The sequence below is a fragment of the Streptomyces sp. NBC_01390 genome (assembly GCF_045040105.1).
Lineage (GTDB): Bacteria > Actinomycetota > Actinomycetes > Streptomycetales > Streptomycetaceae > Streptomyces.
The window spans coordinates 2,411,662-2,524,928 of the sequence record NZ_CP109551.1 but is presented as its reverse complement, the minus strand read 5'-3'; the positions used below and the strand labels follow the sequence as shown (position 1 = coordinate 2,524,928).

General features: G+C 70.6%; 107 protein-coding genes and 7 tRNA genes (2 of these 114 only partly in view). 81 read left to right on the top strand and 33 right to left on the bottom strand.

All coding sequences use genetic code 11. The annotated features are described in order from the left end of the window. The 3 genes from OG241_RS11385 to OG241_RS11375 form a co-directional block, all read left to right on the top strand. Window positions 1–1,030, top strand: the 3' portion of a protein-coding gene (locus OG241_RS11385; RefSeq protein ID WP_405815108.1) for an ABC transporter permease/substrate binding protein. 809 nt of this gene lie to the left of the window's left edge; only the last 1,030 of its 1,839 coding nucleotides appear in the window; its start codon lies beyond the left edge, outside the window; the stop codon is at window positions 1,028–1,030. A gap of 470 nt (window positions 1,031–1,500) precedes the next feature. Further along, entirely contained in the window at window positions 1,501–2,070 is a 570-nt protein-coding gene (locus OG241_RS11380; RefSeq protein ID WP_405815107.1) for a helix-turn-helix domain-containing protein, read from the top strand. A 91-nt stretch (window positions 2,071–2,161) separates the two neighbouring features. Beyond that, window positions 2,162–2,905 carry a helical backbone metal receptor gene (locus OG241_RS11375; protein WP_405815106.1) on the top strand — a complete coding sequence of 248 codons (744 nt, stop codon included), beginning with the start codon at window positions 2,162–2,164 and terminating at the stop codon, window positions 2,903–2,905. On the opposite strand, the gene OG241_RS11370 is transcribed toward OG241_RS11375, so the two are convergent. Beyond that, a complete protein-coding gene (locus OG241_RS11370; protein WP_405815105.1) occupies window positions 2,832–4,028 on the bottom strand; it encodes a TDT family transporter in 1,197 nt (398 codons plus the stop codon). The genes OG241_RS11375 and OG241_RS11370 overlap by 74 nt on opposite strands. A 70-nt stretch (window positions 4,029–4,098) precedes the next feature. Here OG241_RS11370 and OG241_RS11365 point away from each other — a divergent pair, with 70 nt between their 5' ends. Continuing rightward, the gene (locus OG241_RS11365; RefSeq protein WP_405815104.1) at window positions 4,099–5,022 is read left to right on the top strand and encodes a LysR family transcriptional regulator; all 924 of its coding nucleotides are present in this window, start codon (window positions 4,099–4,101) and stop codon (window positions 5,020–5,022) included. A 76-nt stretch (window positions 5,023–5,098) separates the two neighbouring features. On the opposite strand, the gene OG241_RS11360 is transcribed toward OG241_RS11365, so the two are convergent. Both OG241_RS11360 and OG241_RS11355 read right to left on the bottom strand, forming a co-directional pair. Continuing rightward, window positions 5,099–5,833: a gamma-glutamyl-gamma-aminobutyrate hydrolase family protein gene (locus tag OG241_RS11360; RefSeq protein WP_405815103.1), complete on the bottom strand. Its 735-nt coding sequence runs from the start codon at window positions 5,831–5,833 to the stop codon at window positions 5,099–5,101. A gap of 82 nt (window positions 5,834–5,915) precedes the next feature. Beyond that, a complete protein-coding gene (locus OG241_RS11355) occupies window positions 5,916–6,647 on the bottom strand; it encodes a FadR/GntR family transcriptional regulator (protein ID WP_405815102.1) in 732 nt (243 codons plus the stop codon). 95 nt (window positions 6,648–6,742) lie between these two features. On the opposite strand from OG241_RS11355, the gene OG241_RS11350 reads away from it, so the two are divergent. The 5 genes from OG241_RS11350 (at window position 6,743) to mycP (ending at window position 14,259) form a co-directional block, all read left to right on the top strand. After that, on the top strand, window positions 6,743–8,113 hold the full coding sequence (locus tag OG241_RS11350) for a glutamine synthetase family protein (RefSeq protein WP_405815100.1): 1,371 nt from the start codon (window positions 6,743–6,745) through the stop codon (window positions 8,111–8,113). A gap of 11 nt (window positions 8,114–8,124) precedes the next feature. Continuing rightward, entirely contained in the window at window positions 8,125–9,528 is a 1,404-nt protein-coding gene (locus tag OG241_RS11345; RefSeq protein ID WP_405815099.1) for an aldehyde dehydrogenase family protein, read from the top strand. Then, the gene (locus tag OG241_RS11340; RefSeq protein ID WP_405815098.1) at window positions 9,525–10,334 is read left to right on the top strand and encodes a 3-oxoacyl-ACP reductase; all 810 of its coding nucleotides are present in this window, start codon (window positions 9,525–9,527) and stop codon (window positions 10,332–10,334) included. Before OG241_RS11345 ends, OG241_RS11340 begins: the two co-directional genes overlap by 4 nt. A 1,319-nt stretch (window positions 10,335–11,653) precedes the next feature. Further along, window positions 11,654–13,051 carry a hypothetical protein gene (locus tag OG241_RS11335; protein ID WP_405815097.1) on the top strand — a complete coding sequence of 466 codons (1,398 nt, stop codon included), beginning with the start codon at window positions 11,654–11,656 and terminating at the stop codon, window positions 13,049–13,051. After that, window positions 13,048–14,259, top strand: a complete 1,212-nt coding sequence (gene mycP / locus OG241_RS11330; RefSeq protein ID WP_405815095.1) for a type VII secretion-associated serine protease mycosin — start codon at window positions 13,048–13,050, stop codon at window positions 14,257–14,259. Before OG241_RS11335 ends, mycP begins: the two co-directional genes overlap by 4 nt. Window positions 14,260–14,295: 36 nt before the next feature. Here mycP and OG241_RS11325 read toward each other — a convergent pair whose 3' ends face one another. Further along, window positions 14,296–15,381, bottom strand: a complete 1,086-nt coding sequence (locus OG241_RS11325) for a serine hydrolase (protein WP_405815093.1) — start codon at window positions 15,379–15,381, stop codon at window positions 14,296–14,298. A 149-nt stretch (window positions 15,382–15,530) separates the two neighbouring features. Here OG241_RS11325 and OG241_RS11320 point away from each other — a divergent pair, with 149 nt between their 5' ends. Next, on the top strand, window positions 15,531–16,262 hold the full coding sequence (locus OG241_RS11320; protein ID WP_405815092.1) for an SseB family protein: 732 nt from the start codon (window positions 15,531–15,533) through the stop codon (window positions 16,260–16,262). Window positions 16,263–16,289: 27 nt separating this feature from the next. After that, a complete protein-coding gene (locus OG241_RS11315) occupies window positions 16,290–16,622 on the top strand; it encodes a hypothetical protein (protein ID WP_405815091.1) in 333 nt (110 codons plus the stop codon). A gap of 18 nt (window positions 16,623–16,640) precedes the next feature. Here the strand turns inward: OG241_RS11315 and OG241_RS11310 are convergent, their stop codons facing one another. Then, the gene (locus OG241_RS11310; RefSeq protein ID WP_405815090.1) at window positions 16,641–17,018 is read right to left on the bottom strand and encodes a DUF1844 domain-containing protein; all 378 of its coding nucleotides are present in this window, start codon (window positions 17,016–17,018) and stop codon (window positions 16,641–16,643) included. Between the two features lie 370 nt (window positions 17,019–17,388). Here OG241_RS11310 and infC point away from each other — a divergent pair, with 370 nt between their 5' ends. The 10 genes from infC (at window position 17,389) to OG241_RS11260 (ending at window position 28,704) form a co-directional block, all read left to right on the top strand. After that, window positions 17,389–18,132 carry a translation initiation factor IF-3 gene (infC, locus tag OG241_RS11305; RefSeq protein WP_405826151.1) on the top strand — a complete coding sequence of 248 codons (744 nt, stop codon included), beginning with the start codon at window positions 17,389–17,391 and terminating at the stop codon, window positions 18,130–18,132. 106 nt (window positions 18,133–18,238) lie between these two features. Beyond that, the gene (gene rpmI, locus OG241_RS11300; RefSeq protein ID WP_073499621.1) at window positions 18,239–18,433 is read left to right on the top strand and encodes a 50S ribosomal protein L35; all 195 of its coding nucleotides are present in this window, start codon (window positions 18,239–18,241) and stop codon (window positions 18,431–18,433) included. Window positions 18,434–18,533: 100 nt separating this feature from the next. After that, a complete protein-coding gene (gene rplT / locus OG241_RS11295) occupies window positions 18,534–18,917 on the top strand; it encodes a 50S ribosomal protein L20 (protein ID WP_006374312.1) in 384 nt (127 codons plus the stop codon). Window positions 18,918–19,183: 266 nt separating this feature from the next. Further along, entirely contained in the window at window positions 19,184–20,029 is an 846-nt protein-coding gene (locus tag OG241_RS11290) for a TrmH family RNA methyltransferase (RefSeq protein ID WP_405815089.1), read from the top strand. Window positions 20,030–20,082: 53 nt separating this feature from the next. After that, window positions 20,083–21,264: an ATP-binding protein gene (locus OG241_RS11285; protein ID WP_405815088.1), complete on the top strand. Its 1,182-nt coding sequence runs from the start codon at window positions 20,083–20,085 to the stop codon at window positions 21,262–21,264. A gap of 145 nt (window positions 21,265–21,409) precedes the next feature. Continuing rightward, window positions 21,410–22,537: a phenylalanine--tRNA ligase subunit alpha gene (pheS, locus tag OG241_RS11280; RefSeq protein WP_405815087.1), complete on the top strand. Its 1,128-nt coding sequence runs from the start codon at window positions 21,410–21,412 to the stop codon at window positions 22,535–22,537. Then, window positions 22,537–25,041 (top strand): phenylalanine--tRNA ligase subunit beta, encoded by a 2,505-nt coding sequence (gene pheT, locus OG241_RS11275; RefSeq protein WP_405815086.1) that lies wholly within the window; start codon window positions 22,537–22,539, stop codon window positions 25,039–25,041. Before pheS ends, pheT begins: the two co-directional genes overlap by 1 nt. Window positions 25,042–25,446: 405 nt before the next feature. Next, complete coding sequence (locus OG241_RS11270) at window positions 25,447–26,460, top strand: PP2C family protein-serine/threonine phosphatase (RefSeq protein ID WP_405815085.1); 1,014 nt, start codon at window positions 25,447–25,449, stop codon at window positions 26,458–26,460. A gap of 224 nt (window positions 26,461–26,684) precedes the next feature. Continuing rightward, window positions 26,685–28,034: a transcriptional regulator gene (locus tag OG241_RS11265; protein ID WP_405815084.1), complete on the top strand. Its 1,350-nt coding sequence runs from the start codon at window positions 26,685–26,687 to the stop codon at window positions 28,032–28,034. Window positions 28,035–28,164: 130 nt separating this feature from the next. Further along, window positions 28,165–28,704 carry an NUDIX hydrolase gene (locus tag OG241_RS11260; protein ID WP_405815083.1) on the top strand — a complete coding sequence of 180 codons (540 nt, stop codon included), beginning with the start codon at window positions 28,165–28,167 and terminating at the stop codon, window positions 28,702–28,704. A 6-nt stretch (window positions 28,705–28,710) separates the two neighbouring features. Here OG241_RS11260 and OG241_RS11255 read toward each other — a convergent pair whose 3' ends face one another. Beyond that, on the bottom strand, window positions 28,711–28,968 hold the full coding sequence (locus tag OG241_RS11255; RefSeq protein ID WP_405815082.1) for a hypothetical protein: 258 nt from the start codon (window positions 28,966–28,968) through the stop codon (window positions 28,711–28,713). A 192-nt stretch (window positions 28,969–29,160) separates the two neighbouring features. Further along, the gene (locus OG241_RS11250; RefSeq protein WP_405815081.1) at window positions 29,161–30,036 is read right to left on the bottom strand and encodes a 3-hydroxybutyryl-CoA dehydrogenase; all 876 of its coding nucleotides are present in this window, start codon (window positions 30,034–30,036) and stop codon (window positions 29,161–29,163) included. A gap of 214 nt (window positions 30,037–30,250) precedes the next feature. Here OG241_RS11250 and OG241_RS11245 point away from each other — a divergent pair, with 214 nt between their 5' ends. Next, on the top strand, window positions 30,251–31,534 hold the full coding sequence (locus OG241_RS11245) for a glycoside hydrolase family 10 protein (RefSeq protein ID WP_405815079.1): 1,284 nt from the start codon (window positions 30,251–30,253) through the stop codon (window positions 31,532–31,534). A gap of 17 nt (window positions 31,535–31,551) precedes the next feature. On the opposite strand, the gene OG241_RS11240 is transcribed toward OG241_RS11245, so the two are convergent. Beyond that, complete coding sequence (locus OG241_RS11240; RefSeq protein ID WP_405815078.1) at window positions 31,552–31,746, bottom strand: DUF1918 domain-containing protein; 195 nt, start codon at window positions 31,744–31,746, stop codon at window positions 31,552–31,554. A 14-nt stretch (window positions 31,747–31,760) separates the two neighbouring features. Beyond that, window positions 31,761–32,717, bottom strand: a complete 957-nt coding sequence (locus OG241_RS11235; protein WP_405815077.1) for a DMT family transporter — start codon at window positions 32,715–32,717, stop codon at window positions 31,761–31,763. On the opposite strand from OG241_RS11235, the gene OG241_RS11230 reads away from it, so the two are divergent. The 3 genes from OG241_RS11230 to OG241_RS11220 all read left to right on the top strand — a co-directional run bounded on the left by OG241_RS11230 (window position 32,716) and on the right by OG241_RS11220 (window position 35,373). Further along, entirely contained in the window at window positions 32,716–34,200 is a 1,485-nt protein-coding gene (locus tag OG241_RS11230) for a PLP-dependent aminotransferase family protein (RefSeq protein ID WP_405815076.1), read from the top strand. The genes OG241_RS11235 and OG241_RS11230 overlap by 2 nt on opposite strands. Before the next feature lie 10 nt (window positions 34,201–34,210). Then, window positions 34,211–34,651: a GNAT family N-acetyltransferase gene (locus OG241_RS11225; RefSeq protein WP_405815075.1), complete on the top strand. Its 441-nt coding sequence runs from the start codon at window positions 34,211–34,213 to the stop codon at window positions 34,649–34,651. A 128-nt stretch (window positions 34,652–34,779) separates the two neighbouring features. After that, window positions 34,780–35,373 carry a histidine phosphatase family protein gene (locus OG241_RS11220; protein WP_405815074.1) on the top strand — a complete coding sequence of 198 codons (594 nt, stop codon included), beginning with the start codon at window positions 34,780–34,782 and terminating at the stop codon, window positions 35,371–35,373. A gap of 8 nt (window positions 35,374–35,381) precedes the next feature. On the opposite strand, the gene OG241_RS11215 is transcribed toward OG241_RS11220, so the two are convergent. Continuing rightward, the gene (locus OG241_RS11215; RefSeq protein WP_405815073.1) at window positions 35,382–35,879 is read right to left on the bottom strand and encodes a DUF6314 family protein; all 498 of its coding nucleotides are present in this window, start codon (window positions 35,877–35,879) and stop codon (window positions 35,382–35,384) included. A gap of 134 nt (window positions 35,880–36,013) precedes the next feature. Between OG241_RS11215 and OG241_RS11210 the strand changes: the two genes are divergently transcribed. Further along, window positions 36,014–38,488, top strand: coding sequence for an alpha-L-arabinofuranosidase C-terminal domain-containing protein (locus OG241_RS11210; protein ID WP_405815072.1), 2,475 nt, complete (start codon window positions 36,014–36,016; stop codon window positions 38,486–38,488). A 134-nt stretch (window positions 38,489–38,622) separates the two neighbouring features. Here OG241_RS11210 and OG241_RS11205 read toward each other — a convergent pair whose 3' ends face one another. Continuing rightward, window positions 38,623–39,363 carry a VOC family protein gene (locus tag OG241_RS11205; protein WP_405826149.1) on the bottom strand — a complete coding sequence of 247 codons (741 nt, stop codon included), beginning with the start codon at window positions 39,361–39,363 and terminating at the stop codon, window positions 38,623–38,625. Window positions 39,364–39,526: 163 nt separating this feature from the next. On the opposite strand from OG241_RS11205, the gene argC reads away from it, so the two are divergent. The 5 genes from argC to OG241_RS11180 are packed head-to-tail and all read left to right on the top strand — an operon-like array spanning window position 39,527 to window position 44,375. Further along, window positions 39,527–40,555 carry an N-acetyl-gamma-glutamyl-phosphate reductase gene (argC, locus tag OG241_RS11200; protein WP_405815071.1) on the top strand — a complete coding sequence of 343 codons (1,029 nt, stop codon included), beginning with the start codon at window positions 39,527–39,529 and terminating at the stop codon, window positions 40,553–40,555. Further along, a complete protein-coding gene (argJ, locus tag OG241_RS11195; protein ID WP_405815070.1) occupies window positions 40,552–41,706 on the top strand; it encodes a bifunctional glutamate N-acetyltransferase/amino-acid acetyltransferase ArgJ in 1,155 nt (384 codons plus the stop codon). Before argC ends, argJ begins: the two co-directional genes overlap by 4 nt. Then, the gene (argB, locus tag OG241_RS11190; RefSeq protein ID WP_405815069.1) at window positions 41,703–42,614 is read left to right on the top strand and encodes an acetylglutamate kinase; all 912 of its coding nucleotides are present in this window, start codon (window positions 41,703–41,705) and stop codon (window positions 42,612–42,614) included. Before argJ ends, argB begins: the two co-directional genes overlap by 4 nt. Further along, on the top strand, window positions 42,611–43,828 hold the full coding sequence (locus tag OG241_RS11185; protein ID WP_405815068.1) for an acetylornithine transaminase: 1,218 nt from the start codon (window positions 42,611–42,613) through the stop codon (window positions 43,826–43,828). The genes argB and OG241_RS11185 overlap by 4 nt, the downstream gene beginning before the upstream one ends. A 10-nt stretch (window positions 43,829–43,838) precedes the next feature. Next, window positions 43,839–44,375, top strand: coding sequence for an arginine repressor (locus OG241_RS11180; RefSeq protein WP_006383302.1), 537 nt, complete (start codon window positions 43,839–43,841; stop codon window positions 44,373–44,375). 67 nt (window positions 44,376–44,442) lie between these two features. Here the strand turns inward: OG241_RS11180 and OG241_RS11175 are convergent, their stop codons facing one another. The 6 genes from OG241_RS11175 to OG241_RS11150 all read right to left on the bottom strand — a co-directional run bounded on the left by OG241_RS11175 (window position 44,443) and on the right by OG241_RS11150 (window position 50,244). Further along, on the bottom strand, window positions 44,443–45,180 hold the full coding sequence (locus tag OG241_RS11175) for an FAD:protein FMN transferase (protein WP_405815067.1): 738 nt from the start codon (window positions 45,178–45,180) through the stop codon (window positions 44,443–44,445). 43 nt (window positions 45,181–45,223) lie between these two features. Next, complete coding sequence (locus tag OG241_RS11170; protein ID WP_405815066.1) at window positions 45,224–46,372, bottom strand: FMN-binding protein; 1,149 nt, start codon at window positions 46,370–46,372, stop codon at window positions 45,224–45,226. A 19-nt stretch (window positions 46,373–46,391) separates the two neighbouring features. After that, entirely contained in the window at window positions 46,392–47,774 is a 1,383-nt protein-coding gene (locus tag OG241_RS11165) for a ferric reductase-like transmembrane domain-containing protein (protein ID WP_405815065.1), read from the bottom strand. A gap of 153 nt (window positions 47,775–47,927) precedes the next feature. After that, entirely contained in the window at window positions 47,928–48,632 is a 705-nt protein-coding gene (locus OG241_RS11160) for a L,D-transpeptidase (protein WP_405815064.1), read from the bottom strand. A 3-nt stretch (window positions 48,633–48,635) separates the two neighbouring features. Beyond that, the gene (locus tag OG241_RS11155) at window positions 48,636–49,223 is read right to left on the bottom strand and encodes a pyridoxamine 5'-phosphate oxidase family protein (protein WP_405815063.1); all 588 of its coding nucleotides are present in this window, start codon (window positions 49,221–49,223) and stop codon (window positions 48,636–48,638) included. A 157-nt stretch (window positions 49,224–49,380) separates the two neighbouring features. Continuing rightward, a complete protein-coding gene (locus OG241_RS11150) occupies window positions 49,381–50,244 on the bottom strand; it encodes a hypothetical protein (RefSeq protein ID WP_405815062.1) in 864 nt (287 codons plus the stop codon). Window positions 50,245–50,453: 209 nt separating this feature from the next. Between OG241_RS11150 and OG241_RS11145 the strand changes: the two genes are divergently transcribed. The 5 genes from OG241_RS11145 (at window position 50,454) to OG241_RS11125 (ending at window position 56,471) form a co-directional block, all read left to right on the top strand. Beyond that, entirely contained in the window at window positions 50,454–51,647 is a 1,194-nt protein-coding gene (locus OG241_RS11145; RefSeq protein WP_405815061.1) for an argininosuccinate synthase, read from the top strand. An 87-nt stretch (window positions 51,648–51,734) separates the two neighbouring features. Beyond that, the gene (gene argH / locus OG241_RS11140; protein ID WP_405815060.1) at window positions 51,735–53,165 is read left to right on the top strand and encodes an argininosuccinate lyase; all 1,431 of its coding nucleotides are present in this window, start codon (window positions 51,735–51,737) and stop codon (window positions 53,163–53,165) included. A 179-nt stretch (window positions 53,166–53,344) separates the two neighbouring features. After that, window positions 53,345–54,322, top strand: a complete 978-nt coding sequence (locus OG241_RS11135) for an aldo/keto reductase (protein WP_405815059.1) — start codon at window positions 53,345–53,347, stop codon at window positions 54,320–54,322. Between the two features lie 80 nt (window positions 54,323–54,402). After that, window positions 54,403–54,954, top strand: a complete 552-nt coding sequence (locus OG241_RS11130; RefSeq protein WP_405815058.1) for a TetR/AcrR family transcriptional regulator — start codon at window positions 54,403–54,405, stop codon at window positions 54,952–54,954. Continuing rightward, on the top strand, window positions 54,951–56,471 hold the full coding sequence (locus OG241_RS11125) for an MFS transporter (RefSeq protein WP_405815057.1): 1,521 nt from the start codon (window positions 54,951–54,953) through the stop codon (window positions 56,469–56,471). Before OG241_RS11130 ends, OG241_RS11125 begins: the two co-directional genes overlap by 4 nt. Before the next feature lie 152 nt (window positions 56,472–56,623). On the opposite strand, the gene OG241_RS11120 is transcribed toward OG241_RS11125, so the two are convergent. Next, window positions 56,624–57,295, bottom strand: coding sequence for a 1-acyl-sn-glycerol-3-phosphate acyltransferase (locus tag OG241_RS11120; RefSeq protein WP_006373866.1), 672 nt, complete (start codon window positions 57,293–57,295; stop codon window positions 56,624–56,626). A gap of 341 nt (window positions 57,296–57,636) precedes the next feature. On the opposite strand from OG241_RS11120, the gene OG241_RS11115 reads away from it, so the two are divergent. The 3 genes from OG241_RS11115 (at window position 57,637) to OG241_RS11105 (ending at window position 60,078) form a co-directional block, all read left to right on the top strand. Then, complete coding sequence (locus OG241_RS11115; protein ID WP_405815056.1) at window positions 57,637–58,854, top strand: glycerophosphodiester phosphodiesterase; 1,218 nt, start codon at window positions 57,637–57,639, stop codon at window positions 58,852–58,854. Window positions 58,855–59,028: 174 nt separating this feature from the next. Next, window positions 59,029–59,535 carry an RNA polymerase sigma factor gene (locus tag OG241_RS11110; protein ID WP_405815055.1) on the top strand — a complete coding sequence of 169 codons (507 nt, stop codon included), beginning with the start codon at window positions 59,029–59,031 and terminating at the stop codon, window positions 59,533–59,535. 45 nt (window positions 59,536–59,580) lie between these two features. Continuing rightward, window positions 59,581–60,078 (top strand): GNAT family N-acetyltransferase, encoded by a 498-nt coding sequence (locus OG241_RS11105; RefSeq protein ID WP_405815054.1) that lies wholly within the window; start codon window positions 59,581–59,583, stop codon window positions 60,076–60,078. Between the two features lie 81 nt (window positions 60,079–60,159). Here the strand turns inward: OG241_RS11105 and OG241_RS11100 are convergent, their stop codons facing one another. Beyond that, complete coding sequence (locus OG241_RS11100) at window positions 60,160–60,591, bottom strand: hypothetical protein (RefSeq protein ID WP_405815053.1); 432 nt, start codon at window positions 60,589–60,591, stop codon at window positions 60,160–60,162. Between the two features lies 1 nt (window position 60,592). Beyond that, window positions 60,593–60,952: a hypothetical protein gene (locus OG241_RS11095; RefSeq protein WP_189146265.1), complete on the bottom strand. Its 360-nt coding sequence runs from the start codon at window positions 60,950–60,952 to the stop codon at window positions 60,593–60,595. A 419-nt stretch (window positions 60,953–61,371) separates the two neighbouring features. Between OG241_RS11095 and OG241_RS11090 the strand changes: the two genes are divergently transcribed. From OG241_RS11090 to OG241_RS11055, 8 genes are all read left to right on the top strand, one after another. Further along, window positions 61,372–62,451, top strand: a complete 1,080-nt coding sequence (locus OG241_RS11090) for a methionine ABC transporter ATP-binding protein (RefSeq protein WP_405815052.1) — start codon at window positions 61,372–61,374, stop codon at window positions 62,449–62,451. Beyond that, window positions 62,448–63,206: a methionine ABC transporter permease gene (locus OG241_RS11085; RefSeq protein ID WP_405815051.1), complete on the top strand. Its 759-nt coding sequence runs from the start codon at window positions 62,448–62,450 to the stop codon at window positions 63,204–63,206. Before OG241_RS11090 ends, OG241_RS11085 begins: the two co-directional genes overlap by 4 nt. A 110-nt stretch (window positions 63,207–63,316) precedes the next feature. Beyond that, window positions 63,317–64,147: a MetQ/NlpA family ABC transporter substrate-binding protein gene (locus tag OG241_RS11080; RefSeq protein WP_405815050.1), complete on the top strand. Its 831-nt coding sequence runs from the start codon at window positions 63,317–63,319 to the stop codon at window positions 64,145–64,147. A 167-nt stretch (window positions 64,148–64,314) separates the two neighbouring features. Further along, window positions 64,315–64,953: a GNAT family N-acetyltransferase gene (locus OG241_RS11075; protein WP_405815049.1), complete on the top strand. Its 639-nt coding sequence runs from the start codon at window positions 64,315–64,317 to the stop codon at window positions 64,951–64,953. Window positions 64,954–65,092: 139 nt separating this feature from the next. Beyond that, on the top strand, window positions 65,093–66,325 hold the full coding sequence (gene cbiE / locus OG241_RS11070; RefSeq protein ID WP_405815048.1) for a precorrin-6y C5,15-methyltransferase (decarboxylating) subunit CbiE: 1,233 nt from the start codon (window positions 65,093–65,095) through the stop codon (window positions 66,323–66,325). Window positions 66,326–66,711: 386 nt separating this feature from the next. Further along, complete coding sequence (cobT, locus tag OG241_RS11065) at window positions 66,712–70,314, top strand: nicotinate-nucleotide--dimethylbenzimidazole phosphoribosyltransferase (protein ID WP_405815047.1); 3,603 nt, start codon at window positions 66,712–66,714, stop codon at window positions 70,312–70,314. A gap of 256 nt (window positions 70,315–70,570) precedes the next feature. Further along, complete coding sequence (gene cobA, locus OG241_RS11060) at window positions 70,571–71,827, top strand: uroporphyrinogen-III C-methyltransferase (protein ID WP_405815046.1); 1,257 nt, start codon at window positions 70,571–70,573, stop codon at window positions 71,825–71,827. A gap of 65 nt (window positions 71,828–71,892) precedes the next feature. Then, entirely contained in the window at window positions 71,893–72,720 is an 828-nt protein-coding gene (locus OG241_RS11055; protein ID WP_405815045.1) for a TrmH family RNA methyltransferase, read from the top strand. A 53-nt stretch (window positions 72,721–72,773) separates the two neighbouring features. Here the strand turns inward: OG241_RS11055 and OG241_RS11050 are convergent, their stop codons facing one another. Continuing rightward, complete coding sequence (locus OG241_RS11050) at window positions 72,774–74,249, bottom strand: serine/threonine-protein kinase (RefSeq protein ID WP_405815044.1); 1,476 nt, start codon at window positions 74,247–74,249, stop codon at window positions 72,774–72,776. Between the two features lie 196 nt (window positions 74,250–74,445). On the opposite strand from OG241_RS11050, the gene OG241_RS11045 reads away from it, so the two are divergent. The 4 genes from OG241_RS11045 to OG241_RS11030 all read left to right on the top strand — a co-directional run bounded on the left by OG241_RS11045 (window position 74,446) and on the right by OG241_RS11030 (window position 76,995). Then, window positions 74,446–74,679: a hypothetical protein gene (locus tag OG241_RS11045; RefSeq protein WP_044472070.1), complete on the top strand. Its 234-nt coding sequence runs from the start codon at window positions 74,446–74,448 to the stop codon at window positions 74,677–74,679. Window positions 74,680–74,919: 240 nt separating this feature from the next. Further along, window positions 74,920–75,129, top strand: a complete 210-nt coding sequence (locus tag OG241_RS11040) for a hypothetical protein (RefSeq protein WP_006375967.1) — start codon at window positions 74,920–74,922, stop codon at window positions 75,127–75,129. 442 nt (window positions 75,130–75,571) lie between these two features. Next, the gene (locus OG241_RS11035) at window positions 75,572–76,597 is read left to right on the top strand and encodes a phosphotransferase (RefSeq protein WP_405815043.1); all 1,026 of its coding nucleotides are present in this window, start codon (window positions 75,572–75,574) and stop codon (window positions 76,595–76,597) included. Between the two features lie 92 nt (window positions 76,598–76,689). Next, window positions 76,690–76,995, top strand: coding sequence for a zf-TFIIB domain-containing protein (locus tag OG241_RS11030; RefSeq protein WP_319094027.1), 306 nt, complete (start codon window positions 76,690–76,692; stop codon window positions 76,993–76,995). 95 nt (window positions 76,996–77,090) lie between these two features. Here the strand turns inward: OG241_RS11030 and OG241_RS11025 are convergent. From OG241_RS11025 to OG241_RS11005, 5 genes are all read right to left on the bottom strand, one after another. After that, window positions 77,091–77,162, bottom strand: a tRNA-Val gene (locus OG241_RS11025). A gap of 41 nt (window positions 77,163–77,203) precedes the next feature. Beyond that, window positions 77,204–77,275 (bottom strand) — tRNA-Val (locus OG241_RS11020). Between the two features lie 35 nt (window positions 77,276–77,310). Continuing rightward, a tRNA-Val gene (locus OG241_RS11015) sits at window positions 77,311–77,382 on the bottom strand. 1 nt (window position 77,383) lies between these two features. Then, a tRNA-Cys gene (locus OG241_RS11010) sits at window positions 77,384–77,457 on the bottom strand. Window positions 77,458–77,496: 39 nt separating this feature from the next. Continuing rightward, a tRNA-Gly gene (locus tag OG241_RS11005) sits at window positions 77,497–77,569 on the bottom strand. 155 nt (window positions 77,570–77,724) lie between these two features. Between OG241_RS11005 and OG241_RS11000 the strand changes: the two genes are divergently transcribed. From OG241_RS11000 to OG241_RS10990, 3 genes are all read left to right on the top strand, one after another. Further along, on the top strand, window positions 77,725–78,870 hold the full coding sequence (locus tag OG241_RS11000; protein ID WP_405815042.1) for a chorismate-binding protein: 1,146 nt from the start codon (window positions 77,725–77,727) through the stop codon (window positions 78,868–78,870). Continuing rightward, window positions 78,867–79,688, top strand: coding sequence for an aminotransferase class IV (locus tag OG241_RS10995; RefSeq protein WP_405815040.1), 822 nt, complete (start codon window positions 78,867–78,869; stop codon window positions 79,686–79,688). Before OG241_RS11000 ends, OG241_RS10995 begins: the two co-directional genes overlap by 4 nt. Window positions 79,689–79,763: 75 nt before the next feature. Then, entirely contained in the window at window positions 79,764–80,588 is an 825-nt protein-coding gene (locus OG241_RS10990) for a GNAT family N-acetyltransferase (RefSeq protein WP_405815039.1), read from the top strand. A 47-nt stretch (window positions 80,589–80,635) separates the two neighbouring features. On the opposite strand, the gene OG241_RS10985 is transcribed toward OG241_RS10990, so the two are convergent. Continuing rightward, window positions 80,636–81,178 (bottom strand): DsbA family protein, encoded by a 543-nt coding sequence (locus OG241_RS10985; RefSeq protein WP_405815038.1) that lies wholly within the window; start codon window positions 81,176–81,178, stop codon window positions 80,636–80,638. A gap of 174 nt (window positions 81,179–81,352) precedes the next feature. Here OG241_RS10985 and OG241_RS10980 point away from each other — a divergent pair, with 174 nt between their 5' ends. Both OG241_RS10980 and OG241_RS10975 read left to right on the top strand, forming a co-directional pair. After that, window positions 81,353–81,802 carry a hypothetical protein gene (locus OG241_RS10980; protein ID WP_405815036.1) on the top strand — a complete coding sequence of 150 codons (450 nt, stop codon included), beginning with the start codon at window positions 81,353–81,355 and terminating at the stop codon, window positions 81,800–81,802. A gap of 204 nt (window positions 81,803–82,006) precedes the next feature. Then, a complete protein-coding gene (locus OG241_RS10975; RefSeq protein ID WP_006375961.1) occupies window positions 82,007–82,159 on the top strand; it encodes a hypothetical protein in 153 nt (50 codons plus the stop codon). 70 nt (window positions 82,160–82,229) lie between these two features. Here the strand turns inward: OG241_RS10975 and OG241_RS10970 are convergent, their stop codons facing one another. Further along, window positions 82,230–82,787, bottom strand: coding sequence for a CGNR zinc finger domain-containing protein (locus OG241_RS10970; protein ID WP_405815034.1), 558 nt, complete (start codon window positions 82,785–82,787; stop codon window positions 82,230–82,232). Window positions 82,788–83,048: 261 nt separating this feature from the next. Then, window positions 83,049–83,462 (bottom strand): SsgA family sporulation/cell division regulator, encoded by a 414-nt coding sequence (locus tag OG241_RS10965; protein WP_004002642.1) that lies wholly within the window; start codon window positions 83,460–83,462, stop codon window positions 83,049–83,051. A gap of 191 nt (window positions 83,463–83,653) precedes the next feature. Between OG241_RS10965 and OG241_RS10960 the strand changes: the two genes are divergently transcribed. From OG241_RS10960 to OG241_RS10920, 9 genes are all read left to right on the top strand, one after another. Further along, window positions 83,654–84,106 carry a TIGR02611 family protein gene (locus OG241_RS10960; protein ID WP_405826147.1) on the top strand — a complete coding sequence of 151 codons (453 nt, stop codon included), beginning with the start codon at window positions 83,654–83,656 and terminating at the stop codon, window positions 84,104–84,106. A gap of 54 nt (window positions 84,107–84,160) precedes the next feature. After that, a tRNA-Val gene (locus tag OG241_RS10955) sits at window positions 84,161–84,232 on the top strand. Window positions 84,233–84,773: 541 nt separating this feature from the next. Beyond that, entirely contained in the window at window positions 84,774–86,060 is a 1,287-nt protein-coding gene (locus OG241_RS10950) for an ABC transporter substrate-binding protein (protein ID WP_405815033.1), read from the top strand. 14 nt (window positions 86,061–86,074) lie between these two features. Continuing rightward, the gene (locus tag OG241_RS10945) at window positions 86,075–87,031 is read left to right on the top strand and encodes a sugar ABC transporter permease (protein WP_319094020.1); all 957 of its coding nucleotides are present in this window, start codon (window positions 86,075–86,077) and stop codon (window positions 87,029–87,031) included. Continuing rightward, window positions 87,028–87,903, top strand: a complete 876-nt coding sequence (locus OG241_RS10940) for a carbohydrate ABC transporter permease (protein WP_319094019.1) — start codon at window positions 87,028–87,030, stop codon at window positions 87,901–87,903. The genes OG241_RS10945 and OG241_RS10940 overlap by 4 nt, the downstream gene beginning before the upstream one ends. A gap of 10 nt (window positions 87,904–87,913) precedes the next feature. Then, complete coding sequence (locus OG241_RS10935) at window positions 87,914–88,516, top strand: hypothetical protein (protein WP_405815032.1); 603 nt, start codon at window positions 87,914–87,916, stop codon at window positions 88,514–88,516. 139 nt (window positions 88,517–88,655) lie between these two features. Further along, window positions 88,656–91,394, top strand: coding sequence for a Tat pathway signal sequence domain protein (locus OG241_RS10930; RefSeq protein WP_405815030.1), 2,739 nt, complete (start codon window positions 88,656–88,658; stop codon window positions 91,392–91,394). A 69-nt stretch (window positions 91,395–91,463) separates the two neighbouring features. Continuing rightward, the gene (locus OG241_RS10925; RefSeq protein WP_405815029.1) at window positions 91,464–91,910 is read left to right on the top strand and encodes an SRPBCC family protein; all 447 of its coding nucleotides are present in this window, start codon (window positions 91,464–91,466) and stop codon (window positions 91,908–91,910) included. Between the two features lie 81 nt (window positions 91,911–91,991). After that, window positions 91,992–92,063 (top strand) — tRNA-Val (locus tag OG241_RS10920). 76 nt (window positions 92,064–92,139) lie between these two features. Here the strand turns inward: OG241_RS10920 and OG241_RS10915 are convergent. After that, the gene (locus tag OG241_RS10915) at window positions 92,140–92,865 is read right to left on the bottom strand and encodes a 3'-5' exonuclease (RefSeq protein ID WP_405815028.1); all 726 of its coding nucleotides are present in this window, start codon (window positions 92,863–92,865) and stop codon (window positions 92,140–92,142) included. Window positions 92,866–93,033: 168 nt separating this feature from the next. On the opposite strand from OG241_RS10915, the gene OG241_RS10910 reads away from it, so the two are divergent. From OG241_RS10910 to thrS, 3 genes are all read left to right on the top strand, one after another. Continuing rightward, entirely contained in the window at window positions 93,034–93,600 is a 567-nt protein-coding gene (locus OG241_RS10910) for a DUF4365 domain-containing protein (protein ID WP_405815027.1), read from the top strand. Beyond that, window positions 93,597–94,820: a hypothetical protein gene (locus tag OG241_RS10905; RefSeq protein ID WP_405815026.1), complete on the top strand. Its 1,224-nt coding sequence runs from the start codon at window positions 93,597–93,599 to the stop codon at window positions 94,818–94,820. Before OG241_RS10910 ends, OG241_RS10905 begins: the two co-directional genes overlap by 4 nt. A gap of 122 nt (window positions 94,821–94,942) precedes the next feature. Continuing rightward, on the top strand, window positions 94,943–96,919 hold the full coding sequence (gene thrS / locus OG241_RS10900) for a threonine--tRNA ligase (RefSeq protein WP_405815025.1): 1,977 nt from the start codon (window positions 94,943–94,945) through the stop codon (window positions 96,917–96,919). 46 nt (window positions 96,920–96,965) lie between these two features. On the opposite strand, the gene OG241_RS10895 is transcribed toward thrS, so the two are convergent. Beyond that, window positions 96,966–97,583 carry a potassium channel family protein gene (locus OG241_RS10895; RefSeq protein ID WP_405815024.1) on the bottom strand — a complete coding sequence of 206 codons (618 nt, stop codon included), beginning with the start codon at window positions 97,581–97,583 and terminating at the stop codon, window positions 96,966–96,968. A gap of 67 nt (window positions 97,584–97,650) precedes the next feature. On the opposite strand from OG241_RS10895, the gene OG241_RS10890 reads away from it, so the two are divergent. Further along, complete coding sequence (locus OG241_RS10890) at window positions 97,651–98,244, top strand: HIT family protein (RefSeq protein WP_405815023.1); 594 nt, start codon at window positions 97,651–97,653, stop codon at window positions 98,242–98,244. A gap of 139 nt (window positions 98,245–98,383) precedes the next feature. Here the strand turns inward: OG241_RS10890 and OG241_RS10885 are convergent, their stop codons facing one another. Both OG241_RS10885 and OG241_RS10880 read right to left on the bottom strand, forming a co-directional pair. After that, window positions 98,384–100,051: a hypothetical protein gene (locus tag OG241_RS10885; protein WP_405815022.1), complete on the bottom strand. Its 1,668-nt coding sequence runs from the start codon at window positions 100,049–100,051 to the stop codon at window positions 98,384–98,386. A 219-nt stretch (window positions 100,052–100,270) separates the two neighbouring features. Further along, window positions 100,271–102,469, bottom strand: a complete 2,199-nt coding sequence (locus OG241_RS10880) for an elongation factor G-like protein EF-G2 (protein ID WP_405815021.1) — start codon at window positions 102,467–102,469, stop codon at window positions 100,271–100,273. Between the two features lie 279 nt (window positions 102,470–102,748). Between OG241_RS10880 and pgsA the strand changes: the two genes are divergently transcribed. The 12 genes from pgsA to secD all read left to right on the top strand — a co-directional run. Then, window positions 102,749–103,483: a phosphatidylinositol phosphate synthase gene (pgsA, locus tag OG241_RS10875; protein ID WP_405815020.1), complete on the top strand. Its 735-nt coding sequence runs from the start codon at window positions 102,749–102,751 to the stop codon at window positions 103,481–103,483. Continuing rightward, window positions 103,480–104,445 carry a phosphatidylinositol mannoside acyltransferase gene (locus OG241_RS10870; protein ID WP_405815019.1) on the top strand — a complete coding sequence of 322 codons (966 nt, stop codon included), beginning with the start codon at window positions 103,480–103,482 and terminating at the stop codon, window positions 104,443–104,445. The genes pgsA and OG241_RS10870 overlap by 4 nt, the downstream gene beginning before the upstream one ends. Continuing rightward, window positions 104,442–105,608, top strand: a complete 1,167-nt coding sequence (locus tag OG241_RS10865; RefSeq protein WP_405815018.1) for a glycosyltransferase family 4 protein — start codon at window positions 104,442–104,444, stop codon at window positions 105,606–105,608. The genes OG241_RS10870 and OG241_RS10865 overlap by 4 nt, the downstream gene beginning before the upstream one ends. Before the next feature lie 59 nt (window positions 105,609–105,667). Next, entirely contained in the window at window positions 105,668–106,213 is a 546-nt protein-coding gene (locus OG241_RS10860; RefSeq protein ID WP_405815017.1) for a hypothetical protein, read from the top strand. A gap of 383 nt (window positions 106,214–106,596) precedes the next feature. After that, the gene (gene pdxS / locus OG241_RS10855) at window positions 106,597–107,445 is read left to right on the top strand and encodes a pyridoxal 5'-phosphate synthase lyase subunit PdxS (RefSeq protein WP_405826145.1); all 849 of its coding nucleotides are present in this window, start codon (window positions 106,597–106,599) and stop codon (window positions 107,443–107,445) included. A gap of 14 nt (window positions 107,446–107,459) precedes the next feature. Then, a complete protein-coding gene (gene pdxT / locus OG241_RS10850; protein WP_405815016.1) occupies window positions 107,460–108,092 on the top strand; it encodes a pyridoxal 5'-phosphate synthase glutaminase subunit PdxT in 633 nt (210 codons plus the stop codon). Window positions 108,093–108,140: 48 nt separating this feature from the next. Continuing rightward, window positions 108,141–108,893, top strand: a complete 753-nt coding sequence (locus OG241_RS10845; RefSeq protein WP_405815015.1) for a YebC/PmpR family DNA-binding transcriptional regulator — start codon at window positions 108,141–108,143, stop codon at window positions 108,891–108,893. Between the two features lie 151 nt (window positions 108,894–109,044). Beyond that, window positions 109,045–109,644: a crossover junction endodeoxyribonuclease RuvC gene (gene ruvC / locus OG241_RS10840; protein ID WP_405815013.1), complete on the top strand. Its 600-nt coding sequence runs from the start codon at window positions 109,045–109,047 to the stop codon at window positions 109,642–109,644. Beyond that, window positions 109,641–110,249 carry a Holliday junction branch migration protein RuvA gene (ruvA, locus tag OG241_RS10835; protein WP_405815012.1) on the top strand — a complete coding sequence of 203 codons (609 nt, stop codon included), beginning with the start codon at window positions 109,641–109,643 and terminating at the stop codon, window positions 110,247–110,249. The genes ruvC and ruvA overlap by 4 nt, the downstream gene beginning before the upstream one ends. Before the next feature lie 186 nt (window positions 110,250–110,435). After that, window positions 110,436–111,509 carry a Holliday junction branch migration DNA helicase RuvB gene (ruvB, locus tag OG241_RS10830; RefSeq protein ID WP_319093999.1) on the top strand — a complete coding sequence of 358 codons (1,074 nt, stop codon included), beginning with the start codon at window positions 110,436–110,438 and terminating at the stop codon, window positions 111,507–111,509. Between the two features lie 175 nt (window positions 111,510–111,684). Then, window positions 111,685–112,200: a preprotein translocase subunit YajC gene (gene yajC, locus OG241_RS10825; RefSeq protein WP_405815011.1), complete on the top strand. Its 516-nt coding sequence runs from the start codon at window positions 111,685–111,687 to the stop codon at window positions 112,198–112,200. A gap of 145 nt (window positions 112,201–112,345) precedes the next feature. Further along, window positions 112,346–113,267, top strand: the 5' portion of a protein-coding gene (gene secD, locus OG241_RS10820) for a protein translocase subunit SecD (protein WP_405815010.1). It continues 845 nt past the right edge of the window; the window shows 922 of its 1,767 coding nt (coding positions 1–922); its start codon is at window positions 112,346–112,348; its stop codon lies off the right edge, out of view.

Below are 113,267 nucleotides of genomic sequence, written 5' to 3'. Positions count from 1 at the left end.
CACCCAGATCTCCCCGCTGGGCCGCCGCGCGGCCGCCAAAGCCCGTACCGCAGGCACCCCGAAGCTCTGGAACCACCGCCCCAGCCCGGTCGTCGCGCTGGCCGGCGTGGTCGTCCTGGCGCTCGTCGCCGGCGGTCTCGGGATCTTCGGCTCCTCCTCGCCGGGCACCCGGACCACCGCGACGGACGTGGGACAGGGCAAGAAGGTCACCATTGGCTACATCCCCTGGGACGAGGGCATCGCCACGACGTTCCTGTGGAAGGAACTCCTGGAGGAGCGCGGCTTCGACGTCACGACCCCCCAGTACGCGGCCGGCCCGCTGTACACGGGCCTGGCCACCGGCCAGATCGACTTCGAGACCGACTCGTGGCTGCCCGTCACCCACGCCGAGTACTGGAAGAAGTACGGCGACCAACTGGAGGACCTGGGCAAGTGGTACGGCCCCACCTCTCTTGAGCTGACCGTCCCCTCGTACGTGAAGGGCGTCGACTCGCTCGCCGACCTCAAGGGGAAGTCGTCGGAGTTCAAGGGCCGGATCGTCGGCATCGAGCCGAGCGCCGGAATGATGGGCCTCCTCAAGGACAAGGTTCTGGGGGCGTACGGACTCGACGGTGAGTACGAGGTCGTCGACGGCTCCACCCCGGCCATGCTCGCCGAACTCAAGCGCGCGTATGCCAAGAAGGAACCGATCGCCGTCACCCTCTGGTCGCCGCACTGGGCGTACAGCGACTACGACCTGAAGAAGCTCAAGGACCCGAAGGGCGCCTGGGGCAAGGGCGACGGCGTGCACACGCTGGCCCGCAAGGGCTTCGCCGACGACAATCCCGAGGTCGGCGCCTGGCTGAAGAACTTCTCCATGACCGAGGCACAGCTCACCGGTCTGGAGGCCCGCATCCAGCAGGCGGGCAAGGGCGGTGAACAGGACGCGGTGCGTGCCTGGCTGAAGGCGAACCCTCAGCTCGCCGGGAAATGGGCGCCGGTCCCGGCTTCCGGGGGCAAGAGCGGCGCGAAAGGGGTAACAAGCAACTGAGGGAGCCGCTCTCAGGAGGGGTGGGCCGAACCGGGGCACACACGCGCGTGCGGGGTGTCTGCCGGTGAGACCCACCCCTCTCGGCGTTCCCGGACGGACACGTTCCGCGCACGAGAAGGATCCGGCCAACCACGGAGCGCGAGGCACTCACCTTGGCCCGGTCGCTCCGCCCGCCGCCACCGCTGGTCAGCATCGCCGCCCGCGCGCGGGGAGGGGCGTGAGGGCGGGCGCGGCGGCCCGTCCCCTGGCGCGAACCGTGAGGGTCGTGCCCGACGAGGGGTGACACCGATGTGACCGGCGCATGAAACGGTTTGACGAACATGCGTAGGGTGCAAGGAAGTCATCAGGGAACGCGTCGTGCGTGGTTCGGGGACGATCTGGCGAACAGCCACCGAACACACGGCGCGATGCGCTGTGATGGGACGTACGCAACCGGGACGCGACGACGAGCCGAGGAGGGAGCCGGAGCTATGGGCGACCACAAAGAACAGCCCCTGCGGGTGGGCGCGGCCGTCCGGCGGCGGCGCCGGGCCCTGGAGCTCACCCTCGCCGTCGTGGCCGAGCGCAGCGGCCTGTCGGTGCCGTTCCTGAGCCAGGTCGAGAACGAGCGGGCGCGACCCAGCCGCAGCTCCCTGGAGAAGGTCGCCGACGCTCTGCGCACCACGGCGGTCGAACTCCTCGCGGCGGCCGACCCGGCGTGCAGCGTCGACGTGGTCCGCGCGGACGCCCTCGAACCCGCCCCCGACGAGCCCCGGCTGCGTTCCCTGGTCCGCGGCCACCAGCAGCTGCACGCGATGGAGTTCATCGGCGACCATGACACCGGCCGTGAGTTCCAGCACCGCAACGACGAGTTGATGTACGTCGCGGACGGCGCCGTCGAGGTCGAGGCGGAGGGCCGCGCCCACCGGCTCGGCCGCGGCGACACGCTGTACCTGACGGGCGGGGTCCGGCACCGCTGGCGGGCGACCGTGCCGGACACCCGGGTGATCGTGGTGGCGGTGGCCGAACACATCGAGGCGGTACAGGACGGGCGGCGCTGAGCTGCCGGCGAGTGGTTCCTTCCGGCTGTTCCACGCCCCGGCGGTCGCCGTCAACTCGTGACGCGAGTTCAGTAGTTGGGGTGACGTGATCATGAGGGTGATCTCGCTGGTGCCGTCCCTGACGGAGGCGGTGGCGGTCACCGTGCCCGGCGTTCTGGCCGGGGCCACGGACTGGTGCAGCCACCCGGCCGACCTCGGCGCCGGAGTCGTCCGTATCGGCGGCACCAAGAACCCCGACGTCCGGCGGATCGTCGAGCTCGCCCCCGACCTGGTCGTCGCCAACGAGGAGGAGAACCGAGAACCGGACCTCGCAGCCCTGCGCACGGCGGGCATTGAGGTGCTGCTCACCGAGGTGCGGAACGTGCCGCAGGCGTTCGCGGAACTGGAGCGGGTGGTGACGGCATGCGGCGCGCGATCGCGACCCCGTTGGCTAGACGAGGCCGAGACGGCATGGGCGGCGCCGGAGCGATGGTGGCGAACAGCCGCGGACGGCCGTACGACCGCTGTCGTGCCGATCTGGCGGCGCCCCTGGATGGTGCTCGGTCGGGACACCTTCGCGGGTGACGTGCTGGCGCGGCTGGGGGTCGACAACGCGTACGCGGCCCACGCCGACCGCTATCCGCGGGTGCCGATCGAGGAACTGCGGGCCAGTGCGCGGCCAGGGATGGTCGTGCTGCCGGACGAGCCGTACCGCTTCACGGCCGAGGACGGTCCCGAGGCGTTCGAGGGGCTGCCCTGCGCGCTCGTCAGCGGGCGCCACCTCACCTGGTACGGGCCGTCACTGGCCGAGGCGCCACGGGTGCTGGGCGAGGCCCTGCGAGCAGCTCACCGCTGACCAGCCCCCGGACGGTACGGGCGGCGGCGCCGGCCCAGGCGGCGACGAGCAGGACGTACAGGGCGAAGGCGAGGACGCCGAACGCGGCGAGCCCGGTGTGCCGGCCGAGGCTCTCCGCGCCGGTCACACAGGTGCCCACCGGGAAGGTGAACGCCCACCACGTCATCGTGAAGCCCATGCCCCGGCGCCGTGCGCGCAGCACCAGCGCACCGGCGAGGGCGAGCCACAGCAGAGCGAAGCCCATGACGGGAACGCCGTAGAGGACGGCGACAGCGGCGGCGGTGTCATGGGGGACGCCCAGGACATGGGGGGCGAGGTCGGCGAAGTTGCCGGCGGCGGTGGTGGACTGGCCGAGCGGGCCCAGGGCCAGGAACAGGGTCGGGGTGAGGGCGAGGGGGAGCGGACCGGTCGTCACGAGCCGGCCGAAGACGACCGGCAGCATCACCAGGGTCGCGAGCAGGCTCAGCCCGAACATGCCGAAGCAGGCGAACAGCAGGGCCCGCTGCCCCTGCCCGGGCGGGAGATGGGGGACCAGGAGCGGCCCGAGTGCCGCGGACACCATGGGCGCGACGACGGGGAGCAGCCAGACGGGGCTGGGGGTGCCGCCGCGGACGACCAGGAGGTACGGGACGGCGACGGCGGCGACGAGTGCGATGACCGTCCCGGCGGTGAACAGGACCGCGTCCAGGGCGACGGCGGCCGGCAGACCGAGCCAGTCCTGGCCGACGACGAGGGCGCCACCGCCGACAGCCGTCAGGGCCATGGCGAGGCAGCCGTAGAAGGGGGCCGTCGCCGGGTCGAGGAGGTGGGCGCGGGCCTGGTCGCGGTGGTGGGTCCAGTGCAGGGCGCGGGCGCAGAGAAGCGCGAGCAGCAGGGCGAGGGCGAGAGCCCAGACGGCCGTGCAGAGGGTACGCAGCCCCGGGATGCCGTCCGTGCCGGGGAGACCGGCGCCTGCGGTGCCCACGATGGCGGTGCCCATGACGGGGGCGTACCAGTTGGGGCCGAGCCGGCGGAGGCGGCCGAGGGGAGGCGACAGACGCTGAAGTTGTTGCTGGGGCTGGGACGCGGAGTGGGGCTGGGGCTGGGGGAGTGGGCGGGGATGGGCGGGCGCTGCGGTGGCCATGTTCCTACCGTCGCGTGGGGTGCGGGCGCTCGCCAGGGGGTTCCGGTGAATGAGGACATAAGCTGGATCTATGGGTGATGTGGAGGGCAGGGCCGCGCAGTCGGCGGGAGTCGCGCGGCGGGTCCCGGACCTCGGCGCGATGGAGTTGCTGCTCGCTGTGGCGCGGCTGGGCAGCCTCGGGCGGGCCGCGCAGGAGCTGGGCGTCACACAGCCGGCCGCCAGCAGCCGCATCCGGTCGATGGAACGCCAGTTGGGCGTGGCCCTCGTGGACCGCTCACCGCGCGGCTCCCGGCTCACGGACGCCGGTGTGCTCGTCACCGACTGGGCTCGACGGGTCGTGGAGGCGGCGGAGGCGTTCGACGCCGGGGCGCAGGCCCTGCGGGCGCGACGCGACTCCCGGCTGCGGGTCGCGGCCAGCATGACGATCGCCGAGTACCTGCTGCCCGGCTGGCTGCTGGCGCTGCGTGCGCTGCGGCCCGAGACGGCGGTGTCGTTGCTCGCGGGGAACTCGGCGGCGGTGGCCGAGCGGGTCCTGGCGGACGAGGCCGACATCGGTTTCGTGGAGGGGACGGGAGTACCGAGCGGCCTGGACTCCGTGGTCGTCGCCAAGGACCGGCTGATCGTGGTGACAGCGCCGGGGCACCCGTGGGCGCGGCGGAGGAAGCCGGTGGGGGCACAGGAGCTGGCGGCGACGCCGCTGATCCTCCGGGAGGAGGGGTCGGGGACGCGGCAGGTGCTGGACGCGGCGCTGGGCGGGCTGGCGCGTCCGCTGCTCGAACTGTCGTCGACGACCGCGGTGAAGGCCTCGGCGGTGGGTGGGGCGGGGCCCGCGGTGCTGAGCGAGCTGGCGGTGGGGGAGGAGTTGTCGACGCGGCGGCTGGTGTGTGTGCCGTTGGCCGGGGTGCGGCTGGACCGGGAGCTGCGGGCGGTGTGGCCGGTGGGGCATCGGCCGGTCGGGCCGGCTCGGGAGTTGTTGGGGTTGACGCGGGGGTAGGGCGGGCCTTTCTCGCCCCCGCCGCCCCTACCCGTCCCATCCCTGGGGGCTGTGCCCCCAGACCCCCCTACGGCCCTTAAGGGGCCTTGTCCTCAAGCTCCCCCAGAGGGGGGACCCCCAGACGGGCTGAAAGGACCAGCGCCTCCATCACCCTCACGTCCTCCCCCATCTCCGGATGCCACTGCACTCCCAGCACCCACGCGGAACCCTCCGCTTCCACCGCCTCCACCGTCCCGTCCTCCGCGTACGCCGACGGCCGCAGCCCCCTCCCCAGGCGGTCCACCGCCTGGTGATGGAACGTCGGCACCGATGTCTCCTCCGGTACCGCCTCCTCGTAGCGCGTCCCCGGTACCGGCTTCACGGAATGGTGGCCGAAGACGCCCGGTGTGCGCGCGTGGCCGTCGATGTGCTGGACCAGCGTGCCGCCCAGGGCGACGTTCAGCAGCTGCATGCCCCGGCAGATGCCCAGCAGTGGGGTGCCCGACGCCAACGCCGCCTCGATCAGGGCGAGTTCCCAGGCGTCCCGCGCCTCGGCGGGCGGGCCCGTGCGGGGGTCGCGCTCGGTGCCGTACCGGGCCGGATCGACATCCGGGCCGCCCGCGATCACGACACCGTCCAGCCGGGCGACCGTCGCGGCGGCGTGTGCCGGGTCGTCCGGCGGGAGCATCGCGGCGATGCCCCCGGCCCGCTGCACGAGCCGCGGATACCCGGCCGGCAGGAGTGCCGCGGGCAGGTCCCACGCGCCCCAGCGTGTGCTGGACTCCAGATACGTGCTGACGCCGATGAGCGGTCGTCGTCCGGTGGTGGTCACGAGGGTCTCCCTGGCGTTCAATGGCGTACGGCCATACCTTTGCCGAACGCCACCCCGGGTGGCAACCCATGTCCCACCGGCGTCACGCCAAGAACCCCCGCAACAGTGCCGCCGTCCCCGAGCAGTGCTCCCGCATCATCTCCCGCGCCCCGTCCGCGTCCCCGTCGAGCACCGCGTCCACCAGCGCCGCGTGCTGCCGCTGGGAGTGCTCCAGGTTGCGCACCAACAGCGGGATGCAGTCCAGCAGGTCGTTCACCGTCGCCCGTACCGCCGCGTACTGCGAGGTCAGCGTCGGTGAGCCGGACAGCTCGGAGAGGGTGAGGTGGAGCAGGGTGTCCAGGCGGCGGTAGTCCGGCAGCGGGGCGTCCTGCGTGCGCGCCAGTGCCTCCCGCAGCCGGCTCCCCTGCTCGGCCGACAGCCCGTGCTGCGCGCACAGGCCCGCCGCGCCCACCTCCAGTACCTCGCGGAACCGGAGCACGTCCTCGATGTCGACCGCGCTGATCCGGCGCCGCAGCTCGTCCTCGCCCGCGCCGCCGCGCGGCAGCACGAACGTGCCGCCGTACCGGCCGCGACGCGACTCCACGAGCCCCTGGTCCTGGAGCACCTTCAGCACCTCGCGCAGCGTCACCCGGCTGATCCCGAGCCGCTCGGCGAGTTCGCGCTCGGCCGGCAGCCGCTCGCCGCCCGGGACCAGGCCCAGCCGTACGACCTGGAGAATCTGTTCCAGTGCCTCCTCGAAGCCGTTGCCCGCCCGCACGGGCCGCAGCACCGGCGTCAACCGGTCCTCCAAGCCGCCCTCCGAGTCCAGCGACATCTGGCCGTGCCCCCTTCCCAAGCAATGGTTCTCCGCAATACCTTATGGCTTCCGGCCCGGCCGAGAGAACGCGCAGTAGCCGAAGGAGCTTTCCCGTGGCAGACCGCACACCCCCGCTCAGCGTCGAGGAGCTGCACGCCCTCGTCGCGAGCGGAGAGATCGACACTGTCGTCCTGGCCTTCCCCGACATGCAAGGGCGGCTCCAGGGCAAGCGGTTCGCCGCACGCTTCTTCCTCGACGACGTCCTGGAGCACGGCACCGAAGGCTGCAACTACCTCCTTGCCGTCGACACCGAGATGAACACCGTCGACGGCTACGAGATGTCCTCCTGGGAGCGGGGGTACGGCGACTTCGCCATGCATCCCGACCTCTCCACGCTCCGCCGGCTGCCCTGGAACGCGGGCACGGCGTTCCTCGTCGCCGACCTCGCCTGGAACGACGGGTCCCCGGTCGTCGCCGCGCCCCGCCAGATCCTCCGCCGCCAGCTGGACCGGCTCGCCGAGCACGGGTTCGGCGCCAAGGTCGGTACGGAGCTCGAGTTCATCGTCTTCAAGGACACCTACGAGCAGGCCTGGGACGCCCACTACCGCGGACTGACCCCGGCCAACCAGTACAACATCGACTACTCGATCCTCGGCACCGGCCGCATCGAACCCCTGCTGCGCCGCATCCGCAACGAGATGACGGCCGCCGGACTGACCGTCGAGTCCGCCAAGGGCGAGTGCAATCCGGGCCAGCACGAGATCGCCTTCAAGTACGACGACGCGCTCGTCACCTGCGACCAGCACGCCGTCTACAAGACCGGTGCCAAGGAGATCGCCAGCCAGGAGGGCGTCTCGCTCACCTTCATGGCCAAGTACAACGAGCGCGAGGGCAACTCCTGCCACATCCACCTCTCGCTGGCCGACGCCGACGGCACGAACGTCATGGCCGGCACCGCGGCCGACCCCGGCGGCATGTCCGAGGTCATGCGGTACTTCCTCGCCGGGCAGCTCGCCGCCCTGCGGGACTTCTCGCTGCTCTACGCGCCCAACATCAACTCGTACAAGAGGTTCCAGCCCGGCTCGTTCGCGCCGACCGCCGTCGCCTGGGGGTACGACAACCGCACCTGCGCGCTGCGGGTGGTCGGCCACGGCCGCTCCATGCGGTTCGAGAACCGGCTGCCCGGCGGTGACGTCAATCCGTATCTCGCCGTCGCCGGGCTGATCGCCGCCGGACTGTACGGCATCGAGCAGAAGCTGGAACTGCCCGAGGTGTGCACGGGCAACGCCTACGCCGGCGACTACGCCCACGTCCCCACCACCCTGCGCGAGGCCGCCGAACTGTGGGAGAACAGCCCCATCGTCCAGGCCGCCTTCGGTGACGAGGTGGTCGCCCACTACCGCAACATGGCCCGCGTCGAACTCGCCGCCTTCGACGCCGCGGTGACCGACTGGGAGCTTCGCCGCTCCTTCGAACGTTTGTGAGAGGTCCTTTCTTGTCGTACGAGCATGAGCGCGAAGCCGCCTACGAGCGTGAGCTTCGCGTTCTCAACCCCGCCACCGAGGACGTCGTCGCCACCGTCCGCGCCGCCACCCGCGAGGACGTCGACACGGCCGTCGTACGGGCCACACACGCCCAGGCGCGCTGGGCGGCCCTCGCGCCCGCCGACCGCGCCCGTCTGCTGCGCCGCTTCGCGGCCACGGTCGACGAACACCTCGAAGAACTGGCCCAGTTGGAGGTGCGGGAGGCCGGACACACCATCGGCAACGCGCGCTGGGAGGCGGGCAACGTCCGCGATCTGCTCGACTATGCGGCCGGGGGAGTTGAGCGGCTGACGGGACGGCAGATCCCGGTCGCCGGCGGCCTCGACATCACCATCCTCGAACCCCTCGGCGTCGTCGGCGTCATCGCGCCCTGGAACTTCCCCATGCCGATCGCCGCCTGGGGCACGGCTCCCGCCCTCGCCGCAGGCAACGCGGTGATCCTCAAGCCCGCCGAGACCACCCCCCTGACAGCCCTGCGCCTCGCCGAACTCGCCCTGGAGGCGGGCCTGCCGGAGGGACTGTTCCAGGTGCTGCCGGGCCACGGTCCCGTCGCGGGCAACGCGCTCGTCGAGCACCCGGGTATCGCGAAGATCGTCTTCACCGGGTCGACCGGTGTGGGCAAGCAGGTCCTGGCGAAGGGGTCGGCGCTCCTCAAGCGCGTCACCCTCGAACTCGGCGGCAAGAGCCCCAACATCGTCTTCGCCGACGCGGACATCGAGGCCGCCGCGGCCGCCGCCCCCATGTCGTTCCTCGACAACTCCGGCCAGGACTGCTGCGCCCGTACTCGCATCCTGGTCCAGCGTTCCGTGTACGACCGCTTCCTCGGCCTCCTCGCCCCCGCCGTCGAGTCCGTCCTCGTCGGCGACCCGACCGACGAGAAGACCCAGATGGGCCCACTGATCTCCAGGGCCCAACTGGACCGCGTACGCGCGTACGTCACCGACGACCTGGCCGGCATCCGGGGCGAGGCGCCCGACGGCCCCGGCTTCTGGTTCCCGCCCACCGTCCTCACCGACGTCGACCCACGCGCGCGCGTGGCCGTCGAGGAGGTCTTCGGGCCCGTCGCCGTCGTCCTCCCGTTCGACGACGAGGCCGACGCCGTGGCACTCGCCAACGCCACCGACTACGGCCTCTCCGGCTCCATCTGGACCCGGGACGTGGGCCGCGCCCTGCGCGTCTCACAGGCCGTCAGGGCAGGCAACCTGTCCGTCAACTCGCACTCCAGCGTGCGCTATTCGACCCCCTTCGGCGGCTTCAAGCAGTCCGGGATCGGCCGTGAGCTCGGCCCGGACGCCCTCGCCGCATTCACCGAGACGAAGAACGTCTTCATCAGCACGGAAGGCCCCGCACAGTGACCGAATCGACGCCAACGCCCTCCACCGGCGAAGCCGCCGTCTGCCGACGGCTCGTCGGCCGTACCGCCGTCATCACCGGTGCCGGCAGCGGCATCGGCCTCGCCACCGCGCGCAGGCTCGCCTCCGAGGGCGCCCATGTCGTCTGCGGCGACGTCGACGAGACCCGCGGCAAGGCCGCCGCCGACGAGGTGGGCGGGCTGTTCGTCAAGGTCGACGTCACCGACCCCGAGCAGGTCGAGGCGCTCTTCAAGGCGGCGTACGACACCTACGGCAGCGTCGACATCGCGTTCAACAACGCCGGTATCTCGCCGCCCGACGACGACTCCATCCTGGACACCGGCCTGGAGGCATGGAAGCGCGTCCAGGAGGTCAACCTGACCTCCGTCTTCCTGTGCTGCAAGGCCGCGATCCCCTACATGCGGCGCCAGGGCAAGGGCTCGATCATCAACACCGCCTCGTTCGTGGCGAGGATGGGCGCTGCCACGTCGCAGATCTCGTACACCGCGTCCAAGGGCGGCGTCCTGGCCATGACCCGTGAACTGGGCGTGCAGTTCGCCCGGGAGGGCATCCGCGTCAACGCCCTCTGCCCGGGGCCGGTCAACACCCCGCTCCTGCAGGAACTGTTCGCCAAGGACCCCGAGCGCGCCGCCCGCCGCCTCGTCCACATCCCGGTCGGGCGGTTCGCCGAGGCCGACGAGATCGCCGCCGCCGTCGCCTTCCTGGCCAGCGACGACTCGTCGTTCGTCAACGCCACCGACTTCCTGGTCGACGGTGGCATCGCGGGGGCGTACGTCACACCCGTGTAGGCGCCGGCCGCGCCCTGGCCCCCGCCGGACCCCGGCGGGGGCGTAAGCCCTGGTGGACACGATTGCCGCAGGGCATGGGGATGATCCGGGCAGAAGCCCCGGTGCCGCGGACTGGTTCCCGTTCTGTGGGTGTCAGCCCGTAGAGTGACGCTTCACGCAGGGAGGAGCCACCGCGCGCGGAGGTACGCGCCCGGATGGCGGCACGCCCGCGCGGGTATGCGTGCCCGGGACGGCCGCGTTCCGCGCCGCACGGACTCCGTCGCCCTGCGCCGGTACGAGGAAACGGGGGGTGCATGAGCACGGAAGCGCGGCGCGCCTCCATCCCTCCGCGCCCGGCCACCCCGCCACCGCCGCCCGAGCCGCCGGTCACGGACGGCGCGGACGGTACGGCTGGAGATGCCCGAGACGCACGGGACGTGCAAGGTGCGCCTGGAGCCGGCGAGAACTTCGCGGACAGTGCGGGCCGAGGGCCAGTCGCGCCCGGTGACGCGGCGAGCAGGTCAGGGCGTACGCCCGGCGCGTCTGGTGGGGCGTCAGGCCAGGTAACCTCCGCCTCGACGCCCCCAGGCGCCACGGCCGCCCCCGCGCCGACGCCGAGGGCCTCGACGGACGCCGCCCCGCCCCGGTTCCCGCACCTGCGAGCGCCCTCCCGGGAAACCACCGACCGCATAGCCCCGCCCCCGCCGCCCTCCTCGGCCCGCCTCCCCGACGCGCCCCCGGTAGCCAGCGGGCCCACGACCACTCGCCCCGACCTGCCGCCGCTCCCGGCCCACCGGCCGCCCGTGGCGCCCTGGCGCCCGCCCGGCCTCGCCCACACCGACCCCGAGACCACCAGGCACCTCCGCAAGCCCCCGCCGGCCACCCCTCCGCGCCCCAACGAGGCGCCCCCCGCTCCGACGCATCGACCGACCGCCGGTCCTCAGGCGCGCAGCGCCGAGATGCCCCCCACGACCCCCAGGACCACCCCGCGCACCCCGGACCAGCCTCTGGCCCCCACCGCTCGCCCGTACCTCCCGGCCCCGCCCCGAACGCCGGATCCCCGTCCGGGTTCCGCGGAGGCACCCCCGGCGTCGGCCGGTGTGCCGCGCCCTGTGGACGGGTTTGCTGGTCGCCCCGTCCAGGCGTCGAACCCCCGTCCGGGTTCCGCCGAGACCCCCCAGGCGTCGGCCGGTGTTCCGCGTCCCGCGAACGCGTCTGCCGGTCGCCCCGCTCAGGAGTCGAACGCCCGTCCTGGCTCCGCCGAGGCATCCCAGGGGTCGGCCGGTGCGCCGCGCCCTGCGAACGCCCCCGCCGGCCGCCCGTACCTCGCCGAGCCGCCCGTGACCGACCCGCCGACCGGGCGCCCGGGTGCCGGGAACACCTCCGTCGGCCGGCCATTCCGGCCGAGCCCGCCCCGAACGCCGGATGCCCGTGTCGGCACCGCCGAGACACCGCCGGCGCCCAACGATCCCTCGCGCCCTGCGAGCGCCCCCGTCGGTCGCCCGTATCTCGCGGATCGGCCCGTCGCCGACCCGCCGCAGACGCCGACCGGCCGCCCCGGTGGGGCGAACGCCCCGGCCGACCGCGCGTACCGGCCCAGCCCGTCGCAGGCGTCGAGCTCCGCGACACCCCCGGCACCGGCGAACGCGCCCGCCGGCCGCCCGTACCTCGCGGACCCGCCCACGACCGGCCCGTCGAACGGCCGCCCAGGTGCCGCGAGCGCCCCCGCCGGCCACCCGTACAGGCCCAACACGCCCGCCGCCGACCCGTCGCAGGGACCCGGCAGGCGGCCGGACGCCGGGGAGATGCCCGCGGCGCCCGCCGGTCCGCCGCGACCCACGAACGCGCCCTCCGCGGCCGGTATGCCCGACCCCGCCCTCTCCTGGAGCGCCCCGTACGGCGACAGCGGGACCGTCGGGTCCGGGCGGCCCGTCGTCTCGCTCGCGCAACCCGACGTGTACGGCGCGGAGACCAGGCCCCGTTCCTTCAGCGGGCGGGCGCTGCTCGCCGTCGGCTGTGCCGTGCTCGGGCTCGGGCTCATCGGCGGTGCACTGACCGGGAGTTGGCTGACCGGGGACGATTCCGGAGACGCCGGTGCACGCACCGCGTTCACCGCGGCCGGGACGCTCTGGCACAGCGTCCCCGTGGACCAGCTCTTCCCGCCCACCGTCGAGGGCGACGGAGCCGGCCCGGGCGGCGCCGACCGCACCTGGATCCGGATCGCCGTCGCCCCGGACACCGGCTGCGCCGACGCCTTCGACCCGCTGCTGCGCAAGGCCCTCGCCCCCGTCGGCTGCCAGCGCCTCCTGCGCGCCACCTACACCGACGAGACCCAGAGCTACGTCACCACCGTCGGCCTCCTCTTCACCAAGGCCGACGCCACCGCGATGCGCGCCCTGCGCACCCGCTTCGACAACGAGCACCTCGACCGCCGTGCCGACCTGATGCCCCGCCCGTACGCCGCGAAGAACACCGTCGCCGACGACTTCGGGGACGCCCAGCGCGCCTCCTGGACCATCTCCGTCCTCACCGACGCCCCCGTCGTCACATACGCCGTCTCCGGCTGGGCCGACGGCCGCGATGTCGACACCCCGCAGCCCGCCGAGGAAACCATGGAGTCCGGCGCCGCCACGGCCATCGCCCAGGCAGGCCTGGGTCACGAGGCGAAGGGCCTGGCCGACCGCGTCGAACGGGCTCTGCGCAAGACCGTAGGCTCGGCCGCGAAACTGCCCTCATGACCCGCACCCGCACAGCCCGAAGCGGGCTCCTCGTCCTCCTCCTCCTCCTCGCCGGGTCCCTCACCCTCCTGCCCACCACCATCGCGTACGCCGACAGCATCCGCGCCCAGCAGTGGGCCCTGGACGCGATGCACGCGCAGGAGGCCTGGCGGACGACCAAGGGCAAGGGCATCACCGTCGCCGTGCTCGACACCGGCGTCGAGGCCGACCACCCCGATCTCGTCGGCAACGTCCTCGAAGGCAAGGACATGGTCGGCTTCGGAGCGAGCCAGGGCGACGCGTCCTGGGCCAAGCACGGCACCGCCATGGCCGGCATCATCGCCGGTCACGGCCATGGCTACGACAACGATGACGGCGTCCTCGGCATCGCCCCCGAGGCCAAGATCCTGCCCATCCGGGTGATCCTCGAAGACGGCGACTCGGCCCGCGGCAAGGCCCGCAACACCCGCGGCAACGCCCTCGCCGAAGGCATCCGCTGGGCCGCCGACCACGGCGCCGACGTCATTAACCTCTCCCTCGGCGACGACTCGAAGTCCGCCCATCCCGAGCCCGCCGAGGACGAGGCCGTCCAGTACGCCCTGAAGAAGGGTGCCGTCGTCGTCGCCTCGGCCGGCAACGGGGGCGAGAAGGGCGACCACATCTCCTACCCGGCCGCCTACCCGGGCGTCATCGCCGCGACCGCCGTGGACAAGTACGGCACCCGCGCCTCCTTCTCCACCCGCCGCTGGTACGCCACGGTCAGCGCCCCCGGCGTCGACGTCGTCATCGCCGCCCCCGACCACCGCTACTACGAGGGCTGGGGCACGAGTGCCGCCGCCGCGTTCGTCTCCGGCGCCGTCGCCCTCATCAAGGCCGCCCACCCCGGACTGACCCCGGCCCAGATCAAGAAGCTCCTGGAGGACACGGCCCGCAACGCGCCGAACGGCGGCCGGGACGACTCCCGCGGCTTCGGCTTCATCGACCCCGCGGCGGCCCTCAGGGCGGCAGACAAGCTGCAGCCGGAAGGACTGAAGTCGACCCCGTACGGCAAGGAGTACTTCGGCGCGGGGCCGGACGCGGCCCCCGTGGAGGACGACAGCTCCAACTGGACCGGTGCCGTCGCCGGCGGCCTCGGTGTCGTGCTCCTGGTCGCGGCGGTCCCGCTGTGGCGCGGCCGCCGCAGAACGGTCGACCACCCGGCCCACGACTCGTACGACGACAGCTTCTGAGCCCGGGCGGCCGCCGAGTGGTCGCCTGACTGGCAGTCAGGATCCGGTAGCAGTACCGGACTTCGTGGCATCGGCAGCAGTCGACTTCGTGGATGCAGACGCAGACGCAGACGCAGCCGTGTTCGTGTTCGCGCCTGTGTCGTCCGTGCTGTCGAACGCCGAGACCGCCGCCCGCGCCGCCGCCTCCACCAGCGAAACCCCCTTCGTCTTCGTCGTGTTGCCGTTCGACACCACCGCGACCAGGAACTCCCGCCCGTCCGCCGTCGTCACCCGCCCGATGCTGTTGATGTCCCACAGCCCGGTCGCCGTACGCGGCAACCACCCGTTCTTCAGGGCGAACCGGCGACCGGCGGTACTCGTGGCAGCAGCGGCCGACACTCCCCAGTCCTGGTCCTCGGCTATCGAGCCCATCAGCCCCCGCAGATACGTCCGGGACGCCTCGGTCAGTTGCGAGGCCTCCCCGTTCGCCGCGAACACCTGTCGCAGCAGGGTGAGTTGATCGGCCGCGGTGGTCTGGGTCAGGCCCCACAGCATGCCGGTGCCACCCTCGGTGTCCGTCAACCCGAAGCGCTTGTTGGCGGCGCCGAGACCCTCCGCCCTGCCGATCGCTGTCCACAGCGCGGACGCCGAGGTGTTGTCGCTGAACTCGATCATCGAGGTGGCGTACGTCTTCTCCTGCGCGGTGAGGCTCCGGTCCTCGTCCTGCGCACGGAGCAGCAGCGTCGCCAGGATGTCCACCTTGACGATGCTCGCGGTGTCGAACGTCCCGTCCCCGCAGGTGGCGCTGTCGCCCGACTCGACGTCGAGCACGGCCACGGACACCTCGGCCCCGTCCTCGGCCGCCGCGGTCACCGGCCTCATCGCCGCGGCCAGCCGCGTGTCCGGTTGCACCGTGGGCTCCGCGACGGGCTCAACTGTGGGCTCCGCGACGGGTTCCACCGACGCCTCCTCGCTCGCTCCGGTCCGCACGGGCGCTGCCGCCGCCGACGATACGCGGCTCACGTCCGCCTGAGCATGTGCCCGCACATACGCGGTGCCCGCGCCGGTGGCGCCCATGACGATCGCGGAGGCGAGGACGACGCAGACGAGCGACCGACGCCGGGGAGCTCTCTCAGAGGCCATGCCGTGATGGTGGTGGCCGTGACTGTGCGGTTGATTAGGCGAATGTTAGATGTGTGTCAGCGATGCCTGAGATTTTCGTGAAACCGGTGAACGGCAGGTTTCCGGGGCGGCGAAGGCCCAGGAGCGATCCCCCGATAGGGTCGGTCACCGTGGCGAACAAGAACATTCCCGACTCCGGCTTCTCCGACGACGACGGCAGTGCCGACCCCCGGCTGAGCACCGCGCTGGCGGCCTGGGCACAGGACCGCACCGCCGTCGGGCCGGTGCTGGCGGCCCTCAAGGGGGCCCGGCTGCTCGTCCCCGTCGTCGCCGTGCTGGGGGAGGTCGAGGAGGACGAGAACGGGCTGCGCCACGAGAAGAGCAGCGACATGGCGGTGCCGACCCTCAAGGCCGGCGGCCGGACGGCCCTGCCGGCCTTCACGTCCACCGACTCGCTGGCCCGCTGGGACCCGGCCGCGCGCCCCGTCGCCGTACCCCTGCACCAGGCCATCCAGGCCGCCGCGCACGAGAAGGCGGACACGATCGTCCTCGACCTGGCCGGGCCCGTGCCCTACGAGCTGAGCGGTTCCGCGCTGCTCGCGCTGGCCGAGGGGCGTACGACGGCCGATCCGCTCGCCGATCCTGCCGTGGTCGACGCCGTACGGGCCGTCGTGGCCGCCGAGCCCGCCGTGGTCCGCGCCCATCTGGGCCCGGGACAGGCCGACGGCACCCTCGCCCTCGTACTGGATCCGACGGCGCCCCCGGCCGACGCCGCCCGGGCGGTCGCCGGGCGCCTCGCCGCCGACGAAACACTGCGGGCCCGCCTGGTGCGCGGCCTCGACCTGGCGCTTCTGCCGGCCGGAGCCACGCCACCGGGCGAGCCCCTCTACGTGCGGTCGTAAGACCCCTGAGAACCCTGAGGGCAGAGCATGGGGATCGAACTGGAACTGCACTCGGGGCGCCCCTCGTACAAGAGGTCGTCCAGGGAGACGCGGCTGCGAGGTTCCTACGAGCACGGTGAGGCGTTGGCGAGGGCGCTGAGCGCGCTCGACCGAAACCGCTCGGGCAGGCTCGGCCTGGTGGATCCCTACGGCGACACCCTGTTCAACGAGCAGGAGGCCCAGGTCGCCCGTCAGGAGGCGGTCGATCTGGCACTGCTCAGTACTGACGAGCAGCAGCGGGCGGCACTGCTCGATCTCGCCGAGCTTCTGGCAGCGTGCGCCGCGACGCCGGGCAGTTACCTGTGGTTCATGGGTGACTGACGGCGCCCGACCCGCGACCTAGCCGTAGACCGGGCCCGTGTACTTCTCGCCGGGGCCCTGGCCCGGCTCGTCCGGGACGAGGGACGCCTCGCGGAACGCCAGCTGGAGCGACTTCAGGCCGTCGCGCAGCGGGGCCGCGTGGAAGGAGCTGATCTCCGTCGCGCTCGCGTCGAGGAGACCGGCGAGGGCGTGCACCAGCTTGCGCGCCTCGTCCAGGTCCTTGTACTTGTCGCCCTCGTCGGTCAGACCGAGCTTCACGGCGGCGGCGCTCATCAGGTTCACGGCGACCGTCACGATCACCTCGACCGCCGGGACCTCGGCGATGTCGCGGGTCATGGCGTCGAAGTCGGCACCCTGGGAAGCGTTCTCGGCACTCTGGGGAGGGGTCTCACTCATGACCCACACGATAGGCCCCGGGGATCCGGACCCTTCGTGCGGGCGGCCATGAACCCGGCGATTAGCACCACCTCTCACTTGGTGCTAACCTTTTGTAACGACCGGCTGGACACTTGCGTGCCCGGCCCACAAGTGGAGGCTCCGATCTCCCACCCGACCGCCCTCACGGACGGCGGGTCACCCGGTCAGGCGGCCACCATCGTTCCGTACGGACGATGGAGTCGCCCGATGTGCGCCCCGCGGTTGACCGCGGCGGTGCTCCGGTATGCCTTTGGAGCCCCGCCTGTGTCCCGTCCGGGGCATTTTTCGTGTGCCCCGGTAGTTGGTCCCATTGTCATCAGAGACATACGCGACGGTCCGCCAGACCGTCGTGTGGTGCTACCGAGGAGGATCCATCAGCACCGAGCCCCGCATCAACGACCGGATTCGCGTTCCCGAAGTGCGACTTGTCGGTCCCAGCGGCGAGCAGGTCGGGATTGTTCCGCTTGCCAAGGCCCTGGAGCTTGCGCAGGAGTACGACCTCGACCTGGTCGAGGTGGCGGCGAGCGCTCGCCCGCCGGTCTGCAAGCTCATGGACTACGGGAAGTTCAAGTACGAGTCGGCCATGAAGGCCCGTGAGGCGCGCAAGAACCAGGCGCACACGGTCATCAAGGAAATGAAGCTCCGGCCGAAGATCGACCCGCACGACTACGACACCAAAAAGGGTCACGTCGTCCGGTTCCTCAAGCAGGGCGACAAGGTCAAGATCACGATCATGTTCCGTGGTCGCGAGCAGTCCCGGCCCGAGCTGGGCTACCGACTGCTGCAGCGGCTCGCCTCGGACGTCGAGGACCTCGGGTTCATCGAGTCGAACCCGAAGCAGGACGGCCGAAACATGATCATGGTTCTCGGTCCGCACAAGAAGAAGACCGAGGCGATGGCCGAGGCTCGTGAGGCCCAGGCGGCCCGCAAGGCGGAAGCGAAGGCCAACCCGGGCAAGTCGCAGAACGCCGCGGAGACCGACGAAGTCGACGGAATCGACGAGGACATCGTCGACGACGTGGACCTCGGTGACGACGAGGACATCGCCGAGGAGACCGCCGAGGCTCCGGCCGAGGCGTCCTCCCAGGTCTGATTCCGGGGCTCACGCCCTGGGATGTAAACCCATACACATGACGTTCCACCGTGCCCGGTTTCACGACCGGGCACCGGAACGCCACTGACGAGGAGAGAACGGCGCTATGCCGAAGAACAAGTCGCACAGCGGTGCCAGCAAGCGCTTCAAGATCACCGGCTCCGGCAAGGTGCTCCGCGAGCGCGCCGGCAAGCGCCACCTGCTCGAGCACAAGTCGTCCCGCGTGACGCGGCGCCTCACCGGCACCGCCGAGATGGCCCCGGGTGACGCCAAGAAGATCAAGAAGCTTCTCGGCAAGTGACGTACCGGCGCCTGTGCGCCGTAAGTACGTCTGAAGACCGGGACCCCATCAAAATCGGGCCGTGTGAGGACAACCACGGCCCCGCTGCAAGGAGTTAAAAGTGGCACGCGTCAAGCGGGCAGTAAACGCCCACAAGAAGCGCCGGGCGATCCTCGAGGCCGCCAAGGGTTACCGCGGTCAGCGTTCGCGCCTGTACCGCAAGGCCAAGGAGCAGGTCACCCACTCCCTGGTCTACAACTACAACGACCGCAAGAAGCGGAAGGGCGACTTCCGTCGGCTGTGGATCCAGCGCATCAACGCCGCTGCCCGCGCCAACGGCATCACCTACAACCGCTTCATCCAGGGTCTGAACGCGGCCAACATCGAGGTCGACCGCAAGATCCTCGCCGAGCTCGCCGTCAACGACGCGACCGCGTTCGCCGCGCTGGTCGAGGTCGCGCAGAAGGCTCTGCCGTCGGACGTCAACGCGCCGAAGGCCGCGTGACGCTGACGCTGGCCTTGAGCCGCGTGTGATGTTGCCCCGGGCCCACAGGTGTTCGCCGCCTGTGGGCCCGGGCGTTTTTGGGTGCGTTGTCGGGTGCGGGTCCGTGGGGCTTCTCGCGCAGTTCCCCGCGCCCCTGAAAAGCACGGGCTGCGCCACGTGCTTTTCGGCCCGCAGGGGCCGTGTCCTTTAGGGGCGCGGGGAACTGCGCGACCAGCCCCCACCCGACCCGCACCCGACAACGCACCGCCCCTTCGAAAGGTGACCCCATGTCCGCCGCCCCCGAGTTGATCTCCCCGCGCTCCGCCCGCGTCGCCGCCGCGCGGCGGCTGGCCCGGCGGAACTTCCGGGGCAAGGAGCGGCTGTTCCTCGCCGAGGGGCCGCAGGCCGTGCGGGAGGCGGCCGGGCACGCGGACACCCTGGTCGAGCTGTTCGCCACCGTCGACGCCGCGGAGCGCTACGCCGACATCGTCGGGGAGGCCCACGCCGCCGGCGCCCGCGTGCACCTCGCCGACGAGGACGTCATCGCGGACATCTCCACCACCGTCACCCCGCAGGGGCTCGTCGGGATCTGCCGGTTCCTCGACACCTCGTTCGAGGACATCATCAAGGCACGGCCCCGGCTCGTCGCCGTCCTCGCGAACGTGCGCGACCCCGGGAACGCCGGCACCGTGCTGCGGTGCGCGGACGCCGCCGGCGCCGACGCGGTCGTCCTGACCGACGCCTCCGTCGACCTGTACAACCCGAAGGCCGTACGGGCCTCCGTGGGCTCCCTGTTCCATCTGCCCGTGGCCGTCGGTGTGCCCGTGGAAGAGGCAGTGGCCGGGCTCAGGGACATCGGCGTACGGATCCTCGCCGCTGACGGCGCGGGCACGGACGACCTCGACGACGAGCTGGACAAGGGGACCATGGGCGGGCCCACCGCCTGGGTGTTCGGCAACGAGGCCTGGGGGCTCCCGGAGGAGACGCGCGCGCTGACCGACGCTGTCGTGCGCGTTCCGATCCACGGAAAGGCGGAAAGCCTGAACCTGGCGACCGCCGCCGCCGTATGTCTCTACGCGTCCGCCCGTGCGCAGCGCGCCTCCGGAGGGTGCCGCTCCGTCACCGAGAGCTAGTAGGGTGACGGGCTCGGGGGCCCACTGCGCCAGTCGAGAGGTGGGGTACGGGGATGACTGTCGGCACGAGCGGAACACTGGGGGCATGGGAATTGCGGAGCGAACCCGCCTCCCCGCACGGTGATCCCGCCGGGCCCGGAGCCGGATTCCGGACCGGATTCGGCGCCGAGCTGGGCATCGACCCCGACGACCTGCCCGACGGACTCGTCGTCGCCGACGAGGGCGGCCGGGTGATCTGCTTCAACGCCGCCGCCCAGCGCATCACCGCCGTCCCCGCAGCCGACGCCCTGGGCCTCGGGCTCGACCGGGCTCTCCCTTTAGAGGATCTGGAGGGGCGCCGCTGGTGGCAGCTGACCGACCCCTACGGCGGACTCGCGATCAGGAACGGCCAGCCCGAGCGGAACCTGCTGCTGCCCGGCGGGCGCGAGGTGCTCGTCTCGGCGCGCTACCTCCGTACGCACCCCACCGGACCGATCCGCCGGGTCGTCGTCTCCCTGCGTGACACCGAGGCCCGCCGCCGTACCGAGCGCAGCCATGCCGAGCTGATCGCCACCGTGGCCCACGAACTGCGCTCGCCGCTCACCTCGGTCAAGGGCTTCACCGCGACCCTCCTCGCGAAGTGGGAACGGTTCACCGACGACCAGAAGAAACTGATGCTGTCCACCGTCGACGCCGACGCCAACCGCGTCACCCGGCTCATCGCCGAACTGCTCGACATCTCTCGCATCGACTCCGGACGCCTCGAAGTGCGCCGCCAGCCCGTCGACATGGGCGCCGCCGTCGGACGGCACATCCAGGCGTACGTGGCGGCCGGGCAGCCCGCCGACCGGTTCCTGCTCCGGATAGAGCAGCCCCTGCCCGCGCTCTGGGCGGACCCCGACAAGATCGACCAGGTGCTCAGCAACCTGCTGGAAAACGCGGTGCGCCACGGCGAGGGAACCGTCACAATCGACGTCACGGCCGCGCTCTCCCCGCGTGAAGGGGACGCCGACCAGAACACGGCCACGTCGGTCACGGTGAGCGACGAGGGGCCCGGCATCCCGGAGGAGTCCATGAACCGCGTCTTCACCCGCTTCTGGCGGGGCAGCAAGCGCGGCGGCACCGGCCTCGGGCTGTACATCGTCAAGGGCATCGTCGAGGCGCACGGCGGCTTCATCACGGTCGGCCGCGCCCCCGGCGGCGGCGCCGAGTTCCGATTTACGCTGCCCGTGAGCACCCCGGCGTACCTGCAGTAACGCCGACGAGGCCCCACGGGCGCGTACCTCCACCTCACCCCCGTTAGACTCGGCCTTTGGCACCTTTGCGTCCCTCTCTGTGGACCATTCGTCTCCGAGCCGTAGACGGGGACCATCAGCCAGCCAACCGGAAGCACGGGAAGAGATGTCGGCACCGAACAAGTCGTACGACCCTGTAGAGGTCGAGGCCCTGAAACCGGAAGAGATCGAGCGCATGCGGGACGAGGCGCTCGCCGCCTTCGCCGCCGCGGACTCCCTCGACGCACTCCAGGAGGCCAAGGTCGCCCACACCGGCGGCACCTCGCCGCTGGCCCTCGCCAACCGCGAGATCGGCGCGCTGCCCCCGCAGGCCAAGGCGGCGGCCGGCAAGCTCGTCGGCCAGGCCAGGGGCGCCGTCAGCAAGGCGCTCGCCGGCCGCCAGAGCGAGCTGGAGGCCGAGCGGGACACCCGCGTGCTGGTCGAGGAGGCGGTGGACGTCACACTGCCGTACGACCGCGTACCGGCCGGCGCCCGCCACCCGCTGACCACGTTCATGGAGCGCGTCGCGGACGTCTTCGTCTCCATGGGGTACGAGGTCGCCGAGGGCCCCGAGGTCGAGGCGGAATGGTTCAACTTCGACGCCCTGAACTTCACCCCGGACCACCCGGCCCGGCAGATGCAGGACACCTTCTTCGTCGAGGGCCCCGAGGGGACCACCGGCGACGAGTCAGGTGTCGTACTGCGCACGCACACCTCGCCCGTGCAGGCCCGCTCCATGCTCGACCGGGAGCCGCCGGTCTACATCGTGTGCCCCGGCCGCGTGTACCGCACGGACGAGCTGGACGCCACGCACACCCCCGTCTTCCACCAGATCGAGCTCCTCGCCATCGACGAGGGCCTGACCATGGCCGACCTCAAGGGCACCATGGACCACATGGTCCAGTCCCTCTTCGGCTCGGACATGAAGACGCGGCTGCGGCCCAACTACTTCCCCTTCACCGAGCCGTCCGCCGAGATGGACATGCTCTGCTACGTCTGCAAGGGCACGTCCGTCGGCAACCCCGACCGCCCCTGCCGGACCTGCTCCAGTGAGGGCTGGATCGAGCTGGGTGGCTGCGGCATGGTCAACCCGCGCGTGCTCGTCGCGTGCGGCGTCGACCCCGAGAAGTACAGCGGATTCGCCTTCGGGTTCGGCATCGAGCGGATGCTGATGTTCCGCCACAACGTCGAAGACATGCGAGACATGGTCGAGGGTGACGTCCGGTTCACCCGGCCGTTCGGGATGGAGATCTGATGCGGGTCCCGCTTTCTTGGCTGCGGGAGTACGTCGACCTGCCGGCGACTCAGACCGGCCGGGACGTCCAGGAGAAGCTCATCACGGTCGGCCTCGAGGTCGAGACCGTCGAGCAGGTCGGCGCCGGCCTCAAGGGCCCGCTGGTCGTCGGCCAGGTGCTGACCATCGAGGAGCTGGAGGGCTTCAAGAAGCCGATCCGCTTCTGCACGGTCGACGTCGGCACCGCCAACGGCACCGGTGAGCCCCAGGAGATCGTCTGCGGCGCCCGTAACTTCGCCGTCGGCGACAAGGTCGTCGTGGTCCTCCCGGGCGCCGTCCTGCCCGGCGACTTCGCCATCGCCGCACGCAAGACGTACGGCCACACCTCCCACGGCATGATCTGCTCCGGCGACGAGCTGGGCATGGGCGACGACGGCAGCGGCGGCATCATCGTCCTGTCGCCGGAGCACGAGGTCGGCACCGACGCCATCGAGCTGCTCCAGCTCGTCGACGAGGTCCTCGACATCGCCGTCACGCCCGACCGCGGCTACGCGCTCTCGCTGCGCGGCATCGCCCGCGAGACGGCCATCGCCTACGGTCTGCCGCTGCGCGACCCGGCCCTGCTCGACGTACCGGCGCCGAACGCGTACGGCTACCCGGTCGAGGTCGCCGACCCGTTCGCCTGCGACCGCTTCACCGCGCGCACGGTGACCGGGCTCGACCCGGACGCGCAGTCCCCGATCTGGCTCAGGCGCCGCCTCCAGAAGGCGGGCATGCGCCCGATCTCGCTCGCCGTCGACATCACCAACTACGTGATGCTGGAGCTGGGCCAGCCCCTGCACTCCTACGACCGCTCCCGCGTCCAGGGCGCGATCGGCGTACGCCGGGCCGAGCCGGGCGAGAAGCTCACCACCCTCGACGGGGTCACGCGCACGCTGGACGCCGAGGACCTGCTCATCGTCGACGACCGGGGCGCCATCGGCCTCGCGGGCGTCATGGGCGGCGCCAACACCGAGATCGACGACACCGAGGGCACCACCACCGAGGTCGTCATCGAGGCCGCCCACTTCGACCCGATCACCATCGCGCGCACGGCCCGGCGTCACAAGCTGGCCTCCGAGGCGTCCAAGCGCTTCGAGCGCGGCGTCGACCCGCAGGCCGCCTCGGCCGCCGCCCAGCGCACGGTCGACCTCCTGGTCCTCCTCGCCGGCGGCACCGCCGACGCGGGCGTCACCGAGGTCATCTCCCCGTCCGCGCCGCGCACGATCTCCATCCCGGCGAACCACCCGGACAAGGTCGCGGGCGTCGAGTACGGCCGCGAGACCGTCGTACGCCGCCTCCAGGAGGTGGGCTGCGACGTGTACGGGAAGGACGAGCTGCTCGTCACCGTCCCGTCCTGGCGCCCCGACCTGACGGACCCGAACGACCTCGCCGAAGAGGTCATCCGGCTGGAGGGCTACGAGAACCTGCCCTCCACCCTGCCCAAGCCCCCCGCGGGCCGCGGCCTCACCGACCGGCAGCGCCTGCACCGCCGCGTCGGTCGCGCGCTGGCCGGGGCGGGCTACGTCGAGGCGCTGAACTACCCGTTCATCGGCGAGCACGTCTTCGACCAGCTGGGCCTGGCCGCCGACGACCCGAAGCGCAAGGTCGTCAAGCTGGCCAACCCGCTCTCCGACGAGGAGCCCGCGCTCCGTACGACGCTGCTGCCGGGCCTGCTCGGCGCGCTGCGCCGCAACGACGGGCGGGGCAGCCACGACCTGGCCCTGTTCGAGACGGGCCTCGTCTTCCACCCGCAGGACGAGCTGCTGATCGCCGGGCGGCTGCCGGTCGACCGGCGTCCCACGGACGAGGAGGTCGCGTCCCTCACAGCCGCGCTCCCCGTCCAGCCCCGGCACGCCGCCGTCGTCCTCGCGGGCGGCCGTGAGCAGGCCGGCTGGTGGGGCAAGGGCCGCCCGGCCGACTGGGCCGACGCGATCGAGGCGGCGCGGAGCCTGGCCCACGAGGCCGGCACCGAACTCCTCGTCCGCGCGGGCCAGTACGGCCCGTGGCACCCCGGCCGCTGCGCCGAGCTGGCCGTGGTCGTCGACGGCACGGAGCAGGTGATCGGGTACGCAGGCGAGCTGCACCCGCGCGTTCTGAAGGCTCTGCATCTGCCCGCGCGCACCTGTGCGATGGAGCTGAACCTGGACAAGCTGGAAGCGGCGAGTTCGGGCGTGCCCAAGGGCCCGAAGATCTCCACGTTCCCGGTTGCCACCCAGGATGTCGCCCTGGTCGTCGCGCGCGAGGTTCCGCACGCGGACGTCGAGGAGGCGCTGCGGGAGGGTGCGGGGGAACTGCTGGAGTCCCTGCGGCTGTTCGACGTGTACGAGAGCGGCGAGCAGTTGGGGGAGGGGCGGAAGTCTCTTGCCTATGCGTTGCGGTTCCGGGCTGCCGATCGGACGCTGACCGTTGACGAGGCTTCGGCTGCTCGCGATGCGGCGGTTGCTCTCGCGGGGGAACGTACGGGAGCGGTGTTGCGTAGCTAGCCCCGTTGGTGCGTTGGGGGCTGGGTGTCGGCTGCGGGTTCGTTGTGGCTGGTCGCGCAGTTCCCCGCGCCCCTGCGGTTCGGTCACTTCACTCGTTTGAGTGGCAAGTTGGGGCGATCTGGTCCCTTCGGGGCATGTGGTCGACAGAATCGGACCGGTCTTTCGAGGCCGGTCCGATTTGTGTTGTCAGGGCCTGACTGGGGGGCCATCGGCATGATCCGTATCAAGGCTCGGGTTTCCTGTGGGGCTCGGCTCCGGACAGGGCGGCTGCGGGCCGCGCTCGTGGGGCGGAGGTGCGGGTTCCGGCTCGGGAGGGCGGGGCCGGGATGCCGGCGGAAGCGTCGGCCGCCCGAGCGCCGGCCCGCCAGGCATGTCGGGCGCCGGCCCCTGCGGCGGGTGCTCGCGATGGCGCTGCCCACGGTGTGGGGGGCCGGTGCGATCACGTACAAGCTGGCCTGTCCGATCGCCCAGCAGAACGGGCTCGGGGCGCGGATCATCACCAGCGCCGTCTTCTTCGCCGTCGGGACCGGGCTCGTACTCCATGTCCGCTGGGCGCTTCTGCGTGAGTTGAGGGCCGCCCGGCAGATCGCCGGGGCGGCACAGAGCGTGTTGCTGCGTCCGCTGCCGCAGCGCATCGACGGCCTGCGGGTCGCCGCCGCCCAACTGTCCGCCGACCGGGGCGCCGTGGTCGGCGGGGACCTGTACGAGGTCATCGCCACCGAGCACGGCGTACGGGTCGTGATGGGCGATGTGCGCGGACACGGCATCGCCGCCATCGGGACCGTCGCGGCCGTACTCGGCAGTTTCCGTGAGGCCGTCCACGACGAGGCCGAACTCGGCAGCGTACTGCGGCGGTTGGAGCGGGCGCTGGCCCGGCATCTCGGCGAGCGGGCACGCGCCCAGCATCCCTCGGCGGGACCGACGGCCGCGCTGGACCCCGACAGTCCGGTCGCCGAGGAGTTCGTCACCGTCCTGCTCCTGGAGATCCGCGGGGACGGCGAGATGCGGGCCTTCAACTGCGGGCATCCGGCGCCGTATCTGCTCGCCGGCGGCCGGGCCGGCGCACTCACGGCGGGTGAACCCCTGCCGCCGCTGGGACCCTTCCCGCTGCCGGCCGAGCTCTCCGCCGAACACTTCGGCCAACTGCTCCCGGGAGAGGCCCTGTTGCTGCACACGGACGGCGTCGAGGACGCCCGCGACGCTCATGGCCGGTTCTTCCCCCTCCCGGCAGTCCTGGCCGAGGCGGTCCGTACCCACCCGGTCTCGCCCGAGGCGGTGCTCGGGGCCGTCTTCTCCCGCCTCCTCCGTCATGCCGGCGGCCACCCGACGGACGACGTGGCCGTACTGGTACTGCGCAACGACCGCGGCCACATCCCGAGACAGCAGCAGGAACCCCCGGTGGCCCATCAGGTCACGTGAGCCGCAGGTCTTTGCAAGAGCCAGGCCGCCGCGTTGTACGAGGGGGAGCCGGCGGCCCGGCGGCCTCTTGCGAGGCATTTCAGTCAACCCGGTGGAAACTCTCCGCGACAGAGCGCACACGCTACGAATTCGCGCACTTCGATCACACCCCGTGTGAAGCCGGACACACTACGCTGACGGACACGGTAGGTGCGCCGTCGGCACCGAGCCACCGGAGGGCCTCCATGCAGCCCAACACCCTGCTCGACGCGATCCTCGACGAGGCGGGCATCTCGCACGCGGGACTCGCCGCCCATGTGAACCAGGCGGGCCGGGCGCGTGGCCTCGCCCTGAGGTACGAACACACCGCCGTGGCCCGGTGGTTGAAGGGGCAGCGCCCGCGCGGCCAGGTACCCGACCTGATCTGCGAGGTGCTCGCCGACCGGCTGCGCCGCCCGGTCCGGCTGGACGACATCGGCCTCGGGGTCGCGGGCGACACCGCCGGTCCGCTCGGCTCGGCCGGTACCTCGCTGTCCGGGTTCGTCGAGCGGGCGACCGCGCTGTGGCGCTCCGACGAACAGCAGCGCCCGCACCTGCTCGGCGCCCCCGCGGTGACGGGCACTCCCGCCGTGATGCCGGTGTGGGAGTGGGAGAACCCGCCCGAGGACGTGGACGTGTCACGCGGCGGCAGACACCGGGTCAGCATGGCCGACATCGAGATGCTCCGCTCGGCCCGCGCCCACTACGAGCAGATGTACCGCAAGGCCGGCGGCATCGCGACCCGCGCCCGGGTCGTCGGCTTCCTGAACGCCGAGACCGCGCCCCTGCTGCGCGGCAGCTACACCGACGCCACCGGGCGCCAACTGCACCGGGCCACGGGCGGGTTGGTGGCCATCGCCGGCATCTGCGCGTACGACTCCGATGCCCACGGCCTCGCCCAGCGCTACTTCCACCAGGCGCTGCGGCTGGCAAAGGCCAGCGGGGACCGGGGGCTTGGGGCATACGTCATCGGACTGCTGGTCAACCAGGCGCTCTTCATGCGGGAGTTCCGGCAGGCCGTCGCCTTCGCGGAGGCCGCGCTGCGCGCCGCGGGCAAGCACATCACCCCGGCTCTCGCCTCCGACCTCTACGCGATGCAGGCCAAGGCGTACGCGCACCTGGGCGACGGCAGCAGCGCGCTGTCCTGCATCCGGCGGGCCGAGCAGGCCGCCGAACGCATCCGGCGCGGTTACGAACCCGACGAAACCGGCTATGTCCAGCCGGGGTTGGTCAACGTCCAGGTGGCGGAGGCGCTGCTGAGCCTCGGCGATCTGGCGGCGGCGGGGGAGCACGCGGCGGCGGCGGTGGACACCCCGGCGCACGACCGGGGCAGAGTGCACCGGCTCGCCATGCTCAGCCAGATCGAGCTGCGCCGGGGCAACGCGGACAAGGCGGTGGCCACCGCGGTGCAGATGGCCGAACAGGCGCGCGGAATGGAGTCCCAGCGACTGCGGGACAGACTCCGGGCGGTACGCGAACACCTGGTCCGCAACGGCTGCGCGGGCACGGCGGAGGCGGCCGAACTGATCGACGGGGCGCTGCGCGTACCGCTCTAGACACCCTTCTCCAGGCACCCTTGGCGCGCGGATTCCCGGGTATCCGCGCGGTGAGCCACATTCTGTGCGCCTGCTGTCGGCACGCTCCTGCTGCGATATTGCCATCTACTCGGCGGAAGGTGGCAGAACCGTGCAGTGGACGAAACAGAACGAACAAACTGTGTATGAAAACCGCTGGTTCAGGGTCAATCTCGCAGATGTCGAGCTGCCGAACGGGCGGCATCTCGACCACTTCCTGATACGGCTGAGGCCCGTGGCCGTGGCGACGGTGGTGAACGAGGCCAACGAGGTACTTCTGCTCTGGCGGCACCGTTTCATCACCGACAGCTGGGGGTGGGAACTCGCGGCCGGGGTCGTGGAGGACGGCGAGGACATCGCCTTCGCGGCCGCCAGGGAGATGGAGGAGGAGACGGGCTGGCGACCGGGACCGTTGCGGCATCTCATGAGCGTCGAGCCGTCCAACGGGCTCACCGACGCCCGGCACCACATCTACTGGGCCGAGGAGGGTGAGTACATCGGTCACCCCGTGGACGACTTCGAGTCGGACCGCCGGGAGTGGATCCCGCTCAAACTCGTCCCCGACATGGTCGCCCGCGGGGAGGTCCCGGCCGCCAACATGGCGGCCGCGCTACTGCTGTTGCACCATCTCAGGCTGGGCGAGGACACCTAGGATGTCTCAGTGTCCGAGAACCTGCCAGACCGTCACCACCAGCGCCCCGAGGGCCGTGAGGGCCGCGACGGCCGGCAGTGGCCATCGGCCGTGTTCGAGGTGGACGACGCGAGTGCTCAGGTCGTCGACTTCCTTGTCCGTCTCCTTCGTGCGATGACTGAGCAGGGCCAGCCCTCCCTCGACGCGCGCGTACGCGACATCGAGGCGACGGCGTAACTCTGCGAGTTCTCCATGAGCCACGGGATGATCGGGATCGGCGGTCACTTGTCCGCTCCTTTCCGTAGTCGTCACATCCCTTGCATGCGCATGAAGAGTCAACTCGCCTGGTGAGCGCGCGGGGAGAGTGTGCGAGCGGCATATGCGTGTCCGGTCCGCACACGGCGTGTGAATGCCGCGGGCCCGGCACTCCGAGGAGTGCCGGGCCCGCGTACGCCCAAATGTGACGCTGGGTGACATTTACCCGTAGGTGTAGAAGCCCGAGCCCGACTTCCGGCCCAGCCGGCCCGCGTCGACCATGCGCTGGAGCAGCGGGGGAGCGGCGTACAGCGGCTCCTTGTACTCCTCGTACATCGAGAAGGCGACCGACGCGACCGTGTCCAGGCCGATCAGGTCGGAGAGCTTCAGGGGGCCCATCGGGTGGGCGCAGCCCATCTCCATGCCGTTGTCGATGTCCTCGCGGCTGGCCATGCCCGACTCGAACATCCGGATCGCGGAGAGCAGGTACGGGATCAGCAGGGCGTTGACCACGAAGCCCGAGCGGTCCTGGGCGCGGATCGCGTGCTTGCCGAGGAGCTTCTCGGCGAACAGCTGGGCGCGGGCGAGGGTGCCCTCGGAGGTGGTGAGCGCCGGGATCAGCTCGACGAGCTTCTGCACCGGGGCCGGGTTGAAGAAGTGGATGCCCACGACCTGGTCGGGCCGGGAGGTGGCAACCGCCAGCTTCACCAGGGGAATCGAGGAGGTGTTGGAGGCGAGGATCGCGTCCGGGCGGGTCACCACCTGGTCGAGCACCTGGAAGATCTCCGTCTTCACCTGCTCGTTCTCGACGACGGCCTCGATCACCAGGTCGCGGTCGGCGAACTCGCCGAGGTCGGTGGTGAAGCTGAGCCGCGCCAGCGTCTCGTCCCGCTCCGCCTCGGTGATCTTGCCGCGTTCGGCCGCCTTCGAGAGGGAGTTGAACAGCCGGGTGCGGCCGAACTCCAGGGCTTCGCCGGTGGTCTCGGCGACCTTCACGTCCAGCCCGGAGCGGGCGCACACCTCGGCGATGCCCGCTCCCATCTGGCCGCAGCCCACAACTCCGACGCGCGAGATCTCTCCCGCTGGGCTGTCCGTCACATCGTCCCTTTCAGAGATCCACTTCACAGGCCGTACGGCCTCCGCGGGCCCGCCGTCGTCCGGGATCCTCCGTCCGTCCGGGGCCTGCGCCAAACCTGCACGTTACCTCCGGCGACCATTGCCCGATTGTCCGGGCCTCCCATGGGAGTGTGGCCCGGGACGGGTGCGGACGGTCTGTGACGTGTCCGACACAGCGCATAGCGGAGGTACGGGAATGAGTGGGAAGGCGCGGCACGCGCGCATGTCACGGCGGGCGTTCGCGGTGACCGCCCTGTCGACGCTCGTCGCAGGCGGGGCGGTGGCGGGAGCCGCGCTGGCCGGCGCGGAGCCGAGCGGGGCGAACGGCTCGGACGGCAAGCGCAGGAAGGCGACGCGTGAACTGCGGGGCATGTGGCTGGCTACGGTCACCAACCGGGACTGGCCGTCCAAGCAGGGGCTGAGCGCGACCCAGCAGCGCGCCGAGCTGATCACCCACCTCGACACGGCGGTGAGCCGCCGCCTCAACGCGGTGTTCCTCCAGGTCCGCCCGACCGCCGACGCCCTGTGGCCCTCGCCGTACGAGCCCTGGTCCCAGGTTCTCACCGGAACCCAGGGCAAGGACCCCGGCTGGGACCCGCTGGGCACGGCGGTCGAGGAGGCGCACGCCCGCGGTCTCGAACTGCACGCCTGGTTCAACCCGTACCGCGTCGCCAACAACACCGACCCCAGCAAGCTCATCGCCTCCCACCCGGCGCGCAGGCATCCGGACTGGGTGGTGCCGTACGGCGGCAAGCTGTACTACAACCCCGGTCTGCCGGAGGTCCGCCGCTTCGTCCAGGACGCGATGCTCGACGCGGTGCGGAAGTACGACATCGACGGCGTCCACTGGGACGACTACTTCTACCCGTACCCGGTTGCCGGCCAGACCTTCGACGACGACGCCGAGTTCGCGAAGTACGGCGGGGCCTTCCCCGACCGGGCCTCCTGGCGGCGCGACAACATCGACAAGCTGGTCCTGGAGACGGCCGCCCGCATCAAGGCCGTACGCCCCGGCGCCGACTTCGGGATCAGCCCCTTCGGCGTGTGGCGCAACGCGGCGACCGACGCGCTCGGCTCGGACACCCGGGCGGGTGTGCAGACGTACGACGACCTGTACGCGGACACCAGGAAATGGGTGCGGCAGAACTGGATCGACTACATCTGCCCGCAGATCTACTGGAACATCGGCTTCGCCGCCGCCGACTACGCCAAGCTGCTGCCCTGGTGGGCGGGCGTCGCGAAGGGCTCGGGGACGAAGCTGTACGTCGGTGAGGCGCTGTACAAGGCGGGCGACCCGGCGCAGCCCGCGGCCTGGCAGGACCCGGCCGAGCTGTCCCGGCACCTGACCCTGGCCCAGAGCTACCCCGAGGCGCGGGGGCACGTCTTCTTCTCCGCGAAGGAGGTGGGCGCCGACCGGAACGGGGCCATGGCGCAGGTGGTCGCCGACCACTACCAGCAGCCGGCGATGCCACCACGCTGACGTTCAGCGGTACTTGGCTAACGGTCCGCGTCCTTGTGGCGGACCTGGCAGTCGGGACCGGGGGACATCACTGCCTCGTGCCCGTCCGGGAAACGGACGCGGTACGGGGGAGTGCCCTCCTGGCCCATGACCTCGACGACTTCCGTGACCTGGTCGTGCTGGCCGACCACCCTGCCGTGCTGGACAAGCTGGTCGCCCACGGTTGCGCGCATCTGCGGGCCTCCTCTCAGCCGCGGGCCCGCTGGGTGACGGCGATACAGACGAGCACGGCCGCCGCAGTCAGCGGAGCGGCCGGTGTCAGCTGCTCGCCCAGCAGCAGGACCGACCACACCAGTGTGAGCAGCGGCTGCGCCAGCTGCAACTGGCTGGCCTTCGGAATCCCGATCGCTGCCATGCCCCGGTACCAGACGACCAGGCCGAGGAACTGCGACCCGGCCGCCACCCACAGCAGCCCGAGCACGCTGTGCGCGGTGAGCAGTACGGGCTCCTGCGACAGCGCCAGCGCGGCGGCCGGGGCGGTGAGCGGCAGGCACAGCACCAGCGCCCAGCCGATGACCTGCCAGCCCGGCATGACCCGGGCCAGCCTGCCGCCCTCGGTGTAGCCGGCCGCGCAGATCAGCAGGGCGCCGAAGAGATAGGCGTCGGCGCTGGTCAGGGCGCCGCCGCTCTGCTGGACGGTGAAGGCGAGGACGGCCGCGGCGCCTGCCAGGGCCGCCGCCCAGAAGGTGCGCGAGGGCCGGGTGCCCATGCGTATCGCCGAGAAGAGGGCCGTGGTCAGCGGCAGCAGGCCCACCACGACGGCGGCATGCGCGGTGGTCGACGTCCGGAGGGCGAGCGTGGTGAGAAGCGGAAAGCCGAGGACGACTCCGGCGGCGACGACCGCGAGCCCCGCCCAGTGACGGCGGGCGGGCGGCCGCACACGCAGCGCCAGCAGACAGCCGCCCGCGACGACCGCCGCCAGAACGGACCGCACGGCCACCAGCGACCACGGACCGAAGCCCTCCAGCCCCCAGGCCGTCGCCGGGAAAGTGAGCGAGAAGGCCGTGACACCGAGAGCGGCCTGAAGGGTCCCGGCGCGACGGGCCGGGGACTTCTCAGGGAGAACCGATCGGGCCCCCGAGGCCGCTGTGCGGCTGTTGACCGCTATCGGAGTAGTTGCGGTAGCGCTATCGTGTGCTCTCATGCAGCAGCGTAGCAGTGTCGGTGAACTGGCGAACCAGCTACGGCAGGAGCTGAACCGCTACTCTCCAGGTGGAAAGCTGCCGTCCAGTCGCACTCTGGTGGAACGCTTCCGGGTGAGCCCGGTGACCGTCTCCCGGGCGCTCGCCCAACTGGCAGCCGAGGGCCTGGTCGTGACCCGCCCGGGGGCCGGCGCCTACCGCGCCGAGGCCCGCCCCGCGTCCGCCCCCGCCGGCGACACCTCCTGGCAGGAGGTCGCCCTTAGCGCGGACGGCGCCGCCGACCTCGTACCGCGCACGGTGGACGCCGCCGGCGTCGTCGTCTCGCTGGCCGCGCCGCCGCCCGGCGTGATCGAGTTCAACGGCGGCTATCTGCATCCCTCACTCCAGCCCGAGCGGGCGATGGCGGCGGCGCTGTCGCGTGCCGGACGCCGTCCGGGGGCGTGGGGTCGGCCGCCCCTGGACGGGCTGCCGGAACTGCGTGAGTGGTTCGCGCGGGGCATCGGCGGTGCCGTCACGGCGGCCGAGGTACTGATCACGGCCGGCGGTCAGGCCGCCCTGACGACAGCCCTGCGCGCCCTCGCCCCGCCCGGCGCCCCGGTGCTGGTCGAGTCGCCCACCTACCCCGGGATGCTGGCGATCGCCCGCGCGGCCGGCCTGCGTCCGGTGCCGGTCCCCGTCGACGCGGACGGCGTACGCCCGTCGCTGCTGGCCGACGCGTTCCGGGCGACCGGCGCCCGCGTGTTCGTCTGCCAGCCCCTGTTCCAGAACCCGACCGGGGCCGTGCTCGCGCCCCAGCGGCGCGCGGAGGTGCTGAGGATCGCCCGCGAGGCCGGCGCCTTCGTGATCGAGGACGACTTCGTACGGCGGCTGGTGCACGAGGACGCGCCGCCGCTGCCGCGTCCCCTCGCGGCCGAGGACCCCGACGGCGTGGTCGTCCACGTCGGCTCGCTCACCAAGGCGACCTCACCGAGTTTCCGGGTGAGCGCGCTCGCGGCCCGGGGCCCGGTACTGGAACGGCTGCGCGCCATCCAGATCGTCGACACCTTCTTCGTCCCGCGCCCGTTGCAGGAAGCGGCCCTGGAGCTCGTGGGCTCGCCCGCCTGGCCACGTCATCTCCGCGCGGTGTCAACGCAGTTGAAGACCCGCCGGGACGCCATGACATCCGCGCTGCTGACCGGTCTGCCCCAACTGTCCCTGCCGCACATCCCGTCGGGCGGCTACCACCTGTGGCTGCGCCTGCCCGACGGCGCCGACGACTCCTCCCTCGTCGCCGCCGCACTGCGCGCGGGCGTCGCGATCACCCCCGGCCGCCCCTACTTCAGCGCCGAACCCACCGCCGCGTACGTGCGGTTGAGCTTCGCGGCGGTGGCCGGAGTGGGGGAGATCGGCGAGGGGGTACGGAGGCTGCGTACGGCCTGTGACGAGGTGTTCCGCGGTGGGCGGCCCACGGGAAAACCGTTCGACAGCGTCGGCCCCGACCTGTGAACATCCCGCCATGAACGACGACATACCTGCCCTTCCCGAGGGCTACGAATGCTCCACCGACCCCGCCCGGATCGATGTCGAGCGTGTGCACCGCTGGCTGTCGACCGACGCCTACTGGGCGCTGGACCGGCCCCGGGAGAAGTTCGAGGACGTGATCGCGCACTCGCTGAACTTCGGGGTGTACGACGCGGCGTCGGGGGAGCAGGTGGCGTATGCGCGGGTGGTGACCGATCAGGGGCTCTTCGCGTGGCTGTGCGATGTGTACGTCGACCGGTCGGTGCGGGGTACGGGCATCGGTACGGCGATGGTGCGCGAGGCGCGGGATCACCTCGGGGCGCTCGGGGTGCGCCGCATCCTGCTCGCGACGAGCGACGCGCACGGCGTCTACCAGAAGATCGGTTTCCGGCCGCTCGACAAGCCCGATCAGTGGATGGCGCTCCACTTCGCGTGAAGCCTCCGTGGAGTCGGCGTAAAGCCTCTGTGGCGATCGGGCGGGAACGGGCGGGAGTGGCCGTCCACCCCAGTAACTCCTGAGTAACGCCCCTTGACCTGCCCACTTTCCCGGCACACCATCGCCGCATGCAACTTCGGGTCACCTTCGTCGCCGCCGCGCGCAGCTCCCCGCTGCTCGCGGAACGCTTCGACGACGACCGGCCGCTGGACCAGGCCGGCTGGGACGAGGTGCAGCGCGCCGCCCAGGAGCTGGTGCCGCTGGCCGCGGCCGAGCTCCGTTACTGCTCACCGACGCCCCGCAGCCGGGCCACCGGGGACGCGCTCGGCTACGGGCCGCTCGTCCAGCTGGCCCTGCGCGACTGCGACATGGGCCGCTGGCGCGGACTCACCCTGGGCGAGGCGATGGCCCGGGAGCCCGAGTCCGTGGACACCTGGCTCGCCGATCCGCGCGCCACACCCCACGGCGGGGAGTCGCTGCTGGACTTCGTCTCGCGCGTCGGCGGCTGGCTCGACACCCGGCCCGCCGACGACGGAGGCAAGATCGTCGCCGTCGCCGAGCCCTCGGTCATCAGGGCGGCCCTCGTCTACGCCCTGAAGGCGCCCCCCTCGACCTACTGGAACCTCGACGTCCGCCCGTTGTCCACGACCGTGGTCACGGGCCGCAAGGGCCGCTGGAATCTGCGCTTCGAGGGCGTGTTCCCCCAGTCGGCCCGCGGCTAGGGCCACAGCTAGGCCCGTGGCTCGGGCCGTGACTGGGACCGTGGTCGGCCCTGCGGTGGGTCGCGTGTGTAGTCGGTGGTGAGGACGAGGTCCTTGGCCGGGCCCGCCACGCGCCACATCGTCCGCCAGCGGTCCGTGCCGCGAACCGTGAACTCGCCGCGGTAGAGGTCGGCCGCGCAGGGATGGTCGGTGCTCCAGCGGCCCGAGGTCAGGTCCAGATCGTGGAAGGGGCGGCCGTCCGCGAAACGCACGTCCACCGTGCCCGGCGCGAGGCCCGGGAAGAAGTGGAGCGTGCGCTCGGCGGGGCGGGCGACGCCCTGCCAGACGAAGGTGCCGGACTCGTGGTGCAGCAGGCCGCGCGGGCCTCCTTCGTCCAGCGGGCTGAACGTCGTGATGCCGGTGAAAGTCCCCTCGTCGGTGCCCCCGAGATCGCGCACCGATCGCTCTAGACTCCAGCTCCCCGCCAGATACAGCAGGGCATCCGCTACTGGCCGGAAGTCGCCCATGCCGCCCTCCGCTCCGAACACTCGAGTTGTCGCACGACCCATTGACGCGCTCCAGTCACATACCTATCTTGCCGTTCGAAGTGCTGATCGATGTCCGATATCCCGAACTGCACCGACAGAGCCGCGGAGTATCCATGTCACGCACACGCACCCACTGGAGACTAGGTCTCACGGCCGCCGCCCTTCTGGTGGTCTCGGCGGTCGTTCCCGCCCCGGCCAACGCCGAGGACGTCACCGACTACGCCATCACCGTGGACCCGGCCGCCAAGGGCGCCAGGATCGACGACACGATGTACGGAGTCTTCTTCGAGGACATTAACCGCGCCGCCGACGGCGGTCTCTACGCCGAACTCGTGCAGAACCGATCCTTCGAGTACTCCACCGCCGACAACCGCTCGTACACGCCCCTCACCTCCTGGGCCGTCAGCGGGACGGCGACAGCCCTGGACGACGAAGGGCGCCTGAACGCCCGTAACCGCACCTACCTCTCCCTGGGCGCCGGTTCGTCCGTCACCAACTCCGGTTACAACACCGGGATCAGGGTCGAGAGCGGCAAGAAGTACGACTTCTCCGTCTGGGCCCGCGCCGACCGGGCCACCGCGTTGACCGTGTCCTTGGGTGACACCGAAGGCGCTCTCGCCGAAGTGCGCCAGGTCGCGGTGAAGGGCGGCTGGGCCAAGTACCGGGCCCGGTTCACCGCCACCCGTTCCAGCACCGCGGGACGGCTGACGGTCGCGACGGACAACTCCGTCGCCCTGGACATGGTGTCGCTGCTGCCCCGGGACACCTACAAGGGCCACGGGCTGCGCCAGGACCTGGCCCAGAAGATCGCCGCGCTCGACCCCGGCTTCGTCCGCTTCCCGGGCGGCTGCCTGGTCAACACCGGGTCCATGGAGGACTACAGCGAGGCCTCGAACTGGCAGCGCCAGCGCTCCTACCAGTGGAAGGACACGGTCGGCCCGGTCGAGCAGCGTGCGACCAACTCCAACTTCTGGGGCTACAACCAGAGTTACGGCCTCGGCTACTACGAGTACTTCCAGTTCTCGGAGGACATCGGCGCGATGCCGCTGCCCGTCGTCCCGGCACTGGTCACCGGCTGCGGGCAGAACAGGGCCGTGGTCGACGAGGCGCTGCTCAAGCGGCACGTCCAGGACACCCTCGACCTCATCGAGTTCGCCAACGGGCCGGTGACCAGCGAGTGGGGTCGCAAGCGGGCGCAGATGGGCCATCCCAAGCCCTTCCACCTCACGCACATCGAGGTGGGCAACGAGGAGAACCTGCCGAACGAGTTCTTCGCCCGCTTCACGGAGTTCCGGACCGCCATCGAGGCCAAGTACCCGGACATCACGGTCATCTCCAACTCCGGCCCGGACGACAGCGGTTCGACCTTCGACACCGCCTGGAAGCTCAACCGGGACGCCGACGTCGACATGGTCGACGAGCACTACTACAACAGCACCAACTGGTTCCTCCAGAACAACGACCGCTACGACTCGTACGACCGCAACGGTCCCAAGGTCTTCCTCGGCGAGTACGCCTCCGGCGGCAACACCTTCAGGAACGCCCTCTCCGAGGCCGCGTTCATGACGGGCCTGGAGCGCAACGCGGACGTCGTCAAGCTCGCCTCGTACGCCCCGCTGCTCTCCAACGAGGACTACGTGCAGTGGCGTCCCGACATGATCTGGTTCAACAACCACGCGTCCTGGGGCTCGCCCTCGTACGAGGTGCAGAAGCTGTTCATGAACAACGTCGGCGACCGCGTGGTGCCCACCACCGCCACCGGCACGCCCTCGGTGAGCGGCCCGATCACGGGCGCCGTCGGCCTGTCGACCTGGGCGACCACGGCGGCGTACGACGACGTCAAGGTCACCGGCGTGGACGGCACGACGCTGCTGACCGACGACTTCTCGGGTGACGCCTCCCGGTGGACCCATACCGGGGGCGGGAGTTGGACGCTCCAGGACGGGCAGTACGTCCAGACCGATGTCGCCGCCGAGAACACGATGGTCTCGGCCGGAGACCCCGCCTGGCACGACTACGACCTGCATGTGAAGGCCACCAAGAAGTCCGGCAAGGAGGGCTTCCTCGTCGCCTTCGGGGTCAAGGACACCGGCAACTACTACTGGTGGAACCTGGGCGGCTGGAACAACACCCAGTCCGCCGTCGAACAGGCCTCGGACGGCGGCAAGTCGACGCTGGTGGCCAAGCCCGGCTCGATCGAGACGGGCCGCGCCTACGACATCGACGTCAAGGTGCGGGGCCGGCAGGTCACGCTCTACCTGGACGGCAAGGAGTGGGGCGGCTTCACCGACGACAAGCCGGCCGAGCCGTTCCGCCAGATCGTCACGAAGGACGCGAAGACCGGCGACCTGATCGTCAAGGTCGTCAACGCCCAGGCGGCGCAGGCCCGTACGACGATCGACCTCGGCAGGGTGAAGGTCAGGTCCAGGGCCGCGGTGACGACACTGGCCGCCGCGCCGGACGCGGTGAACACCGAGACGGCCGCACCGGTCGCGCCGGTGAGGTCGACGTTCACGGGGGTCGCGAGGAAGTTCACTTACACGTTCCCGGCGAACTCCGTCACCTTCCTGCGGATCAAGAAGGGGTGACGGTGACCGCCTGACCGACGGGAACGGCTGGCCGCACGGGTGGCTCGGGTGCCGGAGGGCGCCTGGGCCGCCCCGGGTGAGAAACAGGTGCGTACGATCACGCCCGCGGGGCGGGGTGTCGCCGAGGCCCCGTGTCAGGACCGGGCGAGCACGCAGAACTCGTGGCCCTCCGGGTCGCTCATACAGGTCCACGGGACGTCGCCCTGACCCACGTCGAGGTCGGTGGCGCCGAGGGCCCGTAGCCGGGCCACCTCCGCCGCCTTGTCGTCACCGGGGTCCGGCACCAGGTCGATGTGGACACGGTCCCGCACGGGCTTCATGCCGGGCTTGCGGAGGAACTCGAGATACGGGCCGACCCCCCTGGCGTCGCGCAGCACCGCGGAATCGTCGGTCACCTCGTGCAGGGTCCAGTCGATCGCCTCGTCCCAGAACCGGGCCATGGCCCGAGGATCCACGCAGTCGACGACCACCGCGGCGATCGGCCCGGTGTCCCGGTAGACGTCCCGGGGCTCCAGCACGCAGAACTCGTTGCCCTCCGGATCGGCGAGGACCGTCCACGGCACATCGCCCTGGCCCACGTCGGCGGGCGTCGAGCCGAGAGCCTTCAGGCGTGCGACCAGTTCCGCCTGGTGCGCCGCGGAGGTGGTCGCGAGATCGATGTGCACCCGGTTCTTCGTCGCCGTCTTCGGCTCCGGGACGGCGATGACGTCCACGCACACGCCGACCGGGTCCCGCCAGTCGAAGTCGGCGGGTTTGGCGGCGGTCGCGCCGGGTTCGGGGCTGGACACACTCCAGCCGAGTGCCTCCGCCCAGAACCGGCCGATCGCGGGGTCGTCAAGGGCCTTGATGTTCACCAGGACGGGTCGCAGCGTCATGTCGACGATCTTATGGACCCGCCCTGCAGCGACCTTCCCGGCGACCTCCTCGGCGATCTCCGCGACGACCTTGGTGTCGTCCCCGCGGCTCCGCATACCGATCCACCATATTGCATAAACGTGCAGCGAAACGTATAGTCATGCCATCAAGGAGGAGGGTTCCATGGCGGTACGTGTGGCGGTGGCCGGAGCGAGTGGGTACGCGGGTGGGGAACTGCTGCGTCTGCTCCTCGTCCACCCCGAGGTCGAGATCGGCGCCCTGACCGGCAACTCCAACGCCGGGCAGCGGCTCGGCGCACTGCAGCCGCATCTGCTACCGCTGGCCGGCCGGGTGCTCCAGGAGACCACCCCCGACGTGCTCGCCGGGCATGACGTCGTGTTCCTCGCGCTGCCGCACGGGCAGTCCGCCGCCGTCGCCGAGCAGCTCGGCCCTGACGCCCTCGTCGTCGACATGGGCGCCGACTTCCGGCTCCACGACGCGGCCGACTGGGAGAGGTTCTACGGCTCCGCGCACGCCGGGACCTGGCCCTACGGCCTCCCCGAACTGCCGGGTGCCCGCGCCCGGCTTACGGGGTCCAAGCGTGTCGCGGTGCCCGGTTGCTATCCGACCGCCGTCTCGCTCGCCCTCTTCCCGGCGTACGCGGCCGGCCTCGCCGAGACCGAGGCCGTGATCGTCGCCGCCTCCGGGACCTCCGGCGCCGGCAAGGCGGCCAAGACACACCTGCTGGGCAGCGAGGTCATGGGGTCCATGTCTCCGTACGGCGTCGGCGGCGGTCACCGGCACACGCCCGAGATCGTCCAGAACCTCAGCGGCGCGGCCGGCGAGCCCGTCGCCGTCTCGTTCACGCCCACCCTCGCCCCCATGTCCCGCGGCATCCTCGCCACCTGCACCGCCGCCGCCAAGCCGGGCGTCACCGCCGAGTCCGTGCGCGCCGCCTACGAGAAGGCGTTCGCCGACGAACCGTTCGTGCACCTTCTCCCCGAGGGGCAGTGGCCCGCCACGGCGTCCGTCTACGGTTCGAACGCCGTTCAGGTGCAGGTCGCGTACGACGAGTCCGTACGCCGCATCATCGCGATCAGCGCCATCGACAACCTGACCAAGGGCACCGCGGGCGGTGCCGTCCAGAGCATGAACATCGCCCTCGGGCTCGACGAGACCACCGGGCTTTCCACGATCGGAGTCGCACCGTGAGTGTCACGGCAGCACAGGGGTTCACGGCGGCGGGCATCGCCGCCGGGATCAAGGAGAACGGCAACCCGGACCTGGCCCTCGTGGTCAACAACGGGCCCCGCCTCGCAGCCGCCGGCGTCTTCACCTCCAACCGCGTCAAGGCCGCGCCGGTGCTGTGGTCCGAGCAGGTGCTGAAGGGCGGGATCGTCTCCGCCGTCGTCCTCAACTCCGGTGGCGCCAACGCCTGTACGGGCCCCAAGGGCTTCCAGGACACCCACGCCACCGCCGAGAAGGTCGCGGAGACCCTCGGTCTGAACGCCGGAGAGGTCGCGGTAGCCTCCACCGGACTCATCGGGCTGCTCCTGCCGATGGACAAGCTGCTCACGGGAGTCGAGACCGTCGCCGGTCAACTCTCCGAGCACGGCGGCGAGAAGGCCGCCATCGCCATCAAGACCACCGACACCGTCCACAAGACGGCTGTCGTCAGCAGCAAGGACGGCTGGACCGTCGGCGGCATGGCCAAGGGCGCGGGCATGCTCGCCCCCGGCCTCGCCACCATGCTCGTCGTCCTCACGACGGACGCCGACGTGGACAGCGAGAGCCTCGACCAGGCGCTGCGCGCCGCCACCCGCACCACCTTCGACCGCGTCGACTCCGACGGCTGCATGTCCACCAACGACACCGTGCTGCTGCTCGCCTCCGGTGCCTCCCAAGTCACCCCGGACCAGGCCGAGTTCGCCGAGGCCGTACGGGCCGTCTGTGACGACCTCGGGCAGCAGCTGATCCGGGACGCCGAGGGCGCCAGCAAGGACATCAAGGTCGAGGTCGTGAACGCGGCCAGCGAGGAAGACGCCGTCGAGGTGGGCCGCTCCATCGCCCGCAACAACCTCCTCAAGTGCGCCATCCACGGCGAGGACCCCAACTGGGGCCGAGTCCTGTCCGCCATCGGCACGACCGCCGCCGCCTTCGAGTCGGACCAGCTGAACGTCGCCATCAACGGCGTCTGGGTCTGCAAGGACGGCGGCGTCGGCGAGGACCGCGACAAGGTCGACATGCGCTACCGCGAGGTCCACATCGTCGCCGACCTCGCCGCAGGCACCGAGACCGCCACCATCTGGACCAACGACCTCACCGCGGACTACGTCCACGAGAACAGCGCGTACTCGTCATGAGCACTACCCGCAAGCACACCGCGCTGCCGAAGGCCCGGATCCTCATCGAGGCGCTGCCCTGGCTGACCCGCCACAACGGCAAGGTCGTCGTCATCAAGTTCGGCGGAAACGCCATGGTGAACGAGGAGTTGAAGAACGCCTTCGCCCAGGACGTCGTCTTCCTGCGCCAGGCCGGCCTCAAGCCCGTCGTCGTGCACGGCGGTGGCCCGCAGATCAGCGCCGCCCTCGACCGGCACGGCATCGTCAGCGAGTTCAAGGCGGGCCTCAGGGTCACCACCGAGGACGCCATGGACGTCGTACGCATGGTGCTGGCCGGACAGGTCCAGCGGGAGCTGGTCGGGCTGCTCAACCAACACGGGCCGCTCGCCGTCGGGATGACCGGCGAGGACGCGCACACCATCACCGCCACCAAGCACCAGCCCGAGATCGACGGAGAGTTGGTCGACATCGGGCGGGTGGGCGAGATCACCGCGATCGACACGGGCGCGATCGAGGCACTGCTCGCCGACGGCCGTATCCCGGTCGTCTCGTCGATCGCCCGTAGCCAGGACGACGGACATGTCTACAACGTCAATGCTGATACGGCGGCTGCGGCACTCGCTGCGGCACTGGGCGCCGAAACCCTCATGGTCCTCACGGACGTCGAGGGCCTCTACGAGGACTGGCCCGACTCCGACGAGGTGATCAGCCGCCTCACCGCTTCCCAACTGGAGAAGCTGCTCCCGGAGTTGAGCTCCGGAATGGTGCCGAAGATGGAGGGCTGCCTGCACGCCGTACGCAACGGCGTCCAGACCGCCCGCGTCATCGACGGCCGGGTCCAGCACTCGATCCTGCTGGAGATCTTCACGGACGAGGGCATCGGCACGATGGTCGTGCCTGATGCGGAGGAAGAGGGGGAAGACGCATGAACGCCGGCCAGGACCTGAGCGCCAACCAGGAGCTGACGCAGCGCTGGCAGGGCGCCCTCATGAACAACTACGGCACCCCCCGGCTGCCCCTCGTCCGCGGCGCCGGCAGCACGGTGTGGGACGCCGACGGCAAGGCGTACACCGACTTCGTGGGCGGCATCGCCGTGAACGCGCTCGGCCACGCCCACCCGGCGATCGTCGAGGCGGTCTCCACGCAGATCGCCTCCCTCGGCCATGTCTCCAACCTCTTCGTCGCCGAACCGCCCGTCGCCCTCGCCGAACAGCTGCTCCAGCGCTTCGGCCGGGACGGCAAGGTGTTCTTCTGCAACTCGGGCGCCGAGGCCAACGAGGGCGCCTTCAAGATCGGCCGGCTGACCGGACGTACCCACATGGTGTCCACGGTGGGCGGCTTCCACGGGCGGACCATGGGCGCCCTCGCGCTCACCGGCCAGCCCGGAAAGCGGGAGCCCTTCGTGCCGCTGCCCGGTGACGTCACATACGTTCCGTACGGCGACGCGCAGGCACTGGCCGCCGCCGTCACCGACGAGACCGCCCTCGTCATCATCGAGCCGGTCCAGGGCGAGAACGGCGTCGTGGTCCCGCCCGTCGGCTATCTGAAGGCCGCCCGCGCGATCACCGCCGCCACCGGTGCCCTGCTCGTCCTCGACGAGGTGCAGACCGGCATCGGCCGTACCGGTCAGTGGTTCGAGTACCAGGCCCACGACGGTGTCCTGCCCGACGTCGTCACCCTCGCGAAGGGCCTCGGCGGCGGGCTGCCCCTCGGCGCGACCGTCGCCTTCGGCCGCGCAGCCGACCTCCTCCAGCCCGGCCACCACGGCACGACGTTCGGCGGCAACCCGGTCGCCTGCGCCGCCGGACTCACTGTACTCGGCACCATCGAGAACGAGGGGTTGCTGGCGAACGTCAAGCGGCAGAGCGAGAAGTTGCGGGACGGAATCGAGGGTGCGGGCCACCCGTTGATCGATTATGTCCGGGGCGCGGGACTTCTCCTGGGTATCGTGCTCAACGAGCCCCTCGCGCCCCAGGTGCAGCAGGCGGCTCAGGACGCCGGGTTCCTGGTGAACGCGCCCGCTCCCGATGTCGTACGGCTGATGCCGCCGCTGAACATCGGTGACGCCGAAGTGGACGCGTTTCTCCAGGCACTTCCCGGAGTTCTCGACGCGGTTGACGGGGAAGGACTAACCGGGGAATGAGACGACGACGATGACGCAGGCGCAGGATCACGAGCACGCGGGGCCTGCCGTACCGCAGACCCGCACCGCACGCCACCGCCGGATCGTGGACATCCTCAACCGGCAACCGGTGCGGTCGCAGAGTCAGTTGGCGAAGCTGCTGGCCGATGACGGGCTGACCGTCACGCAGGCGACGCTGTCCAGGGACCTGGACGAGCTGAACGCGGTGAAGATCCGCAACAACGATGGCGATCTCATCTACGCGGTGCCGAGCGAGGGCGGGTTCCGTACGCCTCGCGCTCCGCTGGGGGAGTCGGCGAAGGAGGAGCGGATGCGGCGGCTGTCCGCGGAGTTGCTGATCTCCGCGGAGGCTTCGGCGAATCTCGTGGTCCTGCGGACCCCTCCGGGGGCGGCGCAGTTTCTGGCGTCGGCGATCGATCAGGCCGAGCTGCACGATATTTTGGGGACTATCGCCGGGGATGACACGTTGATGCTGATCAGTCGGGATCCTGTGGGGGGACAGGCTCTGGCTGATCATTTGTTGGGGTTGGCTCAGAAGAACCATTGACGGTTGTGTGTCGGGTGCGGGTTCGCTGTGGCTTGTCGCGCAGTTCCCCGCGCCCCTAAATGCCCCCTCAGCCCAGTCGTCTTGCGAGCCCTCCGGTGCATCGGACCTCGTCGCCCGCCGTGATCAGTAGGGCCTCCACGTCCGGGAGGGACTCCAGCCAGCTCAGGGCCTGCCTCGAACCCATCGCGAAGGCCGCTGTCGCCCAGGCGTCGGCCCAGGTCAGGTGGGGGGCCACGACCGTCACCGCGACCAGGTCCGTCACCGCGGACTTGCCGGTGCGGGGGTCGACGATGTGGGTGCCGCGCTCCGCCGTGCCGGAGGTGGCCACCGCCAGTTCGTCGGTGCCGGCCGCCGAGACCACGGCCGCCAGGCCGCCGGGGCGGAGCGGGTCGGACACGCCCACCCGCCAAGGGCGCCCGGGGCCCGGCGCACCGCACAGTTGTACGTCTCCGCCGCCGTTGACGCTGACCCCGCTCACGCCCGCCGCGGTCAGCGTCCTGGCCGCGCGCTCCGCCGCCCAGCCCTTGACGATGCCGGTCGGGTCGATCTGGCCCTGGTAGGTGTGGCTGAACCAGCCGTCGCTGACCCGCTCCGCCTCGGCGCACAGATCGAGTACCTCGGCGACCTCCGGGTCGCAGTCGGCGACGGAGATCTCGCCGCGGGCCAGCCGGGAGATCTGGCTGTTCTCGCGATAGGTGCTGAACACCTCGTTGACCTGGTGCAGTCCGGCGATCGCCGCTGCCAGCGCCGACCCGACCGCACGGGGGTCCCCGCCGCGGACGTCAAAGGAAAAGACGGTCCCCATGACCTCCTCCGCATGACGCACCGCGACGGGAGCTTCGGCGGGATCAACCACCGGCCTGGTCCAGGGCCGACTGGAGGGACTTCTTGTAGCCGGCGCTGGTGTAGCTGGCACCGGAAACCGCGTCGATGTCACCATCGCCCGCCGTCACCGCCTCCTGGTTGAGCTTGGGAATCGCGTCGCCGGAGACCTGGTCGCTCCGGCCGCCCTTGGGCGCCTGCACCGCCGACGCCGAGGTGATCCGGCCGTCGGTCAGGGTGACCCGGACCTGCACCGGGCCGTACTCCGTCTGGACCACGGCGCCGGTGTACGTGCCGCCCCCGTCGGAGGTCGCCCCGCTACCGGTGGCACCCGAGCCGGCCGCCGAACCCGCGGGCGAGCTCTTGGCCGGGGCGGGTGAACTGGCGCCGGTGGCCGTCCCCTTGTCCGACTCCGCGGCCGGAACCTTGTCCAGGGCCGACTGGAGGGACTTCTTGTAGCCCGCGCTGGTGTAGCTGGCGCCCGAGATCGCGTCGATGTCCGCGGTGCCGGCGGCGACCGCTTCCTTGTTGAGCTTGGGGACGGCGTTGCCGGTGATCTGGTCGCTCTGGCCGCCCCTGGGCTGCTGGACCGTCGCCGCCTTGGTGATCTTGCCGCCGCTCACCGTGATCCGGACCTGGATCGGGCCGTACTGGGTGTCGACCGCGTCACCGGTGACCGTGGCGGCCTTGGCCGCACCGCCGCCCCCGGTGGTGCCCGTACCCGCGCTGGCCTTGTCCAGGGCCGACTGGAGCGACTTCCCGTAGCCCGCACTGGTGTAGCTGGCGCCGGAGATCGCGTCGATACTGCCGCCGGGGCCGGCGGCGACGGCTTCCTGGTTGAGTTTGGGGATCGCGTTGCCGGTGATCTGGTCGCTCTGGCCGCCCCTGGGCTGCTGGAGCGCCTCTGCCTTGGTGATCTTTCCGCCGCTCACCGTGACGCGGACCTGGACCGGGCCGTACTGGGTCTGGACGGTGTCGCCGGTGAAGGTGCCGTCCTTGGCGGCGGCGCCGCCCTGGGCTGCTTCCTGCGCCGCCGACGTCTGCTGCGGCAGAGCGCCGGCCGCCTGCGCGGACCCGGGGTCCGACGACGGCTTCAGCGTCAGCAGCAGCACGATTCCGGAGACTGTGGCGGCGCTCGCCAGCATGACGCGCCGAAAGGGGTGGTTCTTCTTCATCGCTCCTGGCTCCCGTCGCTCACATCTCGAACGACTCGTGGTGGATACGGCGCGCCGGAACACCCGCGCCGCGCAATGCCTCGTACACACCCTGGGCGAAGCCGGGCGGCCCGCACAGGAAGACGTCGTGGTCGTCGATGTCCGGCAGCTTCCGGCGCAGCGACTCCGCCGAGATGTCCGGGCGCTCTCCGTCGGGGCTGTTCACCGCGTACATGAGACGGGCGCCGCGCTCGTTGGCGATGGTCGACAGTTCGTCCCACAGGGCCAGGTCCTGGGTGCTGTTGGCCCGGTAGAGGAGGGTCAGGTCGCCCGCCGCGCCGGGCAGCGTCTCGAACAGGGCCCGCATCGGGGTGATGCCGACACCGCCCGCCACCAGCAGCACCTTGCCCTGGCTGCGCTTGGAGGCGGTCAGGGCGCCGTACGGGCCCTCGGCCCACACCCGGGTGCCGGGCTCCAGCTCACGCAGCGCCGAGCTGTGGTCGCCGATCGCCTTCACGGTGATCCGCAGCATGTTGGGGCGGGGGGCCGCCGACAGGGAGTACGGGTGCGAGCTGAACCGCATACCGGGGGACAGGAAGCGCCAGCGGAAGAACTGGCCCGCCTCCGCGCCCATCCGGTGCAGCTTGCGGCCGCTCATCAGCACGGACACGATGCCCGGGGTCTCCTCGATGACAGCCTCGACCCGCAGCCGGTGGCGCATGTTCAGCCGGATCGGCGTGATGATGCGGTACCAGAAGACCAGCGCGGTCACCGAGCCGTACAGCGCGTACCAGGCGGTCTTGGCGGCCGCCTCGACGACGAACTCGTTGCCCGCGGTCAGCTGGTGCCAGAAGGTCAGGAACGTGGCCGCGTAGGTCAGCAGGTGCACGTGGTACCAGAGGTCGTACGGGATCATCCGCCGGACCGGGCCGATGGAGCTGAGCCCGATGACCACCAGCAGACCCGTACCGATCGCGGCCTTGCCCATGTCGGGCAGCTGGTTCACCGAGTCGATCGTCTGCTGGACGATGTCGCCGAACGTCTTCCCGGCCTGGAGGGCGTACCCGTACATGATGAGGACGACGTGCGCCACGACCAGGGAGAGCGTGTACCGGCCGCTCATCGCGTGCCAGCGCGCCACCCGGTCCGACCCGACCCGGCGCTCCAGCGCGGGCACCCGGGCCATCTGCAGCACCACCAGTGCCATCAGGTAGCCGGCGAGCAGACCGGTGATCCGGCCCGCCGCGATCACCTGGGCGGTGGTGTCGGCCAGGGAGGCCGTGTTGTTCCACCACAGCCAGATCACTCCGGCCGCGCCCGCTCCTACGACGAGCAGCAGCGGGACGGCGGGCGAACGGCGGGGTCGGATGCGGCGCATCGTCTGGCGCCGCGCGGCACGTCCGCCTGCGATCGTGGTGGTCACGGTTTCCTCCGTGGGACGGGGTCGAGAGGCTTGGCCCCTTGGCCCTCACATACGTGCCGCGACCGCCGAGTGTTCAGTGGGCCGCGGAGTCCACAGGTAAGTGACGTGACGGCTGGTAACACCCTTGCCCTGAGGCGCGCCTGGTGCGGCGGCTCAGTAGCGGACGATGGCCGTCGGTCCGCTCGCCGTGCCGATCGCGATGTGCGGCCGGCGGCCCGGATCGGCCCACCCCAGCACCGCCCGCATCGCCGCCGCCGACACCGACACACAACCGGCCGTCGCCGCACGGCCGTTGACGTGCAGGAAGATGCCAGCGCCGCGCTCCCGCACCGGTTTGGCGTAGTTGAAACCGATGACGTACGCGTGCGCGTACTGCTGCGTGTACGAGATCAGGTGCTCGGACTCGGCGGCCCGGCAGTCGGCGGGACGGGGCTCGGTCCAGCGGTTGTAGGAGCGCGAGGCGTTGTCCTCGCACCACCAGGAGTTCTGCCGCACCGGCCGGTACGTGACCCTGGTGCCGCTGGGCGCCGGCTTGATGCCGAAGGCGTACGGCAGGTCGTACAGCCCGGCGGGAGTGGTGTTCGTGCCCTGTCTGCGGGAGCCGCCCTCGACGAGCCCGTTCGCGCCGAAGCGGGCGGGCGCGGAGCCGGCCTTCGTCCACGTCCCGTCGCGCAGGTCCCACCAGGTGAGCGTGCCCGAGGTCGCCCCGGCGCTCGGTGCCTGAGCGGTGATCAGCTGGGAGCCGCCGCCGGTGTCGGCCAGCAGTGCGGGCAGCGGCGGCGCGGCCGTGGGCGGGGCACCGGGGGCGAGTACGAGAAGGGACGCGGACGCGAGGACGACGGCGGCTCCGGGGCGCATGGCTCAGACGGTACTGGGCGGCAGCGGCAACGGCAGCCCCGGTAGGCCGTCCAGGCTCGTCGCGATGTGGTCCTTCTTCTCGAAGTAGGCGCTGAGCGAGGCGTCGTCCTCGCGCGCGAAGCGCCTGCCGTGCAGGTCGCGGTCGCTGTCGTACGACATGAGGGGCACCGCGTAGCCGCAGCTGTCCCGGAGGAGTTCGGCGCGTACGACGATGATCGCGCGCAGGCCGTGCGCGGTGGCGTCGATGTCCGGGAAGCGGGCGAGGAGTTCGGGGAAGCGCGGGTCGTCACGGAAGACGGGTTCACCGCGGCCGTGCAGACGCACGATGTTCGGCGGGCCCTCGAAGGCGCACCACATGAGGGTGATCCGGCCGTTCTCGCGCAGATGCGCGACGGTCTCGGCGTTGCTGCCCGCGAAGTCGAGATAGGCGACGGTCAGCTCGTCGAGGATCACGAAGGAGCCCTTGAGGCCCTTGGGGGAGAGGTTGACCGTGCCGTCGCCGGACAGCGGGGCGGTCGCGGTGAAGAAGAGGGGCTGCGCCTCGATGAATGTCCGCAGGCGGCCGTCTATGCGCTCGTAGGTCTTTCCCATGACCCGTCATTGTCCGGGAAAGTCGTTCGCTTGTCTAAGGGTTTTGGTGACGGCCGTAGCAAGGGTGTACGGGTACGGGTGTTCGGGCGAGGGTCTACAGGACTGTGGCCGCCCCGGCCGGCGCTTGCGTCGGGGCGGCCACAGTGCCTGTGTCACGTCACTTGGTGAACGTGCAGTCCGCCAGCGACTCGAGGCCGGTCGGCTTGGCGGCGGTGCGGCCGATGGCGATCACGATGCGGTCGATGGTCGACGCACGCTTGCCCTCGAGCGGACCGACGATCGCGTTCTGGACGAAGTTCGCGCCGCCCTGGCCGATCGTGTTCGCGAGCCGGGTGTTGGACTCGGCGATCTGCGTGTTCAGCAGGGCGAGGTTGCGGTCGACCTCGGCCTTCGCCGACGCGGGGATCGCGGGGAGCTTCGAGGCCACGTCCGGGCAGCTGATGGTGCCGGCGCCGTTGTTGTTGCCCGCGTTACCGGCGTTGCCGGCATTACCCGCGTTACCGGTGTTCCCCGCATTGCCGGCGTTGCCGCCCGCCTGCTGGGGCGGCGTCGCGGCCGGCGCGGCCACCCCGGCCCCGTTGAGGGTGCAGGGCGCCAGCGCGTCGAGACCGACCGGCTTGGCGGCGGTGCGGCCGATGGCCGTGGCGATGCGGTTGATGGTCGCCACGCGCTTGTCCTTGAGCGGACCGACGATCGCGTTCTGGACGAAGTTCGCACCACCCTGACCCTGGGTGTCGACGATGCGCTTGTTGGCCTCGGCGATCTGCGTGTCCAGCAGGGCGAGGTTGCGGGTGACCTCCGCCTGGGCCGACGCCGGGATCGCGGGCAGTCTGTTCGCCACGGCCGGGCAGTTCACCGTGGCGACCGCGGCCTTGGTGGTCGCCTGGGCCGTCGTGTTGTTGCTGGACGTTTCCCCGGCAAGGGCGGAGCCGGCGACGATCGCGCCGGACAGAGCCACTGCGGCGGCGCCGCCGATGATGCCCACACGACGCTTGTTGTACTTCGGAAGAGCCCTGGACATGCGGATGCCTCACTCGGGTCAGGGGGTGGCTGTGCGGTTCAACTCGCTTTACAGACGCGGCGCCTGCGTCTGGCGTGAAGTACGGGTAAGCGGTTTCGCGTGTTCAAAGGCTCGGCAAACATCCGCGAGAAAATTTCCCGAGATTGACGAACCATGCAGACTCCTGCATACTCATGCATGTCAGCGAATGCACTGTGAGGAGAAAACCCGTGACCGAGCGCGTCGTACTCGCCTACTCAGGCGGTCTGGACACCTCCGTCGCCATCGGCTGGATCGCCGAGGAGACGGGCGCCGAGGTCATCGCGGTCGCGGTCGACGTCGGCCAGGGCGGCGAGGACCTGGACGTCATCCGCAAGCGCGCGCTCGCCTGCGGCGCCGTCGAGGCCGAGGTCGCGGACGCCAGGGACGAGTTCGCCGAGGAGTACTGCCTCCCGGCGATCAAGGCCAACGCCCTCTACATGGACCGCTACCCGCTGGTCTCCGCCCTCTCCCGGCCGACGATCGTCAAGCACCTCGTCGCCGCCGCCCAGAAGCACGGCGCCACCACGGTCGCCCACGGCTGCACGGGCAAGGGCAACGACCAGGTGCGGTTCGAGGCCGGCATCGTGGCCCTCGCCCCCGACCTCAAGTGCATCGCCCCGGTCCGCGACTACGCGATGACCCGCGACAAGGCGATCGCCTTCTGCGAGGAGAAGCAGCTCCCGATCGCCACCACCAAGAAGTCCCCGTACTCCATCGACCAGAACGTCTTCGGGCGCGCGGTCGAGACGGGCTTCCTGGAGGACATCTGGAACGCCCCGATCGAGGACATCTACGAGTACACCTCGAACCCCGCCACCCCGCGCGAGGCCGACGAGGTGATCGTCTCCTTCAAGGAGGGCGTCCCGGTCGCCATCGACGGCAAGCCGGTCTCCGTCCTCCAGGCCATCCAGCAGCTCAACGAGCGCGCCGGCGCCCAGGGCATCGGCCGGATCGACATGGTCGAGGACCGTCTCGTCGGCATCAAGTCCCGCGAGGTGTACGAGGCTCCGGGCGCGATCGCCCTGATCACGGCCCACCAGGAGCTGGAGAACGTCACGGTCGAGCGTGAACTCGCCCGCTACAAGCGCCAGGTCGAGCAGCGCTGGGGCGAGCTGGTCTACGACGGCCAGTGGTTCTCCCCGCTCAAGCGCGCCCTGGACGGCTTCATCAACGAGGCCAACCAGCACGTCAACGGCGATGTCCGGATGACCCTGCACGGTGGTCGCGCGGTGGTCACCGGCCGGCGCTCCGAGACCTCGCTCTACGACTTCAACCTGGCCACGTACGACACGGGCGACACCTTCGACCAGGCCGCGGCCAAGGGCTTCATCGACATCTACAGCCTGTCGTCGAAGATCGCGGCCAAGCGCGACCAGGCGTAACCGATACCGTTGTTGCTACCGCCTCCCCTCCGTACGGGTGGGGAGGCGGTCGCACATCCACCCCCCTGTCTTCTAGGAGCGACGCAAGTGAGCAGCAACAGCGGTGACGTACGGCTCTGGGGCGGCCGTTTCGCCGACGGTCCCGCCGAGGCCCTGGCCAAGCTGTCCGCGTCCGTCCACTTCGACTGGCGGCTCGCGCCCTACGACATCGCCGGATCGCGTGCCCACGCGCGCGTGCTGCACAAGGCGGGCCTGCTCACCGACGACGAGCTGACACGCATGCTGGCCGGCCTCGACCGGCTCGAAGCGAACCTCGCCGACGGCACCCTCGTCCCCACCATGGCCGACGAGGACATCCACACGGCCCTGGAACGCGGCCTGCTGGAGATCCTCGGCCCCGACCTCGGCGGCAAGCTCCGCGCCGGCCGCTCGCGCAACGACCAGGTCGCGACCCTCTTCCGCATGTACCTGCGGGACCACGCCCGTACGATCGGCGGCCTGATCGCCGACCTCCAGGACGCGCTGATCGGCCTCGCGGAGGCCCACTCGGACGTGGCGATGCCCGGCCGTACCCACCTCCAGCACGCCCAGCCGGTCCTGTTCGCCCACCATGTCCTGGCCCACGTCCAGCCGCTGTCCCGGGACGCGGAGCGCCTGCGCCAGTGGGACGAGCGCACGGCCGTCTCCCCTTACGGCTCGGGCGCGCTCGCGGGCAGCAGCCTCGGTCTCGACCCGGAGTCGGTCGCCAAGGACCTCGGCTTCGAGCACGGCAGCGTGGGCAACTCCATCGACGGCACGGCCTCGCGCGACTTCGTCGCCGAGTTCGCCTTCATCACGGCGATGATCGGGATCAACCTCTCCCGGATCGCCGAGGAGATCATCATCTGGAACACGAAGGAGTTCTCCTTCGTCACCCTGCACGACGCCTTCTCCACGGGCTCGTCGATCATGCCGCAGAAGAAGAACCCGGACATCGCCGAGCTGGCGCGCGGCAAGAGCGGCCGGCTGATCGGCAACCTCACGGGCCTCCTGGCCACCCTCAAGGCGCTGCCCCTCGCCTATAACCGTGACCTCCAGGAGGACAAGGAGCCTGTCTTCGACTCCTGCGACCAGCTCGAGGTCCTGCTCCCCGCCTTCACCGGCATGATGGCCACGCTCACCGTCCACCGCGAGCGCATGGAGGAACTGGCCCCGGCCGGCTTCTCCCTCGCCACCGACATCGCCGAGTGGCTGGTCAAGCAGGGCGTCCCCTTCCGTGTCGCCCACGAGGTCGCCGGTGAGTGCGTGAAGGCCGCCGAGGCGGACGGGGTCGAGCTGGACGGCCTGACCGACGACCAGTTCGCGAAGATCAGCGCCCACCTCACCCCCGAGGTCCGCACGGTCCTCAACGTCAAGGGCGCCCTGGCCTCCCGCAACGGCCGGGGAGGCACGGCCCCGAGCGCGGTCGCGATCCAACTGGCAGAACTGAAGGCAGACGTGGCGACCCAGCACGAGTGGGCCACAGCAAAGCAGAAGTAGGAGCCGGGTGCGCTGTCCCTGAAGGGCCGCAGGCCCCTTCAGGGGCGCGGGGAACGGCGCGACAAGCCACAACGCACCAGCACCCGCCACCGCACCGCACAACCCGAGCTCTGAAGCAAAAGTCATCGCGGGTTACGTTGGTCAGGAGCCGAACCGGAGCCGACCCCACGGAGCCCGCGATGCCCTTCACCCGACTGGCCACAGCGACAACCCCCACCTGCCACCTCGGACTGGGCCTCGCCGCAGTCGCCCGCCCCGGCTACATCAACCTCGGCCGAGACCACGACCTGGGCCTCGCAGAGCACCGCAGCGTAGAAGCCCTCCGCACCCGAACGCACGAACTCCTCGACGCCGCCTACGCCCAAGGCGTGCGCTACATCGACGTGGCCCGCTCGTACGGCCGCTCCGAGGAGTTCCTCGCCGACTGGCTGGCCGCACACCCCGACATCGACGACGTCGTCATCGGCAGCAAGTGGGGCTACACCTACACCGCCGACTGGACCACCGACGCCGAGCGGCACGAGGTCAAGGACCACAGCCTCACGACGTACGAGCGTCAGCGCGCCGAATCCGGTCAACTGCTCGGCGCCCGTCTGGACCTCTACCAGATCCACTCGCTGACCCCCGAAAGCCCGGCCCTGTCGGACAAGGAACTCCACGCCCGTCTCGCCGAGGCCGCGGCGGAGGGCCTGACCATCGGCTTCTCCACCAGTGGTCCCGCCCAGGCCGACACCGTCCGCGCCGCCCTCGCCGTCACGGTCGACGGCGAGCCCCTCTTCCGTACCGTCCAGTCGACGTACAACGTCCTGGAGACCTCCGCCGGGCCCGCGCTGGCCGAGGCCCACGACGCCGGACTGACGGTGATCGTCAAGGAGGGCATGGCCAACGGACGCCTCGCCGCCGGGCAGGCGCCCGACGCCGTGCGGGCGGTCGCCGAGGAGACGGGGCTCGGCGCGGACGCCGTCGCCCTCGCGGTGGTCCTGCGGCAGCCGTGGGCGGGGGTCGTGCTGTCCGGCGCGGCCACGGCGGGCCAGCTCGCCTCGAATCTGCACGCGGCGGTCGTCGACCTCGATGAGGACCAGCTGTCGCGCCTGGCCGCACTGGTCGAGGAGCCGTCCGTCTACTGGGAGCGGCGCGGGCAGCTGCCCTGGCACTGAGACACACGCGGGACGAGCAGAAGTGAGACGCTCACGCCCGTAATGAGACACCAGTGTCTCATTTGGGTTACTGTTGTCTCATGGCCGTCGACCGTGAACACGTGCTGCGCAGCGCAGCCGCCCTCCTCACCCGGAAATCCACGTCCACGATGGACGAGGTCGCCAAGGCGGCCGGAATCAGCCGGGCCACGCTGCACCGCCACTTCGCCGGCCGCGACGCGCTCGTACGGGCGCTGGAGTCACTCGGTATCGCGGAGTGCGAGTCCGCACTCGACGCCGCCCGCCTGGAGGAGGGCGCGGCGAGTGATGCCGTACGACGCCTGGTGCGTGAGATCGAGCCCGCCGCCGGGTTGCTCAGCTTTCTCTACACGGAGAACCAGCTGTTCGAGGGCGAGGAGCAGAACGAGGGCTGGGCCCGGACCGACGCCCGTATCTCCGCGCTGTTCCGGCGCGGACAGGGGAACGGCGAGTTCCGCATCGACCTGACGCCTGCCTGGCTCACCGAAGCCCTGTTCGGGCTGCTGGCCTCCGGGGCCTGGATGGTGCAGAGCGGCAAGGGCGCCCCGAAGGACTTCCACTACATGATCGTCGAACTGTTGCTCGGCGGCGCACTACGGAGAGAGGAATCATGACCAGCACCCTGCGGCCGGCCCACGCGACGGAGGAAGAGAGGCGTCCGGGCCGCTGGCTCGCGCTGTCCGTCCTCGTGCTGGCCGTGCTGCTGGTGGCAGTCGACGCGACCGTCCTGGGTCTCGCGACCCCCTACATCAGCGAGGACCTGAAGCCGTCCGGCACCCAGTTGCTGTGGATAGGCGACGTCTACTCGTTCGTCATCGCGGGCCTGCTCGTCTCCATGGGCAGCCTCGGCGACCGCATCGGCCGCAAGCGGCTGCTGCTCATCGGCGCGACCGCGTTCGGCGCGGTGTCCGTCCTCAACGCCTACGCGACGACACCGGAGTTGCTGATCCTGGCGCGGGCACTGCTCGGTGTCGCGGGCGCGACCCTGATGCCGGCCACGCTCGCCCTGATCCGCAACCTCTTCCACGACCCGCGCGAACGCAGCCTCGCCATCGGCATCTGGGGCGCCACCGCCTCCGCCGGTACCGCGGTCGGCCCGGTCGCCGGCGGCTTTCTGCTCGAACACTTCTGGTGGGGCTCGGTCTTCCTGATCAACCTGCCCGTGATGGTGGTCCTCGTCCTGGTAGGCATCAAGCTGCTCCCCGAGTCGCGCAACCCGGCGCCGGGCCCGTGGGACCTGCGCAGCGTCGTTCTGTCGCTCGTCGGCATGGTCGGCGTTGTGTACGGCATCAAGGAGGCGGCGTCACACGGGTTCTCGTGGCCGGCGCTGGGCGCGGCGGCCCTGGGGGCAGCGGCTCTGTACGGCTTCGTGCGCCGGCAACTCACCCTGCCCATCCCCCTCCTGGACATGCGGCTGTTCCGCGACCGGGGGTTCAGCGGGGCCGTGCTCGCCGACCTGCTGACCATCCTCGGACTGTCCGGGCTGGTGTTCTTCCTCTCGCAGTACCTGCAACTCGTGCAGGGCCGGGGGCCGTTGGAGGCGGGCCTCGCCGAACTGCCCGCGGCGATGGGTGCGGTGGTGGCAGGTCTGCTCGCCGGTTCGGCGGCCCGGCGCTACTCGGTACGGGCCGTGGTCTCGGGCGGTCTCGCGGCCATCGGCCTCGCCCTGGCGGCGCTCACCCTGGTGGACCAGTCGACCGGCTATCCGCTGCTCGGCACCGCGCTGCTGGTCGTGGGTGTGGGCGCGGGCCTCTCGTTCACGGTGACCTCGGACGTCATCCTGGCGAGCGTCCCCAAGGACCAGGCAGGCGCGGCAGCCGCGGTGTCGGAGACGGCCTACGAACTGGGCGCCGCCCTCGGCATCGCCCTCCTCGGCTCGATCGTCACGGGTGCCTACCGAAACTTCACGGCTCCGCCGGGCACACCGTCAGAGGCCCACGAGTCACTGGGCGGAGCGGTGGAAACGGCGGCAGGTCTGCCGACACCGACGGCAGAGGCCCTGCTTCACGCGGCCCGCGAGGCGTTCACGAACGGCATCGCGCTCGCGGCGGGCGGGGGCGCGGTGGTGCTACTGGCAGCGGCGGCAGCGGCCTGGGTACTGCTGAGGGGACAAAAACTGGAGGGTCGTTAAGGACGCCGGGTGCCCCTAGGGGCGCGGGGAACTGCGCGACAAGCCACGACAAACCTGTACTTGATCACGACCCCGCACCACCCCTTAGGGGCGCGAGGAACTGCGCGACAAGCCACAACGAACCCGCACCCGACGACAAACCCCCAACACCCCTACGCGGCCTTGGCCTTCGTCGCGTACATGTCCACGTACTCCTGCCCGGACAACCGCATGACCTCGGTCATCACCGAGTCCGTCACCGCCCGCAGCACATACCGATCCCGGTCCATCCCCTCGTACCGGGAGAACTCCATCGCCTCACCGAACCGCACAGTGACCCGCCCCGGCCGGGGCATCCCCGCCCCGCCCGGCTGCAACTTGTCCGTGCCGATCATCGCGAACGGCACCACCGGCGCGCCCGTCATCAGAGTCAGTCGGGCGATCCCGGTGCGACCCCGGTAGAGGCGGCCGTCGGGGGAGCGGGTGCCCTCGGGGTAGATCCCGAACATGCGCCCCTCCTCCAGCACCCGGCGGCCGGTCATCAGCGCCGCGACACCGCCGTTGGCCCCGTCCCGGTCCACCGGGATCATGCCGACGCCGGTGAAGAACCAGGCCATGAGGCGGCCCTTGAACCCCTTGCCGGTGACGTACTCGTCCTTGCCGATGAACACGACCTGCCGGTCACAGACCAGGGGCAGGATCATCGAGTCGATGAACGTGAGGTGGTTGCCGGCGAGGATCACCGGACCGTCGCCGGGGATGTGCTCCACGCCTTCCACCCGTGGGCGGAACATCAGGCGCATGATCGGTCCGAGCACTGCCTTGATGAGCGCGAAGCGGGACAACAGGCCCTCCGGTGTCAAGGGATTCGGTATAAGTCTGTGCAGGTGAGGACGATACTCGCGCCTCGGGGGGTAGTGCACATCGGGTTCACCCACTACTTACGCACTGTTGACCCGCGTTTACCTGCGGTGGCACGGCGTTGCGGGCATGTGACGCACCGCCACGAATGTGATGGAGATCGCGCGAGTCGTACGAAACACACTGACCGCCTACCCGCCTCGGCCGAGGTGATGCCGACATCCGGCGTCACCCGCGTGTTCCGTCCGAGGCCTCCCTGTCGTCATGTACACGCACCTACGATCGGTCCGCTTGGACAGATGACGGTGCGGCAGGAGAGGCACTCATGGGCACGCTGGAGTCGAACGGACATGCGCAGGGGGAGCCCGCGGGGACGGGGCGGCGGACGCTGCTCGGTGTCGCGATGCTGGGTGCGGGCGGCGCGGTCGGAGCGGTCGTCGGGCTGCCCGGCTCGGCGCGAGCCGACGCCCAGGTCGCCGGGCAGGACGTGCCCCGGGACGCGAAGCACGGAGGCGGTGGCTTGAAGAGCTTGCCCGTACCGACGATCATCGGCCACCGGGGTGCCAGTGGCTACCGCCCGGAGCACACCTTCGGCTCGTACCAACTGGCCCTCGACCTCGGCGCGGACATCGTCGAGGCCGGTGACCTGGTGCCCACCAAGGACGGTCACCTCGTCTGCCGCCACGAGCCCGAGATCGGCGGGACGACGGACGTCGCCGACCACCCCGAGTTCGCCGGCCGCAAGACGACCAAGGTCCTGGACGGCGTCTCCGTCACCGGCTGGTTCACCGAGGACTTCACGCTCGCCGAGCTGAAGACACTGCGCGCGGTCGAGCGCATTCCGGCCAACCGTCCGCACAACACCCTCTACAACGGCCGCTGGGAGATCCCCACCTTCGAAGAGGTCCTCCGCTGGCAGGACGAGCAGACCCGCAAGCGCGGCAAGCAGGTCTGGATCTACCCCGAGACCAAGCACCCCACCTACTTCCGGGCACTCGGCCTGGGCCTGGAGGAGCGGGTCGCGAAGCTCCTGAAGAAGCACGGCAAGGACAGGAAGAACTCGCCGGTCATCCTCCAGTCCTTCGAGCCGACCAGCATCCAGCGCCTCAACCGCCTGGTGGACAACCCGCTCGTCGTCCTCCTCTCGGCCGCGAACACCCGCCCCTGGGACTTCGTGACGACCGGCGACCCCCGCACGGTCGCCGACCTGATCACACCGGCCGGCCTCAAGGGGATCGCCTCGTACGCGCAGGGCATCGGCCCGACCCTCGACCTGGTCATCCCGAAGGACTCGGCGGGTGCGCTCACCTCCCCGACCACCCTGGTCGCGGACGCGCACAAGGCGGGCCTGGTCCTGCACCCGTACACCATGCGCAACGAGAACCCCTTCCTCCCGGCGAACTTCCGCAAGGGCACGGACGCGGACGCCTACGGAGACGTTTTCGCCGCGTACCGGACGTACTTCGCGACGGGCATCGACGGTGTCTTCACCGACAACGCGGACACGGGCGTGCTGGCACGCGCGGACTTCCTGAACGACTGATGCACCGAGGGCTCGGCGGGCTGTGTCTGATCTGCCGGATCTGCGACATCCGAGAGGTCTGCGGGGTATGCGAGGTCTGAGGGACCTCGTCAACAGCTGACCGCACCACCCCGGTTGGGGTGACAACCGGCCGCTCCGGCAACCTCCCGCCGGGGCGGCCGCGTCGTGCCGCATATGACCCACGACATGGTTTCCGCCCTGCGCCCCCTGCTCGCCGCCGAGGCCTCCGCGGAGGCATATGCCTACGGTGCCGAGCCGAGCGACCTCGAACAGGCGGTCTGGCTCCGCCTCCTGGAGCGCCTCGACTCCGACGGTCCGCCGACCGACCCGCACAACTGGCTGCGCCGGGCCGTCCGCTCCGAGGCCCGCCGCAGCCGCCGTACCGCCCGCGTCGAGCGGCCGTACGGCGATCAGCCCGCGGCCGACGCCGTACCGGGCCCCGAGCAACTCGCCCTCACCGCCGCCCGGCACCGCGCCCTGCGCGAGGCGGTGCGCCGGCTGCCCGGCCGCTGCCCGAGTCTGCTGGAGGCGTTGCTGTCGCCCAAGGACCTCACCTACCGGGAAATCGCGGGGGAGTTGGGTATCTCACAGGGAAGTCTTGGTCCGGAACGTTCCAGATGCCTGGGATGTCTCCGTCGTTTGCTGACGCCGGAGGTTGCGGCCGGGGAAGGGCGGGGATAGGAGTGGGGACATACGACTGAGCAGGTGAGCGGGAGGCGTGCACACATGGGCATGAGCGTGACCATCTCCGTGGCGACTGAACGGGACGCCGAGCAGATCTTCCGGCTGCAGTACCTGTGCTTCCAGAGCGAGGCCGCTCTGTACGGCAACTACCGGATCGACCCGCTCCTCCAGACCCTGGACTCCGTCCGGGAGGAAGTCGCCGCGGACTGCGTCTATGTGGCGCGGCTGGGTGAGGAGGTGGTCGGCTCGGTGCGCGGCACGCCGAACCCCGACGGCACGGCATCCATCGGCAAGCTCTGCGTCCACCCGCGTCTCCAGGGCCACGGCATCGGCGCCCGGCTGCTGCGTGCCGCCGAGTCGGCGCTCGCCGAGGAACGCGGCGCCAAGAGGTTCCGCCTCAGCACCGGCCACCGCAGCGACAAGGGCCTGCGCCTGTACCGCCGGGTCGGCTACGAGACGGTGGGCACGGACAAGGGCACCGACGGCGTACCGATGATCGTCCTGGAAAAGCCGGCGGAAACCTACGCGGCAACCGCCTGAGAAGGCCAAGAGGAGCGCCCCCGAAGGGGCGCGGGGAACTGCGCGACAAGCCACAATGAACCCGCGGTCGCGCAGTAAACCTCAGCCGACCTCCCCCTGGGGCGAACGCGCCTTGCGCAACCAGTACATCGCGGAGACGGGCAGCAGCACGGGGATGAACAAGTACCCCATCCCGTAGTCGGACCACACGGTCGAGTCCGGAAACGCGGACGGCTCGACCAGGGTCCACGTGCCCACGACCAACACCCCGACAAGCTCCGCGGCGCAACAGGCCAGCGCAGCGCGCCGCGCCGTCTCCCCGCCCCGCACCAGCGAGTACGTGATGAACCCGTACACCAGACCGGCGACAGCCGAGAGCGAGTAGGCGAGCGGCGCGTGCCCGAACTCGGTCGAGATCTGCACGGCGGAGCGCGACACCGCACCCACGACCATCACGCCGTACAGCCAGACCAGCAGAATCCCCGGCCCGCTGATGAGCCGCTTGCGCGCGGGCTTTTCCTGCGTCATGGCCATCTCATCCTCCCCAGATGTCATAGAGGCGCACCTCCAGCACGGCCAGCACCACACCGCCGGCGGCGACCGTCACCGAGCCCCACCGGGTGCGCTCCGCCAGCGACATGAACCCCGTGACCGGCACACACGCCAGGGCGCCCAGCAGATAGGCCACGAAGATCGTCGTACCCTGCTCCGGCTTCTCGCCCCGGGCGAGCTGGACGATGCCGACCACCAGCTGGACCGCGGTGAGCAACGTCACCACGCCCATGCCGATGAAGTGCCAGTCCTTGGTGGGCTGATCGCGAGAGGCGGCCCAGCCGCACCAGGCGGCGAGCGCGAGAGCGGCGACGGCGGTCGCGACCGTCAGGGCATCGAGCATGCCGCGACCCTATTACGGCCCAAAAGGCCTGGTGCGGTCGGCCCCGCGCCGCACGGCGGACCGGCGAAACAGATGGCTGAGTCGCGGCCTTGACTGTCCATAATGTGGACGGACGTGAGACAGGCATTCTTGGCCGTGTCCATACGTCTGCTTTACTGATCGCATGACCACTTCGAGCAGCCGCATCCTTGCGACCGAGGCGACCCTGACGCCCGGTGCTCGTTGTATGTGTCGAATGTGCGCCTTCTAGAGGGCCCCACGCCGCCCCCTCACCTATGGGGGTCTGCCCCGAAGTGAGCCGCCCCGTGGCATGTCCGTACGCCGCAGCCGTATGACTCCTCCGACTCATACACAGGCCGTCGTCCGTATGTGACCGACCCGAGCCGCGCACCTCCCCCCTCCCGTGTCCGGGCACATCCATGCCCGCGCACTCGACAGTGACGGAAACCCCTGTGATCACCACGTCCGGCCTCACGAAGGTCTACCGCTCACGCGGTCGTGAAGTCACCGCCCTCGACGGCGTCGACCTGCACGTCCGCGAAGGCGAGGTGTACGGCGTCATCGGCCAGTCCGGCGCCGGCAAGTCCTCGCTCATCCGCTGCGTCAACCTCCTGGAACGCCCCACCGCCGGCACCGTCACCGTCGCCGGGCAGGACCTCACCGCCCTGGCAGGGCGCGGACCCAGGGCGGGCCGGGAGCTGCGCCGGGCGCGCAGCCGTATCGGCATGGTCTTCCAGCACTTCAACCTGCTGTCCACCCGTACCGTCCAGGACAACGTCGAGCTGCCGCTCGAAATCCTCGGCATGTCGGGCCGGGAACGGTCCCGCAAGGCGCTGGAGCTGCTCGACCTCGTCGGCCTCTCCGACAAGGCCAGGGCCTACCCCGCGCAGCTCTCCGGCGGCCAGAAGCAGCGCGTCGGTATCGCCCGCGCCCTCGCCGGCGACCCCAAGGTGCTGCTCTCCGACGAGGCCACCAGCGCCCTCGACCCGGAGACCACGCGCTCGGTCCTCCAGCTGCTGCGCGACCTGAACCGGCAGTTGGGGCTCACCGTGCTGCTCATCACGCACGAGATGGACGTCGTCAAGTCCATCTGCGACTCGGCCGCACTCATGGAGAACGGGCGGATCACCGAGTCGGGCACCGTCAGCGAGCTGCTCGCCACCCCCGGCTCCGAACTGGCCGCCGCGCTCTTCCCGGTGAGCGGCGACGCCTCCGGGGACGACCGTACGGTCATCGACGTCACCTTCCAGGGGGACGCGGCCACCAGGCCCGTCATCTCGCAGCTCTCCCGCACGTACAACATCGACATCTCGATCCTCGGCGCCGCGATGGACACCGTCGCGGGCAGGCAGGTCGGCCGCATGCGCATCGAACTGCCGGGCGGCTACGAGGAGAACGTCGTGCCGATCGGCTTCCTGCGCGAGCAGGGTCTGCAGATCGATGTCGTCGAGCGGGCGGCGGACCAGGAGTCCGTACTGGTGAAGGACGGTGCCAAGTGACCTGGTCCGAGATGTCGCCCCTGCTGGAGCAGGCGTGTTGGGACACCCTCTACATGGTCGGCTGGTCCACGCTGATCGCCGTCGTCGGCGGGCTTCCGCTGGGCGTCCTGCTGGTCCTGACCGACCGCGGCGGGCTGCTGCAGAACGTCCTCGCCAACAAGGTCATCGGGCAGGTCGTGAACGTCGCCCGCTCGATGCCGTTCATCATCCTGATGGTCGCGCTGATGAGCTTCACGCGGACCATCACCGGTACGACGATCGGACGTGAGGCCGCCATCGTGCCGCTCGCCATCGGCGCGATCCCGTTCTTCGCACGCCTTGTCGAGACGGCGGTCCGCGAGGTGGACCACGGGCTCGTCGAGGCCGTGCAGGCCATGGGCGGCAACACCTGGACCGTCGTCCGCCGCGTGCTCGTACCCGAGTCCCTGCCCTCGCTGATCTCGTCGGCCACCACGACCGTCGTCGCCCTCATCGGCTACTCCGCGATGGCCGGCACGGTCGGCGCGGGCGGCCTCGGCGACATCGCCATCCGCTACGGCTACCAGCGGTTCGAGAGCGGCCTGATGTGGATCACCGTGGGGATCCTCGCGGTCGTCATCTCGGTCATCCAGTTCGCCGGCGACCTCGCGGCCCGCAGGCTGCACCGACGCGGCGGCGGTTCCGGGTCGGCGCCCGTACTCCGGCTGCTGAAGGCGAAGCCCAGGCCGGCCGCGACCGGGGAAGCCGCCACCGCGGACGTCGACAAGGCCGCCTGACGGCTCTCCAGGACCCGCCGAGAGCCTCTCTCGGCACTCCCACCCACCCGCAGATTTCCCCGTACCACCCATCACGGGGACAGCCACACCCACATGGAAAGGCACTTTTCGTGCGTAACGTCATAAAGTTCACCGCCGCCGCCCTCGCCACCGGAGCCCTCACCCTGGGGCTGACCGCGTGCGGCTCGGACAAGGACTCCGCCTCCTCCGACACCAGCGGCCCGCTGGTCGTCGCCGCGAGCCCCACCCCGCACGCCGAGATCCTCACCTACGTGAAGGACAACCTGGCGAAGAAGGCCGGCCTCGACCTGGAGGTCAGGGAGTTCACCGACTACGTGACGCCGAACACGGCGACCGAAGACGGTTCGGTGGGTGCCAACTACTTCCAGAACCAGCCGTACCTCGACGACTTCAACAAGAAGAACGGCACCCACATCGTGCCGGTCGTCACGGTCCACCTGGAGCCGCTCGGCCTCTACTCCCACAAGGTCAAGAGCGCGGACGCCCTGAAGAGCGGTGCCACCATCGCCGTCCCGAACGACAGCGTGAACGAGGCCCGCGCCCTCAAACTGCTCGCCGCGAACGGGATCATCACCCTCAAGGACGGTGTGGGCAACGAGGCGACCCCCTCCGACATCACCAAGAACCCCAAGGACCTCAAGTTCAAGGAGCTGGAGGCGGCCCAGACCCCGCGCTCCCTGGACGACGTCGACGCCGCGGTGATCAACGGCAACTACGCCCTCGAAGCCGACCTCTCGCCCGCGAAGGACGCCCTCGTCTCGGAGTCCCCGAAGGACAACCCGTACGGGAACTTCCTCGCCGTGAAGGAGGGCAACGAGGACGACCCCCGGGTCGCGAAGCTAGCCAAGCTGCTCACCTCCGCCGAGGTCAGGAAGTTCATCGAGGACAAGTACGACGGCGCCGTGATCCCGTCGTTCTGATCCGGCCGCCTTCGGTCACCTGCCACCTCGGTACGTACCGACACGTACGGGGTCCGCTCCCTCACCGGGCGTGGACCCCGTGATGCGGTTCCGGCGCCGCATGCTGCATGCTGGGCAGTTCAGCAGGCCCCGCAGGTTCGAAGGTTCCGAAGGTTACGGAGTGGCGCATGACGAGCACCTTCCCCAACATCTCCATCAGCACGGAGCGGTTGGTGCTGCGCCCTCTCGACGAGGACGACATCCCCGCACTGGCCGAGATGATGAACGACGAACAGGTCGCTGCCTGGACCGACGTCCCCCAGCCCTTCACCGAGGACGCGGCCCGCACCTGGATCAACGAGTACGCGCCCGCCGAACGCACCGAGGGCCGTGGCCTCGACTTCGCCGTCACCGAGTTCCTCACCCAGCGACTGGTCGGCATCATCCAGCTGTCCAAGACGAACTGGCACATTCGGTCCACCGAACTGTCGTACGTCATCGCCCCCTGGGCGCGCGGCGAGGGCTACGCCTCCGAGGCCGCGCTCGCCACCTCCCAATGGGTGCTCGGCGACCAGAAGTTCGAGCGCGTCGAGCTGCGCACGGCCGCCGACAACACCGCCTCCCAGCAGGTCGCCCAGAAGATCGGCTGTATCAGCGAGGGCGTCCTGAGGGGCGCCTGTATAGCGCACGTCCGGACCGAGGACGGCACCTGGACCGACGTACGCACCGACTTCATCGTCTGGAGCCTCCTCCCCGAGGACCTCGAAGGAGCGGGCGAGGAACTGGCCGACTCCAGCGGTTTCACGTCGTACTCCGACTGGAACTGACCCGGGGGGACACCGCCGGCCAATCCGGGACACCGGATACCCTCACGGAGCCCGATGCGGCCGACTCCCCCAGGGGATCGCCCCAGCTGTTCCCCCAGCCGCCCGACGACCCGCGCGAACCCTCTGGAGACTGACGACGATGGCCGACCGGGTCACGGTGATCGGCTGGGACGGCACGCCCCTGACCGCCACGGCGCGCTCCGCTCTCGGCGCCGCCACGCTGGTGGCCGGCGCGGCGCACCATCTCGCGCTCCCCGAAGTGCCCCCGGCCGCCGAACGCGTCCGCCTCGGCAGCGTCTCCCTCGCCGCCCGCCGCATCGCCGGCCACCGCGGCACCGCCGTCGTCCTCGCCGACGGGGACCCCGGCTTCTTCGGGGTCGTACGCACCCTGCGCGACCCCGAGTTCGGCCTGGAGGTCGAGGTCGTCCCCGCCGTGTCCCCGGTGGCCACCGCGTTCGCCCGCGCGGGCATGCCCTGGGACGACGCCCAGGTGGTCGTCGCCCACCGCCGAACCCTGCGCCGCGCGGTCAACGTGTGCCGCGCCCACGCCAAGGTCGCCGTCCTCACCTCACCCGGTGCCGGCCCCGCCGAACTCGGCCTGCTCCTCGCCGGAGTGCACCGCACCTTCGTCATCTGCGAGGAGCTGGGCACCGAGCGCGAACAGATCACGATCCTCACCTCCGACAAGGCCGCCGACCGCATCTGGCGCAACCCGAACGTCGTCATCGTCATCGGCCCGGCCGCCGCGAGCGGGGACAGCGGCTGGCTGGCCGGCCGCGACCCGGCGGCGGGCCCGCGCGGCTGGGCCCTGCCGACCGAGGCGTACGGGCACAGCTCCACCGCGGGCGGTCCGCCCGCCCCCGGCGACGGTGAGACGGAGCTGCTGCGGGCCGCCCAACTCGCCCGTCTGGGACCGCGCGTGGGCGACCTCGTCTGGGACATCGGCTGCGGCAGCGGAGCCTTCGCCACCGACGCGGCCCGCAGCGGCGCCGCCGTCATCGCCGTCGACCGGGACGTGGACGCCTGCGCCCGCACCGACTTCGCCGCCCGCCGCTTCGGCGTCCAGCTCCAGATCGTGCGCGGCGAGGCCCCGCACATCCTGGAGGACCTCCCCGAGCCCGACGTCGTCCGCGTCGGCGGCGGGGGAGCGGCGGTGGTCTCCGCGGTCGCCGACCGGCGTCCGCAGCGCATCGTGACGCACGCGGCGACCCGTGACGCCGCCGAACTCATCGGCCGCGACCTGACCGAGCACGGCTACCAGGTCGAGTGCGCCCTCCTCCAGTCCGTCGAACTCGACACCCGGGCCTGGACGGAGACGGAACGCAGCGTCGCGTTCCTGCTCAGCGGAGTCCTGCCCGACCGTGCGGCCTGACGCCGGTTGCCGTCCCGTGATCCTGTTGTCGTACTGCGCGCGGTAGGCTGGCCGACCGTTGTACCGCACTCGGTGGCCCGGCACTTCGTAGCCCAATGTCCGGAAAGCGCGCCCGTTTTGGGGTGAGTGTGGTACGGCGGAACCGGTGGGGCGCGCAACGTGGCGCAGTCCACAGCGGACCGTGGCGGATCAAGCTGCCGCTACGGCGGAACGGCCGCAAGAATGCCAGTTGATGGCGACAATGCCAGTTAGTGGCTTTGTCGTCTTTCTGGGACGGGTCGTTCGTGCCGCTGGGCACGCATGCTCGTTCTTCACTACGGGGCGATCGGTGAGCCGTAACGGGTGAGCTGGTCGTAGAAGCACTAACCGATGGGCGAGGGGTTCGCATGACCGACACCGGCCAGGTCCCGGCCGAGGGACTGCCGGAGAACGCAGGCATGGTGGAACAGCCGGGCGTTGCCGCGCACGGTGCGTTTACCTACCTCTCCGAGACCACCGCCGAGGACGAAGACCTGCTGCTGCTCCCGGGCGCCCAGAGCGCGTGGGGCAACGAGGTCGCGCCACCCGCCCCGGCGCCTGTCGTCGAGGCCGTGCACGAACCCGGCCCGCACGAGACCGGTGGCCGCGACAGCGGCTCGGTCGACCTGAGCGCCGTCCGTCTGGCGACCCAGGCCTCCGCGGCCCAGGCGCCGGTCGCGCCGCGCCGCCCGCTGCACCTCGGCCCGCCGACCCCCGACGCCTCCGCGAGCCCGGTCCGCTCCCTCGCCGACCGGGGCCCGGCGGGCATGCCCGCACCGGCACGCCAGTTCGGTACGCCCGCTCAGGCCCCCGTCCCCCAGTACCTCGACGCGCCGCCCCTGCTCGCCGAAACGGCCCCGCAGGGCGCCGCTCCCTGGGGCGACCCGGCCCAGACGCACACAGCGGTACAGACCGCCCCGGCCCCGCCGCTGGTGAGCGAGGCGGCGCACCCTGCGGAAACGGTTATTCCAGTCCAGGCGGAGACCCCGGCCCCGGAACCGGTCCCCGATCCGGTAGAGGTGCCGGAGCAGGCCGAACCCGTACCGGCGCTCCAGGAAACGACTCCCGAGGCCGCGTACGAGGAGCCGGCGGGCGCTTACGAGACGCCCGAACCCGCTGCTCCCTCGGCGGTACCGGCCCCGGAGAGCGCTTACGTCCACGAGGTCCCCCCGCCCCCGGGTCCCGCCGAGGGCCCTGAGACCGTCACCGTTTTCCCGGCGCCCCCCGTGACCCCCGAGGTGCCACACGCCCCGCAGGAGACCGAGGGCGCCGTGGCGCTGCCCGAGGACGCCCTGATCGCCGTACCGCAGGCAGAACCCGTAGTGCCGGAGGTGCCGGAGGCGGAACCCGTACTGGACGCGCAGGTCGTCCCGGAGGAGCCGGCAGCTCCCGAGGCGCAGCCCGTACCGGACGTTCCGATCGCGCCGGAGGCTCAGTACGCCCCCGAGTCCTACATCGACCCCCAGGCCGCCCCCGAGAGCGAGCCGCAGGCGGTGGACCCCGGCATCCACGTCGAGGCCCAGGGTGTCCCCGTAGGGGAGTTCTCGGCTCCGCCCGCCGCGGAGGAGCCCCCGGTCGCCCACTTTGTGGACCCGCAGCCCCAACTGGCGGACGCCACGGCCCAGCCGGCCGAGGCCGCCCCGCTCGCGGAACCCCTGTACGAGGCCGCACCGACGGAGGCGCCCGCCCCCGCACCGGAGTCCGCCACCGCGGAAGAGCAGACGCCCGAACCCGAACCCGAGCCCGAAGCCGTTTTCGCACCGGCCGCCCCGAGCGACCAGGCGCCCGTCCCGGCCGCGCCGACAACCCCCGACCCGGAACCGGTTGTCGCCGACAGCCCCGCCGCCGAGCAGTACGCGGAGCCCGCCGAGGAACCCACCCCGTTCGCCGAGCCGCAATTCGCCGAGCCGGCGGGCGGGTTCGTCCCGGTGGACGGCACAGTGCCCACCACCCCGTACCTGGCCCCGACACCCCCGCACGGGCTCGCCCTTCCCCCGGAGGAGGAACCCGTGCCCGCTCCGGAGCCGGAACCGGCCCAGGCCGAGGTCCCGGCCCCCCAGGAGGCGGAACACACCCCCGAATTCGTGGCGGTGCCCCTTACGGAGGAGCCCGAACCCGCCCCCGACCTCGATGCCGCACAGGTGGCACAGCAGGCAGAGGACCTGGACACACGGGCCGCCGACCAGGAGGACAGCGAAGTGAGCGCGGCCGTGGTGGAGAACGTCCGGGAGTCCACCGGTCCCGCCGCCCCCGGCTACGACGACGCCGAGCGCGAGGCCGTGCTCAAGGTGATGCGTGAGCGCCGGGACATCCGCAACGGCTTCCGCAGCGACCCGATCCCGCACGACGTCCTGCTGCGTGTGCTGGAGGCGGCCCACACGGCGCCGTCCGTCGGCCACTCGCAGCCCTGGGACTTCGTCGTGATCCGCTCGGCGGAGACCCGCGGCACGATGCACGAACTGGCCGCGCGGCAGCGGGAGGCGTACGCCAAGTCGCTGCCCAAGGGCCGGGCCAAGCAGTTCAAGGAACTGAAGATCGAGGCCATCCTCGACACCCCGGTGAACATCGTCGTGACCGCCGACCCGACCCGCGGCGGCCGTCACACCCTCGGCCGGCACACCCAGCCGCAGATGGCCCCCTACTCCTCCGCCCTCGCGGTCGAGAACCTGTGGCTCGCCGCCCGCGCCGAGGGCCTCGGCGTCGGCTGGGTCAGCTTCTTCGACGAGCGCGAGATGGTCCGGGCCCTGGGCCTGCCCGAGCACCTGGAGGTCGTGGCCTACCTCTGCGTCGGCTACGTCGACGAGTTCCCGGAGGAGCCCGAGCTGATGCAGGCGGGCTGGTCCAAGCGCCGCCCCCTGTCGTGGGTCGTGCACGAGGAGACGTACGGCCGCCGGGCACTGCCCGGAGAGGAGCCGCACGACCTGCTCGCCGAGACCGTCGCCAACATCCGCCCGCTGGACGCCAAGGCGCTCGGCGAGGCGTGGGAACGTCAGAAGCGCATGACGAAGCCGGCGGGCGCGCTCGGCATGCTGGAGATCATCTCCGCACAGTTGTCGGGGCTGTCCCGCATGTGCCCGCCCCCGATCCCGGAGCCGGCAGCGGTCGCGATCTTCGCGGGCGACCACGGAGTACACGCCCAGGGCGTCACCCCCTGGCCGCAGGAGGTGACCGCCCAGATGGTCGCCAACTTCCTCGGTGGCGGCGCGGTCTGCAACGCCTTCGCGAACCAGGTGGGCGCCGAGGTCTGCGTCATCGACGTGGGCGTGGCGTCGGACCTGCCCGCCACCCCCGGCCTGCTGCCGCGCAAGATCCGCGCGGGCACGTCCGACATGACGACCGGCCCCGCGATGACCCGCGAGGAGGCCAGGGCAGCCATCGAGGTCGGCATCGAGACGGCCCGCGACCTGGTGGCAGCCGGCAACAAGGCCCTGCTCACGGGTGAGATGGGCATCGCGAACACCACGGCGTCCGCGGCCCTGATCTCCGTCTTCACGGACACGGACCCCGCCGAGGTCACGGGCCGGGGCACCGGCATCAACGACGAGACCCTCGCCCGCAAGACCGAGGTCGTCCGCCGCGCCATCGACTTCCACCAGCCCGACCCGGCCGACCCGATCGGCGTCCTGGCGGCGATCGGCGGCTTCGAACACGCGGCCATGGTCGGCCTGCTCCTCGGCGGCGCCTCCCTGCGTACGCCGGTGATCCTGGACGGCGTCAGCGCCGGCGCCGCCGCCCTGGTGGCCCGCGCGATCGCCCCCGAGGTCCTGGCCGCGTGCATCGCGGGCCACCGGAGCGCGGAACCGGGCCACGTGGCGGCCCTGAACAAGCTGGGCCTGCGCCCCCTGGTCGACCTGGACCTCCGCCTCGGCGAGGGCACGGGCGCGCTCCTGGCCCTCCCACTGGTCCAGAGCACGGCAAGGGCAATGCACGAGGTGGCGACGTTCGACTCGGCGGGAGTAACGGAGAAGTAGGACCACTTCCCGGCGGCGCCGCGCGGCTGTGGGCAGTCGTTCCGCAGGGCGGAACGGGTGGGCACAGCCGCGCGGCGCCGCACGTACAGGGGGGCCTGGGGGCAGAGCCCCCAGTTTCGGGAAGGGGTGGGCTCGGGGAGGGGAAAACCCCACCCCAGCCCCCACCTACCCCGCACCGTAAAATGCGCACGTCAGGGCCCGCCCCAAAACCCCAGGCCCCTGATCAGAACCACCCGCAAGAGGGAGCCGCACCCCCATGGCCGAACACCCCGCCTACCCCGTAGGCCTCCGCCTCACCGGCCGCCGAGTCGTGGTCCTGGGCGCCGGCCAGGTGGCCCAGCGCCGCCTCCCCGCCCTCATCGCGGCGGGCGCGGACATCCTCCTCGTCTCCCCGGAGGCAACCCCCTCCGTGGAGGCGATGGCGGACGCGGGCGAACTCACCTGGGAGCGCCGCCCGTACGCGGACGGCGACCTGGCGGACGCCTGGTACGCCCTGATCGCGACCAGCGACACACAGGCCAACGCCCACGCCTCCGCCGAAGCCGAACGCCACCGCGTCTGGTGCGTCCGCTCCGACGACGCCGACGCGGCGACGGCCTGGACCCCGGCCACCGGCCACAGCGAGGGCGTCACGGTCGCCGTCCTCACCACGGACGCCAAGGGCCGCGACCCCCGCCACACCGCCGCCATCCGCGACGCGGTCGTCGAGGGACTGCGCGACGGCACCCTCGTCGCGCCCCACCACCGCACCCGCGCCCCCGGCGTCTCGCTGGTCGGCGGCGGCCCGGGCGACCCGGACCTGATCACGGTCCGGGGCCGTCGGCTGCTCGCCGAGGCGGACGTGGTCATCGCGGACCGGCTCGGCCCGCGCGACCTTCTCGCCGAACTGCCGCCGCACGTCGAGGTGATCGACGCCGCGAAGATCCCGTACGGCCGCTACATGGCCCAGGAGGCCATCAACAACGCGCTGATCGAACACGCGAAGCTGGGCAAGCGGGTCGTACGGCTCAAGGGCGGCGACCCGTACGTCTACGGCCGGGGCATGGAAGAGGTCCAGGCGCTGGCCGAGGCGGGCATCGCCTGCACGGTCGTCCCCGGCATCTCCAGTTCGATCTCCGTCCCGGGCGCGGCCGGCATCCCGGTCACCCACCGCGGGGTCGCCCATGAGTTCACCGTGGTCAGCGGACATGTCGCCCCCGACGACGAACGCTCCCTGGTGGACTGGCCGTCCCTCGCGAAGCTGACCGGTACGCTCGTCGTCCTCATGGGCGTCGACAAGATCGGCCGGATCGCGGAGACCCTGGTCGCGCACGGCAAGTCCCCGGACACCCCGGTCGCCTTGGTCCAGGAGGGCACGACAGCGGCCCAGCGCCGCGTCGACGCGACCCTGGCGACGGTCGGCGAGACGGTCCGTACGCAGGACGTGAAGCCCCCCGCGGTGATCGTGATCGGCGCGGTCGTGAACGTAGGCCCGGAAGAAGGCCCGGAGACAGGCCGGGAGCCATCGATGTAACCCCCGGTAACCCAATCCGTTCCCAGCCGTTGGCACCGCACCCAGGACAAGGCAGTATCACCTCTGTGGCCGATCTCATCACCGTCGAGGACCCCGCCGACCCGCGCCTGCGCGACTACACGGGCCTGACCGACGTCGAACTGCGCCGCAAACGCGAGCCCGCGGAGGGCCTCTTCATCGCCGAGGGCGAAAAGGTCATCAGACGGGCCAAGGACGCCGGCTACGAGATGCGCTCGATGCTCCTGTCCGCGAAGTGGGTCGACGTCATGCGCGACGTCATCGACGAACTCCCGGCCCCGGTGTACGCGGTCAGCCCGGAGCTCGCCGAACGCGTCACCGGCTACCACGTGCACCGCGGCGCCCTCGCCTCCATGCAGCGCAAACCCCTCCCGACGGCCGACGAACTCCTGCAGACCGCACGCAGGGTGGTGGTCATGGAGTCGGTCAACGACCACACCAACATCGGCGCGATCTTCCGCAGCGCAGCGGCCCTCGGTATGGACGCGGTCCTGCTCTCCCCGGACTGCGCGGACCCTCTGTACCGACGCAGCGTCAAGGTCTCGATGGGCGCGGTCTTCTCCGTCCCGTACGCCCGGCTGGACACCTGGCCGAAGGGCCTCGACTCGGTCCGCGAGGCGGGCTTCACGCTCCTGGCCCTCACCCCCGACGAGAAGGCCAAGACCCTCGACGAGACGGCCCCGCACAAGATGCACCGCGTCGCCCTGATGCTCGGCGCGGAGGGCGACGGTCTCTCCACCCAGGCCCTGGTGGCCGCCGACGAATGGGTCCGTATCCCCATGGCCCACGGCGTCGACTCCCTCAACGTGGGCGCGGCGGCAGCGGTCGCCTTCTACGCGGTGGCGACAGGCCGCCCCACCCCCGGACAGAGCTGACCCGAGCGCAAACGGACAGGGCCCCGAGCCTCGGTCCTCAGGCCCGACGGACGTCAGTCGGAGTTCGCGTCGGAGCTGGACCGAGGCAGAACGAGGCTGGACCGAGGCGGAACGGAAGCCGCCGACCCATCGCCACCACCGGGTTTGTCGTCCGGCCGCGCCTGTTCCTGCTGTTCCTGCCGCTGCTGTTCCCGCCCGCCTCCGCTGCGACCACTGTCGTCGCCGAGCCCACGGCTGGGCCCCTGGCACCCCTGAGCGGCCGCGATCCCCAGGGCCACCAGCAGCGTCACCACGACGAACACGAACAGCCGCTGGCGCAGCAGCCGCGGATTGGCGGGCCGTCGCCCGGTCCCCGTACCGCGCGGCACAGGCCGACCGGTGCCACTGCGCGGTCCCGAACGGCTCCCGGATCCGGCCGTGTTCCGCGCACCGGGAACGGGCCGTGCCCCGGAACGTGACGAGGGAGAACCACCGCGCGGACCCCCGCCACCCCGAGACGGAACGCCCCCACGCGACCCGGAAGTACCCGAGGCCGGCCCCTGCGGACGCCGCTGGGACTGGGGCTGGGACGCGGACTGCGAGTGGGGCTGCGTCTGGGAGTGATAGGGGGGCCGCTGGTCCGGATAGCTCTCGGTGAGCCGCCCCGTCGGCCGGTCCGCCTCGGCGGCTCGAGGCCCGGGCGGCCGTACGTCCGCCATGCCCTGCGCCTCGCGCGCCGCGATCTCCTTGAGCCGCAACGACAGCTGGAGCGTGCTGGGCCGCTCCTCCGGATCCTTGGCCAGACACGCCCGTACGAGGGGTGCCAGCGCGTCCGGAACGCCCTGCAGGTGGGCCTCCTCGTGGACCACGCGGTACAGCATCACCTCGGAACTGCCGTGCCCGAAGGGCGAGTCGGCCATCGAGGCGTACGCGAGCGTGGCACCCAGCGAGAACACGTCCGTGGCCGGCGTCACGGCAGCCCCGCGCACCTGTTCGGGAGCGAGGAAGCCGGGCGAGCCGACCGCCGTACCGACATGGGTGAGCGTCGAGGCACCGGTCGCCCAGGCGATGCCGAAGTCGATGATCCGCGGCCCCTTCGGGGACAGCAGGATGTTGGACGGCTTCAGGTCCCGGTGTACGACACCGGCCTCGTGCACCGCGACCAGCCCCTCGGCGAGGGCGGCACCGATGGAGGCGACGTCGGCCGCGGTGAGCGATCCCTCGTCGACCACCTTGTCGTGCAGGGAGGGCCCGGGCACGTACTGCGTGGCGAACCACGGCCGGTCCGCGTCCAGGTCGGCGGCGACAAGCCGTGCCGTACACCCACCCCTGATCCGCCGCGCGGCGGAGACCTCACGAGCGAACCGGGAACGGAACTCCTGATCCTCCGCCAGGTCGGGCCGGATCACCTTCAGCGCGACCCGCTGTCCCCGCTTGTCGGAGCCCAGGTAGACAACGCCCATCCCGCCCGCGCCGAGCCGTCTGTGAAGCCTGAACGAGCCGACGACGCGCGGGTCCTCGCGCCTCAGGCGCATCATCGCCATGTTCATCCCCGCTGCCCGGTCCGTTTGACGAGCGACAGCTTACGTTTCCACGGCCGGGTGCGCGCAGAGGCCGCGCCCTCTCGTTCCGATGGATTGTCAGTGCCGGGTGGGAGACTTGAGGGGTGGTCAGGGAGCGCGCGAACAGGGCGGCTTGACGTCGTGTGTGATCCCAACCACCCGTCACAGAAGGGGGATTGAACCCGTGAAGGGTGACCGCGTGGAGATAGTCGTGGATGCCGGGGACACCACACGTACCTACGAGGTGGTGGCGAGCAGGGCGGGCCGCAGGGTGGAGACGGCGGTCCGTCGAGGTGTCGTGGAAGTGAGCGAAGTCACGAGGAACGGATCAGTAGTCCGCACCGCCCGCTTCATGGCGAACCGTGTCCTGGCCCTGGTGGAGCAGCCGGTGCCGAGGGAGGACAGCTCGGAACAGTAGGGACACACCGGGCACCCCCTCCGGGAAGACCCTGAGACCTAGGACCCCGTCTCCACCCAGGGGAGTACTCCGCAGGTCACGGGTCATCCTCCGGGAGGCCCGGCAATCGGTACGAGGGCATGACGACCGGTACTCGTCGGCAGCCTAGATTTGAGGTCAAGCGGCGGGTGCAGCACTCGTCCCCCGAGGTCAGACACCCGCCGCTTGCCAACCAACAGAAGAACGGTCAGGAGAGGGACCATGGCCCACACGGCATCGCGGACGGCGCTCCGCACACAGGGACGCAAGGCGTACATCGCCGCGTTCCGTCCGCGCCGGCAGGGCCAGCGCCACCCACTGGTGGCGACGGCGATGGTCCTCCCCCTGGCAGCCCTGCTCGTGGTCGTCTTCGGCGGCTGGGAAGCAGTGGTCACACAAGCGTCGTCCGTGGGTGTGATGCTGGGGCGCTGAGCGGCGACCCCAGGCCCGGAAGAGCGGTCCGGGCGGGGACATCCACCCATGAAACCCCGTGGGGACGGGGGTGCGGCGGACGGCAAAAAATGCCCGCGCAGCTGGGGAGCTGCGCGGGCATTGCTTTGCCCCCGTCAGCCCGGCCACCCCCAGCCCGTCCGGCGCTCGAGGACGAGACCGCCGGTCACACCCAGGCATTTCAGCCCGTCCGGCGCTCGAGGACGAGACCGCCGGTCACACCCAGGCATTTCAGCCCGTCCGGCGTTTGAGGACGAGGCCGTTCAGGCCGAAGGGGGTCCAGGGGCACAGCCCCTGGCGGGGTCGAAGGGGCGGAGCCCCTGGAGATGGGACGGGTAGGGGCGGCGGGGGCGAAACACCCCACCGCACCCGGCAATCACCCCGTACCCTCCCGACCAGACCCGCACAGCGCATCAGGAGCCCCGTGACCGCCACCCCCTTGCTCTCCGACCTCACCACCCGAGCCAAGGCCAAGGCCCACTCACGCACCCACCCCCACCCCTGCCCCTGCCCCTGCCCCTGCGGAGCGGACACCCTCACCGACCGCCCCGACGGCACAGTCGTCCGCCACGCCGACACCGTCGCCAAAGCGCACGCCCCCGACACCACCCCCACCGAACTCACCGCCCGCCTGGCCCTCGCCGCCCGCCTCCCAGGCATACTCCTGCCCCCGCTCAGCCCGACCCCCGTCGACCTGCACGGCAGACTCGTGACGTTCTGGCCGTACGGCGCCCCGGTCGACCCGGAGGATCCGGACGCGGCACCCTGGGAGGAGGCCGCCACCCTGCTCGCCCGCCTCCACCGCACCCCCGCCCCGCCCGGACTGCCGCCCATGCGCGGCCCGGCCAAGGCGGCCCGCGCCATCGCCCGCCTCCGGGCCACCACCCCCCAGACGCTCCAGCCGGCCACCGAGCCCGTCCTGCGCGCCTGGGCGGCCCTGCCGGCCTGGGCCAGAGGGCAGACCCCTGCCCCGGGAACCCCTGACCCGGGAACCCCTGCCCCGGGAACCCCTGACCCTCACCCCGACGACGGGCCGGCCCTCACGACCCTCTGTCACGGCGACCTCCACCTGGGCCAGCTGGTCCGCCACCCCGCCCCGGACGGCCCCTGGCTCCTCATCGACGTGGACGACCTCGGCGTCGGTGCCCCCGCCTGGGACCTGGCCCGCCCGGCCGCCTGGTACGCCTGCGGACTGCTCCCGCCCGACGAGTGGACCCGGTTCCTGGCCGCCTACCGCACGGCGGGCGGCCCGGCCGTACCCGCCGACGGCGACCCCTGGCCCGCCCTGGACGTCGCCGCCCGCGCTCTCACCGTGCAGACGGCGGCCCTGGCGATCGTCAAGGCGACGGCCGCGGACCGCCCGTTGGACGAGGTACAGCAGGCCGTGGTCGACGCATGTGCCCGAATGGGTTCGGTACCACCCGAGTTGACCCAGGGCCACGCGAAGTAGGGTGCAACCGACCGGAGCCGGACAGAGTCTGTTCTGGCGAGAAGCGAAACCGGATCAAGAAGCCGTACCGACGGCAGGGAGTTGAGCCGAGCATGCAGTGTCCGAAGTGCCACGCGCCGATGCACACGTACAACCGCAACGGAGTTCAGATCGAGCAGTGCAGCGGCTGCCGGGGGATCTTCCTCGACTACGGCGAGCTGGAGGCGCTGACCCGCGTGGAGTCCCAGTGGTCGGGGCCCGCCGCCCCGCCGCCCCCGGCCCCACAGGGCTACCCCGCTGCTCCCGCACCCGCCTGGGGCGCCCCGCAGGGCGGTCATCACGGCGGCCACGGAGGCCATGGCGGTCACTACGGCGGCAAGCGCCACAAGAGCTTCGGCCACATGCTGTTCTCCAGCTGACCGGTACGTCCGACCGACAAGTCCGACCGGAACGTTTGGCCGGTACACGAAGAAGCCCCCAACCGTACGAGACGGTCGGGGGCTTCTTCGATATGTGGACGATACTGGGATTGAACCAGTGACCTCTTCCGTGTCAGGGAAGCGCTCTCCCGCTGAGCTAATCGTCCTCGGGACCACGATCCGAAGACCGCGAGTCGTGATTACCGCGTGCGCGATACTGGGATTGAACCAGTGACCTCTTCCGTGTCAGGGAAGCGCTCTCCCGCTGAGCTAATCGCGCGGGGACCCTTGCGGATCAAGGTCCTTGCGGACCAGTGGACGATACTGGGATTGAACCAGTGACCTCTTCCGTGTCAGGGAAGCGCTCTCCCGCTGAGCTAATCGTCCTTGGAGGTGGAGACGGGATTTGAACCCGTGTAGACGGCTTTGCAGGCCGTTGCCTCGCCTCTCGGCCACTCCACCAGGAGTGCGGGGGTTCGGGAAGATCCCCCTCTTCCTGCGAGCGGACGACCAGGTTCGAACTGGCGACCTCAACCTTGGCAAGGTTGCGCTCTACCAACTGAGCTACGTCCGCGTGTCGTTTCGGTGCGCTCTCGCGTCCCGGCGACGAGTTGAACTCTAGCGGATTCCGGGGCCAGTACAAAAACGCGTTTGTGCAGCGTGCTGCGCTGTGCCTGCTCGAAGACATGGTCAGGGCACCCGCAGGACACCCGCCATAGACTCGGCGGTGTGTCCGATCTCGCTCCCCTCGCCCGCTTCGGCGGTCTCGTCGCCACCGGTCTCCTCGATGTCACCAGCGATCCCGCGGCCCTCGAATCCACCGGATTCTGGGCCGTGTCCGCGGACTACGAGGGCCGTCTGACCTGCGCTCGCTTCCGGGACGTACGGGAGGAACCGGTCCGCGCGCCGAGGCCGGGGGAGTGGCGGGGTCCGGCCGCCGGTGACTGGGCGTCGTCCCTCGATCGCGCCGCGTACACGGCGGGGGTACGCCGTATCCGCGAGCACATCGCGACCGGCGAGGTCTATCAGGCGAACCTCTGCCGGGTGCTGTCCGCGCCCGTCGCACCCGACGCGGACGTGGACGCGCTGACCTCGCTGCTCGCGCACGGCAACCCGGCACCGTATGCAGGAACGATCCGCCTGCCGGCCCACGGCGTCGAGATCGCCACCGCGTCCCCCGAGCTCTTCCTCCGTCGCGACGGACGAACCGTCGAGTCGGGCCCGATCAAGGGCACCGGACGCACCGAGGCGGACCTCCTGGAGAAGGACTACGCCGAGAACGTGATGATCGTGGACCTGGTCCGCAACGACCTCGGGCGCGTCTGCGCGACCGGTTCGGTGACCGTTCCCGAACTGTGCGTCGTCGAGAAGCACCCGGGGCTGGTCCATCTCGTGTCGACGGTACGGGGCGAACTGCGCCCGCACACCGGCTGGCCGGAGCTGCTGGCGGCCGCGTTTCCGCCCGGTTCGGTGACCGGCGCGCCCAAGTCGAGCGCCCTGCGGATCATCGACGCCCTGGAGACGGCGCCCCGGGGCCCGTACTGCGGAGGCGTCGGCTGGGTCGACGCGGACCGGGGGACGGGCGAACTGGCGGTCGGTATCCGCACGTTCTGGATCGACCGGGCCGACGGCATGCTGCGCTTCGGCACTGGAGCGGGCATCACCTGGGGTTCGGACCCGGAGGGGGAGTGGCGCGAGACCGAGCTGAAGGCGTCCCGGCTGCTCGCGGTAGCGTCGGGAGAGTACGAGGTGAGCGGCGACGGGGAGGAACCCTCTACCCGGTGTGTCCCCCCGGGCCACGGCCCGCCGCTCCCCGGCCGAGAAGCCGTACCGAATGACGCGTCCGACACATTCCAGCGAGGTAATGACCAGTGAAGCTCTGGCTCGACGGCGGTCTGCAGGACATCGAGTCCGCCCGTGTCTCCGTGTTCGACCACGGGCTGACCGTGGGCGACGGCATCTTCGAGACGGTGAAGGCGGTCCATGGCCGGCCCTTCGCGCTCACCCGCCACCTGGACCGGCTGACCCGCTCGGCCCGCGGCCTCGGCCTGCCCGACCCCGACCTCGACGAGGTCCGCGGCGCCTGCACGGCCGTGCTCGCCGCCAACCCGATGCCGCTGGGGCGCCTGCGCATCACGTACACCGGCGGTCACGGCCCCCTCGGCTCCGACCGCGGGGAGCACGGCCCGACCCTGGTCGTCGCCCTCGGCGAGTCCGTCCGGCGTCCCGACTCGACCGCCGTGATCACGGTCCCCTGGACGCGCAACGAACGGGGCGCCGTCACCGGCCTGAAGACCACGTCGTACGCCGAGAACGTCGTCGCTCTCGCCAGGGCGCGCGAACAGGACGCGTCCGAGGCCCTGTTCGGCAATACGGTCGGGCAACTGTGCGAGGGGACGGGGTCCAACGTCTTCGTCGTCCTGGACGGTGAGATCCACACCCCGCCACTCGCCTCCGGCTGCCTCGCCGGCGTCACTCGTGCCCTCGCCGTCGAGTGGACGGGCGCCAAGGAGACCGATCTGCCGCTGGACGTTCTGGCAGGCGCCGACGAGATCTTCCTGACGTCCACCCTGAGGGACGTACAGGCCGTGCGGCGCGTCGACGCCCGCCAACTCCCGGACGCGCCGGGGCCGGTGACGGCCAAGGCGATGCGGGTTTTCGACGAGAGGGCGGGGGACGACCTCGACCCCTGACCCAGGGGCGATGAGCGGGGAAAGCCGCGAAAATGAAGCTGCCGCAGACGTCCGCAGCGGGTAGAACAACCTCTGATGACCACCACCCTGCGGCCGATCGAGCCGCTGCAGCGCGAGGCCGACGGGGCACGTTCACGTCGATACAAGGTGTGCGTGAACAGCCGTCCCGTCGGCACGGTACACCTCGGCACCGACCCCGATTTCGGGGACGAGGTGGCGAAGGTACTGGACCTCCGGATCGACGAACGCGATCGTCGGCGCGGCCGGGCCACGGTGGCCGCGCTGGCCGCGGAGGAGGTGGCGCGCGGCTGGGGCTGCCGTCGCATCGAGGTGTCCGTCCCGGCCGACGCACCGGCGGCGCTGCGGCTCGCGACCGCGCTCGGCTATGTGCTGCGCAACCGCCACATGGACAAGGCGCTCGGCACCGCCCCGCCCGAACTGCCTGCCGGGAGTCGTGGCCGGCCCATGACGGACGCAGAGTTCGTGGTGTGGGTGGCGGTGGCCAGGCTGGACTACGCGGCGAGCTGGATCGAGCGGGGGGTGCCGGAGGCGGAGGCGCACGCCAAGGCGAAGCGGGACTACGAGCGGATGCTGCCGCGGGGTGTGGCCAGCGAGGGCATGACACTCAGTGTCCTCGAACACGAGGGCACCCGGGCCGGCATCCTGTGGCTCGGCTCCCGCGAGGGCCGTGGCTTCGTCTACAAGGTCGAGGTCGACGCGGAACACCGGGGCCGAGGCCACGGCCGTTCCCTCATGCTCCTTGCGGAGGCCCAGTCGGTCGCGGCCGGGCGCCCGGCCATCTCCCTGAACGTCTTCGCGGGCAACCGGCCGGCGGAACGGCTCTACGAGTCGCTGGGGTACGAGACGGCGATGCACCACCTGTACAAGGACCTGCTGTAGGCCAACGGCGACCGGGGCCGATACGACGGACGGGAGCGCCTCAGGAGTCAGGCGTCCTGTCCGGCGAGCAGACGGTCCACGATCTCCTCGATCCGCTCCCGCAGCCCCTCCTGGTTCTTGCCGCCGTCCAGCCGCTTGTCGCCGATGACGTACGTCGGCGTGCCCGTCACGCCGATGGCCTTGCCCTCGGCCTGGTCGGCGTCGACGATCAGGATGTGCCGGCCGTCGATCAGCGCGGTGTCGAACTCCTCGGCGTCCAGGCCCAGTTCGCCCGCCACCTCGACCAGGAAGGGTTCGCCCCCACGGTCGAGCTCCTCCACCCGGCCGAGTACGGCCTCGACGTACGGCCATCCCTGACCCTGCTCAGCGGCTTCCTCGGCGGCCTGCGCGGCGGCGAAGGAGTGCTTGTGCCGCTCCAGCGGGAAGTGCCGCAGCCGCAGCTCCAGCCGGTCGCCGTAGCGGGCGCGCAGGGCGCGTACGTCGTCCAGGGCCGTACGGCAGTCCGGGCACTGGAGTTCGCACCAGACCTCCAGGACCGGGACGGAGGCCGGGGCAGGGGTGTCGGCGGACGCGGGGGAGGAGTCGCTCATGGGCACCAGTTTCCCAGCCGCGAGCGCCTGCGGCGTACGGGGGACCGGGACCTGGGGAGGAGCCGACCCGGAGATGTCCCTGATGTCGGGTCGGAGCATGGCTTCCGGGGGGCCGGGCGGTGCAGGATGGAAGGGACGAACCGCACCCGCGTTACCGAACGCCTGGAGGACCGGATGATTGCCGAGACAGTGTGTTCCGCCGTCTCCGTGGCCGGCCTGGGCATCGCGGTGGTCACGGCGTACCGCAAGCGTTTTCTCGCGGCCGCCCGAATCGCCGCGTACTCGCTGGTTCCCATCGGCCTGGTGATGACCGGGGTGGTCGGGTGGGTGGCCGACACCGCGTTCAGCCCCTCCGCCTGGGCGGGATTCTGCGTGCTCGGCGGCGCCTGGCTGCTCTTCACGGCCACTCGCGCCGTGGAGCGGCGAAGGGGCGGTACCCGAAAGGAACGTGCGGAGATGCGGTCTGCGCAGCGTGAGGCGGTGGCTCCGGCGGCCTCCGCGCCCTCGCTGGCCCAGGGGCGGGGCAACGCCTCCCGCCCGGCGGCCCAGCCCGCTGCCAAGCCGCGCGGTGCCGGTGACGACTTCAGCGACATCGAGGCGATCCTGAAGAAGCACGGCATATGAAGAAGCACGGAATCTGAGGAAGCGCGGCGTATGACGGGGTACGGCGGCTGACGTACTGAAACGACACAAACGGCCGGGAGGCGACGGAGGTCGCTCGGAAGTGATCATGACTCGCCGCGCACATTACGGAATTCAGCGAACTACCGTGCATTTCGGGCGCGTTGATCGCATTGAGGGTCCCGGCTGCGTCATCATCGCGGCGAGATGCTGGACACAACACAGAGCGAGGCCGTGCCGCCGAAGGACGAGCCGCGCGGGTGCCTCTTCGCCCTTTCCCAGCCACCGCTGATGATCTTCCTTGCGGTGATCGGGTGTCTGCTGCTCATGGCTTCGTTGCATGATCTGCTGTTGCTGTGAGCTGTACACGCCAGTCCCCGGCGCCATCCGCCGGGGGCTGCGTCAGCATCAAGCTCAGGCTTTCCGGCCGTCAGCTCGCCGACTCCTTGCGGCGCGCCCGGTAAGCCGCCACATGAAGCCGGTTTCCGCAGGTGCGGCTGTCGCAGTAGCGGCGAGACCGATTGCGGGAGACGTCGACGAAGGCGTGTCGGCAGTCCGGGGCCTCGCAGCGCCGCAGCCGCTCCTGCTCGCCGGCGACCACGAAGAACGCGAGGGCCATCCCGCAGTCGGCGGCCAGATGGTCGGCGATGGACGCGCCGGGGGCGAAGTAGTGCACGTGCCAGTCGTAGCCGTCGTGGTCGGTGAGCCGGGGTGTCGTACCCGCCGCTGCGACCAGCTCATTGATGAGTGAGGCGGCGGTCCGGGCCTCCTGGGCGGCGAAGACCCCGGCGAACCGTCCGCGGATCCTGCGCACGGCGGCGAGATCGATCTCCGACAGCACGCCGATATCGCTGATGTTGTGCTTTCGTACGAAATCTTCGAGCGCGTCGACATCGGGCAACGCGTCCGTGGTGTCGTCGTCCGGCGCGGTGTTCACCAGATCGACCACGGTGTCGAGGGCGCACCGGGTGTCGTGGGTGATCAGCACGTTGCTCTCCCTGGCCTGCCTGGGCGGTCGGGCGGGCACCCGCCCGCCGATGCTGGCCGATGTTAGTGGCTCGCGGCGGCGGAGGGGGGGGCGTCAAGCCCGGCAGGGTCGGGAGCCCCCTGCCCCGGCGGGCGTGCGGACGCACTGCCGCCGCCCCGCGGGAAACCCGCGGGGCGGCGGCAGTGTGCCATATGCGGTTGTAGTGACCCGAGCCGTCTCCCCGAGTGGACGGCGCCGGGCGGCTCAGCGGGGTGCCCCGTCCTAGCTTTCCGCCAGGATGTGGGACAGCTCCTGATCGAGGTCGAAGTGGCGGTGTTCCGTGCCGGGTGGCACAGCGGCGTCCGTTCGCTTCAGGAAGGACTCCAGGGCTCGTGCGGGTGCTTCGAGCAGGGCCTCGCCCTCGGGCGAGCTCAGAGCGATGCAGACAACGCCCTGGCCGTGACTCCGGGACGGCCAGACTCGGACGTCACCGGTACCGGTGGGTCGGTGGAGGCCCTCCGCGAGCAGGTCGCGGGCGAACACCCACTCGACGGTTTCCTCGGCTCCGGTGTGGAAGGTGGCGTGCACGGCGTAGGGATCGGCCGTGTCATACCGCAGTCCTGCGGGAACGGGCAGTGAGGACTCGCTCGACACAACGAGGCGCAGGTGCAGCTCGCAGCTGACCGTGGTGTTCATAAGCGCCATGGCCTTTCGCTCAGTGTGCGCTCGGGGATTCGCACGTCGGCGAAATCGACATGCCACCTACGGTGCCGTTGTAAACCCCTCTGAGTGTTTTGCGTGTGTTTACGTAACTCTTCCGGCCGAGAGACGGTTCGTCGGCTACGACCATTCCGGTGACCGGTTTCCGTCGGGTAGGGTTTGGCCGCATGAATACGGGGAGTGACAAGCCCGGCGAGGCCGCCGCGGCACCGGCCGAGGTCGGGACCGGCGAGGCCGCGAGCGAGCGTGAGCTCGGATCGAGAGCGCCGGAATTCATCAAGGCACGCCGGATGCTGCACGTGAGCTGGCAGGTCGGCGTGTTCGTCGTGGGCCTCGCGGTGGTCGGTGCCGGCATCGTCATGCTGCCGTTGCCCGGGCCGGGCTGGCTGGTGATCTTCGGTGGCATGGCGATCTGGGCGACCGAGTTCGTCTGGGCCCAGCTGGTGCTGCGCTGGACGAAACGCAAGGTCACCGAGGCGACACAGCGTGCGCTCGATCCCAGGGTGCGCCGCCGCAACATCATCCTGACGACGATCGGGCTGGTGATCGTGGCGGTTCTTGTCGGGATCTACGTATGGAAGTTCGGGCTGGAAATGCCCTGGAAGATCAAGGATCAGTGATCCGGCGCATGGCGGGGGCACCCCCTGACATGGGGTAATGTTCTCTCTGCGTCCGGGCGATTAGCTCAGTGGGAGAGCGCTTCGTTCACACCGAAGAGGTCACTGGTTCGAACCCAGTATCGCCCACCGGATCGAGTGCGGCCCGTGTCCACGGAAATATTGGACACGGGCCGCACTTGTCGTTGGGCCGGGTCCGTGAAGCCCCGTCCGACCCCTCCGGCCGTGTGGCCGTCGCCGGCTCCGCCCCGCTCACTCCGCCGAGCCCTCCCGCATCCTTCCCGCGGTCGCACAGGGCGGCCCGAAAGGCTGCCGCAAGTCCTCCGGCAGGGTGGCCTCTCGTTCCCGTCGATCCCCCGTCGCGACGACGTGAGCGACTATTCCGCGGGGCTCCAACTCCCTATCCGGTAGGCGCATTTCGGCCCCGCCCCAAATAAACACCCGTGATCCGCCGATGTTCGACCGGTCGACCCCGGGCGCCTCACCTGCGACGTCGGCCTCCGTTCCAGCAGGTCGGGTCGACTTGCGCTCCGCCCCCACCCGGCCTGCTCACAGAAAAATCCTGTCCGAATCATTGACGCACTCCGAGCCCCTCCGTAGCTTGTGCCAGCAAGCGCTTACTTGAAACGATTCACGCAGGCGCCAACGACGTCGCGGGGAGGGCCTGACTGTGCCTGAAATTGGGAATGTTGAGAGGCGAACGATCCTGAAGGCGGCCGGAGCCTCGGCGGCCGCGCTGGGGCTGGCGGCAACGACCGGGTGCGGCGGTGACAGTGGCGCCGGGGACGGGAATGTGACGCTCCGTTATGCGTGGTGGGGCGGCGAACCGCGCACCATCGCTATCAAGAAGACGATCGCGCTCTTCGAGAAGAAGTATCCGAAGATAAAGATCAAGCCCGAATTCACCGACTACGAGGCGTACTGGGAGAAGTTCCAGACCCAGGCCTCCGGGGGTAATCCCCCGGACGTTTTCCAGAATGCGGTCGGCTTCCTTCGCAAGTACGACAAGCGCGGCGTTCTGCTGGATCTCAAGGCGCAGGCGGACGCCGGGAATCTGAGCCTGGAGAACTTCCGCAACGGCGTTCTGGCGAACGGTCAGGTCGACGGCAAACAGATCGGCGTTCCCGTCGGCGCCAACACCATGGCGCTCGTCATCGACCTCAAGGCCTTCAAGAAGGCGGGCGTGGAGGCGAAGTTCGGCTGGACCTGGGACGAGTACTTCGCGGCCCTGCAGACGATCCAGGACAAGCTGAAGATCTCCGGTGACACCGGCTACTTCGCCATCATGTACCTCTACGACCTGTACCTGCGCCAGAACGGCAAGGCCTTCTTCACCGACACCGATCTCGGCTTCACCGAGGACGACGTGACGCAGTGGTGGGAGGACGGCTACAAGCGCGTGAAGGCCGGTCTTGTCGCCGACCCCAAGAAGATCGAGCAGGTCAAGCCCAAGTCCGGTCTGTCGGCGGGGCTCGCCGCCTCCGAATTCACCTGGGACAACTTCTCCATCCGTTACGAGGGTGAGGGGGAGTCCGACTACGGGCTCGCGCCGATCCCCACCACGGACGGCAAGGACACCGGCCAGTACCTCGGCTCGCTGATGCTCAGCGGCTTCTCCGGGACCAAGCACCCCAAGGAGGTCGCCCAGTTCATCAGCTTCATGGTCCACGACCCCGAGGTCGGCAAGATCATGGGCTACGACCGGGGCATCCTCGCCACGACCGAGCAGTACGACGCCTTCAAGCCGACCGACCCCAACAACAAGGGTGTCTCGGCCTACGAGGACGAGGTCGCCAAGGCCGGCGTGCTCGGGAAGATCACCCCGCACCCGTCCGGCGCGGACGTCGTCGAGGCGGCCTTCCTGCGTATCGGCGGCGAGATCGCCCAGGGCAAGACCAAGCCGGCCGACGGCGCGAAGGCGCTGTTCAGCGAGGCCAAGGCCGCGTTCGCGGGCTGAGGGGACGTACCACCATGACGCTCGTCAAAGAAGCGCCCGCGCGCCCGGCGCAGAAGCGGTCCGCCGCTCCTGTCGCCGGGCGGCGCGGGCGGCGCCGCGAGAACCTCGCCGGCTATCTCTTCATGTCGCCGTGGATCGCGGGGTTCCTGCTGCTCACGGCGGGGCCGATGATCGCGTCGCTGTACTACGCGTTCACCAGCTACAACCTGTTCACGCCGCCCAAGTGGGTGGGGCTGGACAACTTCACGACGATGTTCCAGGACCCGCGCTGGCAGAAGTCGGTCGAGGTCACGCTCAAGTACGTCGTCGTGGCCACCCCGCTGAAGCTGCTCCTGGCGCTCGGAGTGGCGCTGCTGCTCGCGCAGAAGCGGCGCGGACAGTCCCTGTACCGGGCCGCCTTCTACATGCCGTCGCTCATCGGGGCCAGCGTCTCCGTGGGCTTCGTCTGGCGGGCGCTGTTCTCCGACGACGCCGTCGTGGACCGTACCCAGAAGGTCTTCGGGCTCGACGTCGGCGGCTGGATCGGCAACCCGGACTACGTCCTGTACGCCCTGGTGGCGCTGAGCATCTGGCAGTTCGGCGCGCCGATGGTCATCTTCCTGGCCGGCCTCAAGCAGGTGCCGCAAGAGCTTTACGAGGCCGCCGAGATGGACGGAGCCGGTCCCTTCCGGCGGTTCTGGAACATCACCCTGCCGATGATCTCCCCGGTGCTGTTCTTCAACGTGCTGCTGGAGTCGATCCACGCGTTCCAGGTGTTCGGCTCCGCCTATGTCGTGTCCGACACCCGGTGCGGGCCCGCCGACGCCACCCTCGTCTACACCTGTTACCTCTACCAGAAGGGCTTCAAGGAGGCCCAGATGGGCTTCGCCTCCGCGATGGCCTGGACGCTGGTGATCGCGGTGGCACTCGTCACGGCGGTCCTGTTCTGGTCGCAGAAGAAGTGGGTGCACTACGAGGAGGCCGCCAAATGACCAGCGCCACCAGCCCTGTTGTGAGCACCGCGAACGAGCGGCGGCGCATCGGATCCCTCGCCTGGCACGTGGGCGCGCTCCTTGTGCTCGCGGTCGTCCTCTACCCGGTGATCTGGGTGCTCGGCGCCTCGTTCAAGCCGAGCAAGGACATCATCGCCAGCCTCGACCTGCTGCCCACCAAGCCGGTCTGGGCGAACTTCTCCGGGCTCGCCGACGGCATCTCCGGGATCTCCATCACCAGCTTCTTCACCAACTCGCTGATGTACGCGGGCCTGGCCGTCGTCGGCGTGGTGATCTCCAGCTCGCTGACCGCGTACGCCTTCGCCAAGATCCGCTTCGCCGGGCGGAACCTGCTGTTCACGCTGATGATCGGCACGCTGCTGCTGCCGTACCACGTGCTGCTCATCCCGCAGTACGTGCTGTTCCGCAACCTCGGCTACATCGACACGCTCGTGCCGCTCGTCGCGGGCAAGTTCCTCGCCACGGAGGCGTTCTTCGTCTTCCTGATGGTGCAGTTCATGCGCGGGCTGCCGCGCGAACTGGACGAGGCCGCCAAGCTCGACGGGTGCGGGCATCTGAGGACCTACTGGTCGATCGTGCTGCCGCTGAGCCGCCCGGCCATCATCACCAGCGCCATCTTCACCTTCATCAACGCGTGGAACGACTTCATGGGGCCGTTGATCTACCTCAACACCCCTTCCAAGTACACGGTTTCGCTCGGCCTGATGATGTTCCGCGACCAGGAGGGCATCTCCAACTACGGCAGCATGATCGCCATGTCGCTGGTGGCGTTGGTGCCTGTCGTCGCCTTCTTCATGGCCTTCCAGCGTTACCTCATCGACGGTATGGCGACCTCCGGACTGAAGGGCTGAGGCGGCCACCATGGCCCAGACGACACGCGTGAAGGAACGCTCTCGGCGCAGGGAGTCCGTGTTCGGCGAGCGCTTCGCGGTCTTCGCCGAGTGTCTGCTCACCGGCGTGTGGATCGCCGTGGCCTGCCTCGGAGTCCTCACCTACCCGGCCGCCTTCGCCGCCGGCGCACGGCATCTGCGGCGTCGTACGACCTATGTGGGTGGCGGCTGGCGGGAGTTCGTCGCCGACTTCCGGGCCGCCGTGCGCGGCGGATGGCTCGTCGGGCTCGTCGGCTGGGCGGTGGCCGCCGCGGTCTGGGTGGACGTCCTGGCCGCGCGGGCCGGCATTCCCGGCGGGCAGTTCGTCGGGGCCGTCGGCATCTTCGCGCTGATCGCACTCGCCGTGGCCCTGCTGCGCGCGGCGGCCGTCTGGACGCCGGGCGACCGCTGGCGGGCGCTGCTCGCGGACGCCGGACGCCGGACCGTGCGCGATCCCGCCGGTTCCTTCCTGGTCGTCTGCGGGCTGGCCGTCGTAGCGCTGTCCGCGGGGTTCCTGCCGCCGCTGGCGGTGCCCGTCCTCGGCGCCGTCGCGGCGGCGTCCGTCGCCGTCGAGGAGCGGTACCGGCGCCGCTGACGGGCGGCGCTCTCGCACCAGGTCGGCGCCCCGGGCGTCGTACCTCTCTCTGCCATGCCCCTGAACTCCTCACGCCCCCTGCTCTCTTCATGCCCCTGACCACCCCCGCATCCGCACGGAAAGGAAAGGCTGGTCCCTCATGTCTCCCATCCCCCGCAGGTCCCTTCTCAAGGCCGCCGCAGTCGCCGGAGCCGCCGCCCAGTTCAGCTGGGCCCTGGGAGCGAAGGACGCGCAGGCCGCGCCCGGAGCCGCCGAGACCGACTCCGGTCCCGTGACCCTGGACTGGCTGGAGGACGGCGGCCTCGGTGCCGCCCCCGGTTCCACGGTCGGCGTGCCCTGGCCGAAGGGCACCCATGACGCCGGCCAGACCTTCGCGCTCACGGACGCCGACGGCAAGTCCGTCCCCGTACAGTCCTGGCCGCTCGCCTACTGGCCCGACGGATCCCTCAAGTGGACCGCGCACGCGGTCAGTTCGGGCAACGGCAAGCTGATGCTCGCCGCCGGGACGCCCGAGACCCCCGCCGCGAGGATCACCGTCGACAAGAGCGGCGGAACCATCGACATATCGACCGGAGTCATCACCGCCCGCATCGCCAAGTCCGGCTCCACGCTGGTCAAGTCGGTGACCCGCGGCTCCACCGAGATCGCGAAGAACGGGCGGCTCGTCCTCATCCGCCAGCCCGAGATCGAGGACGAGGACCAGGGCGCCACCAGGTTCGAGCGCTTCGACAGCGCCATCAGCAAGGTCGAGGTCGAACAGGACGGCCCGGTAAGGGCAGTTGTCCGTATCGACGGCAAGCACCGCAAGGGCAGCCGCAGTTGGCTCCCCTTCTCGATCCGCCTCTACTTCTATGCGGGCGCCGACTCCTTCCGCATGGTCCACACCATCACGTACGACGGCACCCAGGAACCCGGCAAGGCCTCCGGCGACTTCATCCGCGGCATCGGGGTCCGCTTCAGCGTGCCGATGCGGGACGCCTCGTACGACCGGCACATCCGGATCGGCGGCGACGGCGCCGGGCTGCTGCGCGAGGCCGTCAAGGGCATCACCGGGCTGCGGCGCGACCCCGGAGCGGCCGTCCAGGCGGCCCAGTTCGCGGGGGAGAGGCTGCCCGACCCCTCGACCTGGGACCAGCGCGTCACCACCCGCCTCCAGTACATCCCCGAGTGGGGCGACTACACGCTCTCCCAGCTCTCCGCCGACGGCTTCACCCTCCGCAAGCGAACCAAGAAGGGCCACGGCTGGATCGGCGCCGGCGGCGGCAAGCGCGCCTCCGGGTTCGGTTACGTCGGCGGGGCCAGCGGCGGACTCTCCTTCGGCCTGCGGGACTTCTGGGAGAAGCACCCCGCCCAGCTCGACATCCGCGACGCCCAGACCGACGAGGCCGAGGTCACCCTCTGGCTCTGGTCGCCCGAGGCCCAGCCCATGGACCTGCGCTTCTACCACGACGGCATGGGCCAGGACACGTTCGCCGAACAGCTCGAAGGCCTCAACATCACCTACGAGGACTACGAACCCGGCTTCGGCACCCCCTACGGCATCGCCCGTACCTCCGAACTCCTCTTCTGGGCCAACGAGTCGACCCCGAGCGCCGAGAAACTCGCCGAACAGGTCGAAGCGGTACGGGTGCTGCCGCAGCTGGCCGCCCCGCCCAAGCAGCTCATCAAGGCCCAGGTCTTCGGCCCGGGGCTGTACTCCGAACCCGACCGTTCCACACCCGCCAAGGCCAAGATCGAGGACCACCTCGACTTCCTCTTCACCTACTACAAGGAACAGGTGGAGATGCGTCGTTGGTACGGCTTCTGGGACTACGGCGACATCATGCACTCGTACGACCCCGCGAGGCACCAATGGCGGTACGACGTCGGCGGCTACGCCTGGGACAACTCCGAACTGTCGCCGGACCTCTGGCTCTGGCTCGCGTACCTGCGCTCCGGCCGCGCCGACATCTTCCGCTTCGCCGAGGCGATGACCCGCCACACCGGCGAGGTCGACGTCTACCACCTCGGCCAGTGGGCCGGCCTCGGCACCCGGCACGGCGTCCAGCACTACGCCGACAGCGCCAAGCAGCAGCGCATCGCCAACACCACCTACCGGCGCTACTACTACTTCCTCACCGGTGACGAACGCGTCGGCGACCTCATGCACGCCAATGTCGACAGCGACGAGACCTTCCTCGCCCTGGACCCGCTGCGCAAGATCCGCACCGAGCCGTACACACCCGACCGGCACGCCCTGTCGATCGGCTTCGGCACCGACTGGAGCGGCCTGGTGTCGGCCTGGCTGACCGAGTGGGAACGCAAGGGCCCCAAGTGGGAGAAGGCCAAGGCACGCGTGCTCTCCACCATGGAGACCATCGCCGCCCAGCCCAACGGCTTCGTGCAGGGCAGCGGGCTGTACGACCTCGACACCGGGAAGTTCGCCGTCGCCGCGGCGCCCGTCGTCGGCGTCTCGCACCTCTCCGCGGTCTTCGGCCTCAACGAACTGTGTGCCGAACTCATCGACCTGGTCGACATGCCGAAGTTCAACGAGGCGTACTTCGACTACTGCCGCTACTTCAACGCGACCAAAGCCGAACAAGCGGCCCGCTACGGGTCCAACTTCGGCACCCTGCTGCTGTTCCAGGGCCACTCGCGCCTCGACGCGTACGCGGCCGTGAAGACCGGTGACGCGAAACTCGCCGCGCGCGCCTGGGACAAGTTCTACAACTCCGACGGCTACAAGGAGTCGGCGCCCTGGAAGACCGAGCCGGTGAGCGGCCCGGTCACCCTCGTCCCGGGCAGTGAGGCCAACTGGGTGTACACCAACGACACCGCCCTCTACGGCCTCGCCGCCATCGAGAACCTCGCCCTGCTCGGCGACAAAATGCCCTCGTAACGGAACCCCGGTGCCCGCCCCCGCCACGCGATGCCGTGGTGAGGGCGGGCACGCGGGCACACTCCCCCCATGGACTGGAGTCACTACCGCTTCCGCGCCCGCTGGACCCTGGCAGCGCCCCTCGCCGCCGTGTACGACGCCCTGGAGCAGGCCGAGGAGTACCCCCGCTGGTGGCCGCAGGTGCGCGCGGTCGACCGCATCGACGACACCAGCGGGGTCATCCGCATCCGCTCCCTGCTGCCCTACGACCTGACCTTCACCGCGCGCGAGGTGCGCCGCGATCCGGCGGCCGGAGTCCTGGAGATCGCCATGACCGGCGACCTCGACGGCTGGGCACGCTGGACACTCACCGCGGCCGGCTCCGGCACCCGGGCCGACTACGACCAGGAAGTGGACGTCACCAAGCCGCTGATGCGCCGCCTCGCCGTGCCCGGCCGGCCGCTCTTCCGCGCCAACCACGCCCTGATGATGCGCGCGGGACGCCGAGGACTGGCCGCACACCTCCGCGCGGCCTGACCGAAGCGGCCTGACCGAAGCGGTCTGAACGAAGCGGTTTGAACGAAGCCCGTCCGGACCTGTATTGTTCGGTGCGTTCCCGGGCGATTAGCTCAGTGGGAGAGCGCTTCGTTCACACCGAAGAGGTCACTGGTTCGAACCCAGTATCGCCCACCGGGAAAGCCGGTCCGTCATCGACGGACCGGTTTTTTTCATGCGCTCGCACAGCTGCCGTGAAGCAGCCGTACGGCTAGGCCGCCGCCGGCATCTCCGGACGCAGTGGCCACGCCGGATCGACCGCCTCCGGCGTACCGCTCTTCGCGAACCACGCCTGCAGGCCGCGCGCCTGCCCCGCGTGCCACACCGCCTGGAGCGTGTGCAGTTCGGCGGGGGAGAGGCGCTCCAGCCGGGTCGCGAAACGGCGCCCGACCGCCCGTACGACCTCCAGGGAGGCCAACGCGTCCGCCGCCGCGTCATGGGCGCCCTCCAGCGTCACGCCGTAGTGCGCGCACAGGTCCGTCAGGGTGCGGCGGCCCTTGCGGTAGCGGTCCAGGTGCTTGTCCAGGACCCGGGGATCCAGCACCAGCAGCGGTGTCGACTCGAACCAGCGGTCGAGCGACGAGGCGCGATGGCGGCGCAACTCCCGGTCCAGCATGGTCAGATCGAAGGGCGCGTTCATGATGACCAGCGGGCGGCCCGCCGCGGCCTGCTCCGCCAGCGCCCGGGCTATCTCCTCCACCACAGGGGACGGCCAGCGGCCGTTGCGCTGAAGATGTTCGTCCGTCAGCCCGTGCACCGCCGTCGCCGAAGCGGGCACGGGCACACCCGGGTTGATCAGCCAGCGGCTGACCCGCGGCCGGATGGCCGGACCTTCCTGGACCACGACTGAGGCCGACACGATCCGGTCGGTCTCGACGTCCACACCCGTGGTCTCCGTGTCGAACGCGGCCAAAGGGCCCTCGTACCAGCACGTCATACCTATGCAACTCCTCGTTCACCCACGGCAGCTGACGCACCGTCTTCTGCCTGTTTGGTGATACCCGGGCTGTTTGCGCCGTACGCCGGAAGGAGACAACAGAGGTACAGGTTTACGCACTTCAGTGGCCTGTCATGGTAATTCGTCTGTCTTGGAAGGCATTTGGTCATGGCGATAGCGCAGCCCGAACGGGGCGGGCTGCTGCCCGAGCGCACGGCACCCCATCGAGGCACCCTCGCCGCCACCGCCTGTATGGAGACCCTGCAGGTGGGTTATCTGCACGCCGTGGCCGCGGCGGCTGGCTGCTCACTGTCCCAGCCGTTCCCCGACAACGGCATCGACTGGCACGTCAGCCACGGCTCCCCCGGGCACACGGTCGACGACGAGGTCACCATCAAGGTCCAGCTGAAGTGCACGTACCAGATCGCACCGAACCCGCCGGGCCCGTACTTCTCCTTCACGCTCGACAACGCCCACCTGGCCAAACTCGCCCGCACCCCGGTCTCGGTGCACAAGATCCTGGTCGTGATGCTCGTACCGCGCGCGCAGGACGACTGGCTGCGCGCCGGTCACGACCGCCTCGACCTGCGGCACTGCTGCTACTGGATCAACCTCGCCGGCCAGCGCATCACCGGCCGGCACCGGACCACCGTGCGGATACCGACCTCACGCATCTTCGACGACCGCGCGCTCTGCGAGATCATGACGCGGGTCGGGACGGGAGGCAGACCGTGACGCACCGGCCCAACGAGGAGCCCCTGCGGCCCGTCCGCCCGCACCCTGTGGACACCCCCTGGCACGACGAACCGCCCGCCCCCGAACAGGTCGACCCCACCGTGCTCGGCGCCCTTCTGCGCCGGCACGGCTGGCAACGGCGCGGGGGAGCCGCCGGACGGTACGGCCGCTGGACCCCACCCGGGCCCGGCGGCAACGGCACGAGCCTCCTCGTGCCCGAGAGCCGGGCGTTCCCCGACAGTGATGACCTGCTCGGCGAGGCCCTCGTCGCGCTGGCCCGCAGCGGATCGCCCGCCGCGCGCGAGGTGCTCGTCGCCCTCGCCGTGCCCAGCGACGAGATCCGCTGGTGGCGTGACGTGCCGACGGGCCCCGCCGGCATCGCCTCCTGGCCCGTCGAGGAACAGCTGCGTTCGGCCGCCCGCCGGATGATGCTCGCCGGAGCCCTCGCCACGCGCGCGCGTGCCGGCTACTACGGCGCCCGCCACCGCAGGACCGCCGACGCCCTCCTCGACCAGGTTCTCGTCGGCGCCGCCCCCGGAGGGCGCAGTCTCACCGCGTTCGTCCCCGTCGGCACCGGCCGCCCCCTCGCCGTACGGCTCCACCAGGCCCTGTACGCGACCCGCGAGGCCATCGACTACCACCGGGCCACCGGCGGCATGGACGCCTTCGACGGAGCCGTCGAGGCGGGCGTCAGCCATGAGCTGACAGAGGCCCTCGTCGGCCTGGTACGCGGTACGGAGGGCGCCCGGATCGCCGTCGAGTGGGCACCCGGCGCGCTGGTCCCCGAAGGCTGCTCGGCCCGCCCCGAGCCTGTCGAGTTCTCGCCCGGAGATCTGCCCGCCCTGCGCGCGGCCGGCTCCCGGTACCTTCGCGAGGAACCCTCGGTGCCGGTCCGCATCACCGGCACCGTCGTACGGATGCGCAGGTCGGGGCCGCGCGGCGAAGGCGCCGTACGCCTGCGGGTACTGGCCGGCGCCGAGATCCCGCACGTCCGGATGACGCTGGACGAGGAGGCGTACCGGATCGCCGGACACGCGCACCTGGTCGGGCTGCCGGTGCGGGTGCACGGCCGGCTGGAGAGCCGGGGCGGCTTCCGGCGGCTGACCCAGGCCTCCGGGGTCGTACCCGTGCAGGTGGACGAGGCGGAGCGGGACCGGCTGATGAAGTCGCTGCAGGAGAACCTCGATTTCTTCGAGGAGGCGTGCAGCGGGGACGCCTGAGGGCGGCGGTGACAAGGGCCTCCCGGTATCTGTTTCGCGGAGGGCGGGCCCGGGTCGGTACGATCCCTAACTGCGCGCGCTCCCGGTATGGCGCCGCACCCACCTGCAGTCAGGAGAGACCGGTGTCAGACGTCCGTGTGATCATCCATCGCGATTCCGAGCGGGAAGAGCGCGTGGTGACGACGGGGACTACGGCCGCCGACCTCTTCGCCGGCGAACGTTCGATCGTCGCCGCGCGCGTGGGCGGAGAGCTCAAGGACCTCGCGTACGCGGTGGCCGACGGCGAGGAGGTCGAGCCGGTCGAGATCTCCTCCGAGGACGGCCTGAACATCCTCCGCCACTCCACCGCCCATGTGATGGCCCAGGCCGTGCAGGAGCTGTTCCCGGAGGCCAAGCTCGGCATCGGCCCGCCGGTCAAGGACGGCTTCTACTACGACTTCGACGTCGAGAAGCCGTTCACGCCCGAGGACCTCAAGGTCATCGAGAAGAAGATGCAGGAGATCCAGAAGCGCGGTCAGCGGTTCTCCCGCCGTGTGGTGACCGACGAGGCGGCTCGCGAGGAGCTGGCGTCGGAGCCGTACAAGCTGGAGCTGATCGGCATCAAGGGCTCCGCCTCGACCGACGACGGCGCGAACGTCGAGGTCGGCTCCGGCGAGCTGACCATCTACGACAACCTCGACGCGAAGACCGGCGACCTGTGCTGGAAGGACCTGTGTCGTGGTCCCCACCTGCCCACCACCCGGAACATCCCGGCCTTCAAGCTGATGCGCAACGCCGCCGCCTACTGGCGGGGCAGCGAGAAGAACCCGATGCTCCAGCGCATCTACGGCACCGCCTGGCCCTCCAAGGAGGAGCTGAAGGCGCACCTCGACTTCCTCGTCGAGGCCGAGAAGCGTGACCACCGCAAGCTGGGCAACGAGCTGGACCTCTTCTCCATCCCCGACCAGATCGGCTCCGGCCTGGCCGTCTTCCACCCCAAGGGCGGCATCGTCCGCCGGGTGATGGAGGACTACTCGCGCCGCCGCCACGAGGAGGAGGGCTACGAGTTCGTCTACACCCCGCACGCGACGAAGGGGAAGCTCTTCGAGACCTCGGGCCACCTGGACTGGTACGCCGACGGCATGTACCCGCCCATGCAGCTCGACGAGGGCGTGGACTACTACCTCAAGCCCATGAACTGCCCGATGCACAACCTGATCTTCGACGCCCGCGGCCGTTCCTACCGTGAACTCCCGCTGCGCCTCTTCGAGTTCGGGACCGTGTACCGGTACGAGAAGTCGGGCGTCGTGCACGGCCTGACCCGCGCCCGGGGCTTCACGCAGGACGACGCGCACATCTACTGCACCAAGGAGCAGATGGCGGAGGAGCTCGACAAGACGCTCACCTTCGTCCTGAACCTGCTGCGCGACTACGGCCTCACCGACTTCTACCTGGAGCTGTCGACCAAGGACCCGGAGAAGTTCGTCGGCTCGGACGAGATCTGGGAGGAGGCCACGGAGACGCTGCGTCAGGTGGCCGAGAAGCAGGGTCTGCCGCTGACCCCCGACCCCGGTGGCGCGGCCTTCTACGGGCCGAAGATCTCCGTCCAGGCGAAGGACGCGATCGGCCGTACCTGGCAGATGTCGACCGTGCAGCTCGACTTCAACCTGCCGGAGCGGTTCGACCTGGAGTACACCGGGCCCGACGGTTCCAAGCAGCGCCCGGTGATGATCCACCGCGCCCTGTTCGGCTCCATCGAGCGGTTCTTCGCCGTCCTGCTCGAGCACTACGCGGGCGCGTTCCCGGCATGGCTGGCGCCGGTCCAGGCGGTCGGCATCCCGATCGGCGACGGGCACGTGGAGTACCTGCAGAAGTTCGCCGCCGAGGCGAAGAAGCAGGGGCTGCGGGTCGAGGTGGACTCGTCGTCCGACCGTATGCAGAAGAAGATCCGCAACGCGCAGAAGCAGAAGGTGCCCTTCATGGTCATCGTCGGCGACGACGACATGAACGGTGAGACGGTGTCCTTCCGCTACCGGGACGGTTCGCAGGAGAACGGCATCCCCTTCGCGGACGCCCTCGCGAAGATCGCGAAGGTCGTGGCGGAGCGGGTACAGGTCTGATCGAGAGCTGTCGGGGCCCCCGGAGAAGTCACTTCCCCGGGGGCCTCTAGCCGTCCTCGGGCCCGTCCGGCGCCGGCTCCTCCTCCCGCGAGAACACCTGCAGCAGCCACGACGAGAACGACCCCGTCACCGCCCCCAACAGTGCGAGGCCGCACGCCATCAGGCCCACGGCGACCAGCCGGCCGACCGGAGTCACGGGAGAGACATCGCCGTACCCGACGGTCGCGAGCGTGGCGCAGGTCCACCACACGACGTCGCCGAACGTCCGGATCGTCGCGCCGGGCTCGCTGTGCTCCTGCTGGTACACGGCCAGCGCGCCGGTGAACCCCAGCAGTGCCACCGACAGACCGGCGTAGACGATCACGCGCGCGTGCATCGCGAGCCGGGGACTGCCACGCAGGTGCAGCAGCAGGACGAGGGTGTCCAGCCAGTGTGTCCGTACGAACCGGGCACCGACGCCGTTCAGCCGCCGGCGCACCGCGTAGTCCAGCGCGAAGACCGCCCAGGCGGCCAGCAGCACCGCCGGCCAGAGGACTCGTCCGGCGCCGGACCCGCCGAGGGCAAGGACGTGTACCGCGTACGGGGTGAGATGGAGCAGGGACGCCACCCCGAGCGGGATCTCGGTGCGCCGCTCCCAGCGTTCCGTGCGGCTGTCGTGGTCCATTCCGCCAGCTTGGCGGCGGGTGTCCCGGGGCGTGCCCCGGCGACACGCTCCACATGGGCGAAGCAATATGCTGCATGGCATGACGAGTGAGCCGGAGCAGCAGATCGGAGTCGGGACGCAGGACGCGTTTCAGCGCCTGTGGACGCCTCACCGGATGGCCTACATCCAGGGCGAGAACAAGCCGACCGGCCCGGGGGCCGACGACGGCTGTCCCTTCTGCTCGATCCCGGCCAAGTCCGACGAGGACGGCCTCATCCTCAGGCGCGGCGAGCAGGTCTACGCCGTACTGAATCTGTACCCGTACACGGGCGGCCATCTGATGGTCGTGCCCTACCGGCATGTCGCCGACTACACGGACCTGACGGACTCCGAGACCGCCGAACTGGCCGAACTGACCAAGCAGGCGATGACGGCCCTGCGCAGGGCGTCCGGGGCGCACGGGTTCAACATCGGGATGAACCAGGGCACGGTGGCGGGCGCGGGTATCGCGGCCCACCTGCACCAGCACATCGTCCCGCGCTGGGGCGGCGACACGAACTTCATGCCGGTGGTGGGCCACACGAAGGTGCTCCCACAACTCCTGGGCGACACAAGAAAAATGCTGTCGGAGGCCTGGCCCACGAGCGCGGGCCCAGGCACCCCCAGCCCGTCCGGCGTTTGAGGACGAGCCCAGACCCGCACCCCCAGCCCGTCCGGCGTTTGAGGACGAGGCCCCTTAAGGGCCGAAGCGGGGGCCTGGGGGCGGCAGCCCCCAGACAGACGCCCACCCCAACAGACCCCACCGCCCAACCGCCGGAGGCCTACGCGTCGTAGACGTCCGCCTTCCGCGGCATAGGATCCTGCACCGCCGTGCTGAGGAACGACGACCGCGTGCCGAACTTCTCGGTGTCCGCCCCGTTCTCCTCCAGGACCTTGATCGCCGCCGCGTGCACGACCCGCAGCACCGGGGTGGCCGCCCGCAGCGCGTCGTCTGCCATGAAGCGGTGCCGCCACGGCTGGTCCGCCCACGAGTGCCGCAGTCCGAACGGTTCCGGCAGAGCCAGTGAGCCACCCAGCCAGTTCAGCAGCGGCGGGTACCAGGTCAGGGGCGCACGCGCGGCGAGCCGCACGACCTCGTCCGCGTCGACCAGGGGCAGCTTGACCTTCCGGGTCTCCCAGAACCTGACCGACTTCTGGACCTCCTTCTCCTTCGCCGCGGGTTTACTGGTGAAGAGGGAGTGCACCGGACCGAGCGCGTGCCCGGTCACTTCGATGCGCAGAGTCTCGTGCAGGACGGTCACCGTGATGAGCATCGTGATGATCAACTGGCCGTCCCAGAGCGTCCACTGGACCCCGAGGTAGTGCCGCTGGCCGCTGCCGAACTGCTGCTTGTTGCAGATGTCCTGTATCGCGTGGTTCTTGATCTGGTACGCGTCCACGTCCGTGCCGCTGGGCCGGGAGACCTCCTTGGCGCCCTCGCCGACGGGGGTCACGATCCAGTGCTTCAGGGTCGGCTTGGTGAATCCGCCGGTGTTGAGCGGGCCGCGCTCCAGCATGCGCAGCTTGTCGTGGATCGAACGTATGACGTCCCAGCTGCGGAAGGGGTGGATCTCCTTGCCCGCCTCCCGGGGGACCAGCTCCTCGGCGAGCTGCCAGCTGCCCCACCGGGTGCCCATGCCGAGTATGCCCTTGGGGCCGGCGTAGAAGACCGAGTTGGACTGCTGCTCGGCGCTGAGCCGGGCCAGTTCCTTGCGCAGGTGTTCGGCGGCGGTCTCGCCGGGGCTGCCGGGGACCGCCTCGGGGATCTTCGCGCCGACGCCACCGCCGGCCAGCAGGCCGGCCCAGCGGTCGCGGAGGTCCTGGGCGGTGCGCTCGCAGATCTGCTTGGCCCACAGCCAGCCCACGACCGGCAGCACGACGCATGCGCGTGCGTACCAGGCCCAGAAGCCGGTGAACGGCATCTTGACCAGGAAGATCACGGCGAAGGCGCCCACGGCGACCAGCAGGGTGGTGGCGAGGGCGGAGGCCCGCTTGTCGGCGCGCTTGGCGACGTTCGCGCGGCCGACGAAGACCAGCAGCCACAGCAGGAGTCCGGGGAGGAAGAGCACCCCGCACAGCACCATCACCGCGGAGAGCCAGTTGTCGCGGTCCCGCCGGATGCGGTGGGCCGCGAGGGCGTGCTCCACGATGACCTGCGGCTCGGTGCCGAAGGACTGGATGAGCGGCTTGCGGCCGGCACCCAGCATGCGGTCGATCACCGCGCGCGAGAAGGCCTCACCGAGCTTGGGCCGGAAGATCTTCCCAAAGGCACCTCGGGGCGGCTTGACCGTCGACTGGTGCCACTCGTTGTCCGCTTCCAGGATCTTGGTGACCTCGTCGTCCTCCCGGTAGGCCGCCGAGGCCAGCGCGAAGGTCGCCGCCGTCTGGCCCGCGGAGCCCGACAGAGGCACCTGCGCCCCGGGACTGAAATCGAAACCGTCGTCCGCCACTGTGCCGCCCCCTCGCCGCCGTACCCGCTTCTGCGGCCTTTCCCGACTTCCGTGCTCCGCACACCTGTTGAACAGGTCATCACGTTGATCGAGTCACAACTTGATCAGGTGATCAGCGTATCCGCAGCCACCGACAATTGGGCGGCGGACGGCACAAGCCGTCCGCCGAAGTGGAGGAAAGCGTTCCGTGAAGGCGACTTGTGAGGTACCGGAAGCCAACTACGCGGCGCCCTCGGCCTGTTCACGGACCTTCTCGGCGATCTGCGGCGGCATGGGTTCGTGCCGCGCGTACCTGCGGTCGAAGCGGGCGGTGCCGTGCGACAGGGAACGCAGATCGACGGCGTACCGGTCGATCTCGATCTCGGGCACCTCGGCGCGTACGAGGGTCCGCCCGCCGCCCGCCTGCTCGGTGCCGACGACCCGGCCACGCCGCCCCGAGAGGTCGCTCATCACGGACCCCACGTAGTCGTCGCCGACGAGCACCGTCACCTCGGCCACAGGTTCGAGGAGATGGATCTTCACATCGGCGGCGGCCTCGCGCAGCGCGAGCGCGCCGGCGGTCTGGAACGCGGCGTCGGAGGAGTCCACCGAGTGCGCCTTGCCGTCGAGCAGCGTGATCCGCACGTCGATGAGCGGATAGCCGGCGACGACCCCCTTGACGGCCTGGGCACGTACGCCCTTCTCCACGGACGGGATGAACTGCCTGGGCACGGCGCCCCCGACGACCTTGTCGACGAACTCGATGCCCGAGCCGCCCGGCAGCGGCTCCACCTCGATCGCGCAGATCGCGAACTGCCCGTGCCCACCGGACTGCTTGACATGCCGTCCGCGCCCCGCGGACCGCCCGCCGAACGTCTCCCGCAGGGAGACCTTGTGCGGTACGACGTCGACCTGGACTCCGTACCGGTTGCGCAGCCGTTCCAGGGCGACGTCCGCGTGGGCCTCGCCCAGGCACCACAGGACCACCTGGTGGGTGTCCTGGTTGTGTTCGAGCCGCATGGTGGGGTCCTCGGCCACGAGTCGGGCGAGGCCCTGCGAGAGCTTGTCCTCGTCCGCCTTGCTGTGCGCCTGGATGGCGAGCGGCAGCAGCGGGTCGGGCATCACCCACGGTTCCATCAGCAGCGGGTCGTCCTTCGCGGAGATGGTGTCGCCGGTCTCCGCCCGGTTCAGCTTCGCCACACAGGCCAGGTCGCCCGCGATGCAGTGCGTGAGCGTGCGCTGCTGTTTGCCGAAGGGTGCGGACAGGGCGCCGACCCGCTCGTCGACGTCGTGGTCCTCGTGGCCGCGATCGGCGAGGCCGTGCCCGGAGACGTGCACCGTCTCGTCGGGGCGCAGGGTGCCGGAGAAGACGCGGACGAGCGACACCCGGCCCACGTAGGGGTCGCTGGCCGTCTTCACGACCTCCGCGACGAGCGGGCCGTCCGGATCGCAGGGCTTCAGCTCGCGAGGGCGGCCGTCCACCGTGGTGACCCCGGGCGCCGCACGCTCCAGCGGGGTCGGGAAGCCCCCGGTGACCAGCTCCAGCAGCTCCACCGTGCCCAGGCCCTGCCGGGCGCCCTCGGCGGCGGGGGCGGCGGCGAGCACGGGGAAGAAGGTCCCGCGCGCGACGGCGCGTTCCAGGTCGTCGACCAGGGTCTTGACGTCGATCTCCTCGCCGCCCAGATAGCGGTCCATGAGGGTCTCGTCCTCGCTCTCCGCGATGATCCCCTCGATGAGCCGGTTGCGGGCCCCCTCAAGGCCCGGGAGCAGGTCGGGGCCCGGTACGGACTCCTCGCGCTCCCCGGAGGAGTAGTCGAACAGCTTCCGCGACAGCAGCCCCGTCAGCCCGGTCACGGGCGCGTGCCCGTCCGGCCCCGGCGCGCCGTGCAACGGCAGGTAGAGCGGCAGTACGGCGTCGGGGTCGTCCGCGCCGAAGGCCTCCGCGCAGGTCCGCGTCATGGCGTCGAAGTCCGCGCGCGCGGACTCCAGATGCGTGACGACGATGGCTCGCGGCATACCGACGGCCGCGCACTCCTCCCACACCATCCGCGTCGAGCCGTCCACCCCGTCCGAGGCCGAGACGACGAAAAGGGCCGCGTCCGCCGCACGCAGACCGGCCCTGAGCTCCCCGACAAAGTCGGCGTATCCGGGAGTGTCCAGAATATTGATCTTGTATCCACCCCATTCGACGGGTACCAGCGAGAGCTGTACCGAGCGGTGCTGCCGGTGCTCGATCTCGTCGTAGTCGGAGACGGTGCCGCCGTCCTCCACCCGGCCCGCCCGGTTGACCGCCCCCGCGGTCAGCGCGAGAGCCTCCACCAGAGTCGTCTTGCCCGATCCGGAGTGGCCGACCAGCACCACATTCCGTACGGACGCGGGGTGGTCGGCCGCCGTAGCCCTGCCGGCGGCTCCGGGGTGTGCGTTCGCCTTGTCGCCCATGGTCCTGCCTCCCGTGCACGGTGAGGTCACTGTGGGCGCGGACGGGCCGAATCCGCGTTGGGCGGCGGCTCCGATGGCGCCCGCGGTGCTTTCGAGCTTTGCACTCGTGTCACGGTGCGTCCATACGACGGACGCGACTGAGCGGACGGGTCCCGCGCGCGGGACCCGTCCGCGGAGGGAGATCCGGCCTGCCGACATCCCGCCGTGACCCGGATGCCGTCAGGCCGTGACACAGGGGCGCGGGTGCCCGACCGTCGCACACGCGCGCGCGTCGCTACGATGGGCCAGCCGGTGGCCAGTAGGGGCCGCGCGGCGACACCGACCCTCGGGAAGGCCATGCTGAACAAGTACGCGCGTGCATTCTTCACGCGTGTCCTCACACCGTTCGCAGCGTTTCTCATCCGCCGGGGCGTCAGCCCCGACACGGTCACGCTCCTCGGCACCGCCGGAGTGATCGCGGGCGCGCTGGTCTTCTACCCCAGGGGCGAGCTCTTCTGGGGCACGATCGTCATCACGCTGTTCGTGTTCTCGGACCTCGTCGACGGCAACATGGCACGCCAGCTGGGCCGTTCCAGCCGCTGGGGCGCCTTCCTGGACTCCACCCTCGACCGGGTGGCCGACGGCGCGATCTTCGGCGGCTTCGCCCTCTGGTACGCGGGCGGCGGCGACGACAACGTCCTGTGCGCGGTCTCGATCTTCTGTCTGACCAGCGGCCAGGTGGTCTCGTACACCAAGGCGCGCGGCGAGTCGATCGGTCTGCCGGTCGCCGTCAACGGTCTGGTGGAACGCGCCGAGCGCCTGGTGGTCTCGCTGGTCGCGGCCGGTCTCGCGGGCCTGCACAAGTTCGGGGTGCCCGGCATCCAGTACCTGCTGCCGGTCGCCCTGTGGATCGTCGCCGTCGGCAGCCTGGTCACGTTGATCCAGCGCGTCGTCACGGTCCGCCGGGAGGCCGCGGAGGCGGACGCCGCAGCCGCGAGCGAGAACCCCGCCCAGAGCAGCGAGACGGCGTCGTGAGCGACCTGCGGGGGCGGCTCACGGACGGTGCGTACGCGGCGGGCTGGGGCGCCGTCAAAAAGCTCCCCGAGCCCGTCGCCGACCGGCTCGGCCGGACCATCGCCGACCTCGCCTGGAAGCGGCGCGGAGAGCGCGTACGACGGCTCGAATCGAACTACGCGCGCGTGGTGCCCGACGCGAGCCCGCAGCGCCTCGCCGAACTGTCGCGGGCGGGCATGCGTTCGTATCTGCGCTACTGGATGGAGTCCTTCCGCCTCCCGACGTGGAGCCCGGAGCGGGTGCGGACGGGCTTCGACCCGGAGGGCCTGCACAATCTGACCGACGGTCTGGCCTCGGGCCGGGGCGTGATACTCGCGCTTCCGCACCTGGGCAACTGGGACCTGGCCGGTGCCTGGGTCACCACCAAGCTGGAGACACGGTTCACGACGGTCGCCGAGCGCCTGAAGCCGGAGACGCTCTACGACCGTTTCGTCGCCTACCGCGAGGGCCTGGGCATGGAGGTACTGCCGCACAGCGGCGGCACCGCGTTCGGCACCCTGGCACGGCGGCTGCGGGACGGTGGCCTGGTCTGCCTGGTCGCCGACCGGGACCTGTCCGCCTCGGGCGTCGAGGTGAAGTTCTTCGGCGACGCGGCCCGGATGCCGGCCGGTCCGGCCCTGCTGGCCCAGCAGACGGGCGCACTCCTGCTCCCCGTGACCCTCTGGTACGACGACTCGCCGATCATGCGAGGCCGTGTCCACCCCCCGATCGAGGTACCCGAGACAGGTACGAAGGCCGAGAAGACGTCTGTCATGACACAGGCGCTGGCCGATGCCTTCGCCACGGGAATCGCCGATCACCCGGAGGACTGGCACATGCTGCAGCGGCTGTGGCTCGCGGATCTCGACCCCGCGAAGGACCCGGAGAAGAGCAGGGATCCGGAGCAGAGCACAGAGAAGAGCACGGGAGAGGGCACCCCGTGAAGATCGGCATCGTCTGCCCGTACTCCTGGGACGTACCGGGCGGCGTCCAGTTCCACATCCGCGACCTGGCCGAGTACTTCATCCGCCTGGGCCACGACGTGTCCGTCCTCGCCCCCGCCGACGACGACACCCCCCTTCCGCCGTACGTCGTGTCGGCCGGCCGCGCTGTCCCGGTGCCGTACAACGGCTCGGTGGCCCGGCTGAACTTCGGCTTCCTGTCGGCGGCAAGGGTGCGGCGGTGGCTGCACGACGGTGAGTTCGACGTGATCCACATCCATGAGCCGGCCTCGCCCTCGCTCGGCCTGCTGGCCTGCTGGGCGGCCCAGGGCCCGATCGTGGCCACCTTCCACACCTCGAACCCGCGCTCCCGGGCCATGATCGCCGCGTACTCGATCCTGCAGGCCGCCCTGGAGAAGATCAGCGCCCGGATCGCGGTGAGCGAGTACGCCAGGCGCACCCTGGTGGAACACCTGGGCGGCGACGCGGTGGTCATCCCGAACGGAGTCGACGTCGACTCCTTCGCCGGAGCCAAGCCGAAGCCCGGGTGGCAGGGCGACACGATCGGCTTCATCGGCCGCATCAACGAACCCCGCAAGGGCCTGCCGGTCCTCATGAAGGCGCTCCCGAAGATCCTCGACGCCCGTCCGGCGACCAGGCTGCTGGTCGCGGGCAAGGGCGACGAGGAGGAGGCGCTGGAGGACCTGCCGCCGGAGCTGCGCTCGCGGGTCGAGTTCCTGGGCATGGTCAGCGACGAGGACAAGGCGCGGCTGCTGCGCAGCGTGGACGTGTACATCGCCCCCAACACCGGCGGCGAGAGCTTCGGGATCATCCTGGTCGAGGCGCTGTCGGCGGGTGCACCCGTCCTGGCCTCCGACCTCGACGCCTTCGCCCAGGTCCTGGACCACGGAGCGGCGGGCGAACTGTTCACGAACGGGGACGCGGACGCCCTGGCCGACGCGGCCGTCCGGCTCCTGGGCGACCCCGGCCGCCGCGCGCAGCTGCGGGAGCGGGGCAGCGCCCATGTGCGGCGGTTCGACTGGTCGACGGTCGGGGCGGACATCCTTTCGGTGTACGAGACGGTGACGGACGGCACGACGGCGGTCGCGGCGGACGAGCGGACGACGACGGGGCTGCGGGCGCGGTTGGGGCTGGCCAGGGACTGACCCAGGCAGCCACCGGGGGTACGCGGGAGCGGCGCCGGTGAACGGTAGCCTTGCCGCCCGTGACCGCAACCCTCATCTGGATCCTTGTCGGGCTCGTCGCGATCGGCCTCTATCTGAGCTGGACCGCAGGGCGGCTCGACCGCCTGCACGCACGCATCGACGCCACCCGCGCCGGCCTCGACGCACAGCTGCTGCGCCGGGCTTCCGTCGCCCAGGAACTGGCCACGTCGGGTGTCCTCGATCCAGCCGCCTCGATCGTGCTCTACGAGGCGGCGCACGCCGCGCGGCAGGCCGAGGAGGAGCAGCGGGAGGTCGCCGAGAGCGAGCTGAGCCAGGCGCTGCGGGCCGTCTTCGCGGAGGCGGGACAGGTCGAGGCGGTACGCGAGGTCCCCGGCGGGGAGGCCGCGGCGGGTGAGCTGACCGAGGCGGTGATCCGGGTACCGATGGCACGGCGGTTCCACAACGACGCGGTGCGGGCGGCGCGGGCGCTGCGCCGGCACCGAAAGGTGCGATGGTTCCGGCTGGCGGGGCACGCCCCGTTCCCCCTGGCGTTCGAGATGGACGACGAACCGCCGGGGGCACTGGCGGAGCGCGCGCCGGCGTAAGGCCATTTTTTCGCCCCCGCCGCCCCTACCCGTCCCATCCTTCTGGGGCTCCGCCCCCGAACCCCCGCTCCTCAAACGCCGGAGGGGCTGAAACCCAGCCCGTTGGGGGTCCCCCCTCTGGGGGAGTTTGAGGACGAGGCCCCTTCAGGGCCGACAGCGGGGGTCTGGGGGCGCAGCCCCCAGGAACAGGATGGGACGGGTAGGGGCGGCGGGGGCGAAAACGATCCACCGGCTCCCCATTGGCCCTTGCGGTGGCCTGCTCGCCTCACGTTTCCTCAGTACCGCAGCAGCCCTCTTTCACCGAGTGAGGTCAAACCGTGTCCAGCACGTTCTCCAACTCCGCCCAGACGCCCGAAACCGGCACCGCGCGCGTGAAGCGCGGCATGGCCGAGCAGCTCAAGGGCGGTGTGATCATGGACGTGGTCAACGCCGAGCAGGCCAAGATCGCCGAGGACGCCGGAGCCGTCGCCGTCATGGCCCTGGAGCGCGTCCCGGCGGACATCCGCAAGGACGGCGGCGTGGCCCGTATGTCCGACCCGGACATGATCGAGGGCATCATCGAGGCCGTGTCCATCCCGGTCATGGCGAAGTCCCGCATCGGCCACTTCGTCGAGGCCCAGGTCCTGCAGTCCCTCGGCGTCGACTACATCGACGAGTCCGAGGTGCTGACCCCGGCCGACGAGGTCAACCACTCCGACAAGTGGGCCTTCACCACCCCCTTCGTCTGCGGTGCCACCAACCTCGGAGAGGCGCTGCGCCGTATAGCCGAGGGCGCCGCGATGATCCGCTCCAAGGGCGAGGCCGGCACCGGCAACGTCGTCGAGGCCGTCCGCCACCTGCGGCAGATCAAGAACGAGATCGCCCGTCTGCGCGGCTACGACAACAACGAGCTGTACGCCGCCGCCAAGGACCTGCGCGCCCCGTACGAACTCGTCCAGGAGGTCGCCGACCTCGGCAAGCTGCCGGTCGTGCTGTTCTCCGCCGGCGGCGTGGCGACCCCGGCCGACGCCGCGCTCATGCGCCAGCTGGGCGCCGAGGGCGTCTTCGTCGGCTCCGGCATCTTCAAGTCCGGCGACCCCGCCAAGCGCGCCGCCGCCATCGTGAAGGCGACCACCTTCTACGACGACCCGAAGATCATCGCGGACGCGTCCCGCAACCTCGGCGAGGCCATGGTCGGCATCAACTGCGACACGCTGCCCGAGACCGAGCGCTACGCCAACCGGGGCTGGTAGCACTCATGTCACCCATGTACGACACCCCCGTCATCGGGGTCCTGGCCCTCCAGGGCGATGTGCAGGAGCACCTCATCGCCCTGGCCGAGGCCGACGCCCTGGCCAGGCCGGTACGACGCCCCGAGGAACTCGCTGAGGTGGACGGGCTGATCATCCCAGGCGGGGAGTCGACCACCATCTCCAAGCTGGCCGTCCTCTTCGGCGTGATGGAGCCCCTCCGCGCGCGCGTGCGCGCCGGAATGCCCGTGTACGGCACCTGCGCCGGCATGATCATGCTCGCCGACAAGATCCTCGACCCGCGCTCGGGCCAGGAGACGGTCGGCGGCATCGACATGATCGTGCGCCGCAACGCCTTCGGACGCCAGAACGAGTCCTTCGAAGCGACGGTCGACGTGACGGGCGTGGAGGGCGATCCTGTGGAGGGCGTTTTCATCCGCGCCCCCTGGGTCGAGTCCGTGGGCGCCGAGGCCGAGGTGCTCGCCGAGCACGCCGGTCACATCGTCGCCGTACGCCAGGGCAACGCCCTCGCCACGTCGTTCCACCCGGAACTGACCGGCGACCACCGCGTGCACTCCCTCTTCGTCGAGATGGTGAGGGCCCACATGGCACGCGCCGTGGGCGCGGACCCTGCAGCGGAGTCCTTGTAGGATCTCTGGGGTTCGTACAGAGTTGGGTTACGCGAAGGAGACAGGCAGATGTCCGGCCACTCTAAATGGGCTACGACGAAGCACAAGAAGGCCGTGATCGACGCCAAGCGCGGCAAGCTCTTCGCGAAGATGATCAAAAACATCGAGGTCGCGGCACGTACGGGCGGCGCTGATGTGTCCGGCAACCCGACGCTGTTCGACGCCATCCAGAAGGCCAAGAAGAGCTCGGTCCCGAACAAGAACATCGACTCCGCCGTCAAGCGCGGCGCCGGTCTCGAAGCCGGTGGCGCCGACTACGAGACGATCATGTACGAGGGTTACGGCCCCAACGGTGTCGCGGTGCTCATCGAGTGCCTCACCGACAACCGCAACCGCGCCGCCTCGGACGTCCGCGTCGCCATGACCCGCAACGGCGGCAACATGGCCGACCCCGGTTCCGTCTCGTACCTCTTCAACCGCAAGGGCGTCATCGTCGTCCCCAAGGGTGAGCTGACCGAGGACGACGTCCTGGGCGCCGTGCTGGAAGCCGGTGCGGAGGAGGTCAACGACCTCGGTGAGTCCTTCGAGGTCATCTCCGAGGCCACCGACCTGGTCGCGGTGCGCACCGCGCTCCAGGAGGCCGGCATCGACTACGACTCCGCCGACGCCAACTTCGTCCCGACCATGCAGGTCGAGCTGGACGAAGAGGGCGCCAGGAAGATCTTCAAGCTGATCGACGCCCTGGAGGACAGCGACGACGTGCAGAACGTCTTCGCCAACTTCGACGTCAGCGACGAGGTCATGGAGAAGGTCGACGCGTAGCACTGCCGCGCGAGCCCCTGAGGCGAGCGGTTCCGGCGGGTCGGTGGGACACGTCCTACCGGCCCGCCGCCGTTGTCAGTGGCAGCGGATAGCCTGACGGCAGTCAAAGATCACCGTCGACGGACCGCGACCGGACAGAGGGGTGGGGCGGGTGCGCGTACTGGGAGTTGACCCGGGACTGACCCGATGCGGTGTCGGCGTCGTCGAGGGTGTCCCCGGGCGCCCGCTGACGATGATCGGCGTCGGCGTCGTACGCACGCCCCCGGATGCCGAACTGGGCCTGCGGCTCGTCGAGATCGAGCGGGGCATCGAGCAGTGGCTCGACGAGCACCGGCCCGAATTCGTCGCCGTGGAGCGGGTGTTCAGCCAGCACAACGTCCGTACGGTGATGGGGACGGCGCAGGCCAGCGCCGTGGCGATGCTGTGTGCGGCCCGGCGCGGCATCCCCGTCGCCCTGCACACCCCCAGCGAGGTCAAGGCCGCCGTCACCGGCAGCGGACGGGCCGACAAGGCCCAGGTCGGCGCAATGGTGACCCGGCTGCTCCGGCTCGACGCACCCCCCAAGCCCGCCGACGCCGCCGACGCCCTCGCGCTCGCCATCTGCCACATCTGGCGCGCACCCGCCCAGACGCGCCTTGAGCAGGCCGTCGCGCAGAACCGGTTCCAGCAGGCCGTCGCTCTCCACAAGGCGCAGGCCGCCAGAGCGGCCGCATCGCCCACCGCACCCACCCCGAAAGGCCGCCTCGCATGATCGCCTTCGTCAGCGGCCCGGTGGCCGCCCTCGCCCCCGACTCCGCGGTGGTCGAGGTGGGTGGGATCGGCATCGCCGTCCAGTGCGCCCCCAACACCCTGTCCGGACTCCGCATGGGACAGCAGGCCAGACTCGCCACCTCCCTGGTGGTCCGCGAGGACTCCCTGACCCTGTACGGCTTCACGGACGACGACGAACGACAGACCTTCGAGCTGCTCCAGACCGCGAGCGGTGTCGGCCCCCGCCTCGCCCAGGCCATGCTGGCCGTCCACTCGCCGGACGCCCTGCGCCGCGCGGTGGCCACGGCGGACGAGAAGGCGCTGATCGCGGTGCCCGGCATCGGCAAGAGGGGCGCCCAGAAGCTGCTCCTGGAACTGAAGGACCGCCTCGGCGCCCCCCTCGGCACGGGCCCCGCCATCGGTTCCCCGGTCACCACCGGCTGGCGCGACCAACTGCACGCGGCCCTGATCGGCCTCGGGTACGCGACCCGGGAAGCCGACGAGGCGGTCGCCGCGGTGACACCCCAGGCCGAGGCTGCCGAAGGCACGCCCCAGGTGGGCCAGTTGCTGAAGGCGGCCCTGCAGACCCTCAACAGAGCCCGCTGACCGGCGGGACCCGACGGCCGGCAGGAGCTCGCTGACCTGCGGCGGCCCCCACCGCCGTACGCCCCTCCGCACGAACCACCCGACCGACCGCGACCGCGAGGCACACGCATGCTGTGCTGTTCCGGGGGACAACCCCCGGACCCCCGGCCGACACACGCATCCGGCGCACCCAGCTAGGAGAACGCAGTGAACTGGGACGACACGACCGACGAGAGCACCGCCCCCGAGCGGCTCGTCGCCGCGTCCGCCGACGGTGAGGACCAGGCCGTCGAGGCCGCCCTGCGTCCCAAGGACCTGGACGAGTTCATCGGCCAGGAGAAGGTCCGCGAACAGCTCGACCTCGTCCTGCGCGCCGCACGCGCGCGCGGCGCCACCGCCGACCACGTCCTGCTCTCCGGTGCCCCCGGCCTCGGCAAGACCACCCTCTCGATGATCATCGCGGCCGAGATGGGCGCCCCCATCCGCATCACCAGCGGCCCCGCCATCCAGCACGCCGGCGACCTCGCGGCGATCCTGTCCTCCCTCCAGGAGGGCGAGGTCCTCTTCCTCGACGAGATCCACCGCATGTCCCGGCCAGCCGAGGAGATGCTCTACATGGCGATGGAGGACTTCCGCGTCGACGTGATCGTCGGCAAGGGCCCCGGTGCCACCGCCATCCCCCTCGAACTGCCCCCGTTCACGCTGGTCGGCGCCACCACGCGCGCGGGACTGCTGCCGCCCCCGCTGCGCGACCGCTTCGGCTTCACCGCGCACATGGAGTTCTACGAACCGGCCGAGCTGCAGCGCGTCATCCACCGCTCCGCGAACCTCCTCGACGTCGAGATCGGTACCGAAGGCGCCGCCGAGATCGCCGGCCGCTCGCGCGGCACCCCCCGTATCGCCAACCGCCTGCTGCGCCGCGTCCGGGACTACGCGCAGGTCAAGGCCGACGGCGTCATCACCCGCGCCATCGCGGAGGCGGCCCTCAAGGTCTACGAGGTCGATGCCCGCGGTCTGGACCGGCTCGACAGAGGCGTCCTGGAAGCGCTGCTGAAGCTGTTCGGAGGCGGACCGGTGGGCCTCTCCACGCTGGCCGTCGCGGTGGGGGAGGAGCGGGAGACCGTCGAGGAGGTCGCCGAGCCCTTCCTCGTACGGGAGGGACTGCTGGCCCGTACCCCGCGTGGACGAGTCGCGACGCCCGCCGCATGGGCGCATCTCGGCCTCACACCGCCCCGTTCCACAACGGGGGGAAGCGGACAACAGGACCTGTTCGGGGCGTGACGGCGAGGGTGCTCGCGGGCTCAGGAACCGTGGTGCGATGCTGAGCGTTGTTCCTGGAGTGCGGACTCGCTTAGACTCCGCCGATGCCGCCTTTGTAACTTTGCGGGCGGCGCCGACCACACCCCCATCCACCAGGCCGCTCACCGACGCGGTAGTGCGAAGGAAATCCCGTCCCGTGAATATCGTGACCCTCCTCCCGTTCATCGTGCTCATCGGGGCCATGTTCCTGATGACCCGCTCGGCCAAGCGCAAGCAGCAGGCCGCCTCGCAGATGCGAAACGACATGCAGCCCGGCACCGGTGTCCGCACGATCGGGGGCATGTACGCGACGGTCAAGGAAGTCAACGAGGAGACCGTCCTCCTTGACGCGGGCCCGGGTGTGGAGCTTCTCTTCGCGAAGAACTCGATCGGCGCCGTCCTCACGGACGACGAGTACAACCGCGTGGTTCACGGCATCGAGCACGACCTGAAGTCCGACGAGTCCCTCGTCCCGGACGACGCCTCCTCCATCACCGAGACCGACGAGCCCTCCGACGACGCTTCCGCCGCTTCCGACGACAAGCCCATCGACCTCGGCAAGAAGGACGCGGCCGACGAGCCGGCCGACGAGCCGGCCGACGAGACCGAGGCCGCTGAGGTGAAGGCGGAAGAAGAGCCGAAGAAGACCGACGGCGAGTCCGACGCGAAGTAGCCGCGTTCCGGGGGAGGAGCGCGGCGCGATCCGCTCGCGTCCCGTACCCCCGGCACGTCGGTTCTCGCAGGGAGTCCCGACACCATGTCATGGCCGCCGGCCGCGCTGACCCGGCGCGAGGCGGCCCGAGAGGGAGTACGAGAAGGTGGCAGCACCTAAGAAGGGCCGGAGCGCAAGCTCCCAGAGCAAGCCAGGACGCTCGCTGGCCCTCATTCTGATCGCCATCGTGGCGCTCACCGGAGGCATGTTCCTCTCGGGACACACGACTCCGCGTCTCGGCATCGACCTGGCCGGCGGCACGAGCATCACGCTCACGGCGAAGAACGAGCCGGGCCAGCCGAACGCGATCAACAAGACCAACATGGACACCGCGGTCGACATCATGAACCGCCGTGTCAACGGTCTTGGCGTCTCCGAGGCCGAGGTGCAGACCCAGGGATCCGACAACATCATTGTCAACATCCCCAAGGGCACGAACTCGGAGCAGGCCCGGAAGCAGGTCGGCACCACCGCCAAGCTCTACTTCCGTCCGGTTCTGGCCGTGGAGCCCCAGGGCGTCGCCGCGACGCCCACCCCCACGCCGAGCGCGAGCACGTCCGGCAGCCCCTCGCCGTCGGCCTCGAAGTCGGGCGCCAAGGCGACCTCCTCGTCGTCCGCCTCGCCCAGCCCGTCGGTCAGTACGACCTCCCAGGGCCGTCCGGTCACCGACGCCCTGAAGGCCGACGCGACCCCGACGCCGAGCGGCGCGCCGTCCACGCCCGCCAGCGCCTCGCCCTCGGCGAGCACCGCCCCCGACCCGGCGACCGCGGCGCTCCAGGCGAAGTACGCGGCGCTCGACTGCACCAAGAAGGCGGTCCGTGCCGTCACCGGTGACGGCGTCAAGCCCAGTGAGCCCACGGTGGCCTGTGGCAAGGACTCGACCGGGCAGTGGCAGAAGTTCATCCTCGGCCCGGCCGAGGTGTCCGGCACCGAGGTCAAGAAGGCCCAGGCCACCTTCGACACGCAGGGTGCCGCCGGCTGGCAGGTCAACATGGACTTCACGTCCAAGGGCAGCAAGCAGTTCGGTG

Coding starts and splice junctions, on each gene's coding strand:
- OG241_RS11380 (WP_405815107.1), top strand. CDS start 1,501: ATGGGCGACCACAAAGAACAGCCCCTGCGGGTGGGCGCGGCCGTCCGG.
- OG241_RS11375 (WP_405815106.1), top strand. CDS start 2,162: ATGAGGGTGATCTCGCTGGTGCCGTCCCTGACGGAGGCGGTGGCGGTC.
- OG241_RS11370 (WP_405815105.1), bottom strand. CDS start 4,028: ATGGCCACCGCAGCGCCCGCCCATCCCCGCCCACTCCCCCAGCCCCAG.
- OG241_RS11365 (WP_405815104.1), top strand. CDS start 4,099: ATGGGTGATGTGGAGGGCAGGGCCGCGCAGTCGGCGGGAGTCGCGCGG.
- OG241_RS11355 (WP_405815102.1), bottom strand. CDS start 6,647: ATGTCGCTGGACTCGGAGGGCGGCTTGGAGGACCGGTTGACGCCGGTG.
- mycP (WP_405815095.1), top strand. CDS start 13,048: ATGACCCGCACCCGCACAGCCCGAAGCGGGCTCCTCGTCCTCCTCCTC.
- OG241_RS11325 (WP_405815093.1), bottom strand. CDS start 15,381: ATGGCCTCTGAGAGAGCTCCCCGGCGTCGGTCGCTCGTCTGCGTCGTC.
- OG241_RS11315 (WP_405815091.1), top strand. CDS start 16,290: ATGGGGATCGAACTGGAACTGCACTCGGGGCGCCCCTCGTACAAGAGG.
- OG241_RS11310 (WP_405815090.1), bottom strand. CDS start 17,018: ATGAGTGAGACCCCTCCCCAGAGTGCCGAGAACGCTTCCCAGGGTGCC.
- rpmI (WP_073499621.1), top strand. CDS start 18,239: ATGCCGAAGAACAAGTCGCACAGCGGTGCCAGCAAGCGCTTCAAGATC.
- OG241_RS11290 (WP_405815089.1), top strand. CDS start 19,184: ATGTCCGCCGCCCCCGAGTTGATCTCCCCGCGCTCCGCCCGCGTCGCC.
- OG241_RS11285 (WP_405815088.1), top strand. CDS start 20,083: ATGACTGTCGGCACGAGCGGAACACTGGGGGCATGGGAATTGCGGAGC.
- pheS (WP_405815087.1), top strand. CDS start 21,410: ATGTCGGCACCGAACAAGTCGTACGACCCTGTAGAGGTCGAGGCCCTG.
- pheT (WP_405815086.1), top strand. CDS start 22,537: ATGCGGGTCCCGCTTTCTTGGCTGCGGGAGTACGTCGACCTGCCGGCG.
- OG241_RS11270 (WP_405815085.1), top strand. CDS start 25,447: ATGGCGCTGCCCACGGTGTGGGGGGCCGGTGCGATCACGTACAAGCTG.
- OG241_RS11265 (WP_405815084.1), top strand. CDS start 26,685: ATGCAGCCCAACACCCTGCTCGACGCGATCCTCGACGAGGCGGGCATC.
- OG241_RS11245 (WP_405815079.1), top strand. CDS start 30,251: ATGAGTGGGAAGGCGCGGCACGCGCGCATGTCACGGCGGGCGTTCGCG.
- OG241_RS11240 (WP_405815078.1), bottom strand. CDS start 31,746: ATGCGCGCAACCGTGGGCGACCAGCTTGTCCAGCACGGCAGGGTGGTC.
- OG241_RS11230 (WP_405815076.1), top strand. CDS start 32,716: ATGCAGCAGCGTAGCAGTGTCGGTGAACTGGCGAACCAGCTACGGCAG.
- OG241_RS11235 (WP_405815077.1), bottom strand. CDS start 32,717: ATGAGAGCACACGATAGCGCTACCGCAACTACTCCGATAGCGGTCAAC.
- OG241_RS11225 (WP_405815075.1), top strand. CDS start 34,211: ATGAACGACGACATACCTGCCCTTCCCGAGGGCTACGAATGCTCCACC.
- OG241_RS11220 (WP_405815074.1), top strand. CDS start 34,780: ATGCAACTTCGGGTCACCTTCGTCGCCGCCGCGCGCAGCTCCCCGCTG.
- OG241_RS11215 (WP_405815073.1), bottom strand. CDS start 35,879: ATGGGCGACTTCCGGCCAGTAGCGGATGCCCTGCTGTATCTGGCGGGG.
- OG241_RS11210 (WP_405815072.1), top strand. CDS start 36,014: ATGTCACGCACACGCACCCACTGGAGACTAGGTCTCACGGCCGCCGCC.
- OG241_RS11205 (WP_405826149.1), bottom strand. CDS start 39,363: ATGACGCTGCGACCCGTCCTGGTGAACATCAAGGCCCTTGACGACCCC.
- argC (WP_405815071.1), top strand. CDS start 39,527: ATGGCGGTACGTGTGGCGGTGGCCGGAGCGAGTGGGTACGCGGGTGGG.
- argB (WP_405815069.1), top strand. CDS start 41,703: ATGAGCACTACCCGCAAGCACACCGCGCTGCCGAAGGCCCGGATCCTC.
- OG241_RS11185 (WP_405815068.1), top strand. CDS start 42,611: ATGAACGCCGGCCAGGACCTGAGCGCCAACCAGGAGCTGACGCAGCGC.
- OG241_RS11180 (WP_006383302.1), top strand. CDS start 43,839: ATGACGCAGGCGCAGGATCACGAGCACGCGGGGCCTGCCGTACCGCAG.
- OG241_RS11175 (WP_405815067.1), bottom strand. CDS start 45,180: ATGGGGACCGTCTTTTCCTTTGACGTCCGCGGCGGGGACCCCCGTGCG.
- OG241_RS11170 (WP_405815066.1), bottom strand. CDS start 46,372: ATGAAGAAGAACCACCCCTTTCGGCGCGTCATGCTGGCGAGCGCCGCC.
- OG241_RS11160 (WP_405815064.1), bottom strand. CDS start 48,632: ATGCGCCCCGGAGCCGCCGTCGTCCTCGCGTCCGCGTCCCTTCTCGTA.
- OG241_RS11155 (WP_405815063.1), bottom strand. CDS start 49,223: ATGGGAAAGACCTACGAGCGCATAGACGGCCGCCTGCGGACATTCATC.
- OG241_RS11150 (WP_405815062.1), bottom strand. CDS start 50,244: ATGTCCAGGGCTCTTCCGAAGTACAACAAGCGTCGTGTGGGCATCATC.
- OG241_RS11135 (WP_405815059.1), top strand. CDS start 53,345: ATGCCCTTCACCCGACTGGCCACAGCGACAACCCCCACCTGCCACCTC.
- OG241_RS11130 (WP_405815058.1), top strand. CDS start 54,403: ATGGCCGTCGACCGTGAACACGTGCTGCGCAGCGCAGCCGCCCTCCTC.
- OG241_RS11125 (WP_405815057.1), top strand. CDS start 54,951: ATGACCAGCACCCTGCGGCCGGCCCACGCGACGGAGGAAGAGAGGCGT.
- OG241_RS11115 (WP_405815056.1), top strand. CDS start 57,637: ATGGGCACGCTGGAGTCGAACGGACATGCGCAGGGGGAGCCCGCGGGG.
- OG241_RS11110 (WP_405815055.1), top strand. CDS start 59,029: ATGACCCACGACATGGTTTCCGCCCTGCGCCCCCTGCTCGCCGCCGAG.
- OG241_RS11105 (WP_405815054.1), top strand. CDS start 59,581: ATGGGCATGAGCGTGACCATCTCCGTGGCGACTGAACGGGACGCCGAG.
- OG241_RS11100 (WP_405815053.1), bottom strand. CDS start 60,591: ATGGCCATGACGCAGGAAAAGCCCGCGCGCAAGCGGCTCATCAGCGGG.
- OG241_RS11095 (WP_189146265.1), bottom strand. CDS start 60,952: ATGCTCGATGCCCTGACGGTCGCGACCGCCGTCGCCGCTCTCGCGCTC.
- OG241_RS11090 (WP_405815052.1), top strand. CDS start 61,372: ATGCCCGCGCACTCGACAGTGACGGAAACCCCTGTGATCACCACGTCC.
- OG241_RS11075 (WP_405815049.1), top strand. CDS start 64,315: ATGACGAGCACCTTCCCCAACATCTCCATCAGCACGGAGCGGTTGGTG.
- cbiE (WP_405815048.1), top strand. CDS start 65,093: ATGGCCGACCGGGTCACGGTGATCGGCTGGGACGGCACGCCCCTGACC.
- cobT (WP_405815047.1), top strand. CDS start 66,712: ATGACCGACACCGGCCAGGTCCCGGCCGAGGGACTGCCGGAGAACGCA.
- cobA (WP_405815046.1), top strand. CDS start 70,571: ATGGCCGAACACCCCGCCTACCCCGTAGGCCTCCGCCTCACCGGCCGC.
- OG241_RS11050 (WP_405815044.1), bottom strand. CDS start 74,249: ATGAACATGGCGATGATGCGCCTGAGGCGCGAGGACCCGCGCGTCGTC.
- OG241_RS11040 (WP_006375967.1), top strand. CDS start 74,920: ATGGCCCACACGGCATCGCGGACGGCGCTCCGCACACAGGGACGCAAG.
- OG241_RS11030 (WP_319094027.1), top strand. CDS start 76,690: ATGCAGTGTCCGAAGTGCCACGCGCCGATGCACACGTACAACCGCAAC.
- OG241_RS10990 (WP_405815039.1), top strand. CDS start 79,764: ATGACCACCACCCTGCGGCCGATCGAGCCGCTGCAGCGCGAGGCCGAC.
- OG241_RS10985 (WP_405815038.1), bottom strand. CDS start 81,178: ATGAGCGACTCCTCCCCCGCGTCCGCCGACACCCCTGCCCCGGCCTCC.
- OG241_RS10980 (WP_405815036.1), top strand. CDS start 81,353: ATGATTGCCGAGACAGTGTGTTCCGCCGTCTCCGTGGCCGGCCTGGGC.
- OG241_RS10975 (WP_006375961.1), top strand. CDS start 82,007: ATGCTGGACACAACACAGAGCGAGGCCGTGCCGCCGAAGGACGAGCCG.
- OG241_RS10965 (WP_004002642.1), bottom strand. CDS start 83,462: ATGAACACCACGGTCAGCTGCGAGCTGCACCTGCGCCTCGTTGTGTCG.
- OG241_RS10960 (WP_405826147.1), top strand. CDS start 83,654: ATGAATACGGGGAGTGACAAGCCCGGCGAGGCCGCCGCGGCACCGGCC.
- OG241_RS10945 (WP_319094020.1), top strand. CDS start 86,075: ATGACGCTCGTCAAAGAAGCGCCCGCGCGCCCGGCGCAGAAGCGGTCC.
- OG241_RS10940 (WP_319094019.1), top strand. CDS start 87,028: ATGACCAGCGCCACCAGCCCTGTTGTGAGCACCGCGAACGAGCGGCGG.
- OG241_RS10935 (WP_405815032.1), top strand. CDS start 87,914: ATGGCCCAGACGACACGCGTGAAGGAACGCTCTCGGCGCAGGGAGTCC.
- OG241_RS10930 (WP_405815030.1), top strand. CDS start 88,656: ATGTCTCCCATCCCCCGCAGGTCCCTTCTCAAGGCCGCCGCAGTCGCC.
- OG241_RS10925 (WP_405815029.1), top strand. CDS start 91,464: ATGGACTGGAGTCACTACCGCTTCCGCGCCCGCTGGACCCTGGCAGCG.
- OG241_RS10915 (WP_405815028.1), bottom strand. CDS start 92,865: ATGACGTGCTGGTACGAGGGCCCTTTGGCCGCGTTCGACACGGAGACC.
- OG241_RS10910 (WP_405815027.1), top strand. CDS start 93,034: ATGGCGATAGCGCAGCCCGAACGGGGCGGGCTGCTGCCCGAGCGCACG.
- OG241_RS10895 (WP_405815024.1), bottom strand. CDS start 97,583: ATGGACCACGACAGCCGCACGGAACGCTGGGAGCGGCGCACCGAGATC.
- OG241_RS10890 (WP_405815023.1), top strand. CDS start 97,651: ATGCTGCATGGCATGACGAGTGAGCCGGAGCAGCAGATCGGAGTCGGG.
- OG241_RS10880 (WP_405815021.1), bottom strand. CDS start 102,469: ATGGGCGACAAGGCGAACGCACACCCCGGAGCCGCCGGCAGGGCTACG.
- pgsA (WP_405815020.1), top strand. CDS start 102,749: ATGGGCCAGCCGGTGGCCAGTAGGGGCCGCGCGGCGACACCGACCCTC.
- pdxS (WP_405826145.1), top strand. CDS start 106,597: ATGGCCGAGCAGCTCAAGGGCGGTGTGATCATGGACGTGGTCAACGCC.
- pdxT (WP_405815016.1), top strand. CDS start 107,460: ATGTACGACACCCCCGTCATCGGGGTCCTGGCCCTCCAGGGCGATGTG.
- OG241_RS10845 (WP_405815015.1), top strand. CDS start 108,141: ATGTCCGGCCACTCTAAATGGGCTACGACGAAGCACAAGAAGGCCGTG.
- ruvA (WP_405815012.1), top strand. CDS start 109,641: ATGATCGCCTTCGTCAGCGGCCCGGTGGCCGCCCTCGCCCCCGACTCC.